The following is a 113,907-nucleotide window of genomic DNA, read 5'->3' as shown; positions in this document are numbered from 1 at the left end:
ATCGGAGGCACCAGGCTCACATTGGGCAGGCCGGTCACGGCCTCGCGCAACAGGCCGATCTGCCCGCCGTCGCCGATCACGCGGTAGTCGTGCGTGTCCAGCGTGCGGCGCGCGAGCGCGGGCAGCACGCGGTGCAGGCCTTGGCCCGCGCCCACGTTGCCTGCGTAGAGTACGCGGCGACGCCCGTCGGCGGCTCGCCGGACCGCGAAGGAGCGCTCAAGGAAGAGATCGTCCACGCCATTGGTCACGACCGACATGGGCCGATCGCCGCGGATGCGCCGCACGTAGTCGACGAAACCACCCGACACCACATTGAGGTGATCGGCCTGTCGGAAGGTGAAGCGCTCGATGCCACGGAACAGCGGCACCAGCGGCGTTGCCCAGCGCGGCAGCACATCGCGGATGGTGTCGACGAAGAGGTCGCGGATATCGAGAAACAGTGGCACGCGCTGCCGCCGCGCGATCAGCGCTGCCAGGAAGGCTGTCATGAGGCGCGACGAGGTGGCGCAGACCAGGTCGTAGCGCGGCTCTTGCCGCAGGTGCCGCAGCATCGCACGGGCATATGCGCCGAAGGCTCTGGATTGGTCGACGAAGCCGCTGCGGTGCGCCGGCAAGGGGATGCGGACGATGCGTGCGATGCCACGCTTTTCGTCGCCCGGCGCGCTCTGTCGCAGGCTCGCGTAGCGGTTGGGCTGGGTGCTGAGCACGTCGATTCGGTCCGTGGGCGACAGGCGCGCCTGTAAGGCATCGACCCAGGCGCTGGAGCGAAAGGCACCCGGCCCCACATCGGGCGGAAAGTAGAAGCTCAGCAACAAGATGCGCACGCTCACGCCCCTGTGTCGATCGTGGTGAGGCAGCGCAGCGGCAAGGGGCCGCGCCACCGGCCGTGCAGGTGCTGGTTGCGCACCGAGACCCCGAAGGCCGGGTACCACTCTCCTTCGCGCAGCACCCATTCGAAGGCTGGGTCGAGCGTGACGCGCGCGAGCGAGGTGCCGTCCGGTGCGCTCAGGTGCAAGCGGCCGTGCTCGATCGGTCCGGCCTGCACCTCGGGATGCAGGTGAAGGAAGCACTCGACAAGGTGCTCGCCACCGCCCTGCACCTCGTCGTGCAACTCGAGGCGCCCCTCGCGCAGTTGCCAGCGCCTCTGGTGCACGGGTGCGCCCGCGAGTCGGCGGTAGCCATCGTGGCTGGCCGCGAGCACGGGCTGGCCTTCGCGCGGCCGTTCCAGCACGCGCACGCGCGCCCGGCGCGCGACCCGGAAGCCAGCCCACACCTCAGACGAGTCGGCACCATCGATGACGAGCGTGTTGTGCGCGGGGGTGCCACGCTGACGTTGGCGCAGCTCGCCGATCTCGTAGGTCGAGGTGCCGCTGTTGACGAACAGGCGTTGCGCGCCGACCGAGCATTCGAAGCTCAGGGTGTCGGCATGCGCATGCCCCGGAAGGTAGTCGGGTCCGACGGGTGCGGCATCTGCCAACACCAGAAGCGGGCCACTGCGCAAGCGTGCATAGCCGCTCTCCCCCAGCCAAGCATCGGGCAGGGCGGCGTGATGCATGTGCAAGCCCAGACGCCGAGCATAAGCATTCAGCGCGGGCCACTCCGCGGCGATGCCGAAGGCCGCGTCGTTGAAGAAGGCGATGCCGTCATCGCCGTGGCACATGCGCGGTAACCAACCTAGCATTTCACGCGCTGACTCGATCCACGGCGATGGTATGAGCGTGTCGAAAGTTCGGTGCACGTTGTGCAAATCGAGCAAGCCCTCCAGCAACAAGGCGTGGTACATCGGGCTGCGCTCAAAATGGCCACCATCCGCGAGCAACTGCTCTTGCAACTGCTCTCGCATTATGGTCTCGCCATGCCGGCGCCAGGCGGCGGCCTCCTCACCATCGAAGAAGTGCCCCGCAAACACCAGCGCCCTGGCGTTCTCGAACAGGTGGTTACCGAGCAGATGAACCTCCAGCCGCTGGCGCAAAAAGCGCACCTGCACCGCGAGACTCTGCACCACCACGGGGTCAGCGGGCTCGCCTGCAAGGATCCACTTGATCCAGCTCACGATACGCAGCGAAAGCGGATACGGTTCCCAGCCGTTACCCTCCCCAGGCGGGTTCTCGTCGATCCAGCGCCGCACCCAGGTGCGCCGCAGCTCGCTCTGCGCCGCGTCGGGCGGCGGCGCCTGCAAGCCCTCGAAATAATGCAGGTTGTAAAGCCACAGCTTGGGAACAGCCGGGTCGTTCCAGGCGGTGGGAAAACTCAGTGTCCGGCGCTCATTCAGGAAGCAGGCCTCTTGCGGCCCGAGCAGCGACGCCGGCCGAATGCACCCAACGACCCAGGGCTGGAGCATGGCGCGCACCGGCGGCGCGGGCCGCGTGTCCGGCTTCGGCCGGTGCAGTCGGTGCGCCAGCCGGCCTGTGATCTGACCCCAGCGCAAGTGGCGCAGCGTATGGAAGTAGGTGGACCACATCAGGCGCGAGCGGCCTCGGCGACTTCGATGGACACGCGCGCCACCTCGTGCATCTGCTCCCAGGGGATGGGCAGGCCCGTGCCGTGGCGCACGGCGTCCAGGAAGGCGTGCACGCAGGCCTGCGTTCCCTTGTCCTGGCGCCACAGGTTAAGGCGCTTGAAGCCCGGCCAGCCCCAGCCGCTCATGCGGCGGAAATTGTCGATCTGCAGGATGCGGCCGCCGCAAAAGACCTCGATACGCTCTTTGGGGAAGGCCTTGCTGCCGTTGGCGAAGTAATGCACTGCGCCGATCGATCCATCGACGAACCGCAGTGTGACGCTGACAGTGTCGCCTGCACCCCGTCCAGCGCCCTTGCCAAGGGTGACCGCCTGCACGCCCTCGATCGGGTGACCCACCAAGAAGCGCAGTAGATCGATGAAGTGACACGCTTCACCCACGATACGACCACCACCCTGATCTACGTCCTGAGTCCAGTGCTGCTCCGGTATGTGACCTGCATTCACAGTCACCACGCAGCTTACTGGCTCGTTCATCGTTGACAGCAGCGCTTTCATGCGTTGTACCTGAGGCGCGAACCGTCGATTGAAGCCGACAGTCAATACACGCCCAGTCGGCTCAGCCGCCGCGTATGCGACCTCGATGTCAGCCAGTTCAGCCAGCGTAAGTGCCAGTGGCTTTTCCACGAACACATGTTTGCCTGCACGGAGCGCTGCACACACTTGCCGTGCATGGGCACCGTGGCGGGTGGCGATCACAACGGCATCGATCTCCGCATCCTGCAAGACAGACGTCAGGTCGGTCCCGGCCTCCTCGAAGTCATGCTTGCGACCCACATGCACGCTGCTTACGCCACCTGCCGATGTGATGGACTTCAAGCGAGCTCCAGTGGCCCTTAGCGCAGGCGCCAGCACCTGCCCTGCATAGTTGCCCGCCCCCACGAGGGCGATCACAGGCGCCGCCGAGTCCACTGCCGCCGGTCTCAAGCTGATCGTGCGCACGAGCGAAGCGCGCGGTGCATCCAACCCCTCTTTCGGATAGCGCAATACGACGCCCAGCGAAGCCGCCCGGCTCGCAATGAGTTCGTAGGCCTCCTCGCACTGCGCGAGATCGAAGCGGTGCGATACCAGGGATGCCGGCGCGATACGTCCACCAGCCATCATGTCAAGCACAGCCTCGAAATTACGCTGCTCGGTCCAACGAACGAAGCCAAACGGGTAGTCGTGACCCTTGTCCTCGTATTCCGGGTCGTAGCGGCCAGGCCCGTACGAACATGACACCTGAAAGTTCAGCTCCTTTTCGTAGAAGTCGGCGCGCGACAGCTCGAGACCGGTAACCCCAACGAGCACGATTCGGCCACGCTGACGGCACATCTGAGCAGCCTGGTGCATGGGCTCCGCACTTTCGGTGGACAGGGTGAGCAGCACTCCATCCACGCCGCGGTCCCGCGAGAAGATTGCGGCCGCAGCCAGGGGATCCTCTCCAGCGGCGACATCGACGGTATCGGCGCCGAGCGCGCGCGCCCGCGAGAGCTTCCCCGGATCTGGATCGATACCGAGCACCCGACAGCCGTTGGCCAGTAGAAGCTGCACTGTCAACAACCCTATCAGGCCCAGGCCCATGACCACAAAAGCCTCACCCAATGTGGGTTGCGCCAACCGAATGCCCTGTAGAGCGATCGCACCCACGACGGTGAATGCGGCCTCCTCATCGCCAACGCCATCTGGAATGCGAGCACACAGCAGTGACGGCACGGTCACGATTTCGGCGTGCTTGCCATTGGAGGCCACGCGATCACCGACGGCAAATCCGGCAACACCCGCACCCACAGCGATCACCTCGCCGACGTTGCAATATCCCAGTGCCAGTGGTTGATCAAGCTTGTTGCGTACCGCAGCTACCGTCGGCAGCAGGCCATCGGTGCGAACTTTGTCCAGGACCTGACGAACCTTGTCGGGTTGCTGGCGTGCTTTGTCGAGCCAGTTGGCACGTCCGAAGTCGATGAGCATCCGCTCGGTCCCTGCCGAAATCAGGCTGACCGAAGTTCGGATAAGCAAACAGCCTGGTGCCACGGCAGGTGCAGGAACCTCGGCGAGTTCGACCTTCCCGGTCTTGAGGCTTTGAAGGATCTGCAGCAATTACAACCTTTCCATGTGCGCTGAGGGAACAGCTCGCGGTGGGCAGCGTCGCGACACTGAACTGAGCACCGACAGGACGCCCACCATTGCCACACCCCAGAGCAATCCATAGCTCGAAATGAGGCTGTTGCGCGGTGAATCTATTGCGAGAAACACGGCAAACAGCAGCAGCAAGGCCCCGAGGACGGAACTCGCTACCGCCGACAGTCCCTGAGCCGTAATGCAAACCCAAGCAATCGCAAGCAGTGCGCCTAAAAGAACGCTGCCAAGCAATGCTCCACCCAATCCGACCTGGCTGTACAAGATAAACTGAAAAGGGGCAGATGCCGAACCGCCCCGCATTCGTGGATACATGGCATCCCAAACCACGAGGTTGTCATCGGGCATACCGCCCAGCCCGAGCACGTCCAACCCTACATCAAGGCCATAGAAAGGTCGTCGCCGGGGAAAAACCTCGGTGTAATAGAACGCCGATATGGAAGTGCGGGAGAAAGGCGACAACAGTGCGTAGGCTGCTACGTGAACGCTGCGCCGGTCGCCGAGAAGCGCTGAAAGTACTTCACCACTAACCACTACAGAAGTGCTGAGATCGTTCTGCTCCAGCTTGGTGCTGGAATCGTCCTGTTCCAGTTTGGTACTGGCATCATTCCAGACTGGGACCACAACCATGGTCAGGTACACCACAGTCAATACTGTCAATGCCCAGCAACCCCATCGCCGCAGCACGCTCCCGTGAACGCCGCGGCGGCGGGCATACAGGCATCCCGCGAACAGGACCAGAAGTAATGTCACCATCAAGGCCTTCTTCTGGAACAGCACCAATGCGAAACCACAGGTCACGAGAATCGCCAGCATCCCAGCCCAACGCACGCGCCCTCCGCGCGCCCATGTCGATATGACGACCCACGCACACGACAAGGGCAGCCAGACATACAGATTGGTGAACTCGAAGAAGCCGAGACTCTCGAACAGCGCCCACCGGACCGTCACCCAGGCGCCATAGTCCCACCAGTTGCCAAGCTGCTCGAATGCTCCCGCATTGGTCAAGGTCCAGAAGGCCCAGACTGCAGAAGCCAGGAAAGCCAACCCACCAGCCCAAAATCCCGGTTCGTGAGAGAGTAGGGGCGTGGGCGGCTGGTTGAACTTGCCCCGACTTGCCCAAAGCCCAAACTGGTACCCGAGGGCCATGCACAGGGGCGCCACCAGCAACAGCGCCCAGAAGACTGTTGCTGTTCGTGGGTCGAATCCTGCTGGTATGCCCAGCCCGGCGAAGTAACCCACCAGGATCCTGAGCGGTTGGTACTCGAACGCCAGCGGAATGGCGGCGGCAACACAAGTGACGCCATACACTGCCAGGAACACCCACAGGGGCCACCCCGAGAACCCAGTCAGTATCCGGCTCTGCTGCGTTGTCATGGGGCAACGCGCTCAAGGCCGTCAAGAATGTGGCGCACGTGGGTGTCCCACGTGAAATGGGCAAGCGCCGCCGCGCGGGCGTTCCGGGCCAGGCGCTCGCGCAGCGCGGGTTGCTCCACAAGGTGTTCGAGCCCCCGAATGATCTCGTCGACATCCCCGGGGCGGACCAGCAGCGCACGGGCCTCAGGCGGCACCTGCGGGCTATCGCCAGCCACCGCCAACCGCGCGGCGGGCGAGAGCACTTCACCTATCTGCTCAAGATCCGACGCCAGGATGGGCTTTCCCATGGCCATGTACTCGAACAGCTTTGTGGGCGAACCGAAGAACCGGCTTCCATCGGCATTGGGTACATGCGGCGACACAAGAATGTCGGAAGCGGCCAAATAGCGCGGTGCGTCGGCCTGGGGCACAAGACCCGCAAACGTGCACGCCGGTCCGGCGCCCGCTTCGGCAATGATCTGCTCCACCCGAGGCCGGGTGAGACCGTCTCCGACAAAAAGGAAATTCAGCTGGGCGGACTTGACCCAATCGGCGCGAGATGTCCAGAGGCGCGCGATGGCTTCAGCCAGCTTCTCGGCACCATGCCATTGCCCGAACGTGCCAACGAAGGTAACCACCTGGGCGTCTTTCGCAATGCCATGCGACTCCCGCAGCGATGCGACCGCGTTTGTATCGAAGCGGGTCGGGTCGAACACCTGAGGATCGATGCAATTCGGGTAAGTGACGATGCGTTCAGCCTCGACCCCACGTGCCAGCAGCTCGTTCCTGAGCACATCCGACACGGTGACCACTAGATGGGCATGCCGCAGCATCGCCTCCTCGGCCATTTCGGCCAGCGCATGGTGCTTCATGCCGCGCCCCCAGTTCTTGGCCACCCAGACCTCGGAACCGTTGTACTCCACCACCAACGGCAGCCGGTGGCGGCGGGACAACACAACGCCCAGGTAGTTCGCTGCGGAAAGGCGCTGATAGACCATCCCCGCCAGTTTCACCACCGAGGAACTCGCCATCGCTTCGTCGAAGCATTGCTGGAAGCGGTAGTTGTTCAACTCATACGGCAGCCCGAATGCCGTGGGCGGCTGAACTGGCAGCACCTGCACGCCTTCGTCGATCATCACGGGCGGCTCAGCCGACGCAAAACTGACCGGATGTCCGGCGCGTTGAAGCCCGTTCACCACGCCAGCAATGTGGCCCACGGAGCCACCCGCCTTGATACCGAACCAGAGGTTTGTTTTCAGGTACAGCACGCGACCCTGGGAATGCAGGGCCCGAGGTGCCACGCGTGCAGCGGCCAGCAGTGCCTTGAGCTCTCGTTTGGCGCGCAGTGCGGCCCAATGACACGCCACACTGGCACCTGCGAAGCGCAGGGCGTCAAGCGCGATCTGCCAGCGAGTCACCGTTTCCCGGCTCAGGTCCGGCCGAACAACGCAGATCGAGGCAGATCGGGTGCATGCGGCCAGTAACTTCAGGACCGGGAGCAATGCAGCGCTGTTGTCCTCTTCGATCGGCAGGATGACCGGGTCACCTCGCAACTGCCAGAGCTTCAGAACAAAGCCGGCCCCGCGTGACTCGCGCAGTTGAGCAATTGTTTGCACCGATCCACGTCCGCCGAACGATCCAATAAGTGAACGGCTGAACGACGCGGACAGGGGATAGGCGGTGAGTATCAGGGGTTGCGTCACGTATTGCCTCCGCTGTTGCCAGTCGCGGCGCTCGGCTTGAATCCCTGATAAGTTACGTACCAGCCCATTCGTGGCTCAAGCCAGTGAAGTCGCCTGCGCACCATCCGTCCAAGAACGGCTGGCCAGAAGTGCCCCTCGTGCGGTTGATGTACGGAAACGTCTGCAGTCCGGAACGCCTTCATCAGCGAGCGAACCGTGGCCTTGCTGTAAAGACGAACATAGGGCTTCACTTTCACGCCATCCGCTCCTTCTTCAATGGTTGCCAGCAGGCCAGCGTAGCCCTTCGTGAACAACCAGCCGTTGCGCAGCCCATTGGCCAGCAGTTTCCAGAACAAATGGAAAGCCGACCACTTGTAGTAAAGCGCGATCATCACCTGCCCGCCCGGCTTGAGCACGCGGTGGATCTCGCGCACCACCTGATCGATCTCGGGTATGTGGTGCAGCACCCCGAACGAATATACGCAGTCGATCGAGTTGTCGGCAAACGGCAGCCGCGTCGCATCGGCCTCGTGCAGATCCACCTCCACACCCCGCAGCGTCGCATTCAGCGCCGTGAGCTTGAGGTGGTTCTCCGTGATGTCCACCCCATGACAGATTGCGCCGACCTGCGCAAACTGCATCATGTCCGTTCCCTGGCCAATGCCAATCTCGAGCACATGCTTGCCCGCAAACCGTTCATAGCGGAAGTACTCGTGCATCCAGGGCTGCTGCTGGTAACGGTCGCGCGCCACCGCATCAAAGTACGCCACCGACTGCTTGTCACCAGGCAGCTCGCCACAGGCGCGTGCATTCCATTGCTTCTGAGCCCCTCGCCGGGCTTCCTCGTCAAGCATGCTTTCCTTTCAATAGCGCCACCAGCCACAACATCAGGACCAGCCCTACCAAGTAGGCGATGGACAAGCTTGCCATGGCTCCCGCTGCGCCGTAGGTGGGTATGACAGCCGGCGCCGCGAGCCCGTGCACAAGGGCCACGACCACCCACAACACCATCAACAGACGCGGAAGGCCCACGGTCGCCAGATACTGGGACAGGATTGTGATCACCGCCAAAGCCATCAGGCCCGGCGCACCCCACAAGAGGTAGCCATAGGCTGGAACAAACGCTTCCCCGTACAGCCAGGCAATGAGGTGATCACCGACCGCAGCAAAGCAAGCAATCATCACCAGCATGACTCCTCCGGACGCCAGCGCATTGGCGCGCAACATCGCCGCCGGGCTTTGTGACCGCATCATCTTGGGCAGGAGCACAAGCGCGATAGACGCGGGAACCACGGCAAAAACATCGAACATCTGCGCCGCAATCGACCACGCTCCGTACTCAGCGGCTGTCAGGGCAGGCTCCAGAAGGAAGGCGTTCAAGCGAGACACCAGCATCGCAAGGCAAGCGATCAAATAGGCCCGCATTCCATACGGCAACCCCTGCCGGAAGACATCAAGATCTGGCGCACTGAACCCTACCTTGCGAACGAACCGCCAGCCCACCACCCCGGCACCCAAGGCAGTGGCGACGCCTACCGCTGCAAGCAGCACCAAAGGGTCCGGAACGAATAGCAACACGACCACAAGGGTCATGAAGGCGAGAAGCCTGGTGGCGATCTCCAAAACGTTGAACTCGATGAGACGATCCATCGCCACGAACAGATTCGTGCCCAGTTGGGAGTACAGGCCACCTACGGACAGCAGCAACACCGACACCACCAGCAACGGGTTGGATGCCTCGGCGTACCCAGTGACGGCCATGACCGACAGCACCATGCCGGTGATCAGCGCGCCTGCGTATATGGCGGCCACGAGCGAGTTGGCCCCCAGAACAGCCAAGTCGATCGATTGGCGCGCGTGCAGATAGATGTTGCTCGCGTGCAGCCCGAGATTGCCGAACTGCACGACGAGCGCGGCCACCGTCGACCAGAAAAAGAACAAGCCGCGGCCTTCTGGCCCCAGGTAGCGAGCAGTGGCAATACTGGACAAGAGTCCTGTGGCAATTGCCATCAAGCGGACCGCCAGGGTGAGCGCTGTCTGACTCATAGCATGGATTCAGCGGATCCTGACCGCCAACTCTTCTGTGAATGCGAACTGCCTCCGTGGTGTCACTGCAACACCAGAGAGTTTGACGCTAGTACAGCCATGCTCTCAACTTCAATTCGCACGGACCCTGGCGATAGCACCATCATCAATTCGCATGGCAGCTCCGCCCGTGCACGCCAGACGAGACGTACGGTTTCCGCGACCTTTCCGTAGGACGGTGAAACGCGAGCAGGCTCGATCACAACATCGAAGGTCGCGCTGACGGCACGCCATTCAACGTGGAACCGTCGGCCCTCTGCAACGAGCGCGATGCTTCCGTCGGCCGTACTGTCAACTCTGACACCTGGCGCAAGGTGCAATGGGACTTCAATACGATGTGACCCGTCGCCCAGGATGCGATCGTGCACCAGAAGTGCGTGCCGCGCCTTGTCCAGATACCAAGTGCGGCGCGGTGTGACTTGGCCTTGCAGGCGCTGATACCCAGAATGTTCGGCTGCGAAACCCGCGCGGGCGTTGTCATCGTGCCAGGCCAGAGCCCGAGGCACTGCATCGTTGTGGAGATTCCAGAGATAGTCCGGCCGGATGAATCGGTTGATTTCCTGACCGTCCACCCTTGGCGTATTGTGCAAATCGGTCGAGCGGAAGCGGTTGCGCTCTTCATACGAAGCGGTGTAGAGGTACGCGCCACAATCCGAGACGAGCGGAACACCGTCAAGGACTGCCTCGAATGAAAGGCAGTCGTTGTGGCCATGCCCTCCCCTGCCCGCCAAGCCCAATGGGCCGGCGTCGATGAAGACATGGTCCACTGAGCTGCGTAGCACGTAGAAGCCGCCGTCTTCAAACGCCACTGACCGTGCGGGGGACGCCTCCTTCTGCCGCCAACGGCGGATTGCTTCGGGCCCGAACACCCAGAAAACCTCGCCAAGTCCGTCGCTGGCGCCGGCTAGCTCGTCCAAGCGCCCGAGGTAGGTACCAATGAGGGCAGGGAGGTAGCGATGGTCGTTGATGGCCTGCATGCCGAATGGCAATGCCCGCGCATCGTCGGCGTCTCCCCACAATGGCGCCAGGCCGTTCGGCTTGATGTAGGCCTTGGTGAACTTCGCCATCGAGAACAGTCGTTCGCGGTAGGCGCTGTCTACTTCCAGTCCCTGGAAGGACCGATGCATGGCAGGCCACAAGAACAACTCGGCCACCAGTCGGTGGTACGGCACAGAGGCTTCAAAATCTACGCCGTCTTCGTAGACCTGACGGGGCATCTCCTCGCAAAGGATGCGCCAACCTTCATGTTGCCAACGCTGCGGGCCAGCGCCATCGCCGAAGAAGAGTCCGCCGAGCACCAAGGCGGCGGCATCGGCAGTGAAGTGGTTGCCGTTGATATCCGACCGTTCGATGTGGCGGTCGGTGAACTCTACATGCAGATATAGCGATCGTAGAAATCGAAAGCGGAAGCCGGGTTCACGCCAGCTCGGAGCATCGGAAAAGACATGGAACAGCCAAGTCCATGTGAACACCCGAAGGGCGGCCTCCATCGTGCACGCCCAATTGACCGAACCGCCGCAGGGGTTGGCCTCGATCCACTGCTCGAGGATGCGCTTGGCGCCATCCGCATAGCGCTCGTCTCGGTTGAAAAGCCAGGCCTGCCCAACAGGCACGAGCCACTGCAGCCTCGACAACTCCCAGGGCAACTTCACATCGCTTGGGCGTCCAGGGTTGTTGTAGTCGATATCAGCGAAATACCTCGGTGGCCACGAGAAACCGGTCTTGAAATCCGTGTGCCAGTCAATGGTGTCGCCGAGGGTTGTGCGGCCCGAGCCCAGCAGGTCGACCTCATGGGCAAGCGCTGACTCGGCTCTAACAAGCAAGTTGGCTCGTTCGCCGGGACCACAGAGCTCGTCTAGTACCAGGGCATCCGCCGGGCCAACATGAGCAGGGAACGGGCGTGCAGCCAGCCTTGCCCACAACACATCGATCGAGTCAGCCTCGAGCTCCCGAAGGAGCCCGGATACCGACAGACGCCGCCGTGCAGGCAATCGCACCCGCTCTGTCTGTGTGCGCAACATGGCGAAGATCCGCGCGACGATTACGCGCGGTGGCTTTTTCAAGCCACGGCGAAGCTTTCCAATCAGATCAGCCATGTGACTCGTTTTGGAGAGAATGGCGAGCCGTCAGACCGAGAACAACCGACAGACACTCTCGCATCGCCGGACGATGCGACATAAGGGTGAGCACGGGATCGGAGATGAAACGCTTGATCCACGGGCCAACAAAAGAATAGTTGTAGTGTTCTGAATGCAGTACGGTCAAATTGGCCAACTTCGCAAGTCGATGAAACTCGTCTATCGTGAGCTCACGGTGATGTCCGATGAATGGGACCGCCGACAGGTAGACATCCTCAATGGAAGCCAGCGGCGACCGACCACGCAACAGAGCAAGTCTTTTGGGCCAATAGGCGATGTTAGGCACCTCAATGTAAAGGCGCCCCATCGGGCCAATCATTGAACCCAGATGATCGAGGAATCTCCTAGGCGAATGGGGATAGTGCTCGAGTACCGCCATCGCACTCACCACATCGAACTGCTTGGAAAGGTGCCAGTTTGCTTCAAACGGATCGTGATCGATGATCTCCACGCCCTGTCCACGTAGATAAGAAAACAGTGGCGAGAAAGAGTCGCTGTAGTAACCCAGCGCCTCTGTCATTGCAACTTCGACTCCCATGCGACGCAAGGCTAGAGGGAATGCACCAAAGAATCCACCCACGTCGCACAGCGAACGCAGTTGCCCCGTTTTCTCTATTGAACTCAGGGCAATCCAATAGCGAACTTCAGATTGTCTAAGATACTCTCGAAAGTCTGTCGAATACCATCCGAAATTGTGCTTTGAGATCTCCTTCTGCATGGATTCGGTCCAGAAGGAGAGTACGTCCTCGGCACTCCGGAGGTAGATTTGTCGAAACCTCGAACGATCAGACGAAAGTCGATGTGGCACGGTTTCTTGCATTTCACCCCTCACGGCCATCTATCCAATAGTCGTACCACGAAGTCAGATTGAATAGCGTCCACAGGTAAAGACTGGTATCGCGGCGTCCACTTCGATGGTCTTTGAACAGATTTTGGACGTGAGCGACATTGAAGTGACCGCGCCGCAACAAGTTGCTGCCCAGCACGGCACTTTCCGCTTGTCGGCCGAAGTCACCCCGGAGCCAGTCGGCCATCGGAGCCCCAAAGCCCATCTTCTTGCGGTAGATGATGTTGTCGGGGATCAAGCCCTCGACGGCCTTCTTCAGCAGGTACTTGGCCACACCGTTGCGCGTCTTCCAGGCCTCCGGGATATCCATGGAGAACTCGACGAGTTCGTGGTCGAGGAAGGGCACGCGCGCTTCCAGCGACTCGGACATGGTGATCTTGTCTACCCGCATGAGCAGCAGCTCCGGCAGGCGAAGCTTGAACTCGTTGTAGATCATGCGCGTGAGCGCGTCCTGGCCCGGGTGCGCGGCGTCGAACGGTCCAAGGAAAGAGGAGATGACGTTGAAGGTGTCGGTCTCGAGGTAGCTGGACGGCAGCAGGCCGCTGTTGCGCACGGCGTCGGGCACTTGGGCCGACCAGTCGGCTTCGGGGCGCACCAGTTCGCGCTTCATGGTGTCCCAGAACACAGTGGCACCACTCCAGAAGTGCTCGCGGTTGCGCGCGGCGCGGTCGATGATGTCGGCATACATGGACAACCCCGGACGGACCTTGGCGGCCGCCTTCGCTGCGCCAGCGATCATGTGGCGTAGCGGACCGGGCACGAAGTTGCGGAAGGGCTTCCAGTACTTGTGGTACAGCTCCAGGTAACCCATGTAGCTCGCGTAACCGCTGAACTGCTCGTCAGAGCCTTCACCGACCTGGATCACGGTGACACCGTTGTCGCGCGTGAGCTTGGAGACGAAATACAGCGGAATACAGACCCAGTCGGCAATCGGCTCGTCCTGGTGGTGGATGAGCTGATCGAGGTAGCCCACCATGTCCTTCTCGTCGATCAGGATCTGGTGGTGGTTGGTCTTGTACTCACGCGCAACCTGATCGGCGTACTCGAGCTCGTTGAGATGAGCGTAGTCCTTGAACCCCACGGTGAAGGAGTCCACCGGGCGGTCCATCAGGCGGCTCATCAGCGCCACGTTGGTGGAGGAGTCGATGCCCCCGGACAGAAACACGCCGAAGGGCACGTCGGACATCATGCGCCGCTCGACGGCCTTCTCAAGGCGCGAACGGATACCCTGCACGTAGAAGTCTTCGGTAGCGGCTTCGGAGAGACCGCGTGTCTCGGACGGGTCGATACCTTGGCCCGGCACGGCATCCCAGTAGCGCCAGGCCTTGATGGTGCCCACGCGATCGACTGTCATCGCATACCCCGCCGGGAGCTTGTAGATGCCGCGGAACATGGTCAGCGGCGCCGGCGTTGTGAGAAAACTCAGGTAGTGGTACATCGCCACCGGTTCGACATCGCGGGGGACGTCGGGGTTGGCGAGGATGGCCTTGATTTCGGAGCCAAACAGGAACTGGTCGGGGCCCGAGTGGAAGTAAAGCGGCTTGACCCCGATGCGATCGCGTGCAAGGGACAGCAGCTCACGCTCCTGATCCCAGATCGCGAAGGCATAGTCACCAGCAACGCGCTTGAGCAGTCCGTCCAAGCCCCATTGTTCATATCCATGTACCAGCACTTCGGTATCGGAGTGATCGGTACGGAACACATGCCCATGCGCCAGCAACTGCGCGCGCAATTCGATGTGGTTGTAGATCTCGCCGTTGAAGGTGATCCAGACCGAGCCTGTCTCGTTGGACATCGGCTGCGTAGCCGCGTTGGACAGGTCGATGATCGACAGGCGCCGGTGAGCGAGTCCGACCGTGCGGTCGGGCGAGAACCAAACGTCACCGCCATCGGGTCCTCGGTGCATCATGCTGTCGCGCATCGCGGTGAGCACGCCCGGATCGGCTGTGCGCCGTGGTGAGGTTGAGAAGATGCCGGTGATACCGCACATGGAATGCCTTGTCGTCGTGTGAGCGAAGCGCGGATCAGGCGCCCAGCAGTTGTTCGATGCGCAGCGCGACGCGCGAAGTCTGGAGTTGATCGGCCAGCGAAATAGGCCATGGCGCGCCCTCGCGCAGGCTTCTGGCCAGCGCCACGAGTTCTTCGTACTGGCCCTTCTGTGCGCTGGGCGCGGACCAGCCCGTATGGCGCCCACCATGGATGGCAACGGACTTGTAGTCGTCCATCGTCACGACGCGGCCGTCGGCGAACACCTCCATACGCTCCTTGGGGTGGGATTTCTCGCCCATGGAGGTGTAGGTGAGCGTGCACACGGAGCCGTCGGCATAGCGCAGGGTAGCGACGAAGTTATCGTTCCGCCGCCAAGGCTCGCCGCGCGGGTGCACCGCACTGGCTTGCACGTCGACCACAGCATGCTCACCCACCAGGGCACTGAACAGGTCATATATGTGGCACGCCTCGCCCAGGTTGCGACCACCGCCCTCGGGCCCCTGCACCCAATGATCGGGTGGAATGAAGCCCGCGTTCATGCGGTAGTTGACCAGCAAGGGCGTGGTGCGACCGGCCAGTACGCGCACCACGGCCTGCGTCGCTGGCGAGAAGCGTCGGTTGTAACCCACCATGAGCAAGGGGCCGTCGGGGCGCTCGGCGTAGAAGCGCTCGATGGCGTCGAGCTCGTCCTCCCGCAGGGCAAGCGGCTTTTCCACGAACACGTGTTTGCCGGCCCGCAGGGCCTGCAGCGTCATCGGGGCGTGCAGATCGTGTCGGGTGGTGACCATCACCAGATCGACGTCGGCATCCTCCAGCAAGTCTTCGAAGCGCGTGGTGCAGTACCCGGCCTCGTACTGGGTGCCGACGGCTTTGGCATTGGCGCCGGTGCGGCTCATCACCGCGCGTAGGCTGAAACGATCACGCAGCTTGACCATGTTGGGCAGGTGCATGCCCTGGGCGAAGCTGGAGGCGCCGGCCAAGCCTACGCGGATGGCGCCCGAACTCGGCCTGCTTCGCGGTGGCAAGGCCACGCGGGTGCCGCGCTGGCCTTCGCGCTCCGGGTAGGCGAGCAGCACCAGCAACGGCTTGCGGCCTTCTACCTTGAGGGCGTCGTAGGCCTCGCCAGCGCGGTCGATGTCGAACGGCTCGGCGCACAGGTGGTCCAGGCGCACACGGCCTGACTGCAGCAGGTCCAGGTAGGCCTGCATGTTGCGGTTCTCGGTCCAGCGCACGTAAGGCAGCGGGTAGTCCTGACCGCCTTCCTCATACACGGGGTCGTACCGGCCCGGGCCGTAGGACGAGGAGATCAGGAAGTCCAGCTCTTTCTTGTAGAAGTCGGCGCGATTGAGGTCGAGCCCGACGTCGCCGACGAGCACGACGCGACCCTTCTTGCGGCAGGCTTGCATGGCCTCGCTGATCACCTCGTTGCTGGGCGTGGCTGCCGTGACGATGACGCCGTCAGCGCCCAGGCCCTGGGTGTGCTTGAGCACGCGCTCGACGTAGGGATCCGTAGCCGGATTGATGCCAATCGCCATGCCCGTACCCAGGGCAAGGTCCACTCGCTGCGGATCGAGATCGACGCCGATCACGCGGCAGCCGTTTGCGGTGAGCAACTGGGCGGTGATCTGGCCGAGGATGCCCAGCCCTACCACCACGAACGTCTCGCCCAGCGTGGGATTGGCGCGACGCACGCCCTGCATGGCGATCGCACCAAGCGTGACAGTGGACGCCATGCCATTGCCCAAACCCTCTGGACAAGGCACGGCCAAGTTCACGGGCACGTCGATGATCTCGGCGTGGTTGGCCACGCCCGCACCCGCACAGGCCACACGATCACCGACAGAAAAGCCCTCGACCTCCTCGCCGACCTCGATAACTATGCCGGCGGCGGAGTAGCCGGTGGCACTGCCCGCCGCGAGCTTGCCCTGCACCCGGTCCAGCGTACGCTTGATGCCCTGGTCGCGCATCATGTCGAGCACCCGCTTGACGTTCTCGGGCTGCTTGAGCGCGCGCTGATAAAGGGGTAAGCCGGACATGCGCATGCCCGCCATCTCGGTACCCACGCTGATACACGAATGCGTCACCCGCACCAGAATATTGCGCCGCCCCACGGAAGGGGTCGGCACTTCCTCGACGACGGCAGAGCCTCCCTTGATCAAGACCTGCTTCACTGCCAGACCCCCCGCGTATCGATAACGCGCTTGTCACCAAGTTGCGCCTTGGTGATACCGTAGAAAGCACGATGGTTGACCAGCATGGCCACCACCTGAGCCTGCGCCAGCGCCTCTTTTGCGGACACCAGGCTTACGTTGGACAACTGGGCCAGGTCCGTCGGCAGGTGCTCCACATGCGGCTCGACCACCAGCAGACGACCCACATTCTGTTGCGCCAACATGCGCACGATTTCGACCGCCGGGCTTTCACGAAGGTCGTCGATGTCGGGTTTGAAGGCGAGACCCATGCAGGCGATCACAGGCTGAGTGTGCGCGGACGCGGCCTCCGCAATGCGGCCTGCCACGAAATGTGGCTTACCGTCGTTCACCTCGCGCGCGGTGCGGATGATGCGCGCCTGCTCAGGTGCCGAATGCACGATGAACCAGGGATCGACGGCGATGCAGTGGCCGCCGACGCCAGGGCCGGGCTGCAGAATGTTGACCCGCGGGTGGTGGTTGGCCAGCCGGATCAGCTCCCACACGTTGATACCCAGACGATCACAGATGAGGGACAGCTCGTTGGCGAAGGCGATGTTGACATCGCGAAACGAGTTTTCAGTGAGCTTGCACATTTCGGCCGTGCGGGCATTCGTGATCAGGCACTCACCCTTGACGAAGACGCCGTACAACTCGGCGGCCCGGCGCGCGCACGCTGGTGTGAGACCACCCACCACACGGTCGTTCTCAACCAGCTCCGTCAGCACCTTGCCCGGGAGCACACGCTCGGGGCAGTATGCAACGCGAACCTGGGCGGCCTCGCCGGCCTGGTGCGGGAACGTCAGGTCGGGGCGGGCATCGGCCAGCCACCGCGTGAGCTGCTCTGTCGCACCGACAGGGGACGTGGATTCGAGGATCACGAGGTTGCCGGGCTGGAGCACCGGCGCGATAGAGCGAGCGGCGGCCTCGACATAGCTGAGATCGGGTACGTGCTCGTCACGAAACGGCGTGGGCACGGCAATGACAAAGGCATCCGAGGCTTCGGGGCGGGTTGTGGCGCGCAACAGGCCGCTACGCACCACGTCGCCGACCAACGCATCGAGGTCGGGCTCGACGATGTGTACACCCCCACTGTTGATGGTCTCCACCGCATGGGTGTTCACATCCACCCCGATGACGTGGACACCGCGACTGGCCAGCACCGCTGCCGTGGGCAGGCCGATGTAGCCGAGACCAATGAGGGAGACCGTCTGGAAAGCTGTGTTGGGGTTCATGGAGCAGAGGACAGAAGTAGTTCGGCTATGCGGCGGGCCGCCAGGCCATCGCCATAGGGGTTGTGGGCGCGAGACATCGCCTGGTATTGCTCCGGGTCCGTGAGCAAGCGGGTAGCTTCGGTCACGATGCGCCCAGGATCGGTGCCCACGAGCTTGACGGTGCCAGCATCCACCGCCTCGGGACGCTCGGTGGTGTTGCGCATCACAAGCACAGGCTTGCCCAGCGATGGCGCCTCCTCCTGGATGCCCCCCGAATCCGTGATGACCATGTGCGCGCGACTCATAAGACGCACGAAAGGCAAATAGTCCAGGGGATCAATCAGATGCACGCTGTCGCATCCCGACAGAATGCGCCGGACTGGCTCCTGGACGTTCGGGTTCAGGTGTACGGGATAGACCACCTCCGCCTGTTGGCCGGTCGCGATTTCGCGCAAGGCGCGGCAGATGTTCTCGAAGCCATGGCCAAAATTCTCGCGCCGATGCCCTGTCACCAGCACCAAGCGCCGCCCGGGGTCCAGCGTCGGCAGGCCGGCATCCAGTTCGGCGCACAGGCGCCCGTCCTTCTCGATACGGCCAACGACGTCGAGAAGCGCATCAATGACGGTATTGCCGGTGACATGAATGGTCGCGGGGTCTACACCCTCGCGCAGCAGGTTGTCCTTAGCCCGCTGTGTCGGAGCGAAATGAATGCTGGCCAAGGCCCCCGTGAGATGACGGTTCAACTCTTCGGGCCAAGGTGCATAGCGATCATGGGTTCGCAGCCCTGCTTCGACGTGGCCGACCGCAATGCGTTCGTAGTAGGCAGCAAGACTGGCCGCCAGCGTGGTGGTTGTGTCGCCGTGCACCAGCACACGATCCGGCCGCCACGCCTTGAGCAGCGGACGCAAGCCAAGCAACACGTTGGATGTAATGTCGGTCAGGTCCTGACCGGGCTTCATCAGATCGAGATCGTCGTCAGGTTCAAGCTCGAACAGGCGCAATACCTGATCCAACATCGCTCGATGTTGCGCCGTAACGCATAGCCTTACTTCGTATCGCCGATCGGACTTCAGCGCTTTGACCACAGGGGCCATCTTGATGGCCTCCGGTCTGGTACCAAACACGACCAGAACTTTCATTTGGCTCGCAGGGGGTCGGGAGATTCGTAAATAAGACCAGCGTCAAGGTGGTGACAGACACCCATCGCCCTAATTGCTCGGAGGTCGCAAGGGATCTCCGGCTAACCGCCTAGTTTATGCGACGAATCAACACCTGCATCAGACAGCATTGATACTGATTATCGATACTGCAAAATACGCTGCTTCGTTGTCTCGTTCATGGCGCAACCAGCGCCGTCGGCAGCGAGTCGCATCAACGGAGACCTACGCTTGCCCAAACTACTGCTAACCGGTGCCAATGGTTTCGTCGGTAGAAGTTTGGCGCAGCGTCTTGCCGAGCGGGGCGAGATTGCGCGCATCTCCAGGCTCCGGCTCGGTAGCCCCCAGCCGACTGACTGGTCTGCTGCGCTACAAGACATCTATTGCGTCGTTCATCTTGCAGCCCGGGTCCACGTCATGAGCGAAACATCCGTTGACCCACTGACGAGCTTCCGCGCAGTCAATACACGTGGCACCCTCGAACTGGCACGCCAAGCAGCAGTCGCAGGCGTCAAGCGCTTCTTGTACGCAAGCTCCATCAAGGTCAATGGAGAACTTACGTCCGCCGGCGAGTCATTTCGCCACGACGACTCGCCGCATCCGCTCGACGCATACGGTGTCTCCAAACGCGATGCCGAGATTGGGCTGCGAGCCATTGCAGTCGAGACCGGCATGGAGATCGTCATCATCCGCCCACCCCTGGTCTACGGCCCCGGTGTCAAGGCCAACTTCGCCGCCATGATGCGTGCCATCCAGCGCGGCCTGCCCCTCCCACTGGCGGCGGTGACACAGAACCGCCGCAGCCTCGTCTCGCTTGATAATCTGGTCGATCTGCTGATCACCTGCATCGACCACCCCGCCGCTGCGAACCAGACTTTCCTCGTGAGTGACGGCGAGGATTTGTCCACCGCAGACTTGTTGCGACGGCTGGGCGACGCCATGGGCAAGCCGGCGCGGCTCTTCCCGGTGCCGGTGCCGCTGTTGCGGGCCGGCGCTGCCCTGATCGGCAAGCAAGGCGTGGCACAACGTCTGTTGGACAATTTGCAGGTGGACATTTCGCACACCAGGGAGACACTCGGATGGACGCCGCCAATCACGGTGGACGAAGGACTGCGGCGCGCAGTGGCTGGGCTGCGCAGGTCATGAAGCGCCTGTTTGATCTGGCGCTGGCCGTTCCCGCCGCGCTGGCCTTGCTGCTGCCCATTGCGCTGATCGCGCTCGCCGTGCGCCTGACCTCCCCCGGCCCCGCCCTCTACTGGAGCGACCGCGTGGGCCGCCACAACCGCCTCTTCAAGATGCCCAAGTTCCGCAGCATGCGCACCGACACGCCCGCGGTGGCGACGCACCTGCTGGACGACCCGGCACGCTGGCTCACGCCCATCGGGCCGTACCTGCGCAAAAGCAGCCTGGATGAGCTGCCCCAGCTGTGGAGCATCCTCAAAGGCGACATGAGCTTCGTCGGCCCGCGCCCCGCCTTGTTCAACCAGGACGACCTGATCGCCCTGCGGACCGAAGCCGGTGTGCACGCGCTGGTGCCCGGCCTCACGGGCTGGGCGCAGATCAACGGGCGCGATGAGTTGCCGATTCCCCAGAAGGTGGCGCTGGACGCCGAATACCTGCGCCGACGCAGCCTGGGGTTCGACCTGCGCATCCTGTGGCTCACCGCGGTGAAGGTGCTGCGGCGCGAAGGGGTACAGCATTGAGCACGCCACGGTGCCTGCAGGGGGTTCGATGAGCCGCGCGTCTGCCCTTGTGATCGTGGGTGCGGGTGGCCACGGCCGCAGCGTGCTGGAAGCCGCCCGGCTGGCAGGCACCCATGAGGTGATGGCTTTCCTGGACGACCAGTTGCCACCGGGCACCGAGGTGATAGGCGTTCCGGTCTGGGGCCCGACAAGCGAACTCCCGTCGTTGGCCGCACGTGGCGTTACCTCAGTGCACATCGCCATTGGCAACAACCGCGTTCGCGAACGGCTGATGGTGCAAGCCCGGGCTGCCGGTCTGACATGCGCCACAGTGGTCCATCCGCGCGCCTGCGTGTCGCCCAGTGCGTCCCTGGGTGAAGGCTGCGCCGTGATGGCGCTGGCCATCGTCGGCACCGAGGCCACCCTGGGCCAGGGCGTGATCGTCAATGTCGGCGCGGTGGTCGATCACCATGCCCGGGTGGCGGACCACGGACACCTGGGCGCCAACGCGGCCATGGCCGGCGGCACCACGTTGGGGGCGCGCGGCTGGCTGCAGGCTGGTGCGTCGCTTGGCTATGGCGTGAATCTGCCCGACGACGCCGTTGTCATGCCCGGGGAGGGGCGCGCATGAGCCGACCCGACCCGCTGCCACAGCTCGGCGCGACGGACGACGGCCTGTCCGGCGCACTCCTCAACATGCCACGGCTGGCCAAGCGCGCGCTGGCGGTCACGGTCGATGTGGCCCTGTGCGTGCTCGCCGTCTGGATCGCCCTCTACCTGCGCCTGGAGGTCTGGCTGCGCCTGGAGCCGCCCTATCTGTGGCCTGTCATCGGCTCGGTGCTGATCGCGATTCCGCTGTTCATCCGCTTCGGCCTGTACCGCGCCATCTTCCGCTACGCCGGCTGGAACGCCACGCTGAGCCTTGGCCAGGCGATGGCGCTGTACGGTCTGTTCTACGCCACCGTGTTCACCGTCATCAGCGTGCCCGGGGTGCCGCGCTCGGTGGGCATCATCCAGCCCCTGCTGCTGTTCGTCTTCGTGGGCCTGAGCCGCTTGTTCGTGCGGCTGTGGCTGGGTGGCCTCTACCGCAACCTGCTCAGGCGGCGTGAGCAGCCCGGCGTGCTGATCTATGGCGCGGGAACCGCCGGCCGGCAGCTCGCGGCGGCCCTGGCGCGCAGCCCCGAGCACCGCCTGCTCGGTTTCGTTGACGATGACAGCCGGCTGCAGGGCAACAGCCTCGATGGGCGCAACGTGTACCCGCCCACGCGCCTGGCCGATCTGATCACCGACCTCGGCGTCACCGACGTGTTGCTCGCGATCCCGTCCGCCTCGCGCCAACGGCGGCGCGACATCATCGAGTCGCTGCGCCACCTGCCGCTGCACGTGCGCACGCTGCCGGGCGTGGCCGATCTGGCCGCGGGCCGCATCAACCTCGACGACCTGCGCGAACTCGAGATCGAGGATTTGCTGGGCCGCGAGCCGGTCGCGCCCGAGCCCGCGCTGCTCGAGCGCCTGATTCACGACCGGGTGGTTGCCGTCACCGGCGCGGGCGGCAGCATCGGCAGCGAGTTGTGCCGCCAGATCGCCGACCTGCGCCCACGCACGCTGCTGCTGATCGAGCAGAGCGAGTTCGCGCTCTACGCCATCCACCAGGAACTGCAGCGCCGCCTGGGGCACGACGCGGTGGAACTCGTTCCCTTGCTGGCCTCGGTGCAGGACGAGGCACGCATGTCGCAGATCCTTGGCGCCTGGAAGCCGCACACGCTCTACCATGCCGCCGCCTACAAGCACGTGCCACTGGTGGAGCACAACGCGGTGCAGGGCCTGCGCAACAACGTGTGGGGCACCTGGGTCACGGCGCGTGCGGCGCTGACCGCGGGCGTGCGCCACTTCGTGCTCATCAGCACCGACAAGGCCGTGCGCCCCACCAACATCATGGGCGCCAGCAAGCGCCTGGCCGAGCTGGTGTTGCAGGCGCTGGCGGAACAGCACGCCGGTCGCACGCGCTTCAGCATGGTGCGCTTTGGCAACGTGCTGGGCTCCAGCGGTTCGGTGGTGCCGCTGTTTCGCGAGCAGATTGCCGCCGGCGGTCCGATCACCGTCACGCACCCGGACATCACGCGTTTCTTCATGACCATCCCCGAGGCCGCGCAACTCGTGATCCAGGCCGGCGCCATGGCCGAGGGCGGCGAGGTGTTCGTGCTCGACATGGGCGAGCCGGTGCGCATCATGGACCTCGCGGTGCGCATGATCGAACTCTCGGGCCTGCAAGTGAAAAGCGCCGATCAGCCTTGGGGCCAGATCGAGATCCGCGTCACGGGGCTGCGGCCGGGCGAGAAGCTCTACGAAGAACTGCTCATCGGCGACGACCCCCAGCCCACGAGCCACCCACGCATCTGGCGCGCGCGCGAAGCACAGATTCCCCACGACGAGCTGATGGACCTGCTAGCGCAGTTCGACGCCACGCTGCTCGCCAACGATGTGCCGGCACTGCGCGCCTTGCTGCAGCGCGTGGTGCAGGGCTATCAACCCACAGGTGAGGTGGTGGACTGGCTGCACTCCACCCCCGACGAGGTCGACGCCCCCGCCACCCGGCCGGCACCGGTGTAACCGCCAGCGGGCCAAAAAAAAGCCACCGCTTGCGCGGTGGCTTTCTCAAGTCCTTGGAAGGACGTCGTTGGGAGACCGGATCACGCGTTCTTCGATGCGCCGGACAACTCTTGCTCCACGGCGCTCAAACCGGATGCTGGCTCTCGTTGGGAGGGCGTTGTGACAGCAACGCCACTATTGTGCGGGTCAGCACGACGCCGATCCATCCCCCAACTGGGGGAAGCGGGCGTCGGAACAGCTGCTCAGGCGCGCGCCGCCACCGGCAACGACACCACGAATCGGGCCCCACCGCCCGGGCGGTCCTCGCAGTGCACGGTGCCGCCGTGGCGCGCCACGATGGTGCGCACCAGCGACAGCCCGAGGCCAACGCCCCCTTCGCTTTCGCTGGCACCGGGCAGGCGGTAGAAGGGCTCGAAGATCTGTTCTCGCAGCTCGTGCGGGACGCCCGGCCCGCGATCTTCCACCGCCAGCACCACGCGAGGCACGGCCCCCTGGCGCGCCAGGGTCAAGCGCACCTCGGCGTCGGCCTTGCCGGCCCCGCGCCCGTAGCGCCGAGCGTTTTCCAGCAGGTTGCGCACCACGCGGCGCAGCAGGCGCGCATGGCCGTGGACCACGAGTTCGCCCACGTCGGGCGCCACGTCGAGCTCGGCACCGGTGCGCGCGCACTCTTCGGCGGCCAGGCCGAGCAGGTCCACGTCCTCCTGCGCGCCGAAGGCCACTGGGTCTGCCGCGTCGCGCAAGTCCAAGCGGCTGGCGAGCAGGATTTCGTCGATCAGTTGATCAAGCTCCTCGATGCTGCGCGCGATCTCGGCGCGTTGGGCCCGGTGGGCCGGATCGTCGCCCACCAGCGCCAGGCCCATGCGGATGCGCGCCAACGGCGAGCGCAGTTCGTGTGACGCGTTGGCCAGCAAGCGCTTGTGCGCCTGCAGCAGGGACTGCACGCGCTCGGCAGCGGTGTTGAACCGCTCGGCCAGAAAGGCCACCTCGTCCTCACCCGTCACCGGCATGCGGGCCGACAAGTCCCCCGCACCCCAACGCTCCACGCCCTTTTGCAGGGTCTCCAGGCGACGTGTGAGGCGGCGCACGATGGGATAGGCCCCGAGCGCCACCGCCACCGCCACCATCCCGAGCAGCCAGGCAAAGCCCGCTGGCGTGAGCAGCCAGGCCGGCGCGCGGCTGCCGGGGTTGCTGGGCCGGTTGTTGGAGCGCGGCAGCAGCACGTAGAGCTTCTCGCCGTCTCTCATCACGACCTCGAAGCGCCACCCCACACCCGGGATGCGTTCGGCCCGCGCCGGCGCGTCGCCCAGCACGTCGCCGGCCGCGTTCTCGATGATGATGGTGCGCGTGACGCGCGCTTCGCGCTCGGCGCGATCACGCTCGAGCGCTTGCTGCCACAGCCAACCCACGACCAGCGTGACGACCGTCACCGCAGCCACCACGGCCAGCCAGATGCGCAGGTACAGGCGCTGTCCGAAGGCCATCGTCAGTCTTGCTGTTTGGCAAAAACGTAGCCGACGCCGCGTACCGTCAGGATGCGTTTGGGGTTCTTGCTGTCCACCTCGATGGCGCTGCGGATGCGGCCGATGTGCACGTCGATCGAGCGGTCGAATGCCTCGAGCTCGCGGCCTCGCACGGCCTCCATGATCTGGTCGCGCGTGAGCACGCGCCCGGCGCGCTCGGCCATGGCCACGAGCAGGTCGAACTGGTAGGAGGTGAGCTCGGCCACCTGCTCGCCCACCGTCACGGTGCGCGCGTCGCGGTCGATCTCGAGCGAGCCGAAACGCAGCACCGGCGTGCTGCGCGCCGCGCCGGCGCCCCCCGCGTCCGCGCGCCGGCGCAACACGGCGCGCACCCGCGCCAGCAGTTCGCGAGGCTCGAAGGGTTTGGGCAGGTAGTCGTCGGCGCCCAATTCGAGTCCAATGATGCGGTCCATCGGATCGCCCTTGGCGGTGAGCATGAGCACCGGCACACGCGCCTGCTCGTTGTTCAGTGCGCGGATGCGGCGGCACACTTCGAGGCCGTCGATACCGGGCATCATCAGGTCCAGAATGACGAGTTCGGGCTGCACCAGCGGCAACTGGGCCAGGCCGGCCTCGCCATCGGCGGCGTGGGTCACCTCGAAGCCCGATTGCGCCAGGTAGGCCTGCACCATCTGGGCCAGCCGGGCGTCGTCTTCGATCATCAGGAGTCGGGAGGTCGTCATGCGGATCAGTGTAGCCAGGGGTGTTGTGGCGTCGCGCCATGTTGAACAATCGGCATGTCGCGCGCCTGGCGCCCTCGTAAATTAACGTAAATGGCACCGCAACCTGCGATCACCCTGGGTGGGCTGCTGGCACAGCGCGCGGCCAGCCACGCCCACCACACCGCCCTGCAGTGGGATGGCGCCGACCCGCGCTGGCAGCGGCTGGACTACGCCACGCTCGCCGAACGCGCACATGCCATGGCGCGTGCGCTGCCGGTGGAGCGCGGGCTGCGGGTGGCCTGGCTGGGGTTCAATCACCCGGCACAGCTGGTGCTGCTGTTCGCGCTCGGCCTGCGGGGCGCGGTGCTGGTGCCGCTCAATTACCGGCTGGCGCCCGCCGAGTGGGCGACCATCCTGGACGACTGCGCTCCCCTGCTGCTGCTGCACGACGACGCGTTTGCCGAGCCCGCGCGCGCGCTGGCCGCAGCCGAAGGCCTGCAGGCGGTGGCGATCGAATCGCTGGACCTCACACCCGATGAACCCGTGGTCGACCAGGGCCGCGCGAGCGACGCGGCGCTGATCGTCTACACCTCGGGCACCACGGGCGATCCCAAGGGTGCGGTGCACACGCAAGCCAACCTGTTGGCCAACATGGCCATCGCAGCGCAGGTGCAGGCCATGAGCGCCCACGACTCCGTGCTCACTGCGCTGCCGTTGTTCCATGTGGGTGGGCTGTGCATTCAGACACTGCCTGCGCTCTCGATGGGTGCGCGCGTGCTGCTGCACCGTCGCTTCGACCCCGGCGCCGTGCTCGACACCATCGCACGCGAACGACCGACGCTCACGCTGCAGGTGCCCGCCACGCTGCAGGCGCTGCTGCAACACCCGCACTGGTCCGCGGTGGACCTGTCGTGCCTGCGTGCCATCTGGGCCGGCTCCAGCCTGCTGCCGGCCGAACTGCTGCGTGCCTGCCACGCGCGCGGCGTGCCGGTCTGCAACGTGTACGGCAGCACCGAGACCGGGCCGTTCTCGATCGCGCTCGGGCCCGATCGCGCCATGGAGCTGGTGGGCTCGTGCGGCTGGCCGGCGCCCGGCGTGGAGGTGAAGCTGGTGGACGAGCAAGGCGAGCCGGTGGCGCGCGGCCGCGTGGGCGAGATCTGCGTGCGCGCACCCAACGTCGCCCAGCTCTACTGGCCCGACGTCGACGCGGTGGACAGCGAGGGCTTCTTCCACAGCGGTGACCTCGCGCGCCAGGAGGCCGAAGGCCACTACGTGGTGGTGGGCCGCTCCAAGGACATGATCATCTCGGGCGGCGAGAACATCTACCCGGCCGAGATCGAGCAATTGCTCGCCGAACACCCCTGGGTGGCCGAGTGCGCCGTGGTGGGACGGCCCGATGAGCGATGGGGCGAGGTCTGCGTGGCGGTGGTGGTGCTGCGCGAGACCGCGCCTGTGGACGACTGGACCAGCGGCGTGGAGGCCTCGCTGCACGGCCGGCTGGCGCGCTACAAATGGCCGCGCATGTGGCACCGCGTGGACGCGCTGCCGCGCACCGCGCTGGGCAAGGTGGTCAAGCCTGCGATTCGCGCGTGGCTCGTGAGTCAGCGCTGAGGCCCGCCGCCTGGGGTACCGGCAGCCAACGCGTCGCCAACCACACCAGCAGCAACACCGGCAAGCCCAGCGCCGCGGTACCCAGAAAGAACGGCACGTAGCCGTTCGCGTCGACGAACGCGCCCGAGTAGCCCGCCACCCACTTGGGAGCGAGCAGCATCATCGAACTGAACAGCGCGTATTGCGTGGCCGAGTAGCTCACGTTCGTGAGGCTGGAGAGGTAGGCGATGAAAGCCGCCGAGGCCACACCGGCGCTGAGGTTGTCGGCCGAGATCACGAACACCAGCGCGCTGAGGCTGGCGGTCTGGCCCAGGTCGCCGGCCAGCCAGGCGAACAGCAGGTTGCTGCCGGCCGAGAGCACCGCACCGAGCATCAGCACGCGCATCACACCCAGGCGCATCGCCAGCGCGCCGCCGATGAAGGCGCCCAGCAGCGTCATGACCACGCCGTAGAACTTGCTCACCGCGGCCACCTGGTCTTTCGTGTAACCCATGTCCACGTAGAAAGGGTTGGCCATGATCCCCATCACCACGTCGCTGATGCGGTAGACACCGATGAGCGCGAGAATGAGCACTGCCTGCTTGCCGTAGCGGCGCAGGAAGTCCGCAAACGGCTCGATCAGTGCACCGCGCAACCACTCGGCGGCACCGCGCGCAGGCGGCAGCTCCACACGCACCGGCTCGCGCGAGAACAGGACCGTGAGCACGCCCACCGCCATGCTTGCGGCCATCACCAGGTACGCTGCCGTCCAGCCCGCTTGCTGGTAGCCGCCGCCCGCAATCTCGTTGCGCGCAGCGATCCACAGCACGCCCGCGCCGGCCCAGATCATCGCCAACCGGTAACCCGTCTGGTAGGTGGCGGCCAGCGCCCCCTGGCGCTGCGCGTCGGCCGATTCGATGCGGAAGGCGTCGAGCGCAATGTCCTGCGTGGCCGAGGCAAAGGCCACCGCGAGCGCGCACCACACCACCAGATCCAGGCCCTGCCGCGGATCGACCAGCGCCATGCCCACCAGCGCGGCTGCGATGCACAACTGCGACAGCAGAAGCCAGCTGCGACGACGCCCGAGCGCGCGCGTGAGCAACGGGATCGGCAGCCGGTCCACCAGCGGCGCCCAGCACCACTTGAAGCCGTAGGCCAGGCCGACCCAGCTCAGGTAGCCAATGGTGGTGCGGTCGATGCCGGCCTCGCGCAGGCGAAAGCTCAGCGTGCCCAGCACCAGCAGCAGCGGCAGGCCGGCCGAAAAGCCGAGCGCGAACATGCGCTGGCTGGCTGGCTCCAGGTAGACGCGCAGCGTCTGGGCCCAAGTGGGGCGCGGTGCACCGGTGGTGGCGTCAATATCCAGGGGGCGGGGCGTGTCGGTGGGCATGCGATGGGTGGCGGATCACCGGTAGGGCACCGTCACGCACACGCGCGCGGCTTTGCCTATTATTCGCCCATGTGCCTGATCTGCGATCTCAAAGCCCGTGGCGACGCCACCGCCAGTGCCACTGTTGAACCGGTGGCGCGCCCTGGTCACGTGTGGAACGCCCGCCGTGGCTTCCTGCTGGCGGCCGGCGCGGCTGCGGCCACGCCCGTGCTGGCGCAGGTGGACGTGGGGCAGTCCTCCGCGCTGCGCAACCTGGTGCCGGCCGAACAGCTGGAAAGCGCTGCCAACCAGCAGTACGGCCAGATGATGGCCGAGGCCAAGGCCAAAGGCGCCCTGGCCCCGGCGGGCGACCCGCAGGTCCAGCGATTGCGCAACATTGCGCGCCGCCTGATCCCGCACGCCGCGCCCTGGAACGATCGCGCGCGGCGCTGGCAATGGGAGGTCAACCTCATCCGCAGCAACCAGATCAACGCCTTCTGCATGCCGGGCGGCAAGATCGCCTTCTACACCGGCATCCTGGAGAAGCTGCAGCTCAACGACGACGAGGCCGCGATGATCATGGGCCACGAAATGGCCCACGCCTTGCGCGAGCACGCTCGCGAGCGCGTGGCCAAAACCAACGCCACCGGCATGGGCCTGTCCATTGCGGCTCAGTTGCTGGGTCTGGGCCAGTTGGGCGATGTGGCGGCCAACCTGGGCACGCAACTGCTCAGCCTCAAGTACAGCCGCGACGACGAGACCGAGGCCGACCTCGTGGGCCTGGAGCTCGCGGCCCGCTCGGCCTACCTGCCGCGCGCCAGCGTCACGCTGTGGCAGAAGATGGCTGCGGCCGGCGGCGGCGCCGGCCCGGGCTTTCTCTCCACCCACCCCAGCGGGCCGAACCGCATCCGCGAGCTGGAGGCCAACCTGCCGAAGGTGCAACACCTGTACGAGCAGGCGAGGCGGGGCTGATCACGCTCGGGCGCGCTCCCCAACGTACGGATTGAACCGCCGCTCCTCGCCGAAGCTGCCCTCCGGCCCGTGCCCGGGGATGAACACCGTCTCATCCCCCATCGGCCACAGGCGCTCGCGGATGCTGGCGAGCAGTTGCGCGTGGTTGCCGCCGGGGAAATCGGTGCGGCCGATGCTGCCGGCGAAAAGCACGTCGCCGACGAAGGCGCGCTGTGCTTCCTTGGAGTGGAACACCACGTGGCCCGGCGTGTGGCCGGGGCAGTGGCGCACGGCCAGCGTGCAGCGGCCGATCTGCACCGTGTCGCCGTCGGCGAGCCAGCGCGTGGGCGTGAACGTCTCGGCAGGCGGGAAGCCGAACATCGCGCCCTGCTGCGGCAGGGCATCGATCCAGAACTTGTCGCCTTCGTGCGGGCCCACGATGGGCAGCGACAGGCGCCGCGCGAGTTCGGCGGTGGCGCCGGCATGGTCGATGTGTGCGTGTGTGAGCCAGATGGCCTTGAGCGTGACGCCCAGGCGCTGCACTTCGGCCAACAGGCGATCGAGGTCACCACCCGGATCGATGATGGCGGCCTCCATCGTTTCGTCGCACCAGACGATGGAGCAGTTCTGCGCGAAGGCAGTGACCGGAACGGTGAGGTACTTCAGCATCAGAACTTGAAGTCGTAGCCGATGGTGATCGGCGCGTGATCGGAGAACTTCTCGCCTTTGTAGATGGCCTCGGTGCGCGCCAGCGCTGCCGTGGCGGGCGTGGCCAGGTGGTAGTCCAGCCGCCATCCCACGTTGTTGGCGTAGGCCTGGCCGCGGTTGCTCCACCACGTGTAGCAGGCGTCGGTGGTGTCGGGCTGCAGGCGGCGGTAGACATCGATCAGGCCGCCTTCGGTGAGCACCTTGGTCATCCACGCGCGCTCCTCGGGCAGGAAGCCGCTGTTCTTCTGGTTGCTGCGCCAGTTCTTGAGGTCGTTCTGGGTGTGCGCGATGTTGACGTCACCACAGAGGATGAATTCGCGCTGCCCTTTGAGCGCCTGCAGGTGCGGGTAGAAGGCGTCGAGGAAGCGGTACTTGGCCTCCTGCCGCTCCGGCCCGGAGGAGCCGCTCGGGAAGTAGGCGCTGACGATCGAAAGCTTGCGCTTGGGCGTGTCGAAGCGCAGTTCGGTGTAGCGGCCCTCGGCGTCGAACTCGGGGTTGCCAAAGCCCGTGAGCACGTCGCTCGGCTCATGCCGGCTGTACACCGCCGTGCCCGAATAGCCCTTCTTCTCAGCGAAGTGGAAGTGCCCGCGCAGGCCGGCCAGGGTCTCGAAGCGACCGGCCACGTCCGGCGCCTGCGCCTTGACCTCTTGTACACAAATACAATCCGGCGCACTTTTCGCCAGCCAGTCTTCGAGGCCTTTGGTGGTGGCCGAACGGATGCCATTGAGGTTGAGGCTGGTCAGCTTGAACATGGTCGCGGCAAGACAGGAGTTGGCATGGTGATGGCAGGCGCCCCGGCGCAGGAACCGCTGGCACAGGCGTTCGTGAAGTTCTGTGTGGAGGCCGGCGCGCTGAAGTTCGGCGAGTTCAAGACCAAGGCCGGTCGCCTCTCGCCCTACTTCTTCAACGCCGGACTGTTCGACGACGGCGCCAAGCTCGGCCGGCTCGCCGCATTCTATGCAAGGGCATTGGTCGACAGCGGCATCGGCTTCGACATGATCTTCGGCCCGGCCTACAAGGGCATCCCACTTGGCGCGGCAGTGGCCATCGAGCTGGCCCGCCTGGGCCGCAACGTGCCGTTTGCCTACAACCGCAAGGAAGCCAAGGACCACGGCGAGGGCGGCACACTGGTGGGCGCCCCGCTCAAGGGTCGGGTGCTGATCGTGGACGACGTGATGAGCGCGGGCACCGCCGCGCGCGAATCGATCGCGCTGATCCGCGCCGCCGGTGCCACGCCCAGTGCGGTGGCGATCGCGCTGGACCGCCAGGAGAAGGCCACCGAAGCCGGCCCGGACGGCGCCGTTCGCGACGTGGGTCACAGTGCCGTGCAATACGTGCAACGCCAGCTCGGCCTGCAGGTTTGCGCGATTGCGAGGCTGGACGATTTGCTCCAGTATCTGAACGAGCAGCCCGGCGGCGAGATCGCGGCCCACCGGGCGCGTGTGCTGGCCTACCGCGAACGCTACGGCGTCAAGGATTCCTGATCATGAAACCGCTGTCACGCCCTTCTTCGCGCCATGCAACCGCCTGGGCCGTGGCGGCCCTGCTCCTGGCCGTGGCGGGCATGAGCCACGCACAAAGCATCTACACCTGCGTGGACGGCAACGGGCGGCGCATCACCTCCGACCGGCCGATTCCCGCCTGCCTCGACCGCGAGCAGCAGCGCCTGGGCAAGACCGGCACCGTGCGCGAGGTGATTCCGCCCAGCTACACGCGCGAGGAGCGCGAGAGGCTTGAGGCCCAGCGCCGCGCCGAGGCCGAGAAGGAAGCGCGCATCCAGGAAGAGAAACGCCGCGACCGCGCGCTGCTGGTGCGTTACCCGAACCAGGCCGTGCACGACAAGGAGCGCCACGAGGCGCTGGCGCAGATCGACGAGGTGATCGCGGCCGTGAACAAGCGCGAGGTGGCGCTGGTGGCGCAGCGCAAGGATATCGACAGCGAATTCGAGTTCTACAGCAGCGACCCGAACAAGGCGCCGATGTGGCTCAAGCGCAAGCGCGAGGACAACGAGAAACAGATGGAAGTGCAGAAGCGCTTCCTGGCCGACCAGATGCAGGAGAAGCAGCGCGTGAACGCGCGCTTCGACGAGGAACTGGCCAAGCTCAAGCAGCTGTGGGCGGCACAGGCCGCCGTGAGCCGTTGATCAACCGCTGATCAGCCCAGCTTCTGGCGCAGCAGGTCGTTCACCTGCTGCGGGTTGGCCTTGCCCTTGCTGGCCTTCATGGCCTGACCCACCAGTGCGTTGAACGCCTTTTCCTTGCCGGCGCGGAACTGCGCCACCATGTCGGCGTTGGCGGCCATCACCTCGTCGATGATCTTCTCGATGGCGCCGGTGTCGCTGACCTGCTTGAGGCCTTTGGCGTCGATGACGGCGTCCACGTCCTGGCCCTCGCCCTTCCACAACGCGTCCATCACCTGCTTCGCGGCGTTGTTCGACACGGTGCCGTCGGCGATGCGCTTGAGCAAGGCCGCGAGCTGTGCCGCGCTGACCGGCACGTCGGCGATGTCGCGCTCCTCGTTGTTCAGGCGGCGCGAGACCTCGCCCATCACCCAGTTGCTCGCCATCTTCGCCTGTCCACTGGCCTGCGCCGCGGCCTCGAAGTAGGCCGCCATCGCGGGGCTCTGCGTGAGCGTGGTGGCGTCGTACTCGGGCAGGCCGTACTGCTGCACGAAGCGCTCGGCCATCGCACGCGGCAGCTCGGGCATCGCGGCCTTCACCTGGTCGACCCACGCGCGCGCCACCACCAGCGGCGGCAGGTCCGGGTCGGGGAAGTAGCGGTAGTCGGCCGCGTCTTCCTTGGTGCGCATGGCACGCGTTTCGCCGGTGTCGGGGTCGAACAGCACGGTGGCCTGCTGGATGGCGTGGCCGTCCTCGATCTGCTCGATCTGCCAGCGCACCTCGTAGTCGATGGCCTGCTGCATGAACTTGAACGAGTTCAGGTTCTTGATCTCACGCCGCGTGCCCAGCTTCTCGCCGGGCTTGCGCACCGAGACGTTGGCGTCGCAGCGGAACGAGCCCTCCTGCATGTTGCCGTCGCAGATGCCGATCCAGGTGACGATCTTGTGCAGCTCCTTCGCATAGGCCACCGCCTCGGCGCTGGAGCGGATGTCGGGCTCGGTCACGATCTCCAGCAGCGGCGTGCCCGCGCGGTTGAGGTCGATGCCGCTCTGGCCCCCACCGCCCAATGACGAGTCCTCGTGCAGCGATTTGCCGGCGTCTTCCTCAAGATGCGCTCGCACCAGGCGAACCGTCTTCTTCTCATCACCAAGGAAGAACGACACCGCACCGCCCTGCACCACCGGTATTTCGTACTGGCTGATCTGGTAGCCCTTGGGCAGGTCGGGGTAGAAGTAGTTCTTGCGCGCGAACACGCTCTTCTCGGCAATGTGCGCGCCCACGGCCAGCCCGAATCGGATCGCGCAGGCCACGGCCTCGCGGTTCATCACCGGCAGCGTGCCAGGCAGCGCGAGATCGACCGCGCAGGCCTGGGTGTTGGGCTCGGCGCCGAAGGCGGTGGCCGCTCGGCTGAAGATCTTGGATTGCGTGGCGAGCTGGGTGTGGGTCTCGAAGCCGATCACGACTTCATAGCCTTGCACCAGCAGGGAGGCGGTCTTGGTGCTCATGTCAGAAACCTGCGGGTGTCCGGGTGTGCCAGTCGGTGGCCTGCTGGAAGGCGTGCGCGGCCTGCAGCAGCTCGGCCTCCTTCAGGTGGTTGCACATGAGCTGCAGGCCCACGGGCATACCACCGGCGCCGAAGCCGGCCGGAACGCTCATGCCGGGCAGGCCGGCCAGGCTGCCGGGCAGCGTGAAGATGTCGGCAAGGTAGTTGGCCACCGGGTCATCGGCCTTCTCGCCGATTTTCCAGGCCACGGTGGGCGCAGCCGGGCCGGCGATCACATCGCACTGCGTGAAGGCCTGCTGGAAGTCCTGCGCGATAAGGCGGCGGATCTGCTGCGCCTTGAGGTAGTAGGCGTCGTAGTAGCCGTGGCTCAGCACGTAGGTGCCGATCATGATGCGCCGCTGCACCTCGGGGCCGAAGGCCTCGCTGCGCGACTTCTTGTACATGTCGATCAGATCGTCGTACTGCGCGGCGCGGTGGCCGAACTTCACGCCGTCGTAGCGGCTGAGGTTGGAGCTCGCCTCGGCCGGCGCGATGATGTAGTAGACGGGGATGGCGAGCTCGGTGCGCGGCAGCGTGACGTCCACCAGCGTGGCGCCCAGTTTTTCGTACTCCTCCAGCGCGGCGCGCACTGGCGCCAGCACGTCGGCGGCCACGCCGTCGCCAAAAAACTCCGCCGGCAACCCGATGCGCAGGCCCTTGAGCGGCTGCGCGGCGGTAGCGCCTTCGCGCGGCTTGCCGAGCAGGCGGCTGTAATCCTCGGTGGGGTGGTCCAGGCTCGTCGAGTCGCGGTCCAGGTCGGGCCCGGCCATGGCGGTGAGCAGGGTGGCGCAGTCGGCCGCGCTGAGCGCCATCACGCCAGCCTGGTCGAGGCTGGAGGCAAAGGCCACCATGCCATAGCGCGAGCAGCGGCCGTAGGTGGGCTTGATACCGGTGATGCCGCAAAAGCTCGCGGGTTGGCGGATCGAGCCGCCGGTGTCGGTGCCGGTGACGGCGGGCGCCAGGCGCGCGGCCACGGCCACGGCCGAGCCGCCGGAGGAGCCGCCGGGCACGCGCGCGGTGTCCCAGGGGTTGTGTGCCGGGCCATAGGCCGAGTTCTCGTTGCTGCCGCCCATGGCGAACTCGTCGCAGTTGAGCTTGCCCAGGGTGACGGCACCCTGCTGCGCCAACTTGCTGACCACGGTGGCATCGAACGGGCTGCGGTAGCCCTCGAGCATCTTCGAGCCCGCGGTGGTGGGGAAGTCGCGCGTGACAAAGATGTCCTTGTGCGCGATCGGAACGCCCAGCAGCGGCGTGCGCTCGCCCGCGGCGATGCGCGTGTCTGCCGCGCGGGCCTGCGCCAGCGACGCCTCTTCGTTGAACGCCAGGTAGGCCCCGAGGGCGCCGTGCTGCCTTGCGCGATGCAGCAGGTGCTGGGTGGCCTCGACGCTGCTGGTCTGCTTGTCCGCGATGGCCTGCGCCAGTTCGGCCACGCCCATGTCGTGAATGGCCTTCATTCGATCACCTTCGGCACCAGGAACAGGCCGCGCTCGACGGCCGGGGCGCTTTGCTGGTTGGCCTCGCGCTGGTTCGGCTCGCTCACCACGTCGGGGCGCAGGCGCAAGGCCACGTCTTCCATCACCGCTGTGGGGTGGGCCAGCGGCTCGACGCCCGTGGTGTCGACCGCCCTCATCTGCTCGACGATGTCGAAGAAGCCGTTGAGTTGCCCGCGCATGCGCTCGCTCTGCTCGGGGCTCAATTCAAGGCGCGCCAGGTTGGCGATGCGCCCGATGTCTTGGAGGGTCAGGGACATGGTGCTGGGTCGGTGGGGCGCAGCCCACGGGGGCCGGCCGGGCGGCAAGCGGCGCGTAACAAGGCGTCTGCGGGGCAAAACGCCCTGTTTTCGTGCGGTTGTACACAGGGAGTCGGGTATTATCCTGCGTTCAGCGTACCAGGCTTTTTTGGCCGGTTTTCGCCCAGGAATCAAACACTTAGCACCCGATGCCCGGCCAAACGATCGGCCCCACCCCCGGCTGCACGCGAGCGCGTGAGCGCGCGCATCCCACAGGATCCACCCACCATGTTTGAAGCGTTCCGTCGGAGTTTCTCGACCGACCTGGCCATCGACCTCGGCACCGCCAACACCCTGATCTACGTGCGCAACAAGGGCATCGTGCTCGACGAACCCTCGGTGGTGTCGATCCGCCACGAAGGCGGCCCGCAGGGCAAGAAGACCATCCAGGCGGTGGGCCACGAGGCCAAGGCCATGCTGGGCAAGGTGCCGGGCAACATCGAGGCCATCCGCCCGATGAAGGACGGCGTGATCGCCGACTTCACCGTCACGGAGCAGATGCTCAAGCAGTTCATCAAGATGGTGCACCCGCGCTCGATGTTCAAGCCGAGCCCGCGCATCATCATCTGCGTGCCCTGCGGCTCCACCCAGGTGGAGCGCCGCGCCATCCGCGAATCGGCCCTGGGCGCGGGCGCGAGCGAGGTCTACCTGATCGAGGAACCCATGGCCGCGGCCATCGGCGCCGGCCTGCCGGTGTCCGACGCCTCCGGCTCCATGGTGGTCGACATTGGCGGCGGCACCACCGAGGTGGGCGTCATCAGCCTGGGCGGCATGGTCTACAAGGGCAGCGTGCGCGTGGGCGGCGACAAGTTCGACGAGGCCATCATTGCCTACATCCGCCGCAACTACGGCATGCTGATCGGCGAGCCCACGGCCGAGGCGATCAAGAAGCACATCGGCTCGGCCTTTCCCGGCAGCGAAGTCAAGGAAATGGAAGTCAAGGGCCGCAACCTCTCCGAGGGCGTGCCGCGCAGCTTCACCATCAGCTCCAACGAGGTGCTGGAAGCGCTGACCGAGCCGCTGAACCAGATCGTGAGCGCGGTGAAGAACGCGCTGGAGCAGACACCGCCCGAACTGGGCGCCGACATCGCCGAGCGCGGCATGATGCTCACCGGCGGCGGCGCGCTGTTGCGCGACCTCGACCGCCTGCTGGCCGAAGAAACCGGCCTGCCGGTGCTGGTGGCCGAGGAGCCGCTGACCTGCGTGGTGCGCGGCTGCGGCATGGCCCTGGAGCGCATGGAGCGCCTGGGCACGATCTTCACCAGCGAGTAAGCCGCGCACTGCGCGGGGAGTCGCCATGCCACTGGGCACGCTGGACCGCACCCCACCGCCGTTCTTCAAGCAGGGCCCGTCGGCCCTGTCCAAGCTGGTGGTGTTCAGCGCCGTGGCGCTGTTCCTCATGGTGGCCGACCTGCGCTTCAAGGTCACCGACCCGATGCGCGCCGTGCTCGCGGCCGCGCTTTACCCGGTGCAGTGGGCCGTGCTGCAACCGGTGCACGCGATCACGGGCGCCAGTGGCTACTTCGCTTCGCTGCACCACGCACAACAAAGCGAGCTCGACGCCCTGCGCCGCCTGACCGAGCAGGCCGTGCGCAGCTCGCAGGTCGAGCAGCTCGAAATCGAAAACCGACGCCTGCGCGAGTTGCTGGCGATGCGCGAGCGCACCGGCGCGCAAGGCATTGGCGCGCAGGTGCTGTACGACGCGGCCGACCCGTTTTCGCGCCGGGTGGTGATCGACCGCGGCCAGACCCAGGGCGTACAACCCGGCTCGCCGGTGATCGACGAATCCGGTGTGCTCGGCCAGGTGACCCGGGTGTACCCGCTGGTGTCCGAGGTCAGCCTGCTGATCGACCGCGACCAGGCCATCCCGGTGCTGAACCCCCGTTCGGGCGTGCGCGCGCTGGCCTACGGGCAGCCGGGCGAGGGGGGGTCGCTGGAGCTGCGCTACACCTCCGTGGGTACCGACATCGTGCAGGGCGACCTGCTCACCACCAGCGGGGTGGACGCGGTCTACCCGCCCGGCCTGCCGGTGGCGCGCGTGACCCTGGTGGAGCGTCACAGCGGTTCGGCCTTCCTGCGCGTGCGCGCCGAGCCCGTGGCCCGGGTCGACGGTGCCCTGCATGTGCTGGTGCTGCAACCCACGGGCGAGGCAAGCGCCGCGCCAACGGCCCCTGCCGGCGGGCCTGCGCCTGAACCGCAGGCGGCCGGGAACACCACCAGCGCGGCCAGGGACGCCGCGGCGGGCGGCGCCCCGCGGAGGACCACGCCATGATCATGCGCCCCGGCCAGCAGTTGCTGTTGCCCGCCAACCCGCTCTTCATCTGGGTGAGCCTGATCGCCGCGCTGGCGATGAACATGCTGCTCAACATGGGGCTGTTCGGGCGCGCGGCCTGGGTGCCCGACGTGCTGGCGGTCGTCATCGTGTTCTGGTGCGTGCACCAGCCGCTGCGCATCGGCGTGGGTACCGCCTTTTTCTTCGGGCTCGTGATGGACGTGCACCAGGGCGCGCTGCTCGGCCAGCACGCCCTGGCCTACACCGCCATGGCCTTCGGCGCCACCGCCATGCACCGGCGGCTGCTGTGGTTTCCGGTGCCGCAACAGGCCATCCAGGTGCTGCCGCTGTTCGCGGTGGCCACGCTGCTGGCGCTGGTGGTGCGCCTGCTGGCCGGCGGGAGCTTTCCGGGCTGGAACCACTTGCTGGCGCCGCTGATCGAGTCCATGCTCTGGCCGGTGGTGACGGTGCTGCTGCTGGCACCGCAGCGCCGCGCCCCGAACCCCGACGACAACAGACCCTTGTGACACCATGACAGAGCTGCGAAACGTCGAAGCCGACCTCGCGCAGTTCCGCACGCGCGTGATCGTGATCGCGCTGGCCGTGCTGCTGGCCTTCGGCCTGATCGTGGCGCGCATGGTGTGGCTGCAGGTGGTGCAGCACGAGGCCTACATGGCGCAGGCCGAGAGCAACCGCACTGCCGTGCTGCCGGTGGTGCCCAACCGCGGGCAGATCGTCGACCGCCAGGGCCGCGTGCTGGCCAGCAACTACTCGGCCTACACCCTGGAGATCACGCCCTCGCAGACGCCGGACGTGGACGCCACGCTGACCGCGCTGCGCGAACTGGTCGAGATCTCGCCCCGCGACGAGCGCCGCTTTCGCAAGCTGATGGAGGAGTCGCACCGCTTCGACGCGGTGCCGGTGCGCACGCGCCTGAGCGACGAGGAGGTGGCCCGCTTCACCGCGCAGCGCTTCCGCTTCCCCGGCGTGGAGGTGCGCGCCAAGCTGCTGCGCCACTACCCCAACGGCGAGTCGGCCAGCCACGTGGTGGGCTACATCGGGCGCATCAACCAGCGCGAGAAAGAGCTCATGGCCGACTGGCCCGAAGAAGAGCAGGCCAACTACCGCGGCACCGAATACATCGGCAAGCTCGGCGTGGAGCAGCAGCAGGAGCAGACGCTGCACGGCACCACCGGTTTCGAGCGCGTCGAGACCTCGGCCGGCGGACGCGCGGTGCGCTCGCTGGCGGCGACCGCGCCCGTACCGGGCGACACCATGGTGCTGACCATCGACGCCAAGCTGCAACACCTCATCGAGACGCTCTACGGCAATCGCCGCGGTGCGCTGGTGGCCATCGACCCGCGCAACGGCGAGGTGCTGGCGCTGGTTTCCAAGCCCACCTTTGATCCCAACCTCTTCGTGGAAGGCATTGACGTCGACAACTGGCGCGCGCTCAACGAATCGATCGACAAGCCGTTGCTCAACCGCGCGCTGCGCGGCGGGTACCCACCGGGCTCCACCTACAAGCCCTTCATGGCGCTGGCCGCGCTCGAGACCGGTGCGCGCAAGGTCGATACCGTCGTCAACGACCCGGGCTACTGGATGCTGGGCAACCACCGCTTCCGCAGCCACGGGGACGCCGGGCTGGGCGCGGTGGATCTGCGCCGCAGCATCATCAAGTCGAGCAACGTCTACTACTACTCGCTGGCCAACGAGATGGGCGTGGACGCCATGCACGATTTCATGAAGCCGTTGGGCTTTGGGCAGATCACCGGCATCGACCTCAAGGGCGAGTTGCGCGGCGTGCTGCCCAGCCAGGCCTGGAAGCGCGCCACCTACAAGACGCCCGAGCAGCAACGCTGGTACGCCGGCGAGACGATCTCGCTCGGCATCGGCCAGGGCTACAACAACTTCACCATGCTGCAGATCGCGCACGCCATGGCCACACTGGCTGGCGGTGGCGTCAAGCACACGCCGCACCTCACGCTGGCCCGGCGCGACCCGATCACCGGCGAGCGCCAGGCGTTGCCCAAACCCGAGGGCGTGCCGCTGGGCTACCAGCCCGCGCACCTGCAGGCGGTGCTGAGCGCCATGCAAGCCGTCACCACCGAAGGCACGTCGGCGCGCGTGTTCGCGGGCGCCGGCTACACCAGCGGCGGCAAGACCGGCACGGCCCAGGCCGTCACCATCGGTCAACGCGAGCGCTACGACGCGAAAAAGCTGGAAGAGCACCAGCGCGACCACTCGCTCTACGTCGCCTTCGCGCCGGCCGACGCGCCGCGCGTGGCGCTCGCCGTCATCGTCGAGAACGCCGGCTTCGGCGCCGCCGCCGCCGCACCCATCGCGCGCCGCGTGTTCGACTACCTGCTGCTCGACCAGTACCCGAGCGAGCAGGACATCGCCGCGCAACAGGCCGGCCAGGGCGGCCCGCCGATCGGCACACCGCGCAAGGCGAGCGAGGTGCCCTGGCCACCGGTACCGGCCGCGGTCAGCGCCGCCCAGTGATCTCGCGCGGTGCGCCGCGTGTCAGCGCAACCAGGCGTCGTAGGTGGTCCGTGCGATCAGCACGGTGACCACCCCGATGAACACCCAGCGCACGAAGCCGCTGCCGTGCTTGAGCGCCAGGCGGGTGCCCAGCAAGCTGCCGGCAACGTTGGCCACCGCCATGACCAGCGCGAAATGCCACCACACGTGGCCCTTGAGCGCGAACAGCGAGAGGGCAGCAAGGTTGGACGCCGTGTTGAGCAGCTTGGCGCTGGCGCTGGCGTGCAGGAAATCAAAGCCCAGCCAGCGCACGAACAAAAAGACGAAGAAGCTGCCGGTGCCCGGGCCGAAGAAGCCGTCGTAGAAGCCGAGCACCACACCCATGGCGCAGGCCGCCGCGGTCTGATGCGCGGCCGCGAAGGCCGGCGCGTGGGAACGGCCCATGTCCTTGCGCGCCAGGGTGTAGATCAGCACCGCTGCGAGTACGAACGGCAGCGCGCGGCGCAGGATGTCAGGCGAGACCACGGTCACCGTCCATGCACCGGCCATGGCGCCCACGAAGGTGAGCACTGCCGCCGGCAGCAGCGAGGCCCAGGGCATGTCCACGCGGTGCGCGTATTGCGTGGCGGCGGCCGCCGTGCCCCAGACGGCAGCGCCCTTGCCGGTGCCGAACAGCGTGGCCGGGTGGGTGTTGGGAAAGATCGCGAACAGCGCGGGCACCAACACCAGCCCGCCGCCGCCCACGATCGCGTCGATGAAGCCGGCCAGCAACGAGGCGGCCGAAGCGAGCAGCAATTCCATGGCGCCGCGATTGTCGCCGCCCGCCACGAGACGCCCTGTCGCGGACACCTTCAAAAGCAAAGAGCCGACCTTGTGGGTCGGCTCCTGTGGTGTGGGTTGCGCCGGTGTGGCACGTCCGGCGCTGCCGGTGTTCTGTCGTCTCCTCGGTCTCCAGGGTCCGCTGCCCCGCAGGGCATCGGCGATGGCGCAACTGTAGCCGACCGCACCGGACAGGTGCGTACGGGCTTTCCCTTGCACCCGCTGGCCACTGGCACAGGAAATGCTGTGCGGGCCCACCACCGTTGGGGGATATCACATGCACCAAAAGCGACTCCCGGGCCGTCAGGCTTTGTTTTGCCTGCCCTCCGTGCTCCGTTTCGTGAAGCGCGTCACACCCATGGCGGCCTGGACCCTGCCCGGGCTGGCGTGGGCCCAGGGGCCCAGTGGCCCGGCGCTTGCGCCGACCGACGGCCTGGACGGCGCCGACACCGCCTGGGTCATGGTCAGCACCGCGCTGGTGGTGTTGATGACGCTGCCCGGCATCGCGCTGTTCTATGGCGGCATGGTGCGCCGCTTCAATGTGATCAACACGCTGGCCAGCGTGGTGGCGATCGCCGCGCTCGTGAGTCTGTTGTGGTTCGCGTTGGGCTACTCGCTGGCCTTCACGCCCGGAGGCGCCCTGGGCGGCTTCATCGGCGGGCTTGACCGCATCGGCTTCGCGGGCCTGGACTACCTGGGAACGACGGGGCAGGTGGCGGTGAGCCACATCGCACCGCACCTGCCCGAGTCGGTGTTCGCCATGTTCCAGCTCAGCTTCGCGGTCATCACCTGTGCGCTGGTGGTGGGCGCGCTGGTGGAGCGCATGAGGTTCGGTGCGCTGCTCGGGTTCATGGGCCTGTGGTTGCTGTTGGTGTATGCCCCCATCGCGCACTGGGTGTGGGAACCGGGCGGCTGGCTGGCGCAACTCGGTGCACTCGATTTCGCGGGCGGTGCGGTGGTGCACATCAACGCCGGCGCTGCGGCGTTGGTGTGTGCGTACGCATTGGGCCCGCGCCAGGGCTATGGGCGCGAGCCTTTCCTGCCCTTCAACCTGGGCCTGACGATGGCCGGCACCGGCCTGCTGTGGGTGGGCTGGTTCGGCTTCAACGGCGGCTCGGCGCTCGCCGCCGACGGGCGCGCGGGGCTGGCGATCGCCGTCACGCACATCGCCGCGGCGGCCGGGGCCCTGTCCTGGATGGCCGCCGAGTGGTGGGTGCGCAAGCGCGCCACGCTACTGGGTTTGTGTTCGGGCGTGGTGGCGGGCCTGGTGGCCATCACGCCGGCAGCGGGCTTCGTGAGCCCGCGCGCAGCGCTGGTGATCGGCATCGTGGCCGGGCTGGCCTGCTACTGGGGCGCCACCGGCCTCAAGCGCCTGCTGCGCGCCGACGATTCGCTCGATGTGTTCGGCGTGCACGGTGTCGGCGGCCTGGTGGGTGCCTTGCTCACCGGCGTGTTCGCCGACCCGGCCATCGGCGGGGCCTCGGGCAATGTGCTGACGCAACTCGTGGCCTGCCTGGCGGTGCTGGCCTACAGCCTGGTGATGACCACGGTGGTGCTGTTCGCGGTGTCACGCTTTGCCGGGTTGCGCGTGCGCGAGGGCGACGAACGACAGGGACTTGATCTGTCGTTGCACAACGAAAAACTCGGCGGGTGAGCGGCCCATGAGCACCGGCAGCGAGCTGTTCGCGATCGCCGCGCACCTGCACGTGCTGCTGCGGCGCAAGACCGGGCGGGTGACGGACACCGAGTGGATGACGGTCAACGCGGAGTACGCGCGCGAGATCGTGCGCTACACCCGCGAGAAGGCGCGCAGCGACGGACACACCGACCTGTTGCCCCTGGCGGACAAGCTGGAGGCAGCGATCAACGCGATGGGCGCCATGCCGCGCCGCACGCTGCTGGAGGTGGCGGCCGACAGCCTGCGGCCTGGCCCGGCATCGCCTGCCGCGCCCGACGGCGATCCACGCTACGTGGGCGGTCTGCGCTGAGGCCGCTCAGGCGCCCGCACGGATCCAGCGCGCCGCCTTCTCCGCGATCATGAGCGTCGGGCTGTTGGTGTTGCCGCTGGTGATGGTGGGCATCACGCCCGCGTCGACCACGCGCAGACCCGCGATGCCGCGCACGCGCAGGTGGCTGTCCACCACCGCGGTCGGGTCGTCCGCGCGCCCCATCTTCGTGGTGCCCACGGGGTGGAAGATGGTGCTGGCGATGTCCCCCGCCAGGCGCGCGAGTTCTTCGTCGCTCTGGTACTGCGGGCCAGGCTTGTGCTCCTCGGGCCGGTAGGGCGCCAGTGCGGGCTGCGCGACGATGTGGCGTGTCACGCGCAGGCTGTCGGCGGCCACACGGCGGTCGTCGTCGGTGGCGAGGTAGTTGGGCGCGATCGCCGGCGCGGCCTCGGGCGCGGCACCGGTGATGCGCACGTGCCCGCGGCTCGTGGGGTTGAGGTTGCACACGCTGGCGGTGAACGCGGGGAAGGCGTGCAGCGGTTCACCAAAGGCATCGAGGCTGAGCGGCTGCACGTGGTACTCGAGGTTGGCGTGCGGCCGCGACGGATCGCTGCGCGTGAAGGCGCCGAGCTGGCTGGGCGACATGCTCATCGGTCCGCTGCGCGTGAGCGCGTACTGCAGGCCGATCTTCGCCTTGCCCCAAAGGGAGTTGGCCAGCGTGTTGAGCGTGCTCACGCCCTGCACCTTGTAAACGGCGCGGATCTGCAGGTGGTCCTGCAGGTTCTCGCCCACGCCCGGCAATTCATGCACCACGGCAATGCCGTGTTGCTGCAGCAGCGGCGCCGGGCCCACGCCCGAGCGTTGCAGGATGGCGGGTGAGCCGACGCTGCCAGCGCTGAGCACCAGCTCCTGCGTGGCGCGCACGGCCACACGCTCACCGCCGCGGCGCAGCTCGGCACCGGTGCAGCGCAGCGCGCCGCTGGCGCCGCGCTCGATGGTCAGGCGCTCGGTGAGCGTCTCGGTCCACACCGTGAGGTTCGGGCGCTGCTGCACCGGGCGCAGAAAGGCCTTGGACGCGTTCCAGCGCCAGCCCGCTTTCTGGTTCACCTCGAAGTAGCCCACGCCCTCGTTGTCGCCGGCGTTGAAGTCGGCCGTGGCGGGGATGCCGGCCTGCTGCGCCGCCTGCGCGAAGGCGTCGAGGATGTCCCAGCGCAGGCGCTGCTTCTCGATGCGCCATTCGCCGGTGCTGCCGAGGCGGCCGTTGCCGTGCAGCTTCGCGAAGGCCTCGTCCTGCGCGGCATCGAGCCGGTAGTGGTCCTCGTGCGCGCGAAAGTCGGGCAACGCGTTGTCCCAGCGCCAGGCATCGTCGCCGGTGAGGTCGGCCCAGTGCTCGTAGTCGCGCCGCTGGCCGCGCATGTAGATCATGCCGTTGATGCTGGAACAGCCGCCGAGCGTCTTGCCGCGCGGGTAGCGCAGGCGCCGGCCGTTGAGACCGGGGTCGGGCTCGGTCTGGTAGCACCAGTCGGTGCGCGGGTTGCCGATGCAGTAGAGGTAACCCACCGGAATGTGGATCCAGTGGTAGTCGTCCTTTCGCCCCGCCTCGACCAGCAGCACGCGCTTCGACGGGTCGGCGCTCAGGCGGTTGGCAAGCAGGCACCCTGCGGTGCCCGCGCCGATGACGATGAAGTCGAAGGTGAGGCCGTTCACTTGGCGGTCGGCATGACGAACTCGGCACCTTTGCCGATGCTTTCGGGCCAGCGCTGCATGATCGACTTCTGCTTGGTGTAGAAGCGCACGCCCTCCTCGCCGTAGGCGTGCATGTCGCCGAACAGGCTCTTCTTCCAGCCACCGAAACCATGCCAGGCCATCGGCACCGGGATGGGTACGTTGATGCCCACCATGCCGACCTGGATGCGCCGCGCGAACTCGCGCGCCACGTTGCCGTCGCGGGTGAAGCAACTCACGCCGTTGCCGAACTCGTGGTCGTTGATGATCTGCACCGCGGTGGCGAAATCGGGCACGCGCACGCAGCTGAGCACGGGGCCGAAGATCTCTTCCTTGTAGATCTTCATGTCGGTGGTCACGTGGTCGAACAGCGTGCCGCCCATCCAGAAGCCCTTGGCCGTGTCGGCGCCGGCCTTCGCGCCATCGAAGCCGCGGCCGTCCACCAGCAGCGTCGCGCCTTCCTTCGCGCCGGCATCGATGTAGCCGCTGATGCGCGCATGCGCAGCGGCCGTGACGATCGGGCCCATCTCGGCCGCGAGGTTCATGCCGTCGAGCACCTTGAGCGTCTTCGTGCGCTCGATCAGCTTCGGCATGATGCGCTCGCCGACGTCGCCCACCAGCACCGCCACGCTGATCGCCATGCAGCGTTCGCCGGCGCTGCCGTAGGCCGAGCCGATGAGCGCGTCCACCGCTTGGTCGAGGTCGGCGTCGGGCATCACCACCATGTGGTTCTTGGCGCCGCCCAGGGCCTGCACGCGCTTGCCGTGGTGGGCCCCGGTTTCGTAGATGTAGTTCGCAATCGGCGTGGAGCCGACGAAGCTGATGGCCTTCACGTCGGGGTGCACGAGCAGCGCGTCCACGGCTTCCTTATCGCCCTGCACCACGTTGTAGACGCCGTCGGGCAGCCCGGCCTGTTTGAGCAGTTCGCCGATGAAAAGCGAGGGCGAGGGATCGATCGGGCTGGGCTTGAGCACGAAGGTGTTGCCCGCGGCGATGGCCACCGGGAACATCCACATGGGCACCATGACCGGGAAGTTGAACGGCGTGATGCCGGCCACCACGCCCAGCGGCTGGCGCAGCGTCCAGTTGTCCATGCCGGTGGAGACCTGATCGGTGAAGTCGCCCTTGAGCAACTGGGGAATGCCGCAGGCGAACTCGATGATGTCGATGCCGCGCGCCACCTCGCCCTGCGCGTCGGTGAACACCTTGCCGTGCTCGGCGGTGATCAGCTTGGCCAGCGTGTCCTTGTGCTGGTTCACGAGTTCGAGGAACTTGAACATCACGCGCGCCCGTCGGATCGGCGGCGTGTCGGCCCAGGCCGGGAACGCGGCTTGAGCGGCGGCCACGGCGGCACCCACGTCGGCTGCGTTGGCGAGCGCCACGCGGCCGGTGACGGCACCGCTGGCGGGGTTGGTCACGTCCTGCACACGGGCGGACGTGCCGGGGGCGACGCGACCGCCGATGAAGTGATGGATGGGAGTGGGGTTCGTGGACATGGCGGGGCCTCGGTGAGCAACGGCGGAAAAGGGAACGATCGGTTCAGTGTAGGCAGCCACCTCCCCCGTGCCTAGACCAACGGCGTGAACGCATTGTTTGCATTGGTGAACAATGGCGCCATGAAGTCCGAAAAAGTCGAAGCGCTCTGGGGGCACCTTCACTGGCTCACGGTGCTGGCACAACAAGGCAGCTACACGGCGGCCGCGCAGCGCCTGGGCGTGAGCAAGGCGGCCATGAGCCAGCACATTGCCGAGCTGGAGCGCGCGGCCGGTGTGCCGTTGGTGCAGCGCACCACGCGCAGCGTGCGCCTCACCGAAGCCGGGCAACGCCTGGTGGACGGCATGCGCGAACCCTTCGAGCGCATCGCGCAGAGTTTCTCCAGCGTGCGCGACCTGGCCGAGCTGCCGTCGGGACGCATCCGCGTCACGGCCCCGGTGGCCTTCGCGCGCCAGCAACTCGTGCCTCGCATCGCTGAGTTCCTGCGCGCCCACCCCCAGGTGCGGCTGGAGCTCGAACTCTCCGACCGGCTGAGCTCGCTCGCCACCGAGGGCTTCGACCTGGCCATCCGCCATACCGCCGCGCCGCCCGACACCCACGTGGCCTGGACGCTGTGCGACACGCGCTCGTTGCTGGTGGCCAGCCGCGCCTACCTGCGCCGCCGCGGCACACCCACGAACCCGCAGGACCTGGCGCAGCACGACTGCCTGCATTACCCGCGCGGGCAGGACACGCCGACCTGGCACTTCCAGCCCACCGATCCGCGACGGCGCGGCAGTACACCGCGCGTGACAGTCGCTGTGGCCGGGCCCTTCAGCGCCAACAACAGCGAGGCCTTGCGCGATGCCGCCATCGCCGGCCTGGGCATCGCGCTCGTGCCCGACTTCAGCGCGCAGGCTGCGCTGCAAGCGGGCAAGCTGGTCGAGGTGCTGGACGGCTGGGAATCGGTGGGCGGCTTCAGCCCGCACATCTACGCCATCCGCCCCTACGCGAGCCACGTGCCGCGCGCGGTAACGGCGTTCGTCGCGTGGTTGCGCGAGACGCTGGCGCCGGGCTTTGGCGTGACGTCCTGAGCCCGCGGGTGCGAGGCTGGCGGCTCAGATGATTTGGTCATAAACAACCAAAAACGTATTCGTTCCTTCTTCCATGCGTTCCCGGGAACATCGCGGCCTTGCTGCACCGAGCAGCCCCGCAACCCAAGCAAGGAACGCCTCATGTCCACCCGTCGCCACCTTCTGCACACCCTGGGCGCCGCCGCGCTCACGCTCACGCTGGGCACCGCGCACGCCCAGCCCGCGCCCGTCACGCTGCTCAACGTCAGCTACGACCCGACGCGCGAGCTCTACGTCGAGATCAATGCCGCATTCGCCAAACAGTGGAAGGCCAAGACCGGCCAGGACGTGACCATCAAGCAGTCGCACGGCGGCTCGGGCCGCCAGGCGCGCTCCATCATCGACGGCCTGGACGCCGACGTCGCCACGCTGGCCCTGGCCGGTGACACCGACGCGCTGCACACCAACGGTCAGTGGATTCCCAAGGACTGGCAGAAACGCCTGCCGCAGAACAGCTCGCCCTACACCTCCACCATCGTGCTGGTCACGCGCGCGGGCAACCCCAAGAACATCAAGGACTGGGACGACCTGATCCGCCCCGACGTCAAAGTCATCACGCCCAACCCCAAGACCTCGGGCGGAGCGCGCTGGAACTACCTGGCCGCGTGGGAGTTCGCCAAGCGCAAGTACGGCAGCGACGACAAGGCCAAAGAGTTCGTGGGCAAGCTCTACGCCAACGTGCCCGTGCTCGACACCGGCGCACGCGGCTCGTCCGTGACGTTCGCTCAGCGCAACCAGGGCGACGTGTTCATCAGCTGGGAGAACGAGGCCTACCTGCTCGAGAAGGAGTTCGGCAACAAGGTCGACTTCGTCTACCCCTCGCTGTCCATCCTGGCCGAGCCCGCGGTGACCGTGGTCGACAAGAACGTGGACAAAAAGGGCACCCGCGCCGTGGCGCAGGCCTACCTCGAATACCTGTACACCGAAGAAGCGCAGGACATCATCGGCAAGCACTTCTACCGCCCGCGCTCCGAGAAGGCCCAGGCCAAGTACGCCAAGCAGTTGCCCAAGCTCAACCTGTTCACCATCGACCAGGCCTTCGGCGGCTGGGACCAGGCGGCCAAGGTGCACTTTGTGGACGGCGGCAGCTTCGACCAGATCTACACGCGCAAGTGAGCGACATGAACACCGTGCTCATCGTGCCGGGCTGGCGCAACTCGGGACCTGGTCATTGGCAATCGTTGTGGGCTGCGCAGTTGCCCGGCGCGAAGCGGGTGGAACAGGACGACTGGCTTTGGCCGCGCCGCACGGCTTGGGTACAGCGGTTGGTCGAGACCATCGAGGCGCAAACGGAACCGGTGGTGCTGGCTGCGCACAGCCTCGGTTGCATCGCGGTGGCCCACTTGCCCACCGCGGTGGCACCGCGCATCGCGGGTGCGCTGCTGGTGGCCCCGGCCGACCCGGAACGCCGCGCCCCACTGGCCGATTTCGCGCCTGTGCCTTACCACTGCCTGCCCTGGCCCAGTGTGCTCGTGGCCAGCGACAACGACCCGTTCTGCCCGGTGCGCCTCGCGGGCGCCTACGCCCGCGCCTGGGGCAGCGAGTTCATCCGGCTTGACGGCGCGGGCCACATCAACGTGGCCTCCGGCCACGGCGAATGGCCGCTGGGGCGCGAGCTGCTGCGCCGCCTGACACAGGACACGCGCCGGCCACATGCCGCCACCGCATAAGCAAAGCACAACAAAGTCGTTCGTTTCGAGCGTGACGGCTTCCAGAATCCGCGTCCTCGTCGACAAGACCCTTCTCGCCTGCCATGAACAGCACCAAAACCCTCATCGCCATCGCCGCCATCGCTGCGAGCACCCTCGCCGCGGCCCAGACCACGCTGCTCAACGTGTCCTACGACGTGTCGCGCGAGTTCTACAAGGACATCAACGCCGCCTTCATCGAGGCGCAGAAGAAGGCCGGAAAGACCGTGGTGGTCAACCAGTCGCACGCGGGCTCCAGCGCGCAGGCGCGCGCCGTGGCCGACGGCCTGGAGGCCGACGTGGTGACCTTCAACACCACCACCGACGTCGACTTCCTGGCCGAAAAAGGCGTGGTGGCCAAGGACTGGCGCCAGAAGTTCCCGAACGGCGCCGCGCCCACCACGTCCACCATGCTGTTCCTGGTGCGCAACGGCAACCCCAAGAACATCAAGGACTGGGACGACCTGATCAAGCCCGGCGTGCAGGTGGTTGTCGTCAACCCCAAGACTGGCGGCAACGGCCGCATGGCGTATCTCGCAGCCTGGGGCCAGGTGCGCGCCAAGGGCGGCACCGACGAACAAGCCGCCGAGTTCGTGCGTGCGCTCTACAAGAACGTGCCGGTGCTCGCACGCGGCGGGCGCGACGCGACCGGCGTCTTCCTGCAACGCAACATCGGCGATGTGCTGATCACCTTCGAATCCGAGGTCGTCTCGGTCGACAAGGAGTTCGGCGCCGGCAAGGTCGACGCGGTGCACCCCAGTTCCAGCATCGTGGCCGAGAACCCGGTCGCCATCGTGGAGCGCACGGTGGCCAGGAAGGGCACGGCCGCTGAGGCCAAGGCCTACCTTGACTTCCTGTACTCCGACGAGGGCCAGGCCATCGCCGCCAAACACAACATCCGCCCGCGTTCGGAAGCCATCCTCAAGCAGCACGCCAGCGCCTTCAAGCCCATCAAGCTGTTCACGGTCGACCAGTACTTCGGCTCGCTCGCGGAGGCACAGAAAGTGCAATTCAACGACGGCGGCAAGTTCGACCAGATCTACACGGTGCGTTGAGCCATGACCACCGCCTCGCTGCCCCTGCCGGCAGCGCCCGGTGCGCGGCGCGCCACGCGCCGCGTGCTGCCGGGCTTCAACATCACGCTGGGCTACACGCTGTTCTACCTGGGCCTGATCGTGCTGATCCCGCTCTCGGCGCTGGTGCTCAAGACCTTGTCCATGACCTGGCCGCAGTTCTGGGAGGCCGTGGCCTCGCCGCGCGTGCTGGCGTCCTACCGCCTCACCTTCGGCGCCTCGCTGATCGCGGCCTCGGTGAACGTGGTGTTCGGCCTGCTCGTGGCCTGGGTGCTGGTGCGCTACACCTTCCCGGGCAAGAAGATCGTCGACGCGCTGGTGGACCTCCCGTTCGCACTGCCCACCGCGGTGGCCGGCATTTCGCTCACCGCGCTGCTGGCCGACAACGGCTGGGTGGGTCAGTGGTTCGCGCCGCTGGGCATCCAGCTCGCGTTCAACCCCAACGGCGTGGTCATCGCACTCATCTTCATCGGCCTGCCTTTCGTGGTGCGCACGGTGCAGCCGGTGCTGGAAGACACCGAGAAGGAACTCGAAGAAGCCGCCAGCAGCCTGGGCGCCACGCGCTGGCAGATCTTCTGGCGCGTGATCTTCCCGGGCATCGCGCCGGCGCTGCTCACCGGCTTTGCCATGGCCTTTGCGCGCGCGGTGGGTGAGTACGGCTCGGTGATCTTCATCGCCGGCAACATGCCCATGGTGTCGGAGATCACGCCGCTGATCATCGTCGCCAAGCTCGAGCAGTACGACTACGCGGGCGCCACCGCCGTGGCCTCGGTCATGCTGGCCATCTCGTTCGTGCTGCTGCTGATCATCAACGGCCTGCAGGCCTGGCAGCGCAAGCGCAGCGGTGGAGCGATGGCATGAGCGTTGCAAGAACCGAGGCGCCCTGGGTGCGCCGCACACTCATCGCCGCGGCGCTGGTCTTCATGGCGCTGTTCCTGGTGCTGCCGCTGGCCGCGGTGTTCACCGAGGCGCTGCGCAAAGGCTGGGACGCCTACTGGGAGGCGCTGAAAGAGCCCGACGCCTGGTCGGCGATCCGGCTCACGCTGATCACCGCGGCGGTGGCCGTGCCGCTGAACCTGGTGTTCGGCGTGGCTGCGGCCTGGGCCATTGCCAAGTTCGAGTTCCGTGGCAAGGCCTTCCTCACGACCCTGATCGACCTGCCGTTTTCGGTGTCGCCGGTGGTGGCGGGCCTGATCTACGTGCTGGTGTTCGGCGCGCAGGGCTGGCTGGGGCCCTGGCTGGCCGAGCACGACATCAGAATAGTGTTCGCTGTGCCCGGCATCATCCTGGCCACCATCTTCGTCACCTTCCCCTTCATCGCGCGCGAACTCATTCCGCTGATGCAGGCGCAGGGCAACGAGGAGGAGCAGGCCGCGCAGGTGCTGGGCGCCAGCGGCTGGCAGACCTTCTGGTACGTCACGCTGCCCAACATCAAGTGGGGCCTGATCTACGGCGTGATCCTGTGCAACGCGCGCGCCATGGGCGAGTTCGGCGCGGTCTCGGTGGTGTCGGGCCACATCCGCGGCCAGACCAACACCATGCCGCTGCACGTGGAGGTGCTCTACAACGAGTACCAGTCCGTCGCGGCCTTCGCGGTGGCCTCGCTGCTGGCGCTGCTGGCCCTGGTCACCCTGGCTATCAAGACCGTCGCCGAATGGCGCATGGAGCGCGAGCTCAAGGCCCTGGCCGAGCTGCCGCCCGAACGTCCCCGCACCGATGCCGTTGCCACAACGGCAGGAGCCCCCGCATGAGCATCAACGTCCAGAACATCTCCAAGCACTTCGGCAGCTTCCACGCGCTCGACAACATCCAGCTCGACATCGAGAGCGGCGAGCTGCTGGCCCTGCTCGGCCCCTCGGGCTGCGGCAAGACCACGCTGCTGCGCATCATCGCGGGCCTGGAAACCGCCGATGCCGGCCAGATCGTCATCAGCGGCGAGGACAGCACCCACGTGCACGTGCGCGAGCGCAACGTCGGCTTCGTGTTCCAGCACTACGCGCTGTTCCGCCACATGACGGTGGCAGACAACGTGGCCTTCGGCCTGCGCGTCAAGCCGCGTGGCGAGCGCCCGGGCGAGAAGCAGATCCAGGCCAAGGTGCACGATCTGCTCAAGCTGGTGCAGCTCGACTGGCTGGCCGATCGCTACCCGGCGCAGCTCTCGGGCGGGCAGCGCCAGCGCATTGCCCTGGCGCGCGCGCTGGCGGTGGAGCCAAAGGTACTGCTGCTCGACGAGCCCTTCGGCGCGCTCGACGCCCAGGTGCGCAAGGAACTGCGCCGCTGGCTGCGCCGCCTGCACGACGAGCTGCACGTCACCAGCATCTTCGTCACGCACGACCAGGAGGAAGCCCTCGAAGTGGCCGACCGCGTGGTGCTGATGAACCACGGCAAGATCGAACAGGTGGGCAGCCCGCGCAGCGTGTGGGAACACCCGGCAACGCCGTTCGTGGCGCGCTTTCTCGGCGGCGTGCCGCTGGTGGGCGACGGCACACGCCCGCTGCGCCCGCACGAACTTGAGGTGCGCCGGCTGTTGCCCGGCGAGCCGGCTGATGGCGGCGTGGTGGCCACCCTGCGCCGCGTGCTCGTGCTTGACCCGGTGGTCCGGCTGGAGCTGGAGTGCACCTCCTGCGAGCACGAGCTGATCGAGGCCCGCCTGGGCACGGCGCAGTTCGAGGCCCTGGGCCTGCGGGAGGGCGACACGGTGCGGGTGACGCCGCGCCCAACCCTCGTCGCGGTCGATCAGGCCCTGATGGGCTGAGGCGCCTCAGAACGCCGTCGGGTCCGCTGAAGCGCGAACACGCTCGCGAGGCAGGCCAGCAACAGCAACGCCAGGGTGCCCGGCTCGGGAACGCGGTGACCGTACTTGAGCAGGTCGGCTGCGGCCATGCCGATGATTTCGTGCGCGGCGGTGGTCGGGTGTACCGCGTCCCAGAACACGAACTCGTCTGCATTGACGCAAGACACTTCCAGCCCGCCCACCACGCTGCGGCACTGGCCGGCGGTGTTGGTGAAACCGAAGTCGTCCGGCATGGCGGCGATGTTGTTGAACAGGCCGAAGGTGTCGAGCGCGTAGATCGCGGCCTGGCCCGAGAGCGAGGCCAGCATCTGTGCCAGGGCAAGGTTCCACTGCTGGGAGGCAAAGGTGGCCAACGCGCTCTTGGCCGGATCACCCGCGAACTCGGGAATCAGCCCGAGGTTGGGCAGGTTGGGGACCAGCAGGGTTTTCGCGCCCTGACCGATCAGGCCGGTGAGCATGAACTGCAGGTTGGCGATGCCGGCGGGAATTCCCGCGGGGTTGCCGCTGCTGGCGACGTCACGCAGATCGTTACCACCGCCCCAGACGATGTAGAGCGCATTCGGATCAGCGCCCGGGGTGACGCCGTCCCACAGGGCGTACTGGGTCAGCAGGCCCGGGGGTGTCGTCCCGGCACCGGTGCGCGCGCCGCCGAAGGCCAGGTTGCTGCCACCTTGCAGCGAGGGCGTGCTCGACGCGCCGGCCATGCCCAAGCCCGCGCTGAGGTACTCGTGCCACACCGGCCCGTTGGAGAAGCGGCCATTGCTGCCGTAACCGATGGCGGTGGCCACGAAGGGGTCGGCGCCGTAGATGGAAGCGATGTTGCCGGTGTCAGACAGGCTGTCGCCGAAGACGACCACGCCGCTGTAGGGCAAGGCCTGGGCGGTGACGGCCGACAAGGCCAGGCTGGTCGTGACCAGGGCGGATCGCAACCAACGGGTCGCGCGGCGGGATTCGAACATGGATGTGTCTCCGGTGGATGATGTTCGGGGCAAGCCCCATCGGGCCTTCTGCGAGCCCGACGGGGCCCTGCAGCAAGACACGGACCAAGCAAGCCACGGCGCGGCCTGGCAGGGCGTGGCCATCCGGGCAGGTGCTCAGGCTGTCAAACCGGGCGACATCGGGTTTACGCGATGCCGGCACGCAGACCGGGAGGCTTGCCAGGGAACCCGGCCGTCGTGAAAGGGTCACGCAATCTCCTCAGCATCGCTGCCGCATGAAACACCCGATCGCCCGCCGCTTGCGCCGCGCCGCCATCCAGCACGAACGACAGGCACGCCACCCGGACAACGGCGATGCCGCGACGGACCTGCGCCTGTCGCTGGCGGACCTGTTGCGCCTGCACGGCGAGGGCTCGCTGCCGGTGCTGGTGATGCTGCTGTCCCTGTTCACGCTCATCCCGGTGGGCGGGGCCGGCTGGTTCCTGAGTTTCTTCATCGTGGCGCTCGGGTGGTATTGGGCGAAGGGGCGCGAGAGCGTTGCCCTCCCCGACGCGCTGGGTCGCCTCACGCTCAATGTGCGTTGGTCGCTGCGCAGCCTGCACGGCTTGGCCTGGCTTTACCAGCGCGCCAACCGCTGGCTGAGCCCGCGCTGGCAAGCGTGGCGCCATGAGCGCACGCGCGCCTGGTGGGGCGCGTGGATCGCGGTGATGGCCACCATCATTTTCCTGCCCCTGCCGTTCGGCAACGTGCTGCCCAGCCTGAGTCTGGTGCTGCTGGGGCTGGGCTGGATGTTTCGCGACGGCCTGGCGCTGCTGGCGGCCACCGCCGCGGGTGCGGGCGCGCTGGCTTACACGGTGGCGTTCGGGCAGGTCGTGATCGACCTCACCCAGCGGGGGTGGCACTGGCTCACGGGCTGAGGCGACGTGCCGCGGGGGCCACCTAGAATCGCCCGACCCCCTTTTACGCCCCCGGCATGTTGGACAACCACGCCCGAAACGACTGCCCGCTCTACGTGGATCTGGACGGTTCGCTCACACCGAGCGACACGCTGCATGAGTCGGCCATGCTGTTCGTGCGCGAGGATCCGCTGAACCTGCTGCGCATGCTGGCCTGGTTGCCGCGCGGCAAAGCCGGGTTCAAGCGCGCCCTGGCCGATGCCGTGCAGCCCGACCCGGCCCGCCTGCCCTGGCGCGAGGACTTTGTGCAGTTCCTGCGCGATGAACACGCGCGCGGACGGACGCTGGTCCTGGCCAGCGCGGCCGATGTGCGCGTCGGCCAGCGCGTGGCCGAGCACCTGGGCGTGTTCAGTGCCGTGCTGGGCACGGCCGATGGCGAACACAACCTCAGCCGCACGAACAAGCGCGAGGCGATCGCCGCGCATGCACGCGCGCTCGGCCACGAGCACTGGGCCTACGCCGGCAACAGCACCGACGACCTCAGCGTGTGGGAGGGTGCTTCACAGGCGATCGCGGTCAACGCGCCAGCGGGCGTGCTGCGGCGGCTGCGCCAGCGCCAACCGGTGGCACACACCTTCGAACACCATGCCCCTTCGCTCAAGACGCTGCTGCGCGCGATCCGGCTCAAGCAGTGGTCCAAGAACGGCCTCATCTTCCTGCCGCTGCTGGCTGCGCACTCGCTCGATCCGGCGCTGTGGCTGCAGGTATTCGTGGCCTTCGTGGCCTTTGGCCTGTGTGCCTCGGCCACCTACCTCTTCAACGACCTGCTCGACCTGCCCAACGATCGCGTGCATCGCATCAAGCGGCTGCGCCCGCTGGCCGCGGGCGCGGTGACCATCCAGCAGGCCGTCGTGCTGGGCGCGGTCATGATCGTGGCGGCTTTCGGGCTGGCGCTCTGGGTCGGCTGGCCGTTCACCGCCGTGCTGGCGCTCTACACAGCGCTCACGCTGGCGTACTCCATGCGCTGGAAGCGCATTGCGCTGTTCGACGTGCTGCTGCTGGCCGCGCTTTACACGCTGCGTATCGGCGCCGGGGCGGTGGCGGCCTCGGTCGACCCATCGAACTGGTTGCTCGCGATCTCGGTCTTCCTGTTCCTGAGTCTGGCGCTTGTAAAGCGCTGCGCCGAGCTGGAAGAAGCCATGGATGACCGCCGATCGTTGGCCCCCGGGCGCGGCTACCAACCACGCGACCTGCCTTCGCTGCGCAGCATGGGCATGTCCAGCGGCTTCATGGCGGTGCTGGTGCTGGCGCTCTACATCGACTCGCCCAACAGCCGTGCGCTCTACGCGCAACCCGATGTGCTGTGGGCCGCCTCGCCCGTGCTGCTGCTGTGGATCATGCGCATCTGGCTCAAGACCGGGCGGCGCGAGCTGCACGGCGAAGATCCCCTGGCCTTTGCCCTGAAAGATCCGTTCAGCTGGGTCACGCTGGCGGTGATGATCGGCATCGGTGTGCTCGCCACCGTCGGAATCTGATGCCCATGAAAACCATCGCCCTGGTGCTTGCCGTGTTCTGTGTGCTGCTGTCCTCGGCCGCGCAGCTGGCCATGAAGCGCGGCCTGGCCCCCGGTGGCGCTCATGCCGACGTCGCTGGCACCTACCTGCAGGCATTCACCAGCCCGCTGGTGTGGCTCGGTCTGTTTCTCTACGGTGCGAGCGCCGTGTTGTGGCTGTGGGTGCTGTCGCGGCTGGACGTATCGCTGGCCTATCCGCTCGTGAGCCTGGGCTTCGTGGTCACCGTGGGCCTGGGCATCGTGTGGCTCGGCGAGCCGTTTTCCTGGTTGCGCGTGGCGGGCTGCACGCTCATCGTCATCGGCGTGAGCCTGCTGGCGCTGGACGTGCGCGCATGAAGGCCGACGACCATTCCCTGGCGGCCGCACGCCGTCTGTTCTGGTGGGTCTTCGCCGGCACGCTGGCCCTCAAGCTGCTGCTGGCGGCCACGTTTCCCTTCACCGGCGACGAGGCGCTGTTCCACCAGTGGGGCATGCACCCGGCCTGGCACTACTCGGACCACCCGCCCCTGGTGGGCTGGCTGCTGGCCGTGCTGCACGCGGTGAGCGACGCACCCATCGTGCTGCGCAGCGTGACGCTGCTGGTCACGAGCGCGATCGCGCTGCTGGTGGTGGACCTGCTGCGCCGCTTGCTGCCCGAGGCACGCGAGGCACAGGCCTGGCTGGCCGGCGCGGTGTACCTGGCGATGCCTTGGAGCTGGCTGTTCGTGCTCGTCACCACCGACACGCTGCTGATCCTGTTCATGGCGCTGTCGTTCTGGGCCTACCTGCGGGCGGATACCAGCGAGCGCGGCGTGGGCTGGTACCTGCTGTGCGGCGCGTTCCTGGGCACGGCCTTCTTCAGCAAGTATTTCGCGGCGCTGCTGGGTTTTGCCTACGCGGCCCACGCCTGGGGCTGGCGGCGCGAGCGCTGGTGGGCACCGTTCGTGGTGTTCATCACCGCACTGCCGGCCATCGCCGCCAACCTCTACCTGAACGCCACGCACGGCTGGAGCCACGTGATGTTCAACGTCTTCAACCGCAACGAAGCGGCGCAGTGGTCGCTCGAGACCTGGCTGACCTATGTGGCGATGGCGCTGTACCTCATCACGCCCTGGTGGCTGTGGCGCGCCGCGCGCTCGCGCGCCCCTGCCGAGGTGAGCACCACCACGCGCACCACGTTGGCGGTGCTGTGGCTGTTCCCGTTCGTGGTGTTTGCACTGCTGGCCACGCGGCGCACAGTCGGCCTGCACTGGGTGCTGGGCTTCGTGCCGGTGTTCGTGGTGTGGGCCGGCCTTCGCACCGATGTGCGTCCGCTGCGCCGCCTGCTGGGCTACACGGCAGCCCTGTCGCTGCCGCACCTGGTGCTGGTGCTGGGCCTGATGCTCGCGCCGCTGGGCTGGTTTGCCCACACCAAATGGGCCGATCGCGCGGTGTTCCTGCGCGAGAACGCCGCCGTGGTGGCCGCGTTGCGCGACGGGCTGCCCGCCAACGGCACGTTGATGGCCCAGGCCTACAACCCGGCGGCCATGCTGGCGTACCGTTACGGCCGCTACGTGCCGGTGTTCGGCCCGGGGCGCCACCATGCACGGCAGGACGACCAGATCATCGACTTCCGCACCTACGACGGCCGGCCGATCCGCGTCTTCCACTACGACGAACCCGACCTTGCGGCCTACACGCCCTACTTCGAGCGCGTGAGCAAGCGCGCCTTCACGGTGGATGGCGCCGAGTTCTGGTACGTCGATGGCGAGGGTTTCCGCTTCGCGCCCTACCGGGAGCGGGTGCTTGCCGCAGTGGCGCGCGATTTTCACGACATCCCGCGCTGGCTGCCCGTGCTCGGCAACCCGTTCTGCGAACGCTACGGCTTCGCCGAATGCGCGCCGGGACGCTGAGGCGGGCGCTTCATCAACCCGCTGGCGCCACCGCCGCACCGGCGATGCCGTGGCGCTGCAACGCGGCGGCCACGAAACCGCTGGCTTTCATCTCTTCCACGAAGTCGGTGAGGTAACGCGCCGCGGCCTCGCCGCGCCCACGCGGGCAACCCATGGCCTGGCGGATCACCATGAAATGGCCGGGCAGCAGGCGCAGGCCGCCCCGGCGTTCGGCATCGGCCTGGAGCTGCTGCTTCACGCCGGCGGCCACGTCGGCGTTGTGCTGTAGGAAGAAGTCCACCACCGCGGGTGAGCTCGGTGCGCGCAGGATCTGCGCGTGGCGCAGTTCGCGGCTCAGGAACAGGTCGTACGCGCTGCCCTGGCCCACCACCACGCGGTGCGCGGCCTGATCCACCTGATCGCCAGCGCTGATCGGCGAATCGTTGCGCACCGCGTAACAACCTTCGATCAGCACGTAAGGCCCGGTGAAGTGGATGCCTTCGCCGCGCTTGGGATCGATGGCGAAGAAGCCGATGTCGGCCTGTTCCTGCGTCACCGCGTCCACCGATTTGCCCGCGGTGTCGAATACCACCAGCGCCAGCGGCACGCCCAGGCGTTCGGCGAAGGCGCGTGCCAGGTCCACCGACACACCGCGGGCGCCTTCGGCGGCGTCGGGCGCCGCAAGAATGGGGTTGCCGGTGTTGATGGACGCGCGCAGGCGGCCGGTGGGCGCGAAGGCGCGGACGATCTCGACGGGGGCGGCTGGGTTCATGGGCAGCGAACGGGCATCAAGGGGTGGAACGGGCAGCCTGGGCGGCTGCGGCGGCCGGCGGCACCGGCTCGGGCACCAGCAGCTCGCCGCGCCACAGGCCGCGCACGGTGGCCGCGCACAAGCCGCCGATCACCCCGGTGGCGAGCGCCAGCAGCGCCCAGGCGAGCAGGCCCATGGCGCCCGGCTCGGGCAGTGACTGTGCCAGGCGCAGCGTGAGCGTGGTGAAGGCCGCCAGCGGGAACGACAGGGCCCACCACGGCAGGCCGAACGGCACCTCGCGCAGGCGCGGCGCCAACGGAATCAACCACAGCAGCGTGAAGGCGCCCACGCCCCACACGCCCCACACGCCCAGCACCGCAGGCTGCGGCGCGCCCAGTTGCAGCAGCGCCAGCGACACCACGGCCGGCGGCGCGAGCAGGATGCACCACGACGGCAGCAGCCGCGGCGGCAGCGGGCTGTGCGAGAGCCGGCGCACCAGCACCAGGGTGAGCACCACCGGCCAGAAGAACACGCCGATGCCAAGCTGTGCGACCGACCACGCAGCGTGCCCCAGCGGCGCGCCGGCGAGCGGCGCCACCACGTTGCCCACCACCGGAATGAACAGCACCGGTGTGACGCCGGACCACAGCGCACCGGGCGTGGCGTCGCGGCTGCCGAGCCAGCGGCCCAGCACCCAGGCCGTGACGCCGAGCTGCAGCACGCAAGCCAGCGCCCAAAGGACCGACCACAGCGGACGCGGCGCGTCGAAGCTCACGCCCACCGTGGCCAGCAACATCAGCGACACAGGCACTGCAGCGAAGAAGGCATGGCGCACAGGGTGGCGCAGGTCCTCGCGCACCGCGTCGGCATGGCGCAACCAGCGCAGCAGGCCACCCAGCACGAGCACGGTGAACACGGCCGCCGCGAGCACGCCCACACCGAGCGCGAAGGCGTGCGCCGCGGGCCCGAGCGATACCGCCGCGCGGTGCCAGGCGAGCGAGAGCCCGCACAGGCCCATGACGATGGAGAACCAGGCCGGCCCCAGGTGGCGCAGCGGGCTATCGCCGGGCGTGCTGTTCGCTGCGCTCATGCCGCCACCTCGAAGCGCACGCGCGGCGCGACAGCGCACAAGGGCTCGTAGGCGATGGTGCCGGCCGCGTGGGCGACCTCGTCCACCGGGAGCACGGTGCCTTTGGCGGCACGGCCCCAGAGCACGGCCTCGCTGCCGATGCCGGCGTCGGGCACGGGCGTGAGGTCGACGGTAATCATGTCCATGCTGACGCGGCCCAGCGTGGTGGTGCGCACGCCGTCCACCAGCACCGGTGTGCCGGACGGCGCGTGGCGCGGGTAGCCGTCGGCGTAGCCGCAAGCGATGACGCCGATGCGCATGGGCGCGGGCGCGGTGAAGGTGGAGCCGTAACCCACGGTGTCGCCGGGCTGCAGCTGCTGCACGCCGATCACGCGCGTGGCCAGCGTCATGGTGGGCTGCAGGCCCCAGTGCGCGGCGCTGTGCTCGGGGAAGTCGGGCGCGCTGCCATAGAGCGCGATGCCCTCGCGCACCCAGTCGGCTGCGAGCGAGGAGGCACCGCGCAAGGCACCACGGGCGTGACGCAGGATGGCCGCGCTGTTGGCCAGCGTGCGCTCGCCTGGCAGGTCCTCGGTGGCTTGCTCGAACAGCGCCACCTGGTGCGCGATGCCGCGCGCGCCGTCGGCGTCGCTGAAGTGCGTCATGTGCGCGATCTCGTCGACTTGCGGCAGCGCGTTGAGGCGCGCCCAGGCCGCGCGGTAGGCCGCCAGCGTGAATCCCAGGCGGTTCATGCCGCTGTTGAGCTTCAAGAACACCTTGTGCGGCTGCTGCGTCTTGTGCGCTGCCAGCCAGTCGATCTGCTCGCTGCAATGCACCGTGTGCCACAGGCCCAGGCGCGAGCACAGCTCCAGATCGCGCGCCTCGAACACGCCTTCCAGCAGCAGGATGGGGCCGCGCCAGTCGAGCGCGCGCAGACGCTGAGCCTCGGCAAGGTCGAGCAGTGCAAAGCCGTCGGCGCTGCGCAGGCCGTCGAACGCGCGCTCGATGCCGTGGCCGTAGGCATCGGCCTTGACCACGGCCCACACGCGCGAATCGGGCGCGCGCTCGCGCGCGACCTGCAAGTTGTGACGCAAGGCGCCGGTGTGCACGGTGGCCAGGATGGGGCGGGGCATGGCGTGAGAAAAGTCAAGGGGCGCAAACCCGGCCGAGCAACGGGCTGGCATACACCCGACGGTGTTCAAACACCGTGCTATAACCCGCGCCACCCGACCGGAGACAAGGCACGGACTGTCGCACAAAGAGTCGGGAACATCCGTCGCCGAGGCGCTTCATCCTGGCCATCCAGCACTCCGATTCATCGCGATGAAGCGCGGCTTCTACACCATCATGACGGCGCAGTTCTTCAGCTCGCTGGCTGACAACGCGCTGTTCGTGGCCGCCATCGAGCTGCTGCGCCACCGTGGCGCGCCCGAATGGCAGAGCGCGGCGCTGGTGCCCATGTTTGCCCTGTTTTATGTGCTGCTGGCGCCCTTCGTGGGCGCTTTTGCCGACGCGCGGCCCAAAGGCCAGGTCATGTTCATCAGCAACGCCATCAAGGTGGTGGGCTGCGTGCTCATGCTCACCGGCGTGCACCCGCTGCTGGCTTACACCCTGGTGGGCCTGGGTGCGGCGGCCTACTCGCCGGCCAAATACGGGATCCTCACCGAGCTGCTGCCGCCGTCGCAGCTGGTCAAGGCCAACGGCTGGATCGAAGGCCTCACCATCGCCTCCATCATCCTGGGCGTGCTGCTGGGCGGCCAGCTCGTGGGCCCGGCGATTGCACCGCTGCTGCTGTCGCTGGACATTCCCGGCCTGGACAGCCCGCCGCTGGCCGCGATCGCGCTGCTGGTGGGCGTGTACGCCCTGGCCGCGGGCTTCAACCTGCGCATTCCGCTCACCGGCGTGACGCCGCGCCCCATGCCGCGCAACCTGCTGGTGCTGCTGCCCGACTTCTGGACCTGCAACATGCGTTTGTGGCGCGATCACCTGGGCCAGATTTCCCTGGCCACCACCACGCTGTTCTGGGGTGTGAGCGGCAATCTGCGCTACATCGTGCTGGCCTGGGCCGCGGCCGCACTGGGCTACAGCACCACGCAAGCATCGGCGCTGGTGGGCGTGGTGGCGCTGGGCACCGCGGTGGGTGCGGTGGTGGCCTCGGTGCGCATGAAGCTCGATCAGGCCACCCGCGTGATCCCGCTGGGCATCGGCATGGGCCTGCTGGTGGTGCTCATGAACTTCATCGACAACGTCTGGGTGGCCGCGCCCTTCCTGGTGCTGCTGGGCGCGCTGGGCGGCTTTCTGGTGGTGCCGATGAACGCGCTGCTGCAGCACCGCGGCCACAACCTCATGGGCGCCGGGCGCTCCATTGCGGTGCAGAACTTCAACGAGCAGGCCTGCATCCTGGGCCTGGGCGCCTTCTACAGCTTCTCCACCGGCATGGGCCTGTCCGCCTTCGCGGCCATCACCGCCTTCGGCTTGCTGGTGGCCGGCACGATGGCGCTGATCCGGCACTGGCACCAGCGCAACGAGCGCAACCATCCGCATGAGCTGGAACGGCTGCTGGAGATCGCGCGCCGCGACGATTTACATGGGTAACCTGGAACACCCCCGCCGGGGTAGTCGTACTTTTCGTGCAGATTGGTGCGCTTTGCTCCGAAAACCCGTTGCACGACAAGCACTTACGTTTCCCGCACTTTCGGGCGCTTCGCATTTTTCGTGCAGATTGGTGCGCTTCGTCCCAGGCACCCTATGAGGCCGCACCCTGCGGTTTCCCGCGATCTGCCGGGTCAGACCTCGTCGCTTCGGTCGCGAAACTCCAGCTTGAACTGCCAGCCCTCGAAGGCCGCCACCATGCGGCCGAGTTCGTCCCAGGAGATCTCGCGACCATCGATGACGACCATCGGCACTCGGTGGTCCTCGTCGGGATCGCTGTCGACGGTGCCGCGCAGGATCAGGCGATCGTTCACCTGCGGCCCGTGGTCGGTGTCCTCAAGATGCGTGAGAGCCAGGGCCCGGCGCATCTTGCCAATGAGCTTGCCCAGCAACTCCAGAGGGTCGTCGTCAGGCTCGCCGATCACCTGAAACCGATACCCGGCCGGGCAGCCATCGCGCAGCTCGAACGCGTCGATCGCCATACCGGGCCCGAACAGTCGGGTGCGAAACCGGAACTCGTGCTCGACGCCACGCCCGTCGATCATGCGCACGGGCTCGAAGACCACGTGCTCAAACCCATGCAGACCGAGGCGGCTGGCGGCGGCCTCGTTGAAGCATCGGCCGCAAAGCTGCCGGTAGCCGCCCTCCGTCGACCCGTAGTTCACGACATCGTGGCTGAGCGCGGGCTGACGGCAGGCGTCGCAGGTGATTGGCTGCATGGGTGATGCGGTGTGCGTGTAGGCGAGACAACTTTAGGCTACGAACGCGGCACCGCGAACCGATCAGCCACCTGCTTGGCCCGTCGGGCATCGTCGGTGTGCAGGTACATCGAGGTCGTGGCGAGCGAGGCGTGCCGCAGGTTGTCGCGCACCGTGGTCAGCTCGGCGCCGCCTTCGAGCAGGTGGGTGGCATGCGTGTGCCTCGTCCAGTGCGGCGTGGCCAGGCGCAACTTCTCGGCAAGGGCCGGGGTGGCTTCCTCCACGACTTCGGCCGCCGTGGCGAAGAACCGCTTCATCACTCGCCATAGCCGCCACGAGGAGATCCCACTTCCATCCTCTCCAAGGCTGCCAATCAGCGGGGTCGATGGACGCCACTTCGAAGGCGTCACGGGCAGCCCCCGTTGAACGAGGTAGCGATCAAGGGCGGCCCGGGCCAGCGGCGGGAGCACGACCTTGCCGGCCTTGTGTCCCTTGCCGACGACCCCGATCCACGTGTCGCCGTGTGCGTCCGAGTCGACCGCGCCGAGTCGTGCGCCCACGAGTTCGCTGATTCGCAGGCCCGTGGCGTATGCGAAGTCCAGCATGAAACGCAGCCGCTGCGCTGCCGGCTCGCTCCAGCCGTAGGACCATTCCAGGCCGTCGGCGACGACCCGGAGGAGCTTCCACTCGTGCTCGGTGAACGCGTGTGACGTGTCGAGCTGCGCCGGCCGGCTCCCTCGCACCTTGACGCCGGCGAAAGGGTTGGCCAGCACGTAGCGCTGCTCGATGAGCCAGCGGTACAGGGCGTTGAGTACCGACAGCGCGTAAGCCGCGGAGCGCGCCGAGAGCTCTCCCGCGAAGGGGCGCCACGCGGGCGACAACCGCGGCTGTGGTGCGCCGACCCAGCGCGCGCGAGGGCCCGGGTGACGCAGGAAGGCGCGGTAGGCAATGGCGTCCTCGGTGGTCAGCGATGAAAGGGCCCGCCCTCGCTCGACGATCGCCCACAGGATCAGCCGTTCGGCTTCCTTGCGGTAGGCCCGCTGGGTCGCCGCCGACTCGTGCAGCGACAGCCAGGCGTTCACGGCCTGGTAATCGTTGCTGGCGTCGAGCGCACAGCTGGCTTGCGGCGCTCGGAAGGTACCCCGTGAGCCATCGACGTCGTCGGGGACGACCAGTCGCTCCCAGGGGATCAGTTCCTGCGCCTGGTTCACTGTGATCAGCGCGCGAGCGCGTTCGGTGAGCGCAGGATGTTGGGCAAAGAATGCCTCGATGTGGCGGGCGCCGGCCGGCCCGAGCCCCGCGATGCCGGCCCACCAGCGCCGGCGCCTGGGCACGCGCAGGGTCAGGTCGGCCAGCGTGCGAATGCCCGCCGCGTGCAGTACGTCCACGAGCCGCACGGGTAGCCAGCGCTCGACGGCGTCGCCGATGAGGGGCTGCGGCCGCGGCATCCCTCGCAGCGTCTCGATGGCGGCTGTCGCTGCCCTGGCGAGTTTCCGATCCGATGGACTGGCCGCCGCGAGTGTGGAAGCCAGTTCCGCCTGCGCACGGCTCGTCGCGAAGGCCACGAGCTGGCGCTTCACCCGCCCGATCACGGAGCGCGCCGATGCGCCGGCAGTCCGGCGATCAGGCAAATAGCGATCCACCGCGGCGCGGGTCGGCACCCCTTGAAGCCAGGCGCGGAATGCGGCCAACGAAGCCTCGTCCGGCCAGGTCGGGGCTGTGAGCATGCTGGGCGGCGCTGACAGCGCGTTTTCCATCCGCGCCAGTTTAGACCCGCGGCATGCATGCCACGCTAATGTTGTTTATCTTGGCATCACTGCTGATGAATATGCTCGCCAGCGAACTCTCACCGCGGTGAGAGTCTTGGCAGACTCAGCACGGGGTGCCGTTGCACGCCGAGGTGATCACGATAGACCCCAAGTTCGATGCCCGGGAGGTGGGTGCAGCCCCAACTGAGGCTCCAGGAAGCTGCCGCTCGCGGAGACCAGCCATCGGCCACAAGCGGTCGGCCCCGCCAGCACCAGAAACCCGTCGCTCACCGACCCCAGGCAATGCTCAGTGAGCGCCGCGCACATGGCGCTTGGAAGCCGCCGCAGGTTTCGCACCTGCGTGATCGATGCCCTGGAGGATGCCGCAGTCGGCAGAGGCATGAGGCACGGGGCAGGCCGCCCGCAGCGCCCTCAGCTCCTTCTCAAGGGCGCGCAGGGCCTTGATCCGCTCGGCCACATGGCCGATGTGCTCGTCCAGCAGGCTGTTCACCTCGCCGCAATCGGCCAAGGGTTGGTCCTTGAAACGCAGCAGCACCCGCACCTCGTCAAGCGTCATGTCCAGGCTGCGGCACTGGCGGATGAACCCCAGCCGATCCGCATGCTGCGGGGTGTAGATGCGGTAGTTGCCCTCCGTGCGCGCGGCGGCCGGCAGCAGCCCCTCTCGTTCATAGAAGCGGATCGTCTCGATGGGCGTTCCGCTGGCCTGGGCCAGTTCGCCGATGCGCATGTGCGGTTCCCCTTGTGCCGGTGACAGTTCGCGACGCACCTTGACTCTATACCCACTTCAGGGTTTTCAATGTCGGCATGGCCCACGATCACCCCCACGACATCAAGCCGGATCCGGCCGGCGCACTGCAACCGGCTGGCTGCGGCGCCTGCTGCGGCGCTTCCGACCACGCACCTGCTGCCTCTGCCTCGGTCCCCCTGGGTGGTGGCCAGCGCTTCCGCATTCCGGCGATGGACTGCGCCAGCGAGGAGTCCGAGATCCGTCGCGCTGTCGAGGGCATCCCCGGCGTCCTGGGGCTGCGCTTCCAGCTGGGCGAGCGCAGCCTGCGCATAGCCGGCGAGCCGCAGGCAGCGCTGGCGGCAGTGGAAGCCATCCGGAACTCCGGATTCGAGGTTCACGCCTGGCCCGACGCGACGGAGTCGTCCAACGCCGGTGATGGATCGGATCACGGCCACGACGCAGCAACCGGGTCCGGCCTGCCCCGCCTGCTGGCTGCCCTCGCTCTTGCGACGGCTGCCGAGGCCCTGTCCTTCCTGGCACCGGACGCGCCCTGGTCCAAGTGGGCTGGCCTGGCCGTTGCAGCCGCGGCCATCGGGCTGGCCGGCTTCGGCACGTTCCGCAAGGGCCTGTCCGCCCTGCGGCACGGCCGCCTGAACATCAATGCACTGATGTCAGTGGCGGTCGCGGGAGCCTTCGTGATCGGCCAGTGGCCTGAGGCGGCCATGGTCATGGCGCTGTACGCGATCGCCGAACTGATCGAGGCGCGGGCCGTCGACCGCGCGCGCAATGCAATCAGCGGCCTGCTGGCGCTGTCGCCCGACACCGCCGACCTGCGGCAGCCCGACGGCACCTGGAGATCCGCGCCCGTCGGCAGCGTACCTATCGGCGCCACGGTCCGGGTCAAGCCGGGCGAACGCGTGGCCATGGATGCCATCGTCACCGACGACAGCACCGCCGTGGACCAGGCGCCCGTCACCGGCGAGAGCCTGCCGGTCGACAAGGGGCCGGGCGATGCGGTCTTCGCCGGCACCATCAACCAGACCGGCACCATCGAGTGCCGTGTCACCGCCGCGGCGTCGCAATCGACGCTGGCCCGCATCATCCACGCGGTCGAACAGGCCCAGGGCAGCCGTGCGCCCACGCAGCGCTTCGTCGACCGGTTCGCGGCCGTGTACACACCGGCGGTGTTCGTGCTGGCACTGGCCGTTGCCATCGCCGGCCCGTGGCTCTTCGGCTGGACGGTGCTGGCCGCGGTCTACAAGGCGCTGGTGCTGCTGGTCATCGCCTGCCCGTGCGCCCTCGTGATCTCGACGCCCGTCACCGTCGTCAGCGGGCTGGCGTCGGCGGCCAGGCGGGGCATTCTGATCAAGGGCGGCGTCCACCTCGAACAGGCGCGCCTGCTCAAGGCGGTCGCGCTCGACAAGACCGGCACCATCACCGAAGGCAGGCCGCGCCTCGTCGAGTGGGAGATGCTGTCCACCAGCCTGCCCAAGCCGCAGGCCGAACACATCGCAGCCGCGCTGGCGGCGCACTCGGACCACCCGGTGTCGCGCGCCATCGCCGCGGGGCTGACGCCGAACAGCGTCGAGGCCCGCAACTTTGCCGCGCTGTCCGGGCGCGGCATCGAAGCCGACATCGGCGGCCAGCGCTACGTGCTGGGCAACCACCGCCTGATCGAGGAGCGCGGCCAGTGCTCCGCCGAGATCGAGGCCGTGCTCCACCGTCACGAGGAAGCGGGCCGCACGGTCAGCCTGCTGGCCACCGCGTCCGGGGTGCTGGCGCTCTTCGCGGTGGCCGACACGATCAAGCCCTCGTCGGCCGCCGCCATCGGCGAGCTGAAGGCGATGGGCATCACGCCGGTGATGCTGACCGGTGACAACCAGGCCACCGCCGAGGCCATCGGCCGCGAGGCCGGTCTGACGGACATCCGCGGCAACCTGCTGCCCGAGGACAAGCTCGCCGCGATCCAGGCCATGCAGAAGCAGTATGGGGCGACGGCGATGACCGGCGACGGCATCAACGACGCACCCGCGCTGGCGCAGGCCGACATCGGCGTGGCGATGGGCGCTGCCGGCACCGACATCGCGATGGAAGCGGCCGACGTGGTGGTGATGAACGACGATCTGCGGCGCATTGCCGAGACGGTGCGCCTGTCGCAACGCACGCACGCCGTGCTGTGGCAAAACATCGCGCTGGCTCTCGGCATCAAGGCCGTCTTCCTGGTGCTCGCGCTGTTCGACAACGCCAGCATGTGGATGGCCGTGTTCGCCGACATGGGGGCCAGCCTGTTGGTGGTCTTCAACGGCCTGCGCCTGTTGCGAAACCCCGAACGAAGCTGAGGCGACCATGGAGGCCAAAGCCCAACTGCTACAGCCCACGCGGCTGCTCGATTTCACGCACCCCGCCATCGAAGCGCTGGTCGAGAAGCGGGGGTGGCGGCCGTTGCCGATGTATGACCGTATCGGCGCCGTCTACGACTTCGTGCGCAACGAGATCGCCTTCGGCTACAACGCTGGCGACGAGTTGCCGGCATCGGCGGTGCTGGCCGATGGCATCGGCCAGTGCAACACCAAGGGCACGCTGCTGATGGCCTTGCTGCGCGCCGTGGGCATTGCCTGCCGCTTCCACGGTTTCACCATCGACAAGCCGCTGCAGAAGGGTGCGATCACGGGGCTCGCCTATGTGCTGGCACCGCGACGCATCATCCACAGTTGGGTCGAAGTGGCCTTCGAGGGACGGTGGGTGAACCTGGAAGGCTTCATCCTCGATGCACCCTACCTGACCAGCCTGCAGCGGCGCTTCCCGGTCCGACAGCGGTTCTGCGGCTACGGCGCGGCCACGCCCGACCTGTCGGCGCCTGGCGTTGAATGGCGCGGCCAGGACACGTACATCCAGAAGGACGGGATCGCTGACGACTTCGGCGTGTTCGACAGCCCGGACGAGTTCTATGCGCGCCACGGCTCGAACCTCTCCGGCCTCAAGCGTTGGCTCTTCACGCAGGTCATCCGGCACCGCATGAACGCCCAGGTCCGACGCATCCGCGCCGAAAAGTGGTGATGCCGGTCACGGCGATCAGCCCGGCGAACCCGTCTCAAACTCTGTAGCTGCTAGACTCTTTTCATGCGCCGTTGGCTCGCGATCCTCATGCTCGCCCTGCTGCCGCTCCAGTTCAGCTGGGCGGCAGTGGCGGCGTATTGCGGGCACGAAACCGGCCAGCATGTTCAGCACCTGGGCCATCACGAGCACCAGCACACGGATGAGGCCACGGCCGACCAGGGCAGCGCGCCGGCAGATCAGAGCGCGCCGGCTGGGTTCGATTTCGACTGCGGCCATTGCCACGGCACCTGCGCCAGCATGCCCGCGCCCATGGGCGACATTTCGCCGCTGGCTCTGGCCTCCCACCCGGTAACGCCTGTCGAAGGCACCGTGCGAACCCTCGCGCAAAGCCCGCCCGAACGCCCTCAGTGGCTGCCCCTCGCCTGATCGGCGAGGCGGGTTCCTTCTCCTTCTGAAGCCCGTTCGCGCCTGCGTGCGCGCCGCCCGACACATGGGTCAGCGGCGCCGCTCGAGGCCCGATCCGACCCTGAGTTCCTCAGCGTCGACTCTCGCCGATCTCCTGTGGGTTGTTTTCAACACTGGAGCATCGGATGCACCGAAGAAGAATCATGCCGGCCGGGCGCTGGCATCACGCCGCCCGCGCCACCCTGGCGACCGTAGCCAGTACGGCACTCACCGCAGCGCTGATGGGCGTCGCGATCGAAGCGCGTGCGCAGACCCCTGCTGCACCCAGCGAGCCGACCCCGCCCACGCTGCGAGCAGCCTTCGAAACCGCCTGGGCGCGGCAGCCCGAAGCGCAAGCGCTGGCAGCGCGGCGCGACGCGGCACGCGCGCAGCGGGACGCGGCCCAAGCATGGACGCCCGAGCCAGTGGCGATGGAGCTGTCCACCAAGACGGACCGCCTGAACCGAAACCTCGGCACCCGTGAGGTCGAGGTCGGCGTGGCCATCCCATTGTGGCTGCCGGGCGAACGTGGCCGCAGCCAGGCCCTGGCCGACGCCGAGGGCCGTGCCATCGAGAGCCGTACCACGGCGGCACAGCTGCGCGTGGCTGCCGCTGTGCGCGAAGCGTGGTGGGCGTGGCAGCGGGCCCGTGTGGAGCTCGATGCCGCACGCGGCCAGCTCGACAACGTTCAACGCATTGCCGCCGATGTCGGCAAGCGGCTCAGAGCCGGTGACCTGGCCCGTGCCGACCAGCACCAGGCCGACGGCGCCGTCGCGGCGGCCGAAGCGGCCGTGGCGCAGGCCGAAGGCGCGCTCACGGCCGCCTGGCAGCAGCTTCGTCCCCTCGTCGCCATGCCAGCGGCTGCCGCACCCAGCGCCGCGCCCGGCGCCGACGCCGAACCCGAGCCGTCCACGGCGACCGGTCCTGCAGACGGCCTGGACACGCATGCCGAACTGCTCTCGTTGAAGGACCGCTCCGCCGTCGCCGACGGCGTGGCTGCACTCGCGGCCACGCAGTCTCGCGCCAGCCCGGAACTCACCATCGCCGCCACCCGCGATCGGGGCACTTACGGAGAGTCCTACCAGCAGACCTTCACGGTCGGTGTGCGCATCCCCTTCGGCGCCGGTCCCCGGCACGATGCCCGCGTGGCCTCTGCGCGCGCCGAGGCGGTCGAACTGCAGGCGCAGATGGCATTGGAACGTGCCCGCCTGGCGGGCGAGCGCGAAGCCGCTCGCGCGCGCACCGACGCGGCGCGGGCGCAGCTGGCCGCTGCCGATCGTCGCGCCCAACTGGCGCGCGAATCGCGCGGCTTCTTCGACAAGTCCTTCCGCCTGGGCGAATCCGACCTGCCCACGCGCTTGCGCATCGAGGCCGAGGCCGCCGACGCCGAGCGACAGGCCGTGCGCGCCCGCATCGAACTCGCCGCAGCCATCTCGGCGTGGCGGCAGGCCCTGGGCCTGCTGCCGCAGTGAGCCGACGGCACACGCCCCCACGAACACGCTCAGCGAACCCCATCAGGAATCCCATCCCATGAAGTCTTCCCACTCCCTGGCTGCGCTCTGCCTTGCATCCGTGCTGCTCGGCAACGCCCTGCCGGTCATCGCCGGCGATGGCCATGACCACGGCGACACCGCCCCGGCCGCCACGGGCACCGCGCTGCCCCGCTTTGCGGCGGTGTCCGAGACCTTCGAGCTCGTCGGCGTGCTCGATGGCAAGCAGGTCACGCTCTACCTCGACCGATTCGTCGACAACACCCCGGTGCGTGGCGCGCAGATCGAACTCGAGATCGACGGGACCAAGTTCAAGGCCGAGGCCCATGGCGACGACGCGTATGAAGTGGTGCTCAAGGAAGCGCCCAAGCCCGGCGTGCTGCCGATCACCGCGACCGTGACCGCTGGGGCGGAGGTCGATCTGCTGGCCGGCGAACTCGACTTGCACGAGGCCGCCCACACCGACGAGCCTGCGCATGAACTTTCATGGAAGGAGGTCGGCGGATGGGCCTCCGGCGGCCTGGCCGTCCTTGCCGTGCTGGTATTTGGCGGGAGACGCCTGATGGCCGCCCGCCAGGTTCGCGCCGGAGGTGCAGCATGAAGCGCGCTTCTTTGCATCGCCTGGCCTGGCTCGGCGTGGTGCTGGCACTCGTGGGCCCACTGACCGCGCAGGCCGGGGAAGGCCATGACCACGGCGACGCACCCGCTGCGCCGAGCGCAAACGGCCCCCAACGCCAGCCCGACGGCAGCGTGTTCCTGCCCAAGCCGGCCCAGCGCCAGCTGGGAGTACGTACGATGGTGGCTGCTGAGGCCGAGCTGCCGCGCTCGGTCGAGCTGAACGGCAAGGTGCTGATGGATCCCAACGCCGGCGGCAAGGTGCAGCCGCTGAACGCCGGCCGCATCGAGCCCGGTCCACGCGGCCTGCCCAACCCGGGACAGGTGGTGCGCAAGGGCGAGGTGCTGGCCTACGTGGTGCCCTCGACCGCGCCCATCGAGAGATCGAATCAATCCGCGCAATTGGCCGAGTTGCGCGCGGCCAAGTCGCTCGCCGACAAGCGCGTGACGCGGCTGAAGGAGTTGTCGGATACCGTGCCGCGCAAGGACATCGAGGCGGCCGAAAGCGAGGCAGCCAGCCTGGCCGAGCGCATGGCGGCCGTTGGCGGCGGCCTGGCAACGCGGGAAGCGCTGGTGGCCCCGGTGTCGGGCGTGATCGCCTCGGCCCATGTGGTGGCCGGTCAGGTGGTCGATGCCCGCGAACTGCTGTTCGAGATCATCGACCCGAGCCGCTTGCGCATCGAGGCACTGGCCTTCGAGCCCTCGCTCGCGGCCAATGTCGGCAGTGCCACGCTGGCAGTCGGTGACCAGCGTGTGCCGCTGGAGTACCTGGGTGCGGCGCGCAGCCTGCGCGAGCAAGCGCTGCCGCTGGGCTTCCGCGCTCAGGGTGCGGCCCTGAACGGCTTGGCCGTAGGACAACCCGTGCGCGTCTTCGTGCAGACGAAGCAGAAGGTCAAGGGCATCGCGGTCCCGGTCGCGTCGCTGATGAAGAACCCGGCCAACCAGACCGTCGTCTGGGTCAAGACTTCGCCCGAGCGCTTCGAGCCTCGCAGCATCACGACCGAGGCCCTCGATGGTGTGAACGTCGCGGTCACATCGGGCCTGAAGGCCGGGGACCGCATCGCCACCCAAGGCGCCACCCTGATCAACCAGGTGCGCTGACATGTTCAAGTGGCTACTCGACAACAGCCTGACGAACCGGCTGCTGGTGATCATCGCCAGCGTCGTTCTGATGGCCTACGGCGCGTTCACGCTCTCGCGCACCCCGGTGGACGTGTTCCCCGACCTCAACAAGCCGACCGTCACCATCATGACCGAGGCCGGCGGCATGGCCGCCGAGGAGGTGGAGCAGCTCATCACCTTCCCGCTGGAGACGACCATGAACGGTCTGCCCGGCGTCGAAAGCGTGCGCTCGACCTCGTCGGCCGGCCTGTCCTTCCTCTACGTCACCTTCGACTGGAGCACCGACATCTTCCGCGCCCGGCAGCTGGTGTCGGAGCGGCTGTCCTCGATGGAGGAAGGCATCGCCGAAGGCGTGGTGCCGCGCATGGGCCCGATCAGCTCGATCATGGGCGAGATCATGCAGATCGCCATTCCGGTCGATCCGAGCAAGATCAGCCCGATGGCGGTGCGCGAGTACGCCGACTGGGTGCTTCGACCGCGCCTGCTCTCGGTGCCAGGCGTCGCGCAGGTCATCCCGATCGGCGGCGAGGTGCGGCAGTTCCAGGTGCAGCCGAACACCGCGCGCATGGCCGAGCTGGGCATCACGCACGACCAGCTCGAAAGCGCGCTCAAGGGCTACTCGTCGAACACCTCGGGTGGCTTCCTGGAGCTGAACGGCCGCGAGTACCTGATCCGCAACCTCGGCCGCACGTCCCGGCTCGACGACCTGAAGAACCTCGCGCTCGCGGCCAAGGGCGGCCAACCCATCCTCCTGCGCCAGATCGCCGAGGTCACGTTCGCCGCGGCACTCAAGCGCGGTGACGCAGGATTTGAGGGCAAGCCGGCGGTGATCCTGGGCATCCAGAAGCAGCCGACTGCCGACACCATCGCGCTCACCAAGTCCATCGAAGACGCCCTCGTCGGACTGAAGGCTTCGCTGCCGGCCGGCATGGAGGCGCCTCGCGTCACCTTCCGTCAGGCCAGCTTCATCGAGGCCTCGATCACGACGCTGCAGGGCAAGCTGATCGGCGCCTCGATCTTCGTCGCGGTGATCCTGTTCTTCTTCCTCGGCACCTTGCGGCCGACCGTCATCGCGCTGACGGCCATTCCGGTATCGATCTTCATCACCGCTCTGGTCTTCAAGTACTTCGGCCTGTCGATCAACACGATGACGCTGGGCGGCCTGGCCATCGCCATCGGCGGTCTCGTCGACGATGCGGTGGTGGGTGTCGAGAACGTGCTGCGGCGGCTGAAGGCCGACCGGGCCAACCATCCGCACAGCCGGCTGCACCTGATCGAGATCGTCGCGCACGCGACGATGGAAGTGCGATCGGCCATCCTCTATGCGACGGTCATCATCGTGCTCGTCTTCATCCCGCTGTTTGCACTGCCGGGGCTGGAGGGCAAGCTGTTCGTGCCGCTGGGCATCGCCTTCATCGTCTCGACGCTGGCTTCGCTGATCGTCTCGGTGACGGTGACGCCGGTGCTCAGCTTCTACCTGCTGCCGCGGATGAAGAACCTGGACCACGGTGACACCAAGGTCCTGGCCTGGCTGAAGGCACGCTACCGCAGCGGCCTGCAGGGCGTGCTGGACCGGCCCAAGGCCGCCATGGCGGCGGCCGGTGCGGCCGTGCTGGTGGCCGCAGTGGCGGTGCCGTTCTTCCCGACGACCTTCCTGCCGCCGTTCAACGAGGGCACGCTGCTGATCGGCCTGCGCCTGAACCCGGGTGTCACCTTGACGGAGTCGTCGGCCTTGGCACGCCAGGCCGAGGTACTGGTCAAGCAGGTGCCCGAGGTGACGCACGTCGGTCGCCGCAGCGGCCGGGCCGAGCTGGACGAACACGCGGAAGGCGTGCACGTCAGCGAGCTCGACGTGGGCCTCAAGCCCACCGCCGAGCTGACGCGCAGCATGGACGAGATCAAGGCCGACATCCGCAAGCGCCTGATCAACCTGCCGGCTGCGCTGGAGATCGGCCAGCCCATCTCGCACCGCATCGACCACATGCTCTCGGGCGTGCGCTCGCAGATCGCGATCAAGATCTTCGGCGAGGACCTCGACGCGCTGCGAGGCCAGGCAGATGCCCTGCGGGCCAAGCTGGCCACGATCCCAGGCATCGCCGACCTGCAGATCGAGAAGCAGGTGCTGGCGCCGCAGATCAAGGTGCGCATCGACTACGCCGCCGCGGCGCAGTACGGCGTGCCGGCGCCGCAGGTGCTCTCCGCATTGCAGGCGCTGGTCGAGGGGGAGAAGGTCACCCAGATCGTCGAGGGAGGCCGGCGCTTCGCACTCGTGGTCAAGCTGCCCGAGTCGGCGCGTTCGGTCGAAGGCCTGGGCCAGATCCTGATCGAGACGCCGAACGGGCGCATCCCGCTGTCGAAGATTGCGGCGATCGAGGACGGCGACGGCCCCAACCAGATCAGCCGTGACGACGGCAAGCGGCGCATCGTGCTGTCGGCCAATGCGTCCGGGCGCGCGCTGTCGGAGATCGTGGCCGACATCCGCAAGGTGGTGGCCGAGACGAAACTGCCCGAGGGCTACTTCATCACCCTGGGCGGCCAGTTCCAGGCCCAGGAGGAGGCCTCGCGGCTCGTCGGCCTGCTGTCCATCGTGTCGCTGACGCTGATGTTCGTGGTGCTCTACAGCCGCTACAAGTCGGCGGCGCTGTCGGCGCTGATCATGGTGAACATCCCGCTGGCGCTGGTGGGCGCAGTCATCGGCCTGTGGCTGTCGGGCCAGCCACTGAGCGTCGCCGCTCTCGTCGGCTTCATCACGCTGGCCGGCATCTCGGTACGCAACGGCATCCTGAAGGTCAGCCACTACATCAACCTGATGCGCTTCGAGGGCGAGTCCTTCGACCAGAAGATGATCCTGCGCGGCTCGCTGGAGCGGCTGAGCCCAGTGCTGATGACCGCGCTGGTCACCGCCTTTGCGCTGGCCCCGCTGCTGTTCGAGGCCGAGCAACCCGGCACCGAGGTGCTGCACCCGGTGGCCGTAGTGATCTTCTCCGGCCTCATCAGCTCGACCCTGCTCGACACCTTCCTCACGCCCGCGATGTTCTGGCTCTTCGGGCGCAAGCCGGCCGAAGCGCTGATGGACGACAAGGACGCCGAGGCGCTTTGAGCGGCTTCCTGTTCACCCCCAAACCCTGAAAGGACTCTCATGAAGACGCAATCCATCCTCGCCTCCATCACCCTCGCCCTGGCTGGTTCTGCCTTTGCCGCCGGCGACAAGCACAACCACGCCCACGAGCACAAGCCGCTGCATGGCGGCGTCGTGGTCGAGGTCAAGGACATGGACTACGAACTGGTGGCCAAAGCCACCGTGATCCAGCTCTACCTGCGCGACCACGGCAAGCCGGCCGACGTGTCCAAGGCCAGCGCGAAAGTGACGCTGCTGACCGGCACCGAGAAGCAGGAGGTCGAGCTGAAGCCCGCGGGCGACAAGCTCGAAGCCTCCGGCAGCTTCAAGGTCGGCCCCGGCACCAAGGCCGTCGCTGTCGTGATCGTCGGCGGCAAGCCCGCCACCGCACGCTTCACAGTGAAGTGAACGCCATGACTGCCGACCGATTGACCTGTGCCTCGGTGGTCTTGGTGGCTGGGCTGCTGGCGGGCTGCGCCACGCCGCCCGCACCCGATCCCACCGTCGAGATCCCGTACTGCCACAAAACCAACAAGGGCCGGGTGATCGCCTGCACCACGGCTCCGGCGCCGAGCCTGAACGCCGATGCGCAGGCCAAACAGTTCGCGCCTGACCCGAACGCCCTCACCGTGTACGTCGTGCGGCGCAACTGGGGCGACGGCCGGAACTTCGTGAAGGTTCAGGCCGACGGCGGAGCCGCCGTCGAGACCCTGCCGAACACGATGGTGCGCTACCGGCTGAAGCCGGGTTCGCACTCGATCGCCTTCGACTTCGAGGGGCAGCGTCCAGCGACGACGGTCGCGGGCAAGGCGGGCGATGTGCGGTTCGTCCGGCTCGACGGCATGGTCTGGGCCTGGAAGAGCACGTTCACCTGGGCGACCGAATCCGAGGACGCGATCCGCGAACGAGCGCTGAAGGCAAGGCTGGTGGCCGACTTGGCGGTACGCTGACCCCATGAGGACATTTGCCCTGTTCATCGCCACGGCCCTGGCCGAGATCGTTGGCTGCTATCTGCCCTACCTGTGGCTGAAGCAGGGCAGGTCCGCGTGGTTGCTCGTTCCGGCGGCGGCGAGCCTGGCCCTCTTCGCCTGGCTGCTCACGCTGCACGAGACGGCGGCGGGGCGGGTGTATGCGGCGTACGGCGGGGTCTACATCGGCGTCGCGCTGCTTTGGCTGTGGATCGTGGACGGCATCAGGCCGACGGCATGGGACGTGGCGGGCGTCGCCGTCGCGCTGACGGGCATGGGCCTCATCATGTTTCAGCCGCGCTGATGATCAGTTCGATGCCGTAGCGTGCAGCTTCTTTGCCGGTCTGCGCGCGGCCGACCCCGGCTTGAGTGACTCCGCCGCTGTCAATCGACAGGTACATGTGATGCGCGAGCTAACGACTTGCGAACGTCTGCTTAGACGCGATACGACTGACTACAACGGGTCGATTTCGGCCAGCCAACTCGACGAACAGTCTGCCGTAGACCGGTCATTGAGCTCCGGCCCTGCGCCCGCCGCGACGTGAGTAACGTTAGTTCGAAGCGAACTCATCGCCCAAGATCGCTGCGAGGTCCTGGCGCTCGCCCAGCAGCCGGACGACATCCAGGTCATCTCCGCGTTCGAAGTAGCACCACAGCAGCGGGAACTTTGCGACCCGCCAGGTCCGAAGCCCTGGAATGCCAAGAAGCTTTCCGAGCGTCGGTGAGCCGATGCCAGGGTCGAGTTCGATCTGGTCAAGCGCGGCGTTGGTGGCCTTGGCCACCTTCACCGCCACGCGGGTGCCACCCTCCTTGCGGTAGTAGCGGACTTCGCCCTGCTGGTCGCGCAGCGCCTGCGGGCGCAGAACCGCCGGCTTCAATCGATCTCGCCGCGAGCGATCGCCAGCAGTTCCTTCTCGTCCGCCTTGGTGCGACGCCGGCCGGGCCCGGATGCCAGCCCTTCTTCGATGAGGTCGCGAAGCCGCTTCTTGGCCTGCTCTTCCTGGTCGCGCCGGACCAAGTCGCGGATGTACTCGCTGGTGTTGCCATAGTTGCCGGCGGCGACCCGGTTGTCGATGTACTCGCGCATCGACTCGGGCAAGGCGAAACTCATGGTTTGTCGGCTCATGTGGGCATCTTGGGCGGTTTGACAACCGTTGTCAACTCCGACGGCTGACCTTCTTCCAGTTCTGCGTGTGCGGGAGCGGGTCCCGTCACGAAGCAGACCGAGTTGCCTGGCCCGGCACGCGTTGGATCAGCGCCGCCGCGAACTTCTCGATGCCGAATCTCATCGTGCCGCGGAAATTGATGTGCGAGAAGTGCGCCGGGCCGATGCGGCGCAGCCAGTAGTCCTCGACTGGGATCCCGTCTCGCTTGAGCCTCTCGACCACCTCGTGCATACGGGCAGTGTTCCAGGCCAGCACGATGTTCGTCAGCAGGGCGTGTGAGCCGGAGATCGCCTTCATCTCGTCCCGCCGCCGGCCGCGTTCGGGCGCCACCTTGCCTGAGTACACGGCGCGCTGCAGCTGATGCACCGACTCGCCACGGTTCAGCAAGGTATGGATCTCGCGGCGGAAGTCCTCGATGGCGATGTAGTCGCACAGGAACACCGTTCGCAGCAGCCGGCCCAGGTGCTCCGCCGCCCGGTGCAGTGGATCCCCCTGGGCAGCCGACCCGAAGCGCTGCAATGCCAGCGTGGCGGAGACACGTCCCGAGCGGATTGACGCCGCCAGGCGAAGCAATTCATCCCAACCGCGCTCGATGGCGGCCAAAGACACGCGCCGAACGGTGACGACTTCCAAGCCATCGGGCACGGTGAATCCACGAGGCAGGTAGAGCTTTCGTTCGGCCAGGTCCCGCAGGCGGGGGCACAAGTCAAATCCCAGCAGCTTGGAGATGGCCATCGCCGGATTCGTGTAGCCGTGCGTGTCGACCGCCAGCAGCGAGATCCGAATCCGATCCGCCGCGCTGTTGTGCTGCTCGATGCCCTCGATGGCGACGCCGGCCTGTCGTTCGTTGAGCACGATGGGTTGGTCGTAGACGATGCCCCAGCGGTCGCGCACATGGGTGTAGAGGCCTGCGGCGTAGGTGCGCCGGCGTGGGTCCACACGGGCGTTCCACAGGTGGCGCGAAACGTCCAGCGACATCATGTCGGCTGATGCCTTGTCCCCGTTGCCCCACAGTGCCGCGATGGGGATCCGGCTCTGGAACTCGGCCACGCGCTCGTTGGCGCGGCGCAGGCGGCCACTTCCTTCCAAGGCGCGCATGGCCACAGTGACTTGTGTGGGCTCCAGACCAGGGATCATCGACGCCACGCCCTTGGCGTCCGCATCGGTACCGTGCGCCAGCAACGCGCCGTACAGGGCCACGAGTTCGCCGGTGGACTGCGCGCGGTGGCCGAGCAGCGCTTCGCTGTACCCGGTGGCGGCATCCACCTCCAACAGCATGTCCGGAAACTGTACGCTGCCAATCAAGTTGTAGATGGTCTCGCGTGTGCGCACCGGCTCGCCTTGATCCGGCAGTGCCGTGATCGCAGGCAGGTGGAGCATGCCGTCGGCGCCGATCTCGACCTTGCCGCGCCGCTGGGCCTCTGCCACCGCAGACATAGCGGCCATCAAGTTGGCCAGCAGGGGCTCCAGGAATTCGGCCGCCGACTTGGGCATGCCCAGCAACTCAACCTGCTCGTCCCGTTGCAAGACCCAATCCGCCGGCGGGATGAGCATCTGGTCTCGCTCCCGAAAACTCAGCGAGTGGTCCAGCCAGACACTGCCTCGGCGAAGGCTCTTGCGCAGCGACATCATCGTGCAGGCCTCAAACGCCCGAAACCCTGAGCGGGGGTCCAGATCGCGGACCAGGCCGTGCCAGGCTGTGCCAACATCTGGCAGCGGTACGCCCTCCTTCAGCTCGGTCACACCCTTGCGCTGCAGATCCGTCCAGGACTTCCACTGTTCGAAGCCCGGATCGCCGGGGCGGCCACCGAGGTCCAGATCTTTCAGCGCTCCCAGGCAAGCGCGCACGCGCTGGCTGTCTTCCGCCAAGGCCTTGCGAACCAAGGACACGAAGCTGCCGCTGGCGGCTTCGCCGAGCTCGGCGAGCAGTTCTCTGGCTTCCAGGACTCTCGCCTGCCAGGTCTTCGTTTCGTCGTACAGGACGGATCGCGCCTTGGCCGCCTGCTGGATCAGGCCTGTCGTGCCCCGGATACGGTTTGATTGCGCCTTGTCCGCCGCCTCGCGGAACAGTTGCTGGCTGCGCCGGCTGGTTTGCAAGAGGGCGACATCGGTGAGTTCGAGCAGCGTCACCCGCAGGAAGCACACCAACTCGATCAGCTGGCGCGATGGCTTGATCTCCCGCGTCTTCACGGGGCGCCTGGCCTGGACCTGACGGGCATAGGCCTGCTGCTTTGCCAGCGACACGGCATTCAGGTTCCAGTCGTGGGCACCGAGCTCTTTCAGGTAGCGGACCTTGTCGATGGTCTCCGCAAGGGTGCTCGGGCCGTGACGCTTGGACGGCGTCTTGAGCCACTCCAGGCACGTCGTGTCGGTGCCCGGCCGCGTGCTGTATGCGGCGTCGACAACCTTCTGCGCCGCTGCCGGTGGTACGGCGGCATTCACCGCGCTGAGGATCTGCGCCTCCACCGCGGCGAATGCATCTCGGGCCCAGTCCTGCAGGCGGCGCGCTCCTGGGATCAGGATGCGCCGCGTGAACAGCCAGTGGCTGGCCGACTGGACCAGGTCATCGGCGTGGGAGGCGTCGGCTGCTTGGGCCAGCAGGGCCGCGGTCAGCGCGACTTCGTCGTCGATTGCAAGTTCGCGCAGGCCGAGATAGGTCTTGGCCCAGAGCTGGTGCTTGAAGAGGGTCTGCCGGCGCTTGTAGATCGACCGCAGGCTGGCGATGGACGGCGGCGACACGGCCAGGACCTGGGCGGTGTGCCGGAGGAGGTTTCGGGGCAGCACGTTGAAACCGTCGAGCGGTCGGCCGGCCACGCGCATGAACATGAGCATCAGCGCGGCGGGCAGGCGGCGGTCGCTGCGGAACTGCTCCCGGAGGGCCGCCACGTCCGCCGACGTGAGCGAAAAGAACTGCTCCCGATCAAACTCACTCAGGCGAGGCGGCAAGGCCTCTTGGCCGACGAAGCGCAGGGCGAAGGCGGGCATGGGGTTGGGCAGCGGCAGGTGGGCGGTCAATGTACCGCCGCGGCTTCCGTCAACCCAACTGAGTGATCAGCTTGCGGGGGTGGCGACCCGCGGGAACCCGCATGGATGTTGGGCTTCAGGCGAAAGCGCACCAATCTGCACGAAAAGTACGACCACCCCCAACCGGAGCACTCAGGCAAGCTACGCGTTGGGCAGCGCCAGACGCGAGGTGTCGCCGTCGCCCTCTTCGTGCACGTCACGCCCGGCATTCAAGCGCGCAATGTCTTCCAGCGTGATGTCACCGGTTACGTACACGCCATCGAAAGGCGATGCGTCAAAACCGGTGAGCTTGGGGTTGAGCGAACCGATGGCCTGCGTCATCGCATCCAGGTCCTGGTAGATCAATGCATCGCAGCCGATGCTCTCGCGGACCTCTTCCACCGTGCGGTTGTGCGCCACCAATTCGTCGGTTGTTGGCATGTCGATTCCGTAAACGTTCGGATATCGCACTGGAGGCGCAGCACTGGCCAGGTACACCTTTCGGGCGCCGGCGTCGCGCGCCATCTGCACGATCTCCCGGCTGGTGGTTCCGCGCACGATGGAGTCGTCCACCAGCAGCACGTTGCGGCCCTTGAACTCGCTGCCGATCACGTTGAGCTTCTGGCGCACCGATTTTTTTCGAACGCCCTGCCCCGGCATGATGAAAGTGCGGCCGACGTATCGGTTCTTCACAAAGCCTTCGCGGTACGGCAGTCCTAGCAACTGGGCCAGCTCCATGGCGCTCGGGCGAGATGTCTCTGGAATCGGAATGACCACGTCGATGTCACTCGGCCGCACGGTGGAGACCACACGCTTGGCCAGAGTCACACCCATGTTCAGCCTGGCCTGATAGACCGAGATGCCGTCCAGCACCGAGTCGGGTCGGGCCAGATAGACGAACTCAAAAATGCAGGGGTTGTGGCTGACCTTATCGGCGCACTGCTGAAAGTGCACCTTGCCTTCCATTTCGACAAACACCGCTTCACCGGGCAGCACGTCGCGGTCGAGCTCGAACCCGTTGCCTTCGAGTGCCACCGATTCGCTGGCGACCATCACACTGCCCTGGTCGTTGTGGCCCACACACAGCGGGCGGATGCCGAACGGATCGCGAAAGGCCAGCAGGCCGTGGCCTGCGATCATCGCTACCACTGCGTATGAACCCTTGACGCGCTGATGCACGCCGCGCACAGCGGCAAACACGTCGGCCGGCTTCAAGGTGATGCCGCGCGTGACCTTCTCCAGTTCGTGCGCCAGCACGTTGAGCAGCACTTCCGAGTCGCTCTCTGTGTTGATGTGGCGGTGGTCAGTTTGAAACAGTTCTTGCTTCAGCGCCTTCGCATTGGTCAAGTTGCCGTTGTGCACCAGCACCAGGCCGAAGGGCGCGTTCACGTAGAAGGGCTGCGCCTCTTCTTCGCTATAGGCGTTTCCCGCCGTGGGATAGCGCACCTGACCCAGTCCGCAGATGCCGGGCAGCGTACGCATGTTGCGGGTTCGAAACACGTCACGCACCATGCCCTTGGCCTTGTGCATGAAGAACTTGCGTCCCTGCTGGGTGACGATGCCGGCCGCATCCTGGCCGCGATGCTGCAGCAGCAGCAAGGCGTCGTAAATCAGTTGGTTGACTGGCGTTTTGCTGACCACACCCACGATTCCACACATGTTTCGATCCCTCAAAAAATCAAACCGTTCTAAGCAACATTTCGGGCCACTGGCTCTGGTAACAAGTGCTTGATGGCATGCTCCGTGACCACCCTGCCTCAGGCGCCCCCGCCTCTCTTGAACGAGGCGATCGCCACGGCACGCGCGTCTTTGGGAATTTCGATGGTCATGCGTCGGAGCCCCGGGAGATTTTGCTCAGCCGACCCATTGGCGAGCATTGCGCCACATCTGCGTCCAGGCGCTCGGGGCGGTCGGGTCCTGGTCGGTCCAGCTCATCTGGATGTTGCGAAACACGCGCTCGGGGTGCGGCATCATGGCCGTGAAGCGGCCGTCGGCCGTGGTCACGGCGGTCAGGCCGCCCGGACTGCCGTTGGGGTTGAATGGGTAGGCCTCGGTGGCTGCGCCGGTGTTGTCGGTGAAGCGCATCGCGGCGATGGCCTTGGTCGCGTCGCCCCGATGATGGAAGTTGGCATAACCCTCGCCATGGGCGACGGCGATCGGCAGGCGGCTGCCGGCCATGCCCTGCAGGAACAGGCTGGGCGATTCGAGCACCTCCACCATCGAAAGCCGCGCCTCGAAGCGCTCGCTCTGGTTGGTGGTGAAACGCGGCCAGGCCTCGGCGCCGGGAATGATGTCGGCCAGCTCGGCGAACATCTGGCAGCCGTTGCAGACACCCAGAGCGAAGGTGTCGGTGCGCGCAAAGAAACCCTGGAACTGCGCCGACAGCCCGGGGTTGAAGGTGATGCTGCGCGCCCAGCCGATGCCGGCACCCAGCGTGTCGCCGTAGCTGAAGCCGCCGCAGGCGACCACGCCCTTGAAGTCGGCCAGTTTCGCGCGGCCGGTCTGCAGGTCGGTCATGTGCACGTCGTAGGCCTCGAAGCCGGCCTGGGTAAAGGCATAGGCCGTCTCCACATGCGAATTCACACCCTGCTCGCGCAGGATAGCTACCCGCGGCCGCGTTAGATTGAGAAACGGCGCGGCCACGTTGTCGTTTAGGTCGAAGCTCAGCTTTGTGTGCAGGCCCGGGTCTTCGGGCCGGCCGGCGGCCGCGTGTTCGGCGTCGGCGCAGGCCGGGTTGTCGCGCTGCTGGTTGATCTTCCAGCTCACCCTGTCCCAGACCTGGTGCAGGTCGAACAGGCTGGCCGAGAACACGGCCTTGCCTTCGCGCCAGACCTGCAGTTGTCCCTTGCCCGCCTCGATTGCCGAATTGGCCGGGCATGTCTTGCCGACAAAGTGGCTGTGTTTGTTCAACCCATGTTCGCGCAGGGTTTGCATCACCGCGTTGCGGTCGTCGGTTTTGACCTGCAGCAGCACGCCCAACTCTTCGCTGAACAGCGCCTTGAGCGTGAGTTCCTCGCGCCGCGCGCTGACCTGGCCGGCCCAGTTCTTGGCGTCGCCCATCTCGGCGCGGCTGTCGCTGATGCCGTCGCCTTCGGTGACCAGCAGGTCCACGTTGAGCGCCACGCCCACGTGGCCGGCAAAGGCCATCTCGGCCGCGGCGGCCAGCAGGCCACCGTCGCTTCGGTCGTGGTAGGCCAGGATCTGGCCTTGCGCGCGCAGGGCGTTGACCCCGTTGACCAGGCTCACCAGGTCCTTGGCGTCGTCGAGATCCGGCGCCTCGCCACCACCCTGCCCCAGCACCTGGGCCAGCACGCTGCCGCCCATGCGGTGGCGGCCCTTGCCGAGGTCGATCAGCACCAGCGTGGTGTCTTCGAGGGCGTTGTTCAACTGCGGCGTGAGCGTGCCGCGCACGTCGGCCAGCGTGGCGAAGGCGCTCACGATCAGGCTGACCGGCGAGGTCACCTTCTTCGTGTCACCGCCCTCTTTCCACTGCGTGCGCATGGACAGGCTGTCCTTGCCCACGGGAATCGAAATACCCAGCGCCGGGCAGAGCTCCATGCCGACCGCTTTCACGGTCTCGTACAGCGCAGCGTCTTCGCCCGGTTCACCACAGGCGGCCATCCAGTTGGCGGAGAGCTTCACGCGCGGCAGTTCGATCGGCGCGGCCAGCAGGTTGGTGATGGCCTCGGCCACCGCCATGCGGCCAGAAGCCGCGGCGTCGAGCGCGGCCAGCGGCGTGCGCTCGCCCATGCTCATGGCCTCGCCCGCGAAGCCTTTGAAATCAGCCAGAGTCACGGCGCAGTCCGCCACCGGCACCTGCCAGGGGCCGACCATCTGGTCGCGGTGCGACAGTCCGCCCACGGTGCGGTCACCGATGGTGATGAGGAAACGCTTGGAGGCCACCGTCGGGTGGCTCAGCACGTCGATCACGGCTTTCTGCAGGTCCACACCGGTGAGGTCCAGGGGCGCCGGCGCGCGGGCCACGGTCTGGACGTCGCGGTGCATCTTGGGCGGTTTGCCCAGCAGCACGTTCATCGGCATGTCGACCGGGCTCTGCTGGGCTTCATCGGCCAGCACCAGCTGGCGTTCTTCGGTGGCGACGCCGATCACGGAAAACGGGCAGCGCTCGCGCTCGCAGAAGCCTTTGAACACCTCAAGCGACTCGGGTGCGATCGCCAGCACGTAACGCTCCTGGCTTTCGTTGCACCAGATTTCCTTGGGCGCCAGGCCACTTTCTTCCAGCGGCACGGCGCGCAGGTCGAAGCGCGCCCCGCGTCCCGCGTCGTTGGTCAGTTCGGGGAAGGCGTTCGACAGGCCGCCTGCGCCCACGTCGTGGATCGCCAGGATGGGGTTGTTCGCGCCCTGCTGCCAGCAGTGGTTGATGACCTCCTGCGCGCGGCGTTCGATCTCGGGGTTGCCGCGCTGCACGGAATCGAAATCGAGCGAAGCGGCGTTGGTGCCGGTGGCCATGGAGCTGGCCGCGCTGCCACCCATGCCGATCTTCATGCCCGGGCCACCAAGCTGGATCAGCAGCGAACCGGCCGGGAACTCGATCTTCTCCGTCTGCGTCGCGTCGATCACGCCGACGCCGCCCGCGATCATGATGGGCTTGTGGTAACCGCGCTGCACGCCGTCCACCGACAGCTCGTACTCGCGGAAGTAGCCCAGCAGATTGGGCCGGCCGAACTCGTTGTTGAAGGCCGCGCCGCCCAGCGGGCCCTCGGTCATGATCTGCAGCGGGCTGGCGATGTGCTCGGGCTTGCCGCCCGGCTGGTCGGAGAGGCCACCCCAGAGCTTGCCGACGGTGAAGCCAGTGAGACCCGCCTTGGGTTTGGAGCCGCGGCCGGTCGCGCCCTCGTCGCGGATCTCACCGCCCGCGCCGGTGGAGGCACCGGGAAATGGGGAAATCGCGGTCGGGTGGTTGTGCGTTTCCACCTTCATAAGCACATGGTGCGTGGCGGTTTCGGCCGCATAGGCCGGCGAAGCCTCACCGCCGGCACGGGCCACGAAGCGCTCGACCACGCTGCCTTCCATGATGGAGGCGTTGTCCGAGTAGGCGACCACGGTGTGCTGCGGCGCCAGCTGGTGGGTGTGACGGATCATGCCGAACAGGCTCTTGTCCTGCGCCACGCCGTCGATGGTGAACTGCGCGTTGAAGATCTTGTGGCGGCAGTGCTCGCTGTTGGCCTGCGCGAACATCATCAGTTCGACGTCGGTCGGGTTGCGCTTCAGGCCGGTGAACGCGGTCACGAGGTAATCGATCTCGTCGTCGGCCAGGGCCAGGCCCCAGTCGGTGTTGGCGCGCTCCAGCGCGGAGCGCCCGCCACCGAGCACGTCCACCTGCTCCATCGGCGAGGCGTGCAGTTCGGTGAACAGGGCCTGCGCCTGGCTGCGGTCGAACGAGACGTTTTCCGTCATGCGGTCGTGCAGCAGATCGGCGACAGCGCGCAACTGGTCGTCCGACAGGCTGGCCTTCTTGCCCAGCAGGCCGGACTTGAGGTCGACGCGGTACTCGACCAGGCGCTCCACCCGGTGCAGCGCCAGGCCGCAGTTGTGGGCGATGTCGGTGGCCTTGGACGCCCAGGGCGAGACCGTACCCAGGCGAGGCATCACCAGCAGGGCTGGCGCGCCGGCCTCTTCCAGCTTCAGGTGGGCCGGGGTGCTGGGTTCACCGTAGGTCAGCAGCTCGCCCACGCGCCGCAGCGTCGCCGCGTCGGGCTCGCCGTCGAAGCTCGCGAGGTGCACGAAGCGGGCCGAGAGGCCGGTGATCTTGTCGGAAATGCCCGCGAGACGGGGCAGGAGCTGCTGGACTTTGAAGTCGCTGACGGCGTTGCCGCCTTCAAAAAAGCGCAGGTGCAGGGACACGTTGGGAGCCTGAGGTGCGTAGACCCGGGGGAGGCGCGGGCGGAGTCGAGATTTTATGCGCGCGACCTATAGAGTCATCGCCCTCGATGCCTTGCGCCACAGGGGTCGAAGGGACAATCGTGTGCACCTGAGCATCACCTCCAAAGACGAGGCATGCACCATAGGCATGTAGGTGCCCCCTCCTGGCCTCCGAAGTAGAAACTATTTCACGCTGCGGATGTAGCAGGGCGCAAGCACTCTGAAGATCGGCAGACTTGCGGGAGAGGCTTGCCGCGCGCTTGGTCTGCCGTCTACGAATACAACTGGAGGCTCCGCAACACCTGTCCCGCGCGCAAATTGGCTCGCCGCCTTGGACATCGCGCGCACCAAGAATCCGCTATTTACGTACTTCCCGCTAGTGACTGGCACGTGCATCAGGTCGAGCCGTTCACGCGACTCGCCGACCGCACGTGACATTTGCCATGCAAATAGATGGCTTGAGCAACTCAGCGGGGCACTGCTGGCCCCCGCCGCACCTGCAGGCGGGTACTCCGATATCAGGGACGGCGTCCCCGGAACTCCCTTGGAACATCATCGACAACATTGACTTGAGAGACGTATTCCCTTTGGCCTCATCTAGACAGCGAAGTCATTCGTTGCATCACGCACATACCTTCCGCCGTTGACCGAGAACCACTCTGACCGCATGTAGATTGCATCAGACTGGGGGTTGGCAGGGCCGACAAGTTCGTACACCTTTCCACTCGCCGTCACAGCTCGACGCGACAGTGGGTCATATATCAGGACTGCTGAACTGGCACGTGACTTACCAGTGGCCGCACGATGTCCGACCAAGTGCGTGGAAAAAGGCTTGGCCTCATTGGACCATCCGCAGATGAACGCGGACCACTCCGTCAGATAGATTTGCGGCACTTCCAGTACCGCCGCCCGTACCCACGTCTGCTCCATAGACCGCCTCCTCGCTTCCTGATCACGACACTCTTTGAGCCACTCCGCACGCCCAACGCAGCTTGCTTGGGCATGCGAGCCGAGGTCACTCAGCAATTGTCCAAATCCCACATTCAATGCCTTCATATCGTATACGATATGTTCATTGGACGCTGAGACTGAACTGAGCGGCGACTGGAAGGGCAAGGCTCATGACGAACAAGCCCAGCGGAACACGGCTATGTGCCATTCGGTCACGCCTTCGGCACGCCGGTGCCGCGACGAGACATCGCTCGATTCGCCTCGCGCCTATGCACACTGAGAGGTTTAGATGCAAATGGAATGGCTACTGCGAGCACCAAGATGCGCGAACGGGAGTAGGCCCCTGATGAAAGAGTGCTAGTTGAGCAGCCATGACTCCAAGAGGCCGTACGTTCCTGCTTCAACGCCGCAGAGCGCAGACGTGGTGCTTTATCTCGATCTCGATGGCGTCGTTCAGCATGAAGCGGTGCTCTATCACCCCAAGCGAGGCATCTACATGAGCCCGATACAGACGGGGCGCGTCTTGTTTGAATGGATACCCATTCTCGAGGGGATTCTTCGACCGTACCCGGATGTAGCGTTGGTCCTGAGCAGCACTTGGTGCATTCGCCCTGGATATGCGAAGACGCTGGAACGTCTGCCCTCCTCGCTTGGATCACGATTCATCGGAGGGACTTATCACCGTCGCATCCACGGTGCTGACCCGGCCTCGCTCTCAGTATTTCGAGACACCGCCAGGGGGCTGCAGGTTTGGGAAGATGTCCAACGCAGAAAGCCTCGCCAATGGCTTGCTCTTGACGACGACGTGTCTGACTGGCCGCACTGGGCTCGGGAACACCTAGTCGCATGCGACGGAACCACGGGGCTTTCAGATTTCAACGTACAGGCGGAACTCGCAACCAAGCTCGCAAGATGTCATGAAGCATTGAGCGGCATCCAAGGGACCCAACCATGAGCCTGCGGCCCATCATCATGTTGGACTTCGACGAAGTGATTGTCTTGAATCGTCCGGAAGACGTGGGGGGCTTCGACGCGATCTCAGCAGATTCGCCGCCTGGTTTCTGGAAGCGCCTTTTTCACGAGCCGGCGATGACGACCTTGAAGGAAGCCATTGCAATGCATCACGCACGCGTAGTCATCACGACGAGCTGGCTGCGGTTCTTGGGGCGGGACGGGTTCGAGCACATCTTTAGACAAACGGAGCTCGATGTTCTTTCCAACAGTCTTCATGATTGTTGGGAAGCCCCCCAAAATCGAGGGGAGACTCGTGCACAAGCAATTGACAGGTGGCTGGCCGTCAACCATCGAGGAGAGCCATACGTCATCCTTGATGATGAGATCTCAGGTACCGGCCTGCGCAAGTCCATTCACGACAAGAGTAAGAGGGTCATCCTTTGTAGAGTTGACGTCGGTCTTCACGTGGGTCACTTGCCCATAATCCATGCTGCTCTGCTCAAGGCGCCGTAGCCAGGAAGTGCCCAGATGAAAGATGATTTTCCTCCAGGCGTCTTTGAAAGGCCCCCTGACTATCCGCCAGAGCGCGTCGCGCTTGTCAGGAAGAATATAGGGATGAGCCAGGCAGCGTTCGCAGCGGTGATGAACGTCAGTGTCTCGACGTTTCGAAGATGGGAGTCGCCTACCGCTGGCAAGCGTCCGCGAGGGGCGGCTGCCAGGTTGCTTCAGATCGTCGAGGTCAAAGGGCTTTGATGCCTAGCCTCCTGAACTATCTGAAATATGCAAGAGAACCGCAGCTTCTATATAGATCGCGCGGTGGATCTGGAAATTGCCAGACTCTGCATGCAGCAACATGCCGTGGGAGCTGAGTTGCTTCGTCAGTTACTCCAGGCGGCATTGCAATCAGTCATGACTGGCACGGTGGCCATAGAGTCACTGAGCGTAGTGAAAGGCACCGACTTGGACGAACGTGCGAGCAATGAACGGGTGCTTCGGACTGCCTACTTGGACAGGGAGTTTGACGACTTCGTTCGGAAAATGGCCTTTGATCTGGGATGTAGCAAGAGTGAGCTTGTGTGCTGCGTCATCGGACTGAGGTTTCAAGCCGCCCCACATACAACGCACATACAAGGAACGTAGCTAGATGCTCCTTTCTCTGCGTAGCGGGTTTCATCACGAGACGAGGCTTCGACGCAACTCATCGAGTAACCATCGTCCCGCAAAGCCAAGCACACGATCACGCCTGTGTGCCGCGTAGATGATCAGTCCTTCGGGCGGAGTGGGATCTTCGTGAACCTCGATCGCGGTGAGCTCCCCGGCGGCGATCATTGGCGCCACGAGGTGATCAGGCATGCGGCACCAACCGAATCCCGCCAAAAGAAAATCGAATCGACGACCGAGATCGACAAATCGCCAAAGTCTAGTGCCGGCCACCCCGTAATTTGCGCTGTCCGGGTCGACCGGATCCGACAGGACCAATTGGACATACGGAGCGAGATCGCTCTCTGTCGCCGGACGTCCTAACAAAGCAAGAGGGTGGCCAGGCGCAACGACCGCATGCATTCGAGCGCGCAGCAACGGATAGGCAGCAATGTCATCAGGGACGCCAGGCAGCAGCAAGCACAGGGCAATGGCTGCCGAACCACTGCGAAGCCGCCGTAATGAACCGCCCAGCCCTTCAGTCGAAAAATGCACCGGGAGATCGGGAAAGGTTTCACTCAGCGCGCGCAAGCTGCCAATCAGCGGTGCGGTTGGCACCAGGGGATCGATCGCAATCGTCAACTCTGGCTCTACACCCGCGCGCGTACTGGCTGCAATGGCCTCGAAACGAGTGGCACTTGCGAGCACCGACCGAGCTTGATCGACCAGTACACGCCCCACATCAGTCAGGCGCGGTCGGTGCCCTCGGCGGTCAAACAGTTCAACGCCCTGGATTGCCTCGAGATTGCTGACGGCTTGACTAATCGCCGACTGCGCACGCCTAAGTTCGCGGCCGGCGGCTGAAAAACTGCCGGCCTCGGCAATGGCCACGAGGACGCGCAACTGGTCGAGGGTGAGACTTCCAATCATTGTCCATCTCCAAAACTGATTAAAAGTATCACATTTTCATCGCTTCCGGTGAAGCATTTCGGCCCCTAAATTACTGCTACGACTCCACTTGTAGTTCTGCGCGGCAGTTGCTGAAGCTTTTCAGCCCATCCAGCGGCAGCCCGTGTATTGCTCACCCATTCCGAAAGAAAGAACCCTCAGATGAACAAGCTTCTCGTTGTCGAGACCAGCCCACGCGGCGACCGGTCCGTCTCGCGTCAAATGACCCAACGCTTCCTTACGGCATGGCGCACTGCGAATCCGGAAGGTCACATCGTGCATCGCGATCTCGCCAATCCCGGGCTCTGTTTCGTTACAGCGCCTTGGCTCCAAGCCTACTTCACACCGCCCGCAGATCAATCGCAAGCGATGAAAGAGGAGCTTCGACTGTCCGATGAACTGGTCGCCGAACTCCTTGTGGCTGAGCACCTTGTCATCTCGACACCGGTCTACAACTACAACGTCCCGGCCTCGCTTAAGGCATGGGTGGATCACATCGTACGCAAGGGCATGACGCTCGGCTTTGACGGGCGGGGTCTTGTCAAAGGAAAGAAGGCGACCTTGTTGATGGCTTCTGGCGGCGTCTATTCCGAGGGATCGCCAATAAAGGATCGCGACATCGCGACGCAATACCTTCGGCTCATCCTCGGAGTTATCGGCATCGAGGACGTCACTGTGGTGGCGGGCGGCGGGGCGAAAGCCGTCGACCTGCGTGAGCTGCGTATTTCGGTCGCTGCTGGACACTCATTTCGGTTTCTCTTGGACAGCGGGAACGGCGGGAGATGGACACCCAGTTCGACACTCGTGGACACGCACAATGTGCTGCCAGTAGGCGTTGACGCTGCGGCGCCCAGTTGCCATGTTGGTTTGCCGGGCAGGTGCGCGGCCGGCTAGACTTCACCAATCGGCCAGAAACAGCCATTCCTTTTTCGGAGGTAAGCGTGATGCAATCGGTATCGCCTGACGTCGAAACTCGGGCGTCGAGGGCGGCCTCGTACCATCCGTTGTGGGCACAAGCAACTGCGCATGCGTACTGTGCGACTGATGTGTCCGTTGAGGCCGTGAACCTCATCGGGCGTATGCGCTCATTGACGGACACAACGCGTGAAGAGCTACTGAAGGCGCTCTTGACCGAAAACTCGGTCTTGGTTGTGAGCTGTTGGACCTCCGAGAAACAGCCAGAACCGCTTGCGGGCGGTGGCAAGCATTATGTGTTCTTGCTACACCCCGATTCCTTTCAAGTTCTGCATGCTGGAATTGGAACCTGGCGGGCTTAGCCAGGAGTCCGCTTCGGGCCCATCAGGGACATTCGAGCTCTTGATGCCAACGTGTCGAAGCTGACGTTCAAACATTGAGCAACTAGGGAGACTCTGCTATGGCGCCCTCAACCCCCACGCCACGCCGCTTCGCGATGATCCGCAGCTTTCATCTTGCCGACTTCATCACACTGGGCAATGCCGCCTGCGGCGTTTTGTCTGTGTTCCTGGCGATGATGTACATGGCCAGCGGCTCGCTTACGCACTTTCTGCTGTCGGCCGCAATGACACCGCTGGCCTTCGTCTTCGACGTCTTCGACGGGAAGGTGGCGCGCTGGCGTCACCAGCATTCGCCGCTGGGCCGGGAGCTCGATTCGCTGGCCGACGTCATCTCCTTCGGCGTCGGCCCGGCAGCGCTGGGCTTTGCCGCGGGGCTGCAGAGCGGTTGGGACATCGTCATCCTGTGCTACTTCGTCTGCTGCGGCGTCAGCCGGTTGGCGCGCTTCAACGTCACGGCCGAACACCTGACCACCGACTCGGGCAAGGTGGCCTACTTTGAAGGCACGCCGATCCCCACCAGCGTGATCCTCACTGCATTGCTGTCATGGGCCGCCTGGCAGGGAGCGCTGGGAGCGCAACTGTGGGGAGGAGTATGGCAACTTGGGCCCTGGCAGTTGCACCCCATGAGCCTGCTGTTCGCGCTGTCGGGCACGGCCATGATCAGCAAGACCGTGCGCATCCCCAAGTTCTGACCAGTTTGCGGCTACATCCAGCACCACGTCGTTGGAGGCGATGCCAGGAAGCTGCCTGCGTAAACGGCAGCAAATGGCCGATTCCTGAAGTCTAGCCTTGGAGCTGGCGATCGGCTACCTATCAATATGGGAACGCCAGCTTGGCTCAGTTTTGCGATGGCTGCAGCCGCTCTGCAGCTGTAGGAACAGGCCGCCCCATTGCAAGGTAACGACCAGGAAAGCGCGACCTTATCAGCCAGGATTCAGAGCAGCTCGCCCTCTGATCTTGCGCATCGATTCGCCCTTCAGCTGGACCCGATGAGCTTGATGCACCACGCGATCAAGAACCGCATCCGCGACGGTTGGATCTGGGAAGAAACCGTGCCAAGTGTCCGCGGGGTACTGACTGGTCAGAAGCAGAGATCCCGTGCGCATGCGCCGGTCGGCAACATCGAGCAAGACCTGCGCTGCGGTTGGGGACATTTCCCCGATTCCAAAGTCATCAAGGATTAGCAGGTTGGGTTTGTAGAGGGCCGTTTTGAGTTTTGGCAGCGAGGCATCGAGCACCGCTTGACCGATGCTGGTGAAGAGGTCGTTGGCCACGTAGAAGGCCACGGTCATGCCCAGCCGACAGGCCTGGTGGCCGAACGCCGACGCTAGCCAGGTTTTACCCACACCCGTGGGCCCGAGGATCATGAGGTTCTGCTTTCGCGCGATCCAGCTGCAATTGGCCAACGTTGACATCAGCGCCTTGTCCAGCCCTCGACTTGCACGCGCGTCATAGTCTTCAAATGCGGCAATTTCCGGAAAGCCGGCCGATTTCACGAGGCGGTTGAGCTTGCGGGAATTCCGGGTGGAGACTTCCGACTCAAGAAGCAAACCGAAGCGATCGTCAAACGCAAGCTGTTGCAGCTTGGCCTGCTCTTGCTGGAGTTCATAGGCTGTCGCCATGGCGTTCAGGCGCAGTTCGCGCAACTTGTTCAAGTTCTGGGTATTGGTGCTCATGTTTAATCTCCGAAGTATTGGGCGCCGCGCAGGTTGTCGTGCTCCATGCGGGGCGGTGGCGTGGCAGGACGGGGCCGCAGGTCCGCCTGGTTGGTCAGGATCGAAGTGATGCTGCGCAGCGAAGTGATGTTCAGCGGGAGTGCGTAGCGGCAGACGGACTCGAAGCGATCCTCGCCATGGTCCCGCGCCAGATCTCGCATGCGTCGGGCAGCGCGCATGCCATTTGCGGGATCGCGCCGCTCGTTGAGGTGGTAGCCGATCATTTCCTGAGCACTGACGCCCACCGCAGTGGCCCATTGCATCAGCGCCTTGGGCTCGCCTTCCAGAACCCGCTGGTGGGCCACAGGCCGGTGTTCAGGAAGCGTGGTGCTGTTGCCCGGCTCAGTGAGCAGCGCGTGCAACGCTACCCGGCGGCCACCTCGAAACACCTCCACCATGGACGCGGTGATGCGCAGATCGACGCGCTCGCCAGCCAGTTGGGAGGGAACTGAGTAAAAGCAGCGCAGGTGCTCTACATGGTGGTCATTGCCCACGCGGACTTGATAGCGCCAGTCGCACAACTCGAAGCGCTTTTGCACAAGCGGCTTGAGCGTAGCGCGTTCATCGCTTTCAAACCTGCTGCGCCGACAGCCTGGCAGTTTCTTGAACGGATGATCGTTGAGCTCGTGGTTCAACCGGCGCAGCTCCTTGTTGAGCTCGTCGATGCTGAAGAACACCCGATCGCGCAGTTTGAACAGTATCCAGCGCTGCGCGATCTGCACGCCCACCTCTGCTTTGGATTTGTCCTTTGGGCGCCTTGGCCTGGCGGGTGCAGGAGCGGTGTCGTAGTGGTGGAGGCAGTCGCGGTAGGTCGGGTTGATAACCAACTCATCGCGGCTGCGGCGCCAGACAGCGGCCTTGAGGTTGTCACTGACCACCCAGCACGGTGCCCCCTCCAAGAACTCAAAGCACTCGACGTGGCACTGCACCCAGTCACCAGTCGTCTGGGTGGGGACGGCGTGCACAAAGGTGTAGTTGGAGTAGCCGAGCACCGCGATGAAGATTTGAGCAAACCGAGAGGGGCCGCCAGCAGGGTCTCGGATCTCCACGGTCCTGCCAGCGAAGTCCACAAACAACTTGTCGCCTGGCCGGTGTACTCGGCGCATGACTACGTGAAGATTCTTTCTCCAGGCCCGGTATCCGACCGCGAACTGGGTGTAGGCCACCCCTTCGGGGCATGTTTCCCTCCACTCGCGCCACAGCTGCTCCATGGTCGCATCGGGGCGTTGCATTTCCGTGTGCACCCACTGCCAGTCGGGCAGAGGTTTCCGCTGCGCAATGGAGCGATCGCGCGTGCCCAGGGTGTCTCGCCACTGATCGTCGTCAAGCGGCTCGATCGCTGACCATTCGTGCCCCTGCTTTCGCAGCATTCGGCGGAAGCTGCCGATCGTGGAAGGCGACATGCCCACGGTGCCGGCGATGGCGCGGTCAGAACTGTTGGGATCGTAGTAATGCAGGCGGGCGATTTCGCGCTGCAGGTGAATTGGAATGCGCATGGACTCACTTCTTGCGCAGCGCGGGAGGACGCGCTGCAAGGACGAGTTTGCCCAGCACGCCCAGCACTTGACGTGCCGAACGCTGCGACCGATACTCCATGCCACGAGATCTTTCCAAATCTTGCTGGCCTCGGCCGGACAAAAAGCCTGAGCTGCAACTCGGGCTTTTTCGTTTCTGGACGTGTAGTTTTTTTGCTCGGTGAGGCTCCTGGTTGCTGTTGATATGACGGCGCGATGCCATCGACATTGCGCGCGTTGTCGATATCCCCGTCCACGTTGCCGAAACAAGTGTCCACGTCGCCGAAAGAAACGTTTGGGCCGTCAAAACGGCAAGCTCGACACTTGGATCGGCACGCCGAATGCGGGGATCGGCCATCGTACGAAAGTCGATCAGGCCAAACTACTGGGCTATCTGGACACTTGAAATGCCGCTGTACCTCGACGACGCAGTGCCGCCACCCATGCCCCGAGCTTTCCTGGACGTTCTGCTCGATGGATACACGTCCTTCGGCGATGAGGCCGTGAACCCAGCCATGGTCATCGGCCTGCTGCGCGAACGCTTGCTGCCGCTCTTGCCGGACGTGCACAAGTCACTATTTGATCTACGGGGGCAGACCAGTTGGGATAGCCTCTGGATCCTCTACGCGAACCTTGCTACCGCCAGTGGTGGCACTGACAAGCAGCTCGGGGCAAGCGCAGCTGTTGTGAGCATCTTCGTGCGGCACACCACTCGACCACCGCGCGAGGTTGAGTTTCCTGCTCACCTGGAATTGGCGTCATTCGCGCGGATGGCTGACGTGCTGGGCCTGCCCAAGGCACATCCACACGTGGGCGCACAAGAAGTCGCTACGCCGCTCTACGCATTCTGTCGGTACTGCTGGCTGCCGCAGCGCTCGCGCGGCGTGTGCGAGAACCATTCCACCAACTCCACGTCTCGGGGCAGGGAAGGTGCTCCACTTTGCGCCGTGGCCACCCACAAACAGGTACAGCGGTTGCGCCTCGCTTTTGAGAATGAACTGAGCCGTCTGGTGAGCGCCGAGGAATGGCAGTTTCACGAGTCCGAGTTCAGCTTGGCGGTCATGGTGCCGCCATCAGGACTTGGCAACTGGTTGAAGGAGCGCCGGCCTGCTCTGTCGCAACAGCTGGATGCTGCTGGTCGCAAGGGTGAAGTCCGAGTGCTGCCCGCTTTGCTACGGGTTCTGTATGGGGACAAAGGGGTAGATGTGGCGCAGGCCATTGGGGGATCAGTGCACCTGCTCACCCCTACCACGGCCAGAGCAGAGGCCTGGCTTTGCGCCTGGGAAGGCAGAGCGAGTTGGGGCGGCCAGCGACGAGGTGTAGGCAAGCCTGCGGCGCCTAGCAGGATCAAGGACACCACTCAGCACAACCATTGAGTAGCCAACAATCCATGGTCCGCTGGGTGTTCTCGAGGGAGGTAAAAGTACCTCACTGACTGCGGTGCCGAACACGGTGTCAACGATGTCGAACTTGATGTCCAAGAAGTCCGAAATACGCATATTGATCCCGGAACCCCACTGGTGTATGTGGATCCGTCACAGTTGCACCAAGTCATTCTCAATCTGTGCACGAACGCAGTCCACGCAATCAGTGATTTGGACCATGGACTGCTGCGAATTTCAGTCTCCACCTGCGCAGCCCTAGCGGGGAAAGCCACTGGACCTGGAGAGGTGTTGCTTGTCACCGACCCTGAAGACTGGTCCGAGGAGAACGTTTGTGTTTGTGTAGAAGACAACGGCTGTGGAATGGACAGCATCACACTGGCACGTCTTTTCGAGCCCTTTTTTACGACGAAGGCTGTGGGGGAAGGCACTGGCCTTGGCATGTCAGTCGTGCACGGAATCCTTCGCGATCATCAAGCAGCAATTCGTGTCACAAGTAAGTTAGGAGCGGGCTCTTCATTCAGCGTCATTCTTCGACCTTCCGAATCACAGTGCAGCGACGGTTTGGAGGCAGACGTTGTTGTGGAAGAAATGTGTGATGACGGACTCCTGACGCGTTTGAAACGAGAAACAACGATTCTTCACGTGGATGATGATGAGCTGATCGGATCAATGGTTGAACGCATGCTCACGAAGGCGGGTTTTCCCGCTCATCACTATCTGCATCCCAAGAAGGCCCTGGATGACGTTTGCTCTGGGGCAATAGGCTACGACCTTGCCATCCTTGACTACGCCATGCCTGAGTTGGATGGACTAAGCCTTGCCAAAGAGTTGCTTCGCCTACACCCTGGAAAACCAGTTGTCATCACGACAGGATTCATCTCAGACGATTTGAGAAAAAATGCGCCAACCATCGGCGTCTCGGAACTGATTCCGAAGCCGAACACAGGAGCGCAGCTTCTCAAAACGATTGAGCGGCTCGCTTTGCAACTGGCTCAGTCACGCGCCACAGGTGACTCTTCTCAGACTGTGCGAGTAGCCGAAAGCCCACCTCGTGCACCGTGTAGCGCAAATCGCGTTGCAAGGTTTGAAACAGCTGGCGGTGGCGTGGCAAAAGACCAATGCACCGGACGCCATCAAGCACGGTGATCGTTGGGGGTACAGGTGGTTGCCAACATGAACCGGGATAAGGTGGGATCACCTGTTTGTGCTCGGCATCCTCAGGGCGCGGAGCGCTGCGTACGCTTCGTGGTTGCGCTCACATCCTGGTCGGCGCACTGACGCCGAGAATCGCGAGGCCATTGCGCAGCACCTGCGCGGTAGCACCGACAAGCGCCAACCGTGCCTTCTTGACACTCTGGTCGTCGACAAGAATTCGTTCGGCGTCGTAGTAGCTGTGGTAACTAGCGGCCAGCTCGCGCAAGTAGAACGTGACGTCGTGCGGCGCGAAATCCTTCGCTGCCGCGTTCAGCATTTCTGGATATCTGGCGAGTAGCAGCATGAGCGCCTGCGCGGCCGGGCCTTCAAGTGCCAAAAGTTCAACATCGTGCAGCGATGCCACATCGCCACCCCAGCTCGCCAACACCGAGCAGATGCGCGCATGCGCGTACTGCACGTAATACACCGGGTTGTCATTGTTCTTCGTCACGGCAAGGTCGACGTCGAACGTGTATTCGGTGTCGGGCTTGCGGCTCAGCAGAAAGAAGCGCACCGCGTCGGTACTGGTCCATTCGATCAGGTCGCGCAGCGTGACGTAGCTGCCGGCACGCTTGCTTATCTTGACCTCTTCTCCACCCTTCATGACGCGCACCATCGTGTGCAGAACATAGTCGGGATAACTGGCCGGAATGCTTTCGTCCACGCCCTGCAGGCCGGCACGCACGCGTGCGATGGTACCGTGGTGGTCTGTACCCTGAATGTTGACGACCGTATGAAAGCCCCGCTCCCACTTGGCGATGTGGTACGCCACGTCGGGAACGAAGTAGGTGTACGTGCCGTCACCCTTCTTCATGACGCGGTCCTTATCGTCGCCGTAGTCGGTTGACTTCAGCCAGAGGGCGCCGTCCTGCTCGTACGTCTTGCCGGCGGCCACCAGCTTGACCACCGTCGATTCGACGCGTCCGCTAGAGTACAAGCTCGACTCGAGGTAGTAATTGTCGAAGCGCACGCGGAACGCCTGCAGATCGAGGTCTTGCTCCCGCCTCAGGTAGGCAACGGCGAATTCACGGATCGAATCGATGTCATCGACGTCGCCACTCGCGGTAAACACGCGGTCGTCCGACTTCACGGTCTTCTTTGCAACGAAGTCCTCGGCGATGTCGGCGATGTAGTCGCCGTTGTATGCCGCGGCCTTTTCGCCGCTCGGCCAGGCAGCGTCGCCCGGCTTCATACCCCTGGCGCGCATTTGCACGCTGCTGGCAAGCGTCTGGATCTGCACGCCCGCGTCGTTGTAATAGAACTCGCGGTACACCGCATCGCCCTGCGAGGCGCGCAGGTTGCAGATGGCATCACCCAGCGCTGCCTGGCGGCCGTGTCCCACGTGCAGCGGTCCGGTCGGGTTGGCCGAGACAAACTCCACCAGCACCTTTTCGCCGGTAGCCGGCTGCCGACCGTACGCATCACCAGCGGCGAGCACTTCGCGCACGACCTGCTGCTTGGCGACCGCCTTCAAGCGGATGTTCAGGAAACCAGGGCCAGCAACCTCGACTGCCTGCACCCACTGCCCGAAAGAGGGCGTGGCTAGTAGCGATGCACTCACTTCCTCGGCAAGTTCGCGAGGCTTGCGGCCAAGCGGCTTGGCGAGCTGCATGGCAGCCGTGCTGGCGAAATCGCCGTGCGCCGCCACCTTGGGCGACTCGAACGCGGCTTTGGCGCCAGCGCCGGGCGAGAGAGATTCGAGCGTTTTCGCGAGCGCCGCGAGCAGCTCTTGTTTAACCAATAACATCTGTGAATTTTACTGGGGGCACACCCTGAGTCCGCCTGGTCGGTCATCCGTCAGCCGACCTGGTCAAGGACGAAAACACCACAAGAGAGCTCTTTTCCCTGAGCGCGCTCGGCGCATCATCCTTTTCTTTGGCACCAATGCGCAGTAGATAGCACCTTCGCGATCTCCGTGTCACATGCAAACAGATTGGTCGACGCCCTTGGAGCGTCGGAAACGCTTGGACCCAAGCAGAAACTACCCCGGAGACTCTCTTCGCATCTAGGTCCGCACTTCAGGGAGCGCGACCTCTGAGAAGTGCCGTCTGATGAGATCCAGCTTAGGGTCAATATAGCGGCGGCAGAAAGGCCTGCTCGGGTTGGTTCGATAGTAGTTCTGGTAACGCTCGTCCGACGCCTTGAAATTTCTAAAGGGCAGAACGGCGGTATGCACCGCATCGCCAGACTCGTGGGCGAAGCCTGCTATCGCCAGCTCGGCCTCATGCCGTTGGCGATCTTCGAAGATGTAAATCGCACTGCGGTATTTGCTGCGAAGTGAACGGGCCCTGGTAGCAGAATGTGTTCTGAGATGAACCTCGGAAAGCGTTGCCAACTGAATTACGGAGGGATCGAAGGTGACGATCACTCCTTCTGCCCACGTATCTGCCGGCGCATCTGATTGCACAAAGCCCTGGTCGACCTTCTCGACACCGCGCAACGCTTGGAACACCCCTTCTGTGCACCAATGGCATCCGCCTCCAAAAGCGAGCTTCTCCACATTTACCTCCCACGCATAAGCGCAATTTCTGACGCAGGCTTGCCCAATTGAACGCCAGGAATGAAATGAGTGAACCGCACCGCAACTTGGTCCAAGACCTCAGTACCAAGGCAACGACTCGCGCTTTCAACAACCACGGTTTCGCCGTCGAGCCGTATAGCGAAGCTTTGAGCCTCCTCGACAGCATCAGGGGCGTCGATGTGCTCTATTCCCATGACGACGAGGGCCGCCACAGCGTTTCCGTGCAGGATGACTGCAGTGTTGGCCTTCGACAGCGGAGACTTCTTCAGCAGGGCACGCAGGCCTTCTGGCCCTCCAAGACTATTGAAGGTAGTCGCCCTCACCTCGACACGATCACAACATGCGGCATTCATAGCCACTTTGCCTTCTTGAAGCGCACGTACAGAAACAGGCAGATCGTCGCCATCAGCCCGAGCACAACGAGGTATCCATAGGTTGACTCCAGCCCCGGCATGTTCTTGAAGTTCATGCCGTAGATTCCAGCGATCGCCGCCGGGACTGCCAGTATTGCCGCCCAAGACGTAAATTGACGAGTGATGACACCCGTCCGTTGCGCCTCAAGCAGGCTGCTGAATTCAAAGACCGTCCTCAGGACCTGAAGGAGACCATTGACCATGGACTGCACACGATCTACGTGGTCAGCGACATCGTCGAAGTACGGTCTCACTTCAGCACTGATGCAGGGATAATGTCCACGGACAAGTTTTCTGACCAGTTCGGCCATAGCGCCGAGCGTGCGTTGGAAGCGCGTGAGTTCGCCCCTCAGACTGAATATCCGGGCGACCTCTTCTCGCCCAAGAAAGTCTCCCACCGATCTCCTCTCCATCTCCAGAACGTCATCCTCGATCATTTCAAAGATGGGCAAATACTGGTCCACGATTCGGTGCAAGATCGCGTGCAGCACGTAGTCGACACCCTTTCCCAGGAGCGTCGGCGAAGCCTCGAGCTGCCCGCGAAGGTTGCCTAGCGCTCCACCGTTGCCGTGCCGCGCGGTGATGAGGTGATTGTGACCCGTGAAGATCGCCGTCTTTCCATAGCTGATCCGGTCGCCGACCAGCTCGGCGGTTTGAGCGACGATGTACAGCTCATCGTTGTAGACCTCGAGCTTTGGCGGGCAAAGCGGGTGCATTGCGTTATCGACTGCCAACGGATGGAGGTGATACGCCGCTTGGAGCGTGTGAAGTTCGTCGGCGCTGGGCTCGCGAAGCGCAATCCAGCAGAAGCCCGAGCGCGCCTTATCCTGCTCGAAGCGCTCGTCGAGTGCGATTTCACGGATTCGCTTTCCTTCGTTGTAGTAGTAGGCGGCGATAACGCTCATGCTGGCCTCGCTGGAATGCGCAGACCACGCTGCACCGCTGGTCGAGCCAGCCCGCGTGCGAGCCATGCTTGGATGTTTGAGTAGTTGCTGATTCCAAGGATCTCGCCAGCGGCATACGATTCAACCAGCGCATTTACCCAGCCCAGCGTGGCAACGTCCGCAATCGAATATTCGTCGACGATCCAGTCGCGACCTTCAAGCTGGCGATCCAAGACTCCCAGAAGGCGCTTGGACTCTTCGGTAAAGCGCTTTTGAGGCCGCTTGTCTTCATAGTCCTTACCGCCAAATCGCACGAAAAACCCGAGCTGACCGAAAGTCGGGCCGATGGCCGACATTTGAAAGAACACCCAGGTCAGGGTTTCGTATCGTTTGGCGGGTTTGCTCGGAATGAGCTGGCCCGTCTTGTATGCCAGATAGAGAAGGATCGCACCGGATTCCCATACGGCAATAGGTTTACCGTCGGGTCCCGCTGGATCGATGATCGCTGGGATGCGGCCGTTCGGGTTCAACGATACGAACGCTGGATCCTTCGACTCATTGTTTGAGATGTCGATCAGGTGAGGCTCGTACGCCAAGCCGATTTCCTCCAGCATGATCGAAACCTTGACGCCGTTGGGAGTGGGTGCTGCATAAAGTTGCAGGCAATCGGGATGAGATGCGGGCCAGCGCCGCGTGATTGGAAAGGATGAAAGGCCTTGCATGGTTTTTATCCTTGGGGCTTCGACAGCGACAAACTGGTATGCAACCATCCCATCAAGGCCGGGGGGTCGGTGACTGCATCGCTAGACCACGCAGTCACGAAGACTGCTGCTAGCAGGGCCGTCGCGACGGCAACGGCAGTGAAGCCTTCTCCGCTGCAGTCTTGGCTGCGGGCTGCGCAGCGCCAATGATCTAGCGCTTCGGATGCCCCCAGCCTCCACGGGGGAGATGACAGGTATAGCCGTTCAGCAGCGTCGAATATGGCTCGCCCTTTCTTCGATCAAGCAAAGCCTTCAAGCACGACCTTACCTATGGTCGTTCCACTTTCGAGTTGCGCATGCGCCTTCTTGAGGTTTTCGGCATTAATTGGACCGAGGTTCTGCGTGGCAGTTGAGCGGATTCTTCCATCATCGACCGCGCTAGACATCGCATTGAGGATTCGCCCCTGCTCGTCCATATCCGGGGTCTGGAAAATGGACCGCGTAAACATGAGTTCGTGATGGATCGATACCGCCTTGCGCTTGAACTTCATGATGTCGAAGCCCGATGGATCGTCGATCAGGCATAGACGCCCCTGCGGTGCGATCAAGTCGGCGATGTCGTCGACATGCTTGGCGGTTTGCGTCGTTGAGAATACAAATGCGGGAGCGCCGATGCCTAGTGCCGCGACCTGGCCAGCGAGCGGCTTCGAGTGGTCGACCACATGGTGCGCACCAAGCGACGCGACGAAATCCCTGGTCTCAGGACGCGAAGCCGTCGCAATAACGGTGAGGCTAGTGAACTGGCGTGCGATCTGAACGGCGATTGATCCCACCCCGCCAGCACCGCCGATGATCAGGATGGCGGCAGCTGCGCCGGGAACCGGCTTCTTCACATCAAGGCGGTCAAAGAATGCCTCCCATGCGGTCAACGATGTCAGCGGGAGCGCCGCGGCGTCGGCCCAGCCGATCTTTGACGGCTTCTTCCCAACGATACGCTCATCGACGAGATGGAATTCAGCGTTTGCCCCCGAACGGTTGATGGCGCCTGCATACCAGACCTCCTCTCCCACCTTGAAACCTGTCACATCGGGGCCGACCGCCGCGACAATTCCAGCAACATCCCAGCCCAGCACCTTCCACTCAGCGCCTTCTGCTGGCGGCGTGCTGCCACGGACCTTGTAATCGACCGGATTGACCGAAATGGCCTTTACTTCGACGAGGATGTCGCGGTCCTTTGGTTGTGGCTTGGGCAACTCGATGTCGACGAAGGCATCCGCGGCCGAGATTGGCGATGGAGTCCGGTATCCGATGGCTTTCATGGGTGTTTCCTTTAGGGTTGTGTCGAGGTCACTTGGAAAAATTGCGAAGGGCTTCTTCGCCAGCTTCCTGGTCCTGCGCCCAGCTTCCCCCGGAAATGCCGATCCCGCCAATAATCGCACCGTCCTCCATGATTGGAAACCCGCCAGCGGCGGCCATGACGCGGGGAACGTGCCGTAGGTTCGAGGCGCCGCGGTCTTCCAAAAGGTCGACCCATTGGGCTGTCGACAGGCCGAAAGATGCCGCGGTGTAGGCCTTGTCGATGGCAATGTTGACGGCAAGATAGGAACTGCGATCGCTGCGTTCAAACGCCTTCAGATTGCCGGCCACATCCACGATCGCGACGACCGGTTCGAATCCGATGCGCTGAGCGGCGGCGATGGTCTTGGCGATGAGGCGGGCGGCGGCCTCTCGAGTGACGGAGCGGGAGGTGAAGCTGTTATCGGACATGAGGATCCTTTTCAATGGTTGAGATTCTGACGGGCCTTGGCGCATCCGGCGGCCGAAACATCATCAGTGGACGGTGCAGCGGCAACGGCATTGACGCCTGTTCCGATGCAGTCCCGGTTGCGACCTACTTTTCGTCAGCTTTTCTGCGCTTTGGAAGGATCCAGTCGGGACGTGGGAAGTGGCATGTATAGCCGCCCGGGAGCTTCTCCAGATAGTCCTGGTGCTCCGGCTCGGCCTGCCAGAAATCACCGGCCGGCTCGACCTCGGTGACCACTTTTCCACCCCACAGTCCGGACGCATCCACATCGGCGATCGTCTCATCAGCAACGTGCTTCTGCTCCACGCCGAGGTAGTAGATGGCAGACCGGTAGGAGAGCCCACGGTCATTGCCCTGACGGTTCTTCGTCGTCGGGTCGTGAATCTGGAAGAAGAACTCCAGAATTTTCCGGTAACTCGTCAACTCGGGGTCAAAGATGATCTCGATCCCTTCGGCATGCGTGCCGTGATTGCGATACGTGGCGTTTGGAACATCGCCGCCGGTGTAACCCACGCGAGTCGAGATGATGCCGGGCTGCTTGCGGATGAGATCCTGCATTCCCCAGAAACAACCGCCGGCCAGGATGGCTTTTTCGTGATTCATCAAACGTTCTCCACTTGGTCGAGATAGGCACCATAACCCTCGGCAACCATCTCTTCGCGGTGGATGAAGCGCAAGGACGCCGAGTTGATGCAATAGCGCAAGCCCCCTCGGTCCGAGGGTCCGTCGGGAAACACGTGGCCCAAATGGCTGTCGCCATGGGTCGAACGCACTTCGGTTCGCACCATGCCGTGCTCGGTGTCGCGCAATTCGTTCACGTTCGCCGGAACGATCGGCTTGGTGAAGCTTGGCCAGCCAGTACCCGAATCGAACTTGTCCGCCGAAGCGAACAGCGGCTCTCCCGACACTACGTCGACATAGATGCCAGGCTCCTTGTTGTCGTTGTACTCTCCCGTGAAGGGCCTTTCGGTGCCGGACTTCTGAGTAACCCGACGTTGCTCGGGGGTCAGGCGGTCAAGTGCTGCCTGTGTCTTTTCAAACTTCATGAAGTTCTCCTGTGCTTACTTAAAGGGCTGGGCAGCTGCGCCCAGCGGGTTCTGCTGGCCATCTGAGGTGTCCTCCCCAATGGCCAAACACGGTCAGTGCTCATCTGACAATAGGCGTAGACTGTCAATACGGCTCGAAAACAGGCGGTTGAGGGGACCACCGAGGACTACCGCTGTAGAACTTGCCCCATCGCACTAACCGAGAACTCTCGGCCTAGGGAACTCTGAACAAGTCCACCGTTCATGCTGCCACTTGTGTTGCTTGATGCAATGGAGCCTGCGGGATGAGCCAGATCAGTTTTAAGGGCGCAGAACAAAGGTGCACTCCCAGTGACTCCGGACCATTGTTTCTTGGGTACCCTCAAGGGTCAACAGGCCAATGTGTTTCATCGTCCGGCAAAAGAGGCCAGGAAACCTGAAGTCATCTGCCAGTGTGAGGCAGGCCTGGTCAGTGCGTAGCAGCCCGTCGCGGGAGCGCTGACGTTTGCGTACTATCGGGATTTCGAGGCGCCGCTTCGACCTGAATTCACGTGGAGTCAGCACCTTGAACGAACGACCGCTACTACGCATTTCGCCAGGCGATCTCGAGGGTGTGCTTGGTACTCTCGATGTCAGTTTCGTTGCCCTTTCGGAATGCTTAGTGAGCATGGGATACAGCCTGGAACTGGGCGGCATGAACGCGCCCGGCATCCACTACAACATCGTTGGTACTGGCCGGGCCTTGATTGGCAATCGCGACCCCATACCGTTGATGCCCCACACATTGATCGTTGTGCCGCCAAATTCGCCTTTTCGAATTGAGGTGGAGGGCAGCACAGGATTCACAGGCCTGCGTTCCGTCAAGAAGCAGCCCCAGATGATCTCGTCAAGCACGATACGCAGATTCTCGGCGGGAGATGGAGATCCTTCTTTGATACTGGTGTGCGGATACTTTCATGCCACCTACGGCGCCTGCGCCGAACTCTTTGGTAGCTTGACAGAGCCGATCTTCGAACAGTTCGACATCGACGATCACGTTGACACGAAACTGCAGACAGCGCTCAGCGAGCTCGTCGCACAGGAGGTTGGCAGCGGGGCAATGAGTGCGGCCTTACTAAAGCAAGTCATCGTGTTGCTTTTGCGTCGGTCGCTCGTCTCCATGAACGCCTGGGTGGAACGCTTTTCGATGCTCAGCGATCCGTTAGTAGCAAGAGCCTTTGCCGCAATGGCCATGCGTCCTAGCGACGATCATTCACTTCAAAGCCTCGCCCACACGGCCTGCCTCAGCCGCTCTGCTTTCGCCGCTCGATTTACCGCGGCTATAGGAAAGTCTCCGATGCAGGTGCTTCGGGAGCTCCGACTGCGGCAAGCGATGTTCCAGCTAAAAGCCAGTGGCCTCGCCGTCGAGCTCGTTGCCCGCAACGCCGGATATGCCAGTCGGAGCAGTTTCACAAAAGCATTCCGAAGGACCTACGGAATAGAGCCGTCCGCAGTCCGTCGCAGCGTTCCAGCTGAGGCCTAGCCGACTCAGGACGTAGCGTCCTGTGCTTCCGCCTGATCACAGGCCTGCTCCATGTCGCGCATGTGCTCACAAAGAGAAACTGCCTCGTCCGCCAAGCTCCCCGAGAAAACTAAAGTCGGCAAGGCTTCCGACCCGCGCTCAATCGTCTTGTACACAGGGCAGTTTGAGACGATTTCAAGAAGTTTCTGTTGCTGCTCGTCGCTCAAGCTTCCCTGAAGCTGTATTTCCAGACTGAAGGTGTCCGCCGCGTTCAACCCATTTCGGAGATGCGTCACCTTCACCCGAATCCGCTCCAGTGGCCACTTCTTGCGCGACGCATATAGACGCATCGTCATCACTGAGCAAGTCCCAAGGGCCGCACTCAACAAGTCGTATGGGTTGGGACCGGACCCGAGCCCCCCTATGCCTATCGGTTCATCCACGATAAACGTAGAGGAGCCAGCCCGCACCTTCAGCTGAAACGGGCCATTCTTGGTCTCGTCGATGACGATGGTTTCCCCAACCGCATCGACTCGCTGATTTATAGCCATATGAAATACCCCTCCAGGCGCCTAGAGCCTCCACTGGGTAACGACTACCAGAGACTGCCGGGCACGGATACCAGATGGGCGGGCCTTTTCTTGCCCACCTTCTACGTCGTGGGCGACACACCGTGTGGTGCACTCGGGCCAGCAATTAGAAATATACCGCCACCAAGACGTCTCCGAGTCCGGAAGAAGCGTCCAGCGCGCAGCGCCCGGCGGCCCCTCGTGTGCCGCGCCCCAGTCGGACGCCCCTGCTCCATCGATCAGCGAGTTTTCTCAGCGACCGAAACGAAGAATATGCGGCCGTCCCGCTTCACAACTATGACTGCTCGTTGGGCTCGCGAACTGACTTCCGTAAAACTGTTCGCAGCGTGGAGATTGACGTGGAAAAACGGGAAATGCCAGTCTGCGCTATGCGTAACACGACAAGAAGTGAGTCTCTAGAACAGCGGGGAGCCCAGTTCTCTTCATTAACAACTTGAAGTCCGAAAGAAGTGGTCACTTGTCGTGGAGTCCACGCTCTGGCTCGGATGGTCGATGCTCCCGGCCAACATCCATGCAGAATCAACTCCCCTGCTCCCTGCTCCCTGCTCCCTGCTCCCTGCTCCCTGCTCCTGCTCCCGCTCAGGTAAGCGCGAAGGGAAGGCCGACGGCCTGGAGAAATCCGTGTCCCGAGTTCGTTCGATGCTGCTAGAGGAACGTCAGATGAAGAAGCTCTTGTTTGTCGTCGACCCGCTGGACGAGTTCAAGGTCCAAAAGGACACCACTTTCTCAATAATGCGTGAGGCGCAGTTGCGGGGTCACCATATAGCAGCATGCCTGCCGCGAGACATTCAGTGGAAGTCAGGCAGTTTTGTCGCAGCCACAGTACAGCAAATTAGCCTGACCGGATCCTACCCAGGCTGGTACCGCGTCCACGACACAAAGCAAATGCACTTGAAAGACTTTGACGCTGTCCTCATGCGCAAGGATCCACCATTCAACGCGGAGTACATCTACGCCACCCACTTGCTGGAACAAGTTGAACGGGAGGGTGGCAACGTAGTGAACAGACCGCGGTCACTTCGCGACCACCCCGAGAAACTCGCAATCATGGAGTTCTCTCACCTCGCACCGCCGACGCTGGTTACGCGCAATGCCGAGTCCGTGCGAGACTTCCACGCGGAGCATGGCGATATCATTCTTAAGCCGCTTGATGGAATGGGTGGCAAAGGCATTTTCCGTGTCGGACAGGGCGCGCTGAATCTCGGAGTCATCATCGAAACGTTAAACAAGGGTGGCGCCGAAACCATCATGGTCCAGCGCTTTGTGCCGCAGATCGCAGACGGCGACAAGCGCATCCTCATAATCAACGGCGAGCCCGTGCCTTTTGTCCTGGCACGTATTCCGCAGGGTACCGAAGTGCGTGGAAACTTGGCGGTTGGGGGCAAAGGGGTGGCGCAGCCTTTGACTCCGCGCAACCGTGAGATAGCAGAACTTATCGGCCGAGCACTTGCACCACGCGGACTCTTACTCATTGGGCTTGATGTGATTGGTGATTCTGTTACTGAGATCAATGTCACCAGTCCTACTGGCTTTCAAGAAATCACTGACCAAACCGGCTTCAACGTTCCGGCGCTTTTTGTCGACGCGTTGGAACGGACTACACGCACAACGTAGGTCGAACCCCCGCGGCGCCCGCTGTGGTTCCCGGCGCACAGCAATTGGCCTTTAACTTTGGGAGTGAAATATGCTCGAAAAGCTGCACGTAGTTTGTCCAAACTGCCAGATCACAAACCGGATAGCGAGCGAACACCTCACGAGCGAGCCAAACTGCGGTAGCTGTCATCAACCTCTATTCAACGCGAGCTCATTCAACTTGGACGAGGCCTCCTTCGACAAGCATGTCTCGCGAAACGAGACTCCGGTTCTGGTGGACTTCTGGGCGCCCTGGTGCGGGCCGTGCCGCCAGATGGCACCCGCGTTCGAACATGCTGCGGCGCAACTCGAACCCGATTTCCGGTTGGCAAAGGTCGATACGCAAGCTGTCCCCTCCCTGGCAGAGCGCTTCAACATTCGAAGCATCCCGACACTGGCTCTATTTCAAGGAGGACGTGAGGTTGCCAGACAAACAGGTGCCATGAGTGCACCGGACATCGTCAGATGGGTCCAGGCCCAAGCCCTAGCACGGAACCTGGGATAGATATTGCATAGCCACCGTTGCGTCTTGCTCTTCGAGCCAGGATTTGTTCAGCGGCCATGGTCTTTGGGCCGTCAACGGACGACCTCACTCTGACAAGTACTCCTGTCCCACCAGTTCATTCTGGGCGAAGTTCATCGTGTCTGGCAGTTGGTGAACGCATGTCCATAGGAAAGCATAGCTATGTGCAATGCGTTTACCGCTTCATCATCCGGCTACTGCCCTTCCTCGTGCTGAATTTTCTCAGTGCCCTCGGCGCCACCGACTTATGAGACATCGATAAACAGATGTCGACCCCTTGGGGAGTAGTGCGAAGCGATGCGCGGGTCGCCCTTCACACTCCCCAGACGATATCGACCCTGGCTTTTTCGCAGCGCTGCAGCATCTCGATTAGGGGGATGCTGCGCACGCGCAGGCTCACCGTGTCGGAGGAAGGCGATGCATCGTCTGCGTCTTCGTCTTCCTTGGGCTTCTGGCGCGCCTCGTCGGCCGCCACGGCAGCGAGGATGGCCTTCACGGCCCCACTCATCTCGGCGGGCTGGATGATGCCCGGACCCGACGGGTCCTTGCCCATGATCTCCAGCAAAATCTTGCCGTGCTGCTTGAGCATCACGAGGTCGCCCGTTTCACGGGACTTGAATCGATACGTAGACATAAGATGCCTCCTGTGGTGAGGTGCCAGACCATTCTTGCGCCGATGCGCCCCCGAGACCAGGCGGCCTCGCGAACAAGATGGTCTGGACGGGGCCCGTTGCCTTATGTCGGCTACGGGTTTTGTGCTTCGTGTGCATCACTTCCTTGTCTAGCTGTACCGGAAATGACATGGCGCCTCAGGCTGTCTTCGTCATGTACCCCATCCAGGGCCAATAGGTCAACGCGAAGACAACCAGAAGCGCCATGGCTACCAATGTGATGACGAAGCCGGTGCGAACGAAATCTCGTGCGTCGAATGTGCCTGTGCCGTAGGCAATCATGTTCTGCGGCGCGTTCACCGGAAGGATGAATCCAAAGCTCACGACGAACTGCAAAAGCATCGTCATTCCGATGACGTTGATGTCTGGCGTCTGAACGGCCAGCAGAACGCTCATGATGATGGGAATCATCGTCGAGGCGAGAGCTGTGGCGCTCGCAAAGCCGAGGTGGATGACGATCAAAAACAGCGACAGCAGCATCAGGACAACGAAGGCGCTGGCGTGTTGAAGACCAAGGTTCTGCACAATCAGGTTTGCGAGCCAGCCGGCCGCATTGGTCCTCAGCAAGGCCGTTCCCACACTGATGCCGACCGCGAACAGCACGACCGTTCCCCAAGGAAAGCCGTGCTGCGACTCTTTCCAATCCATCACGCCCAGGCGAGGCAGCAGCATCAAGGCGATCGCGGCGATAGTTGTCGACGACGTGTCGAAGTCGTGCAGCACTTTCTCGGTCGCCCAAAAGCCCAGCAGTACCAACACGATTGCCAGGAGCTTCCACTCTCTCGTAGTTGTCTTCCCGATCGCATCCAGCTGCTTTCGAATAGTCGCCCGCCCGCCCTCGATCTCCTTCATTTCCGGTTTCATCATGCGGGTCATGATGAAGTAGACCGCGACGCTCATCAGGGCTGAGAACGGCGCCCCGGCAATGAACCACTCCATCCACGTGATCGTGGCCTGGAACTGCTTTTCGATGAAGCCGATAGCCACCAAGTTCTGCGCCGCCGCGGTCTTGATGCCGATGTTCCAGACGCTGGCAGTCTGTGCCGCTGCGATCACCAGCAGGCCCGCGAAGCGACTGCGCTTGTCCACCTTGAAGGCAAGAATGAATCCCATCATGATGGGCACCAGGCAAGCCACCCTTGCCGTTGTGCTGGGCACGATGAACGACAGCAGGAAGCCCACGACCATGGCGCCAATAACGATGTGGTTGGTGCGCGCATCTACTTTTGAAAGCACGAGCAGCGCGATGCGCCGGTCAAGCCCCGTGGCCGTCATAGCGGCGGCGATAAAACAAGCTGCCGCGACCAATGCGACAGCACTGTTTGAAAAGCCCGACAGTGCCAGGCTCAGCGCCGCACCGGTCCCAATGTCACCGCTCGCTGGCTTTGCGACATCGGGGGTCGCAGCCAGAAGGAAGATCATCAGTGCGCCGACTACTACAGCACTCACGGCATAGTCGAGAGCCTCGGTCATCCAGACGATCACGGCGAAGGCAAGTACAGCCAGCATCACCTGGCCAGCCAGCGGCAGCCCCGGCGCAGCCGGCATCCACAGCACGGCCAACAACGCAGCAACCGCAAGGACGAGGCCCGCAGTCTTGATGAAGTGCCGATTCGATGAGGGCGGCACGGAAGGCACCTGTGTCGCGAGAGGAGCGGCCTTCAATAGCTGATTCATGAGATTCTTTCCTTGGCTGCTCTGGTGATGAGCGATTACCCCAGAAGATCGGCGCCCCCCGGCACCATGGCGACGTTCAGCGCAATTCAAGTTGCCTACGCAGACGTGCCACTTCTTCAATCAAGTCCGCCGTGAGGGCCGCCAGCTGTGGATCCGCATCAAAGCAGGTCTCCAAGTGCGCAACCCGACGTGCGCGCACCAGTGTGAAACAGTCGAAGCGCCATCCTTCAGACCCCACGTGGACATGCAGCACGCCTGCCTCAACGCGTCTCTCAAGCCAAAGCACGTCTACGCCGCAGGCCCGCGCCGCCTCCTCAACTGAGAACACCGCGCCTATCAGCACTTCTGCATCGAGTATGGGTTTCATGTTCACGCTCCTGCGACTGTCCGCGCGTCAAATCCGGGAAATGCGTGCGCCAAGGCCGAGTACGCGTCGCGCTGTCCGTCGGTGGCAGCGGCCGGCAAGACGACTTCCAGCACCAGGTAAAGGTCACCGGGTTCGGATGCGGGGATTCCACGACCCCTCAGCCGCAGCTTTTTGCCAGGCGTCCAGCCGCCAGGGACTGTTACCTCCACAGCGTCGTCCGCTGGCAGTCGCACCATCACTGACGCTCCAAGCGCGGCTTCCCAAGGAGACAGCGATAGGCGACCGTGTACGTCCTTACCGTCGGCACGCCACTTGGTATTTGCGCGGATCACCACTTCCAGGAGTAGGTCGCCGGGTGGGCCGCCGTTGACGCCTGGACTACCCTGCCCAGCCAACCGGATGTGCTGACCCTCCCGTACTCCCTTCGGTATCCGAACTTCCAGTTGGCGTTTCTCGCGCCTGGGTTGGCCTTGATCGTCAATACGCACTGCGTCTAGCTCCAGCATGCGCACCGCGCCAAGATAGGTATCCAGTAGTTCGAGTTCGATGCGTGTGTGTCGAGCCTCACCCGGAATTGGTCCTTCAGGGTGACGCGCCCCGCCCCGGCGCGTGCGGTTGGCCCGCCCGAACAACTCCTCAAAGAAGTCGCTGTGCTGCGCGTTTCCGCCAACAGATGTGAAGTCGAAGCCTTGTTGCCAGCCTGGTGGAGGCCGGAACTCGCGAGCGCTTTGTGGCTGCGCTAACAGCTGATCGTATTCGGCGCGCTTTTCAGGATCTGACAGAACTCCATTGGCCTCGTTCACCTCCGCCATCCGTGCAGACGCGTCCGGTACCTTGCTGACGTCGGGGTGGAACTTGCGCGCGAGCTTGCGAAACGCTTTTTTTATCTCCTCTGGCGTGGCCGTCTTCTCCACGCCGAGCGTCTTGTAGTAGTCCTTGAACTCCATGCTTGGCTACCCGGTCACCGTCGGAACTCAGCGGGAATCGGATCCACGCTCAGCTTCAAACTGGTGTCGCGCTCCACCGCCCCGACTCGCCCCGCACTGAGCGCACGCTCAATTGCCAACGCTGGTGGGCGCGTGCCGAATAAACCTTGGCTGCTACGTCTATACCGACATAGCTTCACCCTCAGCAAAAGGCTTTCCAATCGAAGTCTCATTGAATACCTGCCCCCGAGATGCCAGCGGCATGCGACGAAGGACGCGTTGCAACTTGACTGCTCCGACGGGCGCCAACATTGCCGCCGACTCTACTCTCGCCCGTTAACAGAATTCGCATATGGAGTCCCCATTCAACTTGCCGCCGACACGATGGCCCTCGGAGGGCGCTTAGGGAAGGTCTGCAAAACCTCCCTCCCGTTGAACTGGCAAACGGCGTGAAGTGAGGAGAAGATAGGGGCATGAACCAAATCACGCTGGGGCTGGACCCCCTCCACAAGAAGACGCGCAAGGAAGTG

At 65.1% G+C, this 113,907-nt stretch carries 99 protein-coding genes (1 of these 99 only partly in view); 45 read left to right on the top strand and 54 right to left on the bottom strand.

The genetic code is table 11. From position 1 onward, the window contains the following. From M3149_RS08240 to wecB, 13 genes are all read right to left on the bottom strand, one after another. Positions 1-830 carry the 5' portion of a glycosyltransferase family 4 protein gene (locus M3149_RS08240; protein WP_251708826.1) on the bottom strand. 358 nt of this gene lie to the left of the window's left edge, so the window shows 830 of its 1,188 coding nt (coding positions 1-830); it begins with the start codon at positions 828-830; its stop codon lies off the left edge, out of view. Next, complete coding sequence (locus tag M3149_RS08235; RefSeq protein ID WP_251708825.1) at positions 827-2,461, bottom strand: heparinase II/III family protein; 1,635 nt, start codon at positions 2,459-2,461, stop codon at positions 827-829. The genes M3149_RS08240 and M3149_RS08235 overlap by 4 nt, the downstream gene beginning before the upstream one ends. Then, positions 2,461-4,596: a bi-domain-containing oxidoreductase gene (locus M3149_RS08230; RefSeq protein ID WP_251708824.1), complete on the bottom strand. Its 2,136-nt coding sequence runs from the start codon at positions 4,594-4,596 to the stop codon at positions 2,461-2,463. Before M3149_RS08230 ends, M3149_RS08235 begins: the two co-directional genes overlap by 1 nt. Further along, entirely contained in the window at positions 4,597-6,012 is a 1,416-nt protein-coding gene (locus tag M3149_RS08225) for a hypothetical protein (protein ID WP_251708823.1), read from the bottom strand. It lies immediately after the preceding gene. After that, positions 6,009-7,694 (bottom strand): glycosyltransferase, encoded by a 1,686-nt coding sequence (locus tag M3149_RS08220; RefSeq protein WP_251708822.1) that lies wholly within the window; start codon positions 7,692-7,694, stop codon positions 6,009-6,011. The genes M3149_RS08225 and M3149_RS08220 overlap by 4 nt, the downstream gene beginning before the upstream one ends. After that, complete coding sequence (locus M3149_RS08215) at positions 7,691-8,527, bottom strand: class I SAM-dependent methyltransferase (protein ID WP_251708821.1); 837 nt, start codon at positions 8,525-8,527, stop codon at positions 7,691-7,693. Before M3149_RS08215 ends, M3149_RS08220 begins: the two co-directional genes overlap by 4 nt. Beyond that, entirely contained in the window at positions 8,520-9,719 is a 1,200-nt protein-coding gene (locus M3149_RS08210; protein WP_251708820.1) for a lipopolysaccharide biosynthesis protein, read from the bottom strand. Before M3149_RS08210 ends, M3149_RS08215 begins: the two co-directional genes overlap by 8 nt. A 62-nt stretch (positions 9,720-9,781) precedes the next feature. Continuing rightward, on the bottom strand, positions 9,782-11,854 hold the full coding sequence (locus tag M3149_RS08205; protein WP_251708819.1) for an alginate lyase family protein: 2,073 nt from the start codon (positions 11,852-11,854) through the stop codon (positions 9,782-9,784). Beyond that, positions 11,847-12,614 (bottom strand): methyltransferase domain-containing protein, encoded by a 768-nt coding sequence (locus M3149_RS08200; protein WP_251708818.1) that lies wholly within the window; start codon positions 12,612-12,614, stop codon positions 11,847-11,849. The genes M3149_RS08205 and M3149_RS08200 overlap by 8 nt, the downstream gene beginning before the upstream one ends. A gap of 103 nt (positions 12,615-12,717) precedes the next feature. Further along, a complete protein-coding gene (gene asnB / locus M3149_RS08195) occupies positions 12,718-14,733 on the bottom strand; it encodes an asparagine synthase (glutamine-hydrolyzing) (protein ID WP_251708817.1) in 2,016 nt (671 codons plus the stop codon). A gap of 34 nt (positions 14,734-14,767) precedes the next feature. Next, entirely contained in the window at positions 14,768-16,768 is a 2,001-nt protein-coding gene (locus M3149_RS08190; RefSeq protein WP_251708816.1) for a bi-domain-containing oxidoreductase, read from the bottom strand. 131 nt (positions 16,769-16,899) lie between these two features. Further along, positions 16,900-18,156, bottom strand: coding sequence for a UDP-N-acetyl-D-mannosamine dehydrogenase (wecC, locus tag M3149_RS08185; protein ID WP_251708815.1), 1,257 nt, complete (start codon positions 18,154-18,156; stop codon positions 16,900-16,902). After that, entirely contained in the window at positions 18,153-19,274 is a 1,122-nt protein-coding gene (gene wecB, locus M3149_RS08180; protein ID WP_251708814.1) for a non-hydrolyzing UDP-N-acetylglucosamine 2-epimerase, read from the bottom strand. The genes wecC and wecB overlap by 4 nt, the downstream gene beginning before the upstream one ends. Before the next feature lie 249 nt (positions 19,275-19,523). On the opposite strand from wecB, the gene M3149_RS08175 reads away from it, so the two are divergent. From M3149_RS08175 to M3149_RS08160, 4 genes are read left to right on the top strand one after another with little or no spacing between them, the layout of a single operon-like run. After that, complete coding sequence (locus M3149_RS08175) at positions 19,524-20,438, top strand: UDP-glucose 4-epimerase family protein (RefSeq protein ID WP_251708813.1); 915 nt, start codon at positions 19,524-19,526, stop codon at positions 20,436-20,438. Continuing rightward, a complete protein-coding gene (locus M3149_RS08170) occupies positions 20,435-20,995 on the top strand; it encodes a sugar transferase (protein ID WP_251708812.1) in 561 nt (186 codons plus the stop codon). The genes M3149_RS08175 and M3149_RS08170 overlap by 4 nt, the downstream gene beginning before the upstream one ends. Before the next feature lie 28 nt (positions 20,996-21,023). Beyond that, positions 21,024-21,605 (top strand): acetyltransferase, encoded by a 582-nt coding sequence (locus M3149_RS08165; RefSeq protein WP_251708811.1) that lies wholly within the window; start codon positions 21,024-21,026, stop codon positions 21,603-21,605. Beyond that, the gene (locus M3149_RS08160) at positions 21,602-23,584 is read left to right on the top strand and encodes a polysaccharide biosynthesis protein (RefSeq protein WP_251708810.1); all 1,983 of its coding nucleotides are present in this window, start codon (positions 21,602-21,604) and stop codon (positions 23,582-23,584) included. Before M3149_RS08165 ends, M3149_RS08160 begins: the two co-directional genes overlap by 4 nt. Positions 23,585-23,826: 242 nt before the next feature. Here the strand turns inward: M3149_RS08160 and M3149_RS08155 are convergent, their stop codons facing one another. Both M3149_RS08155 and M3149_RS08150 read right to left on the bottom strand, forming a co-directional pair. Beyond that, entirely contained in the window at positions 23,827-25,065 is a 1,239-nt protein-coding gene (locus tag M3149_RS08155; protein ID WP_251708809.1) for a HAMP domain-containing sensor histidine kinase, read from the bottom strand. A gap of 2 nt (positions 25,066-25,067) precedes the next feature. Further along, the gene (locus M3149_RS08150) at positions 25,068-25,787 is read right to left on the bottom strand and encodes a response regulator (RefSeq protein WP_251708808.1); all 720 of its coding nucleotides are present in this window, start codon (positions 25,785-25,787) and stop codon (positions 25,068-25,070) included. A 90-nt stretch (positions 25,788-25,877) separates the two neighbouring features. On the opposite strand from M3149_RS08150, the gene M3149_RS08145 reads away from it, so the two are divergent. Next, positions 25,878-27,377 (top strand): class I adenylate-forming enzyme family protein, encoded by a 1,500-nt coding sequence (locus tag M3149_RS08145; RefSeq protein WP_251708807.1) that lies wholly within the window; start codon positions 25,878-25,880, stop codon positions 27,375-27,377. Here M3149_RS08145 and M3149_RS08140 read toward each other — a convergent pair. After that, positions 27,337-28,743 carry an AmpG family muropeptide MFS transporter gene (locus M3149_RS08140; RefSeq protein WP_251708806.1) on the bottom strand — a complete coding sequence of 469 codons (1,407 nt, stop codon included), beginning with the start codon at positions 28,741-28,743 and terminating at the stop codon, positions 27,337-27,339. The two genes, M3149_RS08145 and M3149_RS08140, sit on opposite strands and share 41 nt — an antisense overlap. A gap of 69 nt (positions 28,744-28,812) precedes the next feature. Between M3149_RS08140 and M3149_RS08135 the strand changes: the two genes are divergently transcribed. Then, a complete protein-coding gene (locus tag M3149_RS08135; RefSeq protein WP_251708805.1) occupies positions 28,813-29,694 on the top strand; it encodes a M48 family metallopeptidase in 882 nt (293 codons plus the stop codon). Here the strand turns inward: M3149_RS08135 and M3149_RS08130 are convergent, their stop codons facing one another. Beyond that, a complete protein-coding gene (locus M3149_RS08130; protein WP_251708804.1) occupies positions 29,695-30,342 on the bottom strand; it encodes an MBL fold metallo-hydrolase in 648 nt (215 codons plus the stop codon). Continuing rightward, positions 30,342-31,133, bottom strand: coding sequence for an exodeoxyribonuclease III (locus M3149_RS08125; protein ID WP_251708803.1), 792 nt, complete (start codon positions 31,131-31,133; stop codon positions 30,342-30,344). The genes M3149_RS08130 and M3149_RS08125 overlap by 1 nt, the downstream gene beginning before the upstream one ends. Before the next feature lie 24 nt (positions 31,134-31,157). Here M3149_RS08125 and pyrE point away from each other — a divergent pair, with 24 nt between their 5' ends. Next, positions 31,158-31,865 carry an orotate phosphoribosyltransferase gene (pyrE, locus tag M3149_RS08120; protein WP_251708802.1) on the top strand — a complete coding sequence of 236 codons (708 nt, stop codon included), beginning with the start codon at positions 31,158-31,160 and terminating at the stop codon, positions 31,863-31,865. Between the two features lie 2 nt (positions 31,866-31,867). Then, positions 31,868-32,524 carry a DUF4124 domain-containing protein gene (locus tag M3149_RS08115; RefSeq protein ID WP_251708801.1) on the top strand — a complete coding sequence of 219 codons (657 nt, stop codon included), beginning with the start codon at positions 31,868-31,870 and terminating at the stop codon, positions 32,522-32,524. Positions 32,525-32,535: 11 nt separating this feature from the next. Here the strand turns inward: M3149_RS08115 and gatB are convergent, their stop codons facing one another. From gatB to gatC, 3 genes are read right to left on the bottom strand one after another with little or no spacing between them, the layout of a single operon-like run. Further along, a complete protein-coding gene (gatB, locus tag M3149_RS08110; protein ID WP_251708800.1) occupies positions 32,536-34,005 on the bottom strand; it encodes an Asp-tRNA(Asn)/Glu-tRNA(Gln) amidotransferase subunit GatB in 1,470 nt (489 codons plus the stop codon). 1 nt (position 34,006) lies between these two features. Then, entirely contained in the window at positions 34,007-35,497 is a 1,491-nt protein-coding gene (gene gatA / locus M3149_RS08105) for an Asp-tRNA(Asn)/Glu-tRNA(Gln) amidotransferase subunit GatA (protein ID WP_251708799.1), read from the bottom strand. After that, positions 35,494-35,793, bottom strand: coding sequence for an Asp-tRNA(Asn)/Glu-tRNA(Gln) amidotransferase subunit GatC (gene gatC, locus M3149_RS08100; RefSeq protein ID WP_251708798.1), 300 nt, complete (start codon positions 35,791-35,793; stop codon positions 35,494-35,496). The genes gatA and gatC overlap by 4 nt, the downstream gene beginning before the upstream one ends. A gap of 267 nt (positions 35,794-36,060) precedes the next feature. Here gatC and M3149_RS08095 point away from each other — a divergent pair, with 267 nt between their 5' ends. From M3149_RS08095 to mrdA, 4 genes are read left to right on the top strand one after another with little or no spacing between them, the layout of a single operon-like run. Beyond that, the gene (locus M3149_RS08095; RefSeq protein ID WP_251708797.1) at positions 36,061-37,104 is read left to right on the top strand and encodes a rod shape-determining protein; all 1,044 of its coding nucleotides are present in this window, start codon (positions 36,061-36,063) and stop codon (positions 37,102-37,104) included. A gap of 25 nt (positions 37,105-37,129) precedes the next feature. Further along, positions 37,130-38,104 carry a rod shape-determining protein MreC gene (gene mreC, locus M3149_RS08090; protein ID WP_251708796.1) on the top strand — a complete coding sequence of 325 codons (975 nt, stop codon included), beginning with the start codon at positions 37,130-37,132 and terminating at the stop codon, positions 38,102-38,104. Further along, entirely contained in the window at positions 38,101-38,631 is a 531-nt protein-coding gene (mreD, locus tag M3149_RS08085; RefSeq protein WP_251708795.1) for a rod shape-determining protein MreD, read from the top strand. The genes mreC and mreD overlap by 4 nt, the downstream gene beginning before the upstream one ends. Positions 38,632-38,635: 4 nt before the next feature. Next, complete coding sequence (gene mrdA / locus M3149_RS08080; RefSeq protein ID WP_251708794.1) at positions 38,636-40,609, top strand: penicillin-binding protein 2; 1,974 nt, start codon at positions 38,636-38,638, stop codon at positions 40,607-40,609. 21 nt (positions 40,610-40,630) lie between these two features. On the opposite strand, the gene M3149_RS08075 is transcribed toward mrdA, so the two are convergent. Then, positions 40,631-41,389, bottom strand: coding sequence for a TSUP family transporter (locus M3149_RS08075; RefSeq protein WP_251708793.1), 759 nt, complete (start codon positions 41,387-41,389; stop codon positions 40,631-40,633). Between the two features lie 376 nt (positions 41,390-41,765). Here M3149_RS08075 and M3149_RS08070 point away from each other — a divergent pair, with 376 nt between their 5' ends. Then, on the top strand, positions 41,766-43,061 hold the full coding sequence (locus M3149_RS08070; protein ID WP_285886798.1) for an ammonium transporter: 1,296 nt from the start codon (positions 41,766-41,768) through the stop codon (positions 43,059-43,061). 7 nt (positions 43,062-43,068) lie between these two features. Continuing rightward, positions 43,069-43,395, top strand: a complete 327-nt coding sequence (locus M3149_RS08065; protein WP_251708792.1) for a hypothetical protein — start codon at positions 43,069-43,071, stop codon at positions 43,393-43,395. 6 nt (positions 43,396-43,401) lie between these two features. Here M3149_RS08065 and M3149_RS08060 read toward each other — a convergent pair whose 3' ends face one another. Beyond that, a complete protein-coding gene (locus tag M3149_RS08060; RefSeq protein WP_251708791.1) occupies positions 43,402-45,060 on the bottom strand; it encodes a GMC family oxidoreductase in 1,659 nt (552 codons plus the stop codon). Beyond that, positions 45,057-46,574 (bottom strand): CoA-acylating methylmalonate-semialdehyde dehydrogenase, encoded by a 1,518-nt coding sequence (locus M3149_RS08055; RefSeq protein ID WP_251708790.1) that lies wholly within the window; start codon positions 46,572-46,574, stop codon positions 45,057-45,059. Before M3149_RS08055 ends, M3149_RS08060 begins: the two co-directional genes overlap by 4 nt. A gap of 120 nt (positions 46,575-46,694) precedes the next feature. Between M3149_RS08055 and M3149_RS08050 the strand changes: the two genes are divergently transcribed. The 7 genes from M3149_RS08050 to M3149_RS08020 all read left to right on the top strand — a co-directional run bounded on the left by M3149_RS08050 (position 46,695) and on the right by M3149_RS08020 (position 53,200). After that, positions 46,695-47,645 (top strand): LysR family transcriptional regulator, encoded by a 951-nt coding sequence (locus tag M3149_RS08050; RefSeq protein ID WP_251708789.1) that lies wholly within the window; start codon positions 46,695-46,697, stop codon positions 47,643-47,645. Between the two features lie 141 nt (positions 47,646-47,786). Continuing rightward, the gene (locus tag M3149_RS08045) at positions 47,787-48,800 is read left to right on the top strand and encodes a sulfate ABC transporter substrate-binding protein (protein WP_251708788.1); all 1,014 of its coding nucleotides are present in this window, start codon (positions 47,787-47,789) and stop codon (positions 48,798-48,800) included. Between the two features lie 5 nt (positions 48,801-48,805). After that, positions 48,806-49,354: an RBBP9/YdeN family alpha/beta hydrolase gene (locus tag M3149_RS08040; RefSeq protein ID WP_251708787.1), complete on the top strand. Its 549-nt coding sequence runs from the start codon at positions 48,806-48,808 to the stop codon at positions 49,352-49,354. An 83-nt stretch (positions 49,355-49,437) separates the two neighbouring features. Continuing rightward, positions 49,438-50,427, top strand: coding sequence for a sulfate ABC transporter substrate-binding protein (locus M3149_RS08035; protein WP_251708786.1), 990 nt, complete (start codon positions 49,438-49,440; stop codon positions 50,425-50,427). Positions 50,428-50,430: 3 nt separating this feature from the next. Then, on the top strand, positions 50,431-51,306 hold the full coding sequence (gene cysT / locus M3149_RS08030; RefSeq protein WP_251708785.1) for a sulfate ABC transporter permease subunit CysT: 876 nt from the start codon (positions 50,431-50,433) through the stop codon (positions 51,304-51,306). Next, positions 51,303-52,196, top strand: a complete 894-nt coding sequence (cysW, locus tag M3149_RS08025; RefSeq protein WP_251708784.1) for a sulfate ABC transporter permease subunit CysW — start codon at positions 51,303-51,305, stop codon at positions 52,194-52,196. Before cysT ends, cysW begins: the two co-directional genes overlap by 4 nt. Then, positions 52,193-53,200: a sulfate/molybdate ABC transporter ATP-binding protein gene (locus tag M3149_RS08020; protein WP_251708783.1), complete on the top strand. Its 1,008-nt coding sequence runs from the start codon at positions 52,193-52,195 to the stop codon at positions 53,198-53,200. Before cysW ends, M3149_RS08020 begins: the two co-directional genes overlap by 4 nt. Here the strand turns inward: M3149_RS08020 and M3149_RS08015 are convergent. Next, entirely contained in the window at positions 53,182-54,198 is a 1,017-nt protein-coding gene (locus M3149_RS08015; RefSeq protein WP_251708782.1) for an SGNH/GDSL hydrolase family protein, read from the bottom strand. The two genes, M3149_RS08020 and M3149_RS08015, sit on opposite strands and share 19 nt — an antisense overlap. 254 nt (positions 54,199-54,452) lie before the next feature. Here M3149_RS08015 and M3149_RS08010 point away from each other — a divergent pair, with 254 nt between their 5' ends. The 4 genes from M3149_RS08010 to M3149_RS07995 are packed head-to-tail and all read left to right on the top strand — an operon-like array spanning position 54,453 to position 58,517. Continuing rightward, positions 54,453-55,094: an exopolysaccharide biosynthesis protein gene (locus M3149_RS08010; RefSeq protein ID WP_251708781.1), complete on the top strand. Its 642-nt coding sequence runs from the start codon at positions 54,453-54,455 to the stop codon at positions 55,092-55,094. A gap of 56 nt (positions 55,095-55,150) precedes the next feature. Beyond that, positions 55,151-56,608, top strand: coding sequence for a UbiA family prenyltransferase (locus M3149_RS08005; RefSeq protein ID WP_251708780.1), 1,458 nt, complete (start codon positions 55,151-55,153; stop codon positions 56,606-56,608). Between the two features lie 5 nt (positions 56,609-56,613). Beyond that, positions 56,614-56,982: an SMR family transporter gene (locus tag M3149_RS08000; protein ID WP_251708779.1), complete on the top strand. Its 369-nt coding sequence runs from the start codon at positions 56,614-56,616 to the stop codon at positions 56,980-56,982. Beyond that, a complete protein-coding gene (locus M3149_RS07995; protein ID WP_251708778.1) occupies positions 56,979-58,517 on the top strand; it encodes an ArnT family glycosyltransferase in 1,539 nt (512 codons plus the stop codon). Before M3149_RS08000 ends, M3149_RS07995 begins: the two co-directional genes overlap by 4 nt. Positions 58,518-58,530: 13 nt before the next feature. Here the strand turns inward: M3149_RS07995 and M3149_RS07990 are convergent, their stop codons facing one another. From M3149_RS07990 to alr, 3 genes are read right to left on the bottom strand one after another with little or no spacing between them, the layout of a single operon-like run. Further along, positions 58,531-59,268 carry an ABC transporter substrate-binding protein gene (locus tag M3149_RS07990; protein WP_251708777.1) on the bottom strand — a complete coding sequence of 246 codons (738 nt, stop codon included), beginning with the start codon at positions 59,266-59,268 and terminating at the stop codon, positions 58,531-58,533. 16 nt (positions 59,269-59,284) lie between these two features. Further along, complete coding sequence (locus M3149_RS07985) at positions 59,285-60,337, bottom strand: SLAC1 anion channel family protein (RefSeq protein WP_251708776.1); 1,053 nt, start codon at positions 60,335-60,337, stop codon at positions 59,285-59,287. Further along, complete coding sequence (alr, locus tag M3149_RS07980) at positions 60,334-61,446, bottom strand: alanine racemase (RefSeq protein ID WP_251708775.1); 1,113 nt, start codon at positions 61,444-61,446, stop codon at positions 60,334-60,336. The genes M3149_RS07985 and alr overlap by 4 nt, the downstream gene beginning before the upstream one ends. A 190-nt stretch (positions 61,447-61,636) precedes the next feature. On the opposite strand from alr, the gene lplT reads away from it, so the two are divergent. Next, positions 61,637-62,908, top strand: a complete 1,272-nt coding sequence (gene lplT, locus M3149_RS07975; RefSeq protein ID WP_251708774.1) for a lysophospholipid transporter LplT — start codon at positions 61,637-61,639, stop codon at positions 62,906-62,908. A 191-nt stretch (positions 62,909-63,099) separates the two neighbouring features. On the opposite strand, the gene M3149_RS07970 is transcribed toward lplT, so the two are convergent. From M3149_RS07970 to cadR, 3 genes are all read right to left on the bottom strand, one after another. Then, positions 63,100-63,684 carry a DUF7686 domain-containing protein gene (locus M3149_RS07970; protein ID WP_011804719.1) on the bottom strand — a complete coding sequence of 195 codons (585 nt, stop codon included), beginning with the start codon at positions 63,682-63,684 and terminating at the stop codon, positions 63,100-63,102. A 38-nt stretch (positions 63,685-63,722) separates the two neighbouring features. Then, complete coding sequence (locus M3149_RS07965; protein ID WP_125035030.1) at positions 63,723-65,420, bottom strand: site-specific integrase; 1,698 nt, start codon at positions 65,418-65,420, stop codon at positions 63,723-63,725. A 298-nt stretch (positions 65,421-65,718) separates the two neighbouring features. Beyond that, entirely contained in the window at positions 65,719-66,159 is a 441-nt protein-coding gene (gene cadR, locus M3149_RS07960; protein WP_251708773.1) for a Cd(II)/Pb(II)-responsive transcriptional regulator, read from the bottom strand. A 77-nt stretch (positions 66,160-66,236) separates the two neighbouring features. Here cadR and M3149_RS07955 point away from each other — a divergent pair, with 77 nt between their 5' ends. The 10 genes from M3149_RS07955 (at position 66,237) to M3149_RS07910 (ending at position 77,277) form a co-directional block, all read left to right on the top strand. Then, positions 66,237-68,498 carry a heavy metal translocating P-type ATPase gene (locus M3149_RS07955; protein ID WP_251708772.1) on the top strand — a complete coding sequence of 754 codons (2,262 nt, stop codon included), beginning with the start codon at positions 66,237-66,239 and terminating at the stop codon, positions 68,496-68,498. A 7-nt stretch (positions 68,499-68,505) separates the two neighbouring features. Next, positions 68,506-69,216 (top strand): transglutaminase-like domain-containing protein, encoded by a 711-nt coding sequence (locus M3149_RS07950; RefSeq protein WP_011804715.1) that lies wholly within the window; start codon positions 68,506-68,508, stop codon positions 69,214-69,216. 63 nt (positions 69,217-69,279) lie between these two features. Then, positions 69,280-69,642 (top strand): DUF2946 family protein, encoded by a 363-nt coding sequence (locus M3149_RS07945; protein ID WP_251708771.1) that lies wholly within the window; start codon positions 69,280-69,282, stop codon positions 69,640-69,642. A gap of 164 nt (positions 69,643-69,806) precedes the next feature. Next, positions 69,807-71,132 (top strand): TolC family protein, encoded by a 1,326-nt coding sequence (locus M3149_RS07940; RefSeq protein WP_251708770.1) that lies wholly within the window; start codon positions 69,807-69,809, stop codon positions 71,130-71,132. A 58-nt stretch (positions 71,133-71,190) separates the two neighbouring features. Then, the gene (locus M3149_RS07935; protein ID WP_011804712.1) at positions 71,191-71,751 is read left to right on the top strand and encodes a hypothetical protein; all 561 of its coding nucleotides are present in this window, start codon (positions 71,191-71,193) and stop codon (positions 71,749-71,751) included. Further along, positions 71,748-72,866 (top strand): efflux RND transporter periplasmic adaptor subunit, encoded by a 1,119-nt coding sequence (locus M3149_RS07930; protein ID WP_011804711.1) that lies wholly within the window; start codon positions 71,748-71,750, stop codon positions 72,864-72,866. Before M3149_RS07935 ends, M3149_RS07930 begins: the two co-directional genes overlap by 4 nt. Before the next feature lies 1 nt (position 72,867). After that, the gene (locus M3149_RS07925) at positions 72,868-75,987 is read left to right on the top strand and encodes an efflux RND transporter permease subunit (protein WP_196995178.1); all 3,120 of its coding nucleotides are present in this window, start codon (positions 72,868-72,870) and stop codon (positions 75,985-75,987) included. 39 nt (positions 75,988-76,026) lie between these two features. Further along, positions 76,027-76,413: a hypothetical protein gene (locus M3149_RS07920; RefSeq protein WP_011804709.1), complete on the top strand. Its 387-nt coding sequence runs from the start codon at positions 76,027-76,029 to the stop codon at positions 76,411-76,413. 5 nt (positions 76,414-76,418) lie between these two features. Next, a complete protein-coding gene (locus M3149_RS07915) occupies positions 76,419-76,955 on the top strand; it encodes a hypothetical protein (RefSeq protein WP_251708769.1) in 537 nt (178 codons plus the stop codon). 4 nt (positions 76,956-76,959) lie between these two features. Further along, positions 76,960-77,277, top strand: coding sequence for a YnfA family protein (locus M3149_RS07910; RefSeq protein WP_011804707.1), 318 nt, complete (start codon positions 76,960-76,962; stop codon positions 77,275-77,277). Between the two features lie 247 nt (positions 77,278-77,524). On the opposite strand, the gene M3149_RS07905 is transcribed toward M3149_RS07910, so the two are convergent. The 5 genes from M3149_RS07905 to purL all read right to left on the bottom strand — a co-directional run bounded on the left by M3149_RS07905 (position 77,525) and on the right by purL (position 87,007). Then, positions 77,525-77,851: a type II toxin-antitoxin system RelE/ParE family toxin gene (locus M3149_RS07905; RefSeq protein ID WP_041835938.1), complete on the bottom strand. Its 327-nt coding sequence runs from the start codon at positions 77,849-77,851 to the stop codon at positions 77,525-77,527. Then, positions 77,848-78,099: a type II toxin-antitoxin system ParD family antitoxin gene (locus M3149_RS07900; RefSeq protein WP_011804706.1), complete on the bottom strand. Its 252-nt coding sequence runs from the start codon at positions 78,097-78,099 to the stop codon at positions 77,848-77,850. Before M3149_RS07900 ends, M3149_RS07905 begins: the two co-directional genes overlap by 4 nt. Positions 78,100-78,184: 85 nt before the next feature. Then, positions 78,185-81,124, bottom strand: a complete 2,940-nt coding sequence (locus M3149_RS07895; protein ID WP_041836223.1) for a Tn3 family transposase — start codon at positions 81,122-81,124, stop codon at positions 78,185-78,187. A gap of 180 nt (positions 81,125-81,304) precedes the next feature. Next, complete coding sequence (gene purF / locus M3149_RS07890) at positions 81,305-82,801, bottom strand: amidophosphoribosyltransferase (RefSeq protein ID WP_026437716.1); 1,497 nt, start codon at positions 82,799-82,801, stop codon at positions 81,305-81,307. 195 nt (positions 82,802-82,996) lie between these two features. Continuing rightward, the gene (purL, locus tag M3149_RS07885; protein ID WP_026437717.1) at positions 82,997-87,007 is read right to left on the bottom strand and encodes a phosphoribosylformylglycinamidine synthase; all 4,011 of its coding nucleotides are present in this window, start codon (positions 87,005-87,007) and stop codon (positions 82,997-82,999) included. Positions 87,008-88,397: 1,390 nt separating this feature from the next. Here purL and M3149_RS07880 point away from each other — a divergent pair. Next, entirely contained in the window at positions 88,398-88,931 is a 534-nt protein-coding gene (locus M3149_RS07880; RefSeq protein WP_081679736.1) for an HAD domain-containing protein, read from the top strand. Then, positions 88,928-89,443, top strand: coding sequence for an HAD domain-containing protein (locus M3149_RS07875; protein ID WP_026437720.1), 516 nt, complete (start codon positions 88,928-88,930; stop codon positions 89,441-89,443). Before M3149_RS07880 ends, M3149_RS07875 begins: the two co-directional genes overlap by 4 nt. 660 nt (positions 89,444-90,103) lie before the next feature. Here M3149_RS07875 and M3149_RS07870 read toward each other — a convergent pair. Beyond that, a complete protein-coding gene (locus tag M3149_RS07870) occupies positions 90,104-91,000 on the bottom strand; it encodes a LysR family transcriptional regulator (protein ID WP_251708768.1) in 897 nt (298 codons plus the stop codon). 180 nt (positions 91,001-91,180) lie between these two features. Between M3149_RS07870 and M3149_RS07865 the strand changes: the two genes are divergently transcribed. Further along, positions 91,181-91,912, top strand: a complete 732-nt coding sequence (locus M3149_RS07865) for an FMN-dependent NADH-azoreductase (RefSeq protein WP_081679744.1) — start codon at positions 91,181-91,183, stop codon at positions 91,910-91,912. 481 nt (positions 91,913-92,393) lie between these two features. Beyond that, on the top strand, positions 92,394-93,026 hold the full coding sequence (locus M3149_RS07860) for a CDP-alcohol phosphatidyltransferase family protein (protein WP_026437512.1): 633 nt from the start codon (positions 92,394-92,396) through the stop codon (positions 93,024-93,026). Positions 93,027-93,257: 231 nt separating this feature from the next. Here the strand turns inward: M3149_RS07860 and istB are convergent, their stop codons facing one another. Genes istB through M3149_RS07845 form a run of 3 tightly spaced genes read right to left on the bottom strand, consistent with a single transcriptional unit; the run spans position 93,258 to position 95,921 of the window. After that, complete coding sequence (gene istB / locus M3149_RS07855) at positions 93,258-94,010, bottom strand: IS21-like element helper ATPase IstB (protein WP_026437513.1); 753 nt, start codon at positions 94,008-94,010, stop codon at positions 93,258-93,260. A 2-nt stretch (positions 94,011-94,012) separates the two neighbouring features. Further along, the gene (gene istA, locus M3149_RS07850; RefSeq protein WP_026437514.1) at positions 94,013-95,545 is read right to left on the bottom strand and encodes an IS21 family transposase; all 1,533 of its coding nucleotides are present in this window, start codon (positions 95,543-95,545) and stop codon (positions 94,013-94,015) included. 4 nt (positions 95,546-95,549) lie between these two features. Beyond that, the gene (locus M3149_RS07845; protein ID WP_155885301.1) at positions 95,550-95,921 is read right to left on the bottom strand and encodes a hypothetical protein; all 372 of its coding nucleotides are present in this window, start codon (positions 95,919-95,921) and stop codon (positions 95,550-95,552) included. Positions 95,922-95,970: 49 nt separating this feature from the next. Here M3149_RS07845 and M3149_RS07840 point away from each other — a divergent pair, with 49 nt between their 5' ends. Continuing rightward, positions 95,971-96,939, top strand: a complete 969-nt coding sequence (locus M3149_RS07840; protein ID WP_026437515.1) for a hypothetical protein — start codon at positions 95,971-95,973, stop codon at positions 96,937-96,939. 144 nt (positions 96,940-97,083) lie between these two features. Next, positions 97,084-98,094 (top strand): ATP-binding protein, encoded by a 1,011-nt coding sequence (locus M3149_RS07835; protein WP_353056806.1) that lies wholly within the window; start codon positions 97,084-97,086, stop codon positions 98,092-98,094. Between the two features lie 109 nt (positions 98,095-98,203). On the opposite strand, the gene argS is transcribed toward M3149_RS07835, so the two are convergent. The 9 genes from argS to msrB all read right to left on the bottom strand — a co-directional run bounded on the left by argS (position 98,204) and on the right by msrB (position 105,511). Beyond that, positions 98,204-99,889 carry an arginine--tRNA ligase gene (gene argS, locus M3149_RS07830; protein ID WP_026437753.1) on the bottom strand — a complete coding sequence of 562 codons (1,686 nt, stop codon included), beginning with the start codon at positions 99,887-99,889 and terminating at the stop codon, positions 98,204-98,206. 258 nt (positions 99,890-100,147) lie between these two features. Then, positions 100,148-100,642 (bottom strand): peptide-methionine (S)-S-oxide reductase, encoded by a 495-nt coding sequence (locus M3149_RS07825; RefSeq protein ID WP_026437752.1) that lies wholly within the window; start codon positions 100,640-100,642, stop codon positions 100,148-100,150. Between the two features lie 2 nt (positions 100,643-100,644). Further along, on the bottom strand, positions 100,645-101,016 hold the full coding sequence (locus tag M3149_RS07820) for a hypothetical protein (protein WP_026437751.1): 372 nt from the start codon (positions 101,014-101,016) through the stop codon (positions 100,645-100,647). Then, complete coding sequence (locus tag M3149_RS07815; protein ID WP_026437750.1) at positions 101,013-101,981, bottom strand: magnesium and cobalt transport protein CorA; 969 nt, start codon at positions 101,979-101,981, stop codon at positions 101,013-101,015. Before M3149_RS07815 ends, M3149_RS07820 begins: the two co-directional genes overlap by 4 nt. Beyond that, positions 101,978-102,682, bottom strand: coding sequence for a glutathione S-transferase N-terminal domain-containing protein (locus tag M3149_RS07810; RefSeq protein WP_026437749.1), 705 nt, complete (start codon positions 102,680-102,682; stop codon positions 101,978-101,980). Before M3149_RS07810 ends, M3149_RS07815 begins: the two co-directional genes overlap by 4 nt. Positions 102,683-102,960: 278 nt before the next feature. Then, positions 102,961-103,980, bottom strand: a complete 1,020-nt coding sequence (locus tag M3149_RS07805; protein ID WP_026437748.1) for a zinc-binding alcohol dehydrogenase family protein — start codon at positions 103,978-103,980, stop codon at positions 102,961-102,963. Between the two features lie 28 nt (positions 103,981-104,008). After that, positions 104,009-104,428 carry a GlcG/HbpS family heme-binding protein gene (locus M3149_RS07800; protein WP_026437747.1) on the bottom strand — a complete coding sequence of 140 codons (420 nt, stop codon included), beginning with the start codon at positions 104,426-104,428 and terminating at the stop codon, positions 104,009-104,011. A 124-nt stretch (positions 104,429-104,552) separates the two neighbouring features. Further along, positions 104,553-105,068, bottom strand: a complete 516-nt coding sequence (gene msrA, locus M3149_RS07795; protein ID WP_026437746.1) for a peptide-methionine (S)-S-oxide reductase MsrA — start codon at positions 105,066-105,068, stop codon at positions 104,553-104,555. After that, complete coding sequence (gene msrB / locus M3149_RS07790; protein WP_026437745.1) at positions 105,068-105,511, bottom strand: peptide-methionine (R)-S-oxide reductase MsrB; 444 nt, start codon at positions 105,509-105,511, stop codon at positions 105,068-105,070. The genes msrA and msrB overlap by 1 nt, the downstream gene beginning before the upstream one ends. Before the next feature lie 544 nt (positions 105,512-106,055). On the opposite strand from msrB, the gene M3149_RS07785 reads away from it, so the two are divergent. After that, entirely contained in the window at positions 106,056-107,012 is a 957-nt protein-coding gene (locus M3149_RS07785) for an AraC family transcriptional regulator (protein WP_026437744.1), read from the top strand. A 5-nt stretch (positions 107,013-107,017) separates the two neighbouring features. Here the strand turns inward: M3149_RS07785 and M3149_RS07780 are convergent, their stop codons facing one another. Further along, the gene (locus tag M3149_RS07780; protein WP_051249077.1) at positions 107,018-107,542 is read right to left on the bottom strand and encodes an OsmC family protein; all 525 of its coding nucleotides are present in this window, start codon (positions 107,540-107,542) and stop codon (positions 107,018-107,020) included. Between the two features lie 699 nt (positions 107,543-108,241). Here M3149_RS07780 and gshB point away from each other — a divergent pair. Beyond that, entirely contained in the window at positions 108,242-109,195 is a 954-nt protein-coding gene (gshB, locus tag M3149_RS07775; protein ID WP_026437743.1) for a glutathione synthase, read from the top strand. A 70-nt stretch (positions 109,196-109,265) separates the two neighbouring features. Continuing rightward, entirely contained in the window at positions 109,266-109,718 is a 453-nt protein-coding gene (gene trxC / locus M3149_RS07770) for a thioredoxin TrxC (RefSeq protein ID WP_034713375.1), read from the top strand. A 331-nt stretch (positions 109,719-110,049) separates the two neighbouring features. Here trxC and M3149_RS07765 read toward each other — a convergent pair whose 3' ends face one another. From M3149_RS07765 to M3149_RS07750, 4 genes are all read right to left on the bottom strand, one after another. Then, positions 110,050-110,370 (bottom strand): DUF1840 domain-containing protein, encoded by a 321-nt coding sequence (locus M3149_RS07765; protein WP_026437742.1) that lies wholly within the window; start codon positions 110,368-110,370, stop codon positions 110,050-110,052. Positions 110,371-110,545: 175 nt separating this feature from the next. Next, positions 110,546-112,084 (bottom strand): DASS family sodium-coupled anion symporter, encoded by a 1,539-nt coding sequence (locus M3149_RS07760; RefSeq protein ID WP_034713374.1) that lies wholly within the window; start codon positions 112,082-112,084, stop codon positions 110,546-110,548. A gap of 76 nt (positions 112,085-112,160) precedes the next feature. Further along, positions 112,161-112,451 (bottom strand): hypothetical protein, encoded by a 291-nt coding sequence (locus M3149_RS07755; RefSeq protein WP_034713372.1) that lies wholly within the window; start codon positions 112,449-112,451, stop codon positions 112,161-112,163. Positions 112,452-112,453: 2 nt separating this feature from the next. Continuing rightward, positions 112,454-113,398, bottom strand: coding sequence for a DnaJ C-terminal domain-containing protein (locus M3149_RS07750; RefSeq protein ID WP_026437739.1), 945 nt, complete (start codon positions 113,396-113,398; stop codon positions 112,454-112,456). Between the last annotated feature and the right edge of the window lie 509 nt (positions 113,399-113,907).

The sequence above is a fragment of the Hydrogenophaga intermedia genome (genome assembly GCF_023715105.1).
Classification (GTDB): domain Bacteria; phylum Pseudomonadota; class Gammaproteobacteria; order Burkholderiales; family Burkholderiaceae_C; genus Hydrogenophaga; species Hydrogenophaga intermedia_A.
Note: the sequence above shows the minus strand (reverse complement) of the source record. Positions and strands in the feature narration are given on the sequence as shown.

Excerpts from the sequence above, each read along its gene's own strand:
- M3149_RS08235 (WP_251708825.1), bottom strand. The coding sequence starts at position 2,461 with ATGTGGTCCACCTACTTCCATACGCTGCGCCACTTGCGCTGGGGTCAG.
- M3149_RS08225 (WP_251708823.1), bottom strand. The coding sequence starts at position 6,012 with ATGACAACGCAGCAGAGCCGGATACTGACTGGGTTCTCGGGGTGGCCC.
- M3149_RS08215 (WP_251708821.1), bottom strand. The coding sequence starts at position 8,527 with ATGCTTGACGAGGAAGCCCGGCGAGGGGCTCAGAAGCAATGGAATGCA.
- M3149_RS08210 (WP_251708820.1), bottom strand. The coding sequence starts at position 9,719 with ATGAGTCAGACAGCGCTCACCCTGGCGGTCCGCTTGATGGCAATTGCC.
- M3149_RS08205 (WP_251708819.1), bottom strand. The coding sequence starts at position 11,854 with ATGGCTGATCTGATTGGAAAGCTTCGCCGTGGCTTGAAAAAGCCACCG.
- M3149_RS08200 (WP_251708818.1), bottom strand. The coding sequence starts at position 12,614 with ATGCAGAAGGAGATCTCAAAGCACAATTTCGGATGGTATTCGACAGAC.
- asnB (WP_251708817.1), bottom strand. The coding sequence starts at position 14,733 with ATGTGCGGTATCACCGGCATCTTCTCAACCTCACCACGGCGCACAGCC.
- M3149_RS08190 (WP_251708816.1), bottom strand. The coding sequence starts at position 16,768 with ATGTCCGGCTTACCCCTTTATCAGCGCGCGCTCAAGCAGCCCGAGAAC.
- wecC (WP_251708815.1), bottom strand. The coding sequence starts at position 18,156 with ATGAACCCCAACACAGCTTTCCAGACGGTCTCCCTCATTGGTCTCGGC.
- wecB (WP_251708814.1), bottom strand. The coding sequence starts at position 19,274 with ATGAAAGTTCTGGTCGTGTTTGGTACCAGACCGGAGGCCATCAAGATG.
- M3149_RS08170 (WP_251708812.1), top strand. The coding sequence starts at position 20,435 with ATGAAGCGCCTGTTTGATCTGGCGCTGGCCGTTCCCGCCGCGCTGGCC.
- M3149_RS08165 (WP_251708811.1), top strand. The coding sequence starts at position 21,024 with ATGAGCCGCGCGTCTGCCCTTGTGATCGTGGGTGCGGGTGGCCACGGC.
- M3149_RS08160 (WP_251708810.1), top strand. The coding sequence starts at position 21,602 with ATGAGCCGACCCGACCCGCTGCCACAGCTCGGCGCGACGGACGACGGC.
- M3149_RS08155 (WP_251708809.1), bottom strand. The coding sequence starts at position 25,065 with ATGGCCTTCGGACAGCGCCTGTACCTGCGCATCTGGCTGGCCGTGGTG.
- M3149_RS08150 (WP_251708808.1), bottom strand. The coding sequence starts at position 25,787 with ATGACGACCTCCCGACTCCTGATGATCGAAGACGACGCCCGGCTGGCC.
- M3149_RS08145 (WP_251708807.1), top strand. The coding sequence starts at position 25,878 with ATGGCACCGCAACCTGCGATCACCCTGGGTGGGCTGCTGGCACAGCGC.
- M3149_RS08140 (WP_251708806.1), bottom strand. The coding sequence starts at position 28,743 with ATGCCCACCGACACGCCCCGCCCCCTGGATATTGACGCCACCACCGGT.
- M3149_RS08135 (WP_251708805.1), top strand. The coding sequence starts at position 28,813 with ATGTGCCTGATCTGCGATCTCAAAGCCCGTGGCGACGCCACCGCCAGT.
- M3149_RS08130 (WP_251708804.1), bottom strand. The coding sequence starts at position 30,342 with ATGCTGAAGTACCTCACCGTTCCGGTCACTGCCTTCGCGCAGAACTGC.
- M3149_RS08125 (WP_251708803.1), bottom strand. The coding sequence starts at position 31,133 with ATGTTCAAGCTGACCAGCCTCAACCTCAATGGCATCCGTTCGGCCACC.
- pyrE (WP_251708802.1), top strand. The coding sequence starts at position 31,158 with ATGGTGATGGCAGGCGCCCCGGCGCAGGAACCGCTGGCACAGGCGTTC.
- M3149_RS08115 (WP_251708801.1), top strand. The coding sequence starts at position 31,868 with ATGAAACCGCTGTCACGCCCTTCTTCGCGCCATGCAACCGCCTGGGCC.
- gatB (WP_251708800.1), bottom strand. The coding sequence starts at position 34,005 with ATGAGCACCAAGACCGCCTCCCTGCTGGTGCAAGGCTATGAAGTCGTG.
- gatA (WP_251708799.1), bottom strand. The coding sequence starts at position 35,497 with ATGAAGGCCATTCACGACATGGGCGTGGCCGAACTGGCGCAGGCCATC.
- gatC (WP_251708798.1), bottom strand. The coding sequence starts at position 35,793 with ATGTCCCTGACCCTCCAAGACATCGGGCGCATCGCCAACCTGGCGCGC.
- M3149_RS08095 (WP_251708797.1), top strand. The coding sequence starts at position 36,061 with ATGTTTGAAGCGTTCCGTCGGAGTTTCTCGACCGACCTGGCCATCGAC.
- mreC (WP_251708796.1), top strand. The coding sequence starts at position 37,130 with ATGCCACTGGGCACGCTGGACCGCACCCCACCGCCGTTCTTCAAGCAG.
- mreD (WP_251708795.1), top strand. The coding sequence starts at position 38,101 with ATGATCATGCGCCCCGGCCAGCAGTTGCTGTTGCCCGCCAACCCGCTC.
- mrdA (WP_251708794.1), top strand. The coding sequence starts at position 38,636 with ATGACAGAGCTGCGAAACGTCGAAGCCGACCTCGCGCAGTTCCGCACG.
- M3149_RS08075 (WP_251708793.1), bottom strand. The coding sequence starts at position 41,389 with ATGGAATTGCTGCTCGCTTCGGCCGCCTCGTTGCTGGCCGGCTTCATC.
- M3149_RS08070 (WP_285886798.1), top strand. The coding sequence starts at position 41,766 with ATGGCGGCCTGGACCCTGCCCGGGCTGGCGTGGGCCCAGGGGCCCAGT.
- M3149_RS08065 (WP_251708792.1), top strand. The coding sequence starts at position 43,069 with ATGAGCACCGGCAGCGAGCTGTTCGCGATCGCCGCGCACCTGCACGTG.
- M3149_RS08055 (WP_251708790.1), bottom strand. The coding sequence starts at position 46,574 with ATGTCCACGAACCCCACTCCCATCCATCACTTCATCGGCGGTCGCGTC.
- M3149_RS08050 (WP_251708789.1), top strand. The coding sequence starts at position 46,695 with ATGAAGTCCGAAAAAGTCGAAGCGCTCTGGGGGCACCTTCACTGGCTC.
- M3149_RS08045 (WP_251708788.1), top strand. The coding sequence starts at position 47,787 with ATGTCCACCCGTCGCCACCTTCTGCACACCCTGGGCGCCGCCGCGCTC.
- M3149_RS08040 (WP_251708787.1), top strand. The coding sequence starts at position 48,806 with ATGAACACCGTGCTCATCGTGCCGGGCTGGCGCAACTCGGGACCTGGT.
- M3149_RS08035 (WP_251708786.1), top strand. The coding sequence starts at position 49,438 with ATGAACAGCACCAAAACCCTCATCGCCATCGCCGCCATCGCTGCGAGC.
- cysT (WP_251708785.1), top strand. The coding sequence starts at position 50,431 with ATGACCACCGCCTCGCTGCCCCTGCCGGCAGCGCCCGGTGCGCGGCGC.
- cysW (WP_251708784.1), top strand. The coding sequence starts at position 51,303 with ATGAGCGTTGCAAGAACCGAGGCGCCCTGGGTGCGCCGCACACTCATC.
- M3149_RS08020 (WP_251708783.1), top strand. The coding sequence starts at position 52,193 with ATGAGCATCAACGTCCAGAACATCTCCAAGCACTTCGGCAGCTTCCAC.
- M3149_RS08015 (WP_251708782.1), bottom strand. The coding sequence starts at position 54,198 with ATGTTCGAATCCCGCCGCGCGACCCGTTGGTTGCGATCCGCCCTGGTC.
- M3149_RS08010 (WP_251708781.1), top strand. The coding sequence starts at position 54,453 with ATGAAACACCCGATCGCCCGCCGCTTGCGCCGCGCCGCCATCCAGCAC.
- M3149_RS08005 (WP_251708780.1), top strand. The coding sequence starts at position 55,151 with ATGTTGGACAACCACGCCCGAAACGACTGCCCGCTCTACGTGGATCTG.
- M3149_RS08000 (WP_251708779.1), top strand. The coding sequence starts at position 56,614 with ATGAAAACCATCGCCCTGGTGCTTGCCGTGTTCTGTGTGCTGCTGTCC.
- M3149_RS07995 (WP_251708778.1), top strand. The coding sequence starts at position 56,979 with ATGAAGGCCGACGACCATTCCCTGGCGGCCGCACGCCGTCTGTTCTGG.
- M3149_RS07990 (WP_251708777.1), bottom strand. The coding sequence starts at position 59,268 with ATGAACCCAGCCGCCCCCGTCGAGATCGTCCGCGCCTTCGCGCCCACC.
- M3149_RS07985 (WP_251708776.1), bottom strand. The coding sequence starts at position 60,337 with ATGAGCGCAGCGAACAGCACGCCCGGCGATAGCCCGCTGCGCCACCTG.
- alr (WP_251708775.1), bottom strand. The coding sequence starts at position 61,446 with ATGCCCCGCCCCATCCTGGCCACCGTGCACACCGGCGCCTTGCGTCAC.
- lplT (WP_251708774.1), top strand. The coding sequence starts at position 61,637 with ATGAAGCGCGGCTTCTACACCATCATGACGGCGCAGTTCTTCAGCTCG.
- M3149_RS07970 (WP_011804719.1), bottom strand. The coding sequence starts at position 63,684 with ATGCAGCCAATCACCTGCGACGCCTGCCGTCAGCCCGCGCTCAGCCAC.
- M3149_RS07965 (WP_125035030.1), bottom strand. The coding sequence starts at position 65,420 with ATGGAAAACGCGCTGTCAGCGCCGCCCAGCATGCTCACAGCCCCGACC.
- cadR (WP_251708773.1), bottom strand. The coding sequence starts at position 66,159 with ATGCGCATCGGCGAACTGGCCCAGGCCAGCGGAACGCCCATCGAGACG.
- M3149_RS07955 (WP_251708772.1), top strand. The coding sequence starts at position 66,237 with ATGGCCCACGATCACCCCCACGACATCAAGCCGGATCCGGCCGGCGCA.
- M3149_RS07950 (WP_011804715.1), top strand. The coding sequence starts at position 68,506 with ATGGAGGCCAAAGCCCAACTGCTACAGCCCACGCGGCTGCTCGATTTC.
- M3149_RS07945 (WP_251708771.1), top strand. The coding sequence starts at position 69,280 with ATGCGCCGTTGGCTCGCGATCCTCATGCTCGCCCTGCTGCCGCTCCAG.
- M3149_RS07940 (WP_251708770.1), top strand. The coding sequence starts at position 69,807 with ATGCACCGAAGAAGAATCATGCCGGCCGGGCGCTGGCATCACGCCGCC.
- M3149_RS07935 (WP_011804712.1), top strand. The coding sequence starts at position 71,191 with ATGAAGTCTTCCCACTCCCTGGCTGCGCTCTGCCTTGCATCCGTGCTG.
- M3149_RS07930 (WP_011804711.1), top strand. The coding sequence starts at position 71,748 with ATGAAGCGCGCTTCTTTGCATCGCCTGGCCTGGCTCGGCGTGGTGCTG.
- M3149_RS07925 (WP_196995178.1), top strand. The coding sequence starts at position 72,868 with ATGTTCAAGTGGCTACTCGACAACAGCCTGACGAACCGGCTGCTGGTG.
- M3149_RS07920 (WP_011804709.1), top strand. The coding sequence starts at position 76,027 with ATGAAGACGCAATCCATCCTCGCCTCCATCACCCTCGCCCTGGCTGGT.
- M3149_RS07915 (WP_251708769.1), top strand. The coding sequence starts at position 76,419 with ATGACTGCCGACCGATTGACCTGTGCCTCGGTGGTCTTGGTGGCTGGG.
- M3149_RS07910 (WP_011804707.1), top strand. The coding sequence starts at position 76,960 with ATGAGGACATTTGCCCTGTTCATCGCCACGGCCCTGGCCGAGATCGTT.
- M3149_RS07900 (WP_011804706.1), bottom strand. The coding sequence starts at position 78,099 with ATGAGCCGACAAACCATGAGTTTCGCCTTGCCCGAGTCGATGCGCGAG.
- M3149_RS07895 (WP_041836223.1), bottom strand. The coding sequence starts at position 81,124 with ATGCCCGCCTTCGCCCTGCGCTTCGTCGGCCAAGAGGCCTTGCCGCCT.
- purF (WP_026437716.1), bottom strand. The coding sequence starts at position 82,801 with ATGTGTGGAATCGTGGGTGTGGTCAGCAAAACGCCAGTCAACCAACTG.
- M3149_RS07875 (WP_026437720.1), top strand. The coding sequence starts at position 88,928 with ATGAGCCTGCGGCCCATCATCATGTTGGACTTCGACGAAGTGATTGTC.
- M3149_RS07870 (WP_251708768.1), bottom strand. The coding sequence starts at position 91,000 with ATGATTGGAAGTCTCACCCTCGACCAGTTGCGCGTCCTCGTGGCCATT.
- M3149_RS07865 (WP_081679744.1), top strand. The coding sequence starts at position 91,181 with ATGAACAAGCTTCTCGTTGTCGAGACCAGCCCACGCGGCGACCGGTCC.
- M3149_RS07860 (WP_026437512.1), top strand. The coding sequence starts at position 92,394 with ATGGCGCCCTCAACCCCCACGCCACGCCGCTTCGCGATGATCCGCAGC.
- istB (WP_026437513.1), bottom strand. The coding sequence starts at position 94,010 with ATGAGCACCAATACCCAGAACTTGAACAAGTTGCGCGAACTGCGCCTG.
- istA (WP_026437514.1), bottom strand. The coding sequence starts at position 95,545 with ATGCGCATTCCAATTCACCTGCAGCGCGAAATCGCCCGCCTGCATTAC.
- M3149_RS07845 (WP_155885301.1), bottom strand. The coding sequence starts at position 95,921 with ATGGCCGATCCCCGCATTCGGCGTGCCGATCCAAGTGTCGAGCTTGCC.
- M3149_RS07840 (WP_026437515.1), top strand. The coding sequence starts at position 95,971 with ATGCCGCTGTACCTCGACGACGCAGTGCCGCCACCCATGCCCCGAGCT.
- argS (WP_026437753.1), bottom strand. The coding sequence starts at position 99,889 with ATGTTATTGGTTAAACAAGAGCTGCTCGCGGCGCTCGCGAAAACGCTC.
- M3149_RS07820 (WP_026437751.1), bottom strand. The coding sequence starts at position 101,016 with ATGAATGCCGCATGTTGTGATCGTGTCGAGGTGAGGGCGACTACCTTC.
- M3149_RS07815 (WP_026437750.1), bottom strand. The coding sequence starts at position 101,981 with ATGAGCGTTATCGCCGCCTACTACTACAACGAAGGAAAGCGAATCCGT.
- M3149_RS07810 (WP_026437749.1), bottom strand. The coding sequence starts at position 102,682 with ATGCAAGGCCTTTCATCCTTTCCAATCACGCGGCGCTGGCCCGCATCT.
- M3149_RS07805 (WP_026437748.1), bottom strand. The coding sequence starts at position 103,980 with ATGAAAGCCATCGGATACCGGACTCCATCGCCAATCTCGGCCGCGGAT.
- M3149_RS07800 (WP_026437747.1), bottom strand. The coding sequence starts at position 104,428 with ATGTCCGATAACAGCTTCACCTCCCGCTCCGTCACTCGAGAGGCCGCC.
- msrA (WP_026437746.1), bottom strand. The coding sequence starts at position 105,068 with ATGAATCACGAAAAAGCCATCCTGGCCGGCGGTTGTTTCTGGGGAATG.
- msrB (WP_026437745.1), bottom strand. The coding sequence starts at position 105,511 with ATGAAGTTTGAAAAGACACAGGCAGCACTTGACCGCCTGACCCCCGAG.
- M3149_RS07780 (WP_051249077.1), bottom strand. The coding sequence starts at position 107,542 with ATGGCTATAAATCAGCGAGTCGATGCGGTTGGGGAAACCATCGTCATC.
- gshB (WP_026437743.1), top strand. The coding sequence starts at position 108,242 with ATGAAGAAGCTCTTGTTTGTCGTCGACCCGCTGGACGAGTTCAAGGTC.
- trxC (WP_034713375.1), top strand. The coding sequence starts at position 109,266 with ATGCTCGAAAAGCTGCACGTAGTTTGTCCAAACTGCCAGATCACAAAC.
- M3149_RS07765 (WP_026437742.1), bottom strand. The coding sequence starts at position 110,370 with ATGTCTACGTATCGATTCAAGTCCCGTGAAACGGGCGACCTCGTGATG.
- M3149_RS07760 (WP_034713374.1), bottom strand. The coding sequence starts at position 112,084 with ATGAATCAGCTATTGAAGGCCGCTCCTCTCGCGACACAGGTGCCTTCC.
- M3149_RS07755 (WP_034713372.1), bottom strand. The coding sequence starts at position 112,451 with ATGAAACCCATACTCGATGCAGAAGTGCTGATAGGCGCGGTGTTCTCA.
- M3149_RS07750 (WP_026437739.1), bottom strand. The coding sequence starts at position 113,398 with ATGGAGTTCAAGGACTACTACAAGACGCTCGGCGTGGAGAAGACGGCC.